Origin of the sequence: Pseudooceanicola nitratireducens (genome assembly GCF_900109195.1) — a bacterium.
In the GTDB taxonomy this organism is placed as follows: Bacteria; Pseudomonadota; Alphaproteobacteria; order Rhodobacterales; family Rhodobacteraceae; genus Pseudooceanicola; species Pseudooceanicola nitratireducens.
In genome coordinates, this window is sequence record NZ_FNZG01000002.1 from 312339 (window position 1) to 423696 (window position 111358).

Sequence of the window (111358 nt, forward strand, 5' to 3'; positions counted from 1 at the left end):
CGTCGACCGTGGTCCAGCCACCGGCAAGTTCCCAGTCGGCGCAGGTCGCGAAGTCTTCCAGCGTCTTGATGTCGTCCTCGGCCAGCGCCTGGATCATCTGGGGTGTCAGGCCTTCGAATTCAATAAGGCTGTCCTCGGCACCCAGTTCACGGGCCCGGTCCAGGGCCGCCTTGGCCTGGGCTTCCAGCACGTCGCGGGCACGGGCCTGCAACTCGCCGGCGGTGTCTTCGTCGACACCGTCGATGACCAGCAGTTCGTCCAGTTCGACATAGGCGACTTCTTCCAGGTTGGTGAAGCCTTCCGAGACCAGAAGCTGGGCAAAGAATTCGTCGACGTCGAGGGCATCCATGAAGAGCTTCGTGCGCTCTTCGAATTCCTTCTGACGGCGGGCCGATTCTTCTTCCTCGGTCATGATGTCGATGTCGAGGTTGGTCAGCTGCGACGCCAGGCGCACGTTCTGACCGCGGCGACCGATGGCAAGCGACAGCTGCTCTTCGGGGACGACGACCTCGATCCGCTCGGCTTCTTCGTCCAGAACCACCTTGGTGACTTCTGCGGGCTGCAGCGCGTTCACCAGGAAGGTCGGCTGGTCTTCGTTCCAGGGGATGATGTCGATCTTTTCGCCCTGCAGTTCGTTCACGACGGCCTGCACGCGGCTGCCGCGCATACCCACACAGGCACCGACCGGGTCGATCGAGCCGTCATAGGAGATCACGGCGATCTTGGCGCGCGACCCGGGGTCACGGGCGACGGCCTTGATTTCGATGATGCCTTCGTAGATTTCGGGCACTTCCATCTTGAACAGCTCGGCCATGAACTGCGGATCGGTGCGCGACAGGAAGATCTGCGGGCCACGCTGTTCGCGGCGCACGTCCTTGACGTAGCAGCGGATGCGGTCGTTCGGGCGATAGCTTTCGCGGCCGATCTTTTCGTTGCGGCGCAGGATGCCTTCGCCGGCACCCACGTCGACGATGACGTTGCCGTATTCTTCACGCTTGACGACACCGTTGATGATCGTGCCGGCGCGGTCCTTGAATTCCTCGTACTGGCGATCGCGTTCCGCTTCGCGGACCTTCTGCAGGATGACCTGCTTGGCCGATTGCGCGGCGATCCGGCCCATGTCGACGGGGGGAACCTCTTCGACAAAGGTGTCACCGACCTGCGGATCGGCCATGTACTGCTTGGCCTGCTGGACGGTCATCTCGGCCTGGTAGTTCTCAAGCTCTTCGTCCTCGACCACGGTGCGGACGCGGGTAAAGGTCGCGCGGCCGGTCTTGCGGTCGATCTTGACGCGGATGTCCATCTCCGCGCCGTAGCGGGACTTGGCCGCCCGGGCGAGGGATTCTTCCATCGCTTCGACGACCAGACCGGGGTCGATCATCTTCTCGCGCGCGACCGCCTCGGCGGTCTGGAGCAGTTCAAGCTGGTTGGCAGAGGTAATCGCCATGGTATCAGTCCTCCTGGGAACCTGTCTCTGTCTCGATCTCGTCAAACTGGCTTTCATCAAGGTCGCCCGAGGCCTTCCGGGCCCGCAGCATTTCCTTGATGAGATCGTCGGTGAGGACCAGCTTGGCATCTGCCAGCCAGTCGAAATGAAGTCCTACGGTGCCTTCTTCGATATTGATCAGCACCTCGTCCCCCTCGACACCCGCAAGCACGCCTTTGAAGCGTTTGCGACCGTCGATCAGTTCAGCGGTCTCCACCTTGGCTTCATAGCCTTCATAGGTGTCGAAATCTTTCAGCCGGGTCAGCGGGCGGTCGATGCCGGGCGAGGAGACTTCCAGCGTGTAGGGATCCGTCACCGGATCCTCGACGTCCAGAACGGCGCTGACGGCGTTGGAAATATCGGCGCATTCATCGACCTCGATGCCGCCCTCGGGGCGTTCGGCCATGATCTGCAGGGTCTTGGTCTGTCCGCCCATCAGGCGCAGCCGGACGAGTTCAAAGCCCATGTCCTCGACGATGGGCATCACGATCTCGGCCAGGCGGCGGTCGATGGCGGTCTTGGCGATAAGGTCCATGGGGGACATGATCTCCGGGTACAAAAAAACGGGCGCGCGGCCCGTCGATGCATCCGGTGGAGCGTCTGACCGTTGGCCCGACACGCCGCTGTTGAAGGCGATATAGGCCCGTCCGGGGCGAATCGCAAGGGGATTGTGCGGCTTCCTGCCGGGTGTCTGGCCGTGCTAGGGCTTCGCGGCGCGACAACAGGATGAAAACCATGACAGAAATGCCGGCGACCCCAGATCAGATCCAGGCCCTTGCCCCCGACACCAGCTGGCGCATGGTTCAGGACGACGGGTTCATCGGCCACGTGGGTCCGATGTTTGCCCGCGACATGGAGGATGCGCCGCAGTGGATCGGGTTTCGGGCGCAGGACCAGCACCGCAATATCAATGGCGTGGTGCAGGGCGGCATGCTGATGACCCTGGCCGATCGCGGGTTGGGGCGGATCGCCCGGGCCGCGCATGACAACAACCCGGTGGCCACGGTGAACTTCAGCTATGACTTCCTGGGCGCGGCCAAGATCGGACAGTTCGTCGTCTGCCGCCCGAGGATCGTCAAGGAAACCCGGTCGCTGGCCTTCATGGAAGGCGAGGTCTTTGCCGGGGACGATCTGATCGGCCGGGCACACGGGCTGTGGAAGAAGCTGGCCAAGGCACCCTCGACCAGCTGAGGCCTTATGCGGTGAACAGCGCCGCGTAGTCTTCGCGCAGCTGTTTCTTCTGCACCTTGCCCATGGTGTTCCGGGGCAGGGCGTCGACGAAGATCAGCTCTTTCGGTTGCTTGAACTTGGCCAGGTCGCGGGTCAGCACGTCGCGGATGCCGCCCGGATCGGGGTCGCCCTGCGGGACGATCACGGCAACGACGGCCTCTCCGAAATCGGGGTGGGGCACGCCGATCACGGCGCTTTCGACCACGCCGGGAATGTCATCGATCAGCCCTTCGATTTCCTTCGGGTAGACGTTGAAGCCGCCGGTGATGATCAGGTCCTTGGACCGGCCGACGATGGTGACATAGCCCTCGGCGTCGCGGGTGGCGAGATCGCCGGTGATGAACCAGCCGTCTTCACGCAGCTCTTCCGCGGTCTTTTCCGGCATCTGCCAGTAGCCCTGAAAGACGTTCGGACCGCGCACCTCGATCACGCCGATCTCATCGGTCGCGACCTCTTTTCCGTCGTCCATGATGCGCAGTTCGACGCCGGGCAGGGGGAAGCCGACGGTGCCCATGCGACGTTCGCCCTCGTAGGGGTTCGAGGTCGACATGTTGGTTTCGGTCATGCCGTAGCGTTCCAGCACGTGGTGGCCGGTGCGGGCGAGCCATTTTTCATGGGTATCCACCAGCATCGGGGCAGAGCCCGAGATAAACAGCCGCATGTTCGAAGCCAGGTCGGGCGTCAGGCGCGGATCGTCCAGCAGGCGGGTGTAGAAGGTCGGCACGCCCATCATCGCGGTCGAGGACGGCAGCGCGCTGATGATCGCGTCGGGGTCGAACTTCGCCAGGAAGAAGGTGGATGCCCCGGCAAACAGCGAGACGTTGGTCGCCACGAACAGCCCGTGGGTGTGGAAGATCGGCAGCGCATGGATCAGCACGTCGTCACGGGTGAAACGCCAGTATTCGCGCAGGGTTTCCGAATTCGACGCAAGGTTGCCATGGCTCAGCATCGCGCCCTTGGACCGGCCCGTCGTCCCCGAGGTATAGAGGATCGCGGCCAGGTCGCCTTCTTCGCGGGGCACGGCGTCAAACCCGGCCTCTGCGGGCAGGGCGTCGATCAGCGTGCCGCTGCCGTCGCCTGCAAGGGTCAGGGTGCGGGCCTGCGACAGGGGCGCGATTTCGCCTTCGCGGGCAGGGTCGCAGACGACGATGCGGGGCGTGGCGTCGCCCAGGAAATAGGCGACCTCGGCCCCGGTATAGGCGGTGTTGAGCGGCAGGAAGATGCCCCCCGCCATGACGGTGCCGATATACAGCTGGATGGCCTCGATGCTTTTGTCGACCTGGACGGCCACGCGGTCGCCGGGTTCAAGCCCCTGGGCCGCAAGGGCGCTGGCCATGCGTTCGGCGCCGTTGAACAGATCCGCATAGGTGACGTTCGGCAGGCCCGGCCGATAGGCAAAGATGTGATCGGGGGTCAGGACAGCGTGACGCGCCAGCAGGCTGCACAGGTGGTTGGCTTCGTACATGACATCCTCCGGTCGCTTTGCGTTGTGCGCATAAACGCCAGCGATCGGGCGGAAATGCAAGGCCGCGCTTCCAATTGACGTTACGATGTTTTGGGGTGATGGGTGGGGCGGAACGACAAGGACGGCCCCATGCAACCCCTACGCGGTATCACCTATAAACTGATCGCGGTGATGTGCTTCATCGTCATGCAATCGCTTGTGAAATGGGTGTCCAAGGACATCCCGGCCGGCGAGGCGGTGTTCTTCCGATCGCTGTTCGCCCTGCCGGTGATCGTGGCCTGGCTGGCCATGCGCGGAGATCTGCGCACCGGGCTGAAGGTGGCGCGGCCGATGGACCATGTCTGGCGGGGCTTTATCGGAACCTGTGCCATGGGGATGATGTTCGGCGGCCTTGCCTTCCTGCCCCTGCCCGAGGTGACGGCCCTGACCTATGCCATGCCGCTGCTGGTGGTGGTCTTTGCCGCGATGTTCCTGGACGAACGGGTCGGGCTGTTCCGGATCGGGGCGGTGGCCCTGGGTCTGACCGGGGTGATGATCGTTCTGGCCCCGCGCGTGACCTCGCTTGGCGGTGAGACGGTCAAGACGATGGAAGCCGTGGGCGCGGTGATCGTGCTGCTGGGCGCGGTCTGCGGCGCGCTGGCGCAGATCTTCATCCGCAAGATGGTCCAGACCGAGGAGGTCTCGGCCATCGTGTTCTGGTTCAGCTGCACCTCGACCCTAATGGCGCTGCTGACGGTGCCCTTCGGCTGGGCGATGCCGACGCCGGTGCAGGCCGTGGCGCTGGTGGCCTGCGGGGTGATCGGCGGGGTGGGGCAGATTTTCCTGACCTCGTCGTACCGCTTTGCCGATGCCAGCCTCGTGGCACCTTTCGACTATGCCTCGATGCTGTTCGCGATCCTGATCGGCTATTTCATCTTTGCCGAGGTGCCGACCGGCCAGATGCTGTTCGGGGCCTCGCTGATCGTCTTTGCCGGGTTGATCATCATCCTGCGGGAACGCCAGCTGGGTATCCGGCGGGCCAAGGCGCGGCAGGCGAAGACGCCGCACAACTGAGGGTGCTTCGATAGACAGAAGTCCCGCCCGGCGTTTGCGCCGGGCAGCGCCGGCCCGCCCCCCTGGGGCGGCGCTTGTGCGCCACCCCGCGGGCCGGCGCTGCCCTAAGTTAAGACCTCGGAAGTTGGTGCACCGGTTCGAGGCGGCCTGCGCCCCGGGGCTCCGCCCGTGATCAGGCGAAATCGTCCACTGGACGATTTCCGAGAAGCCTGATCACCCCCGCGGGCCGGACGCTGCCCTAAGTCAAGACCTCGGAAGTTGGAGCACCGGTTTGAGGCGGCCTGCGCCTCCGGGGCTCCGCAAGAGATCAGGTGCCGCCCTTTCTAATAAACTCTTGCGTTGGTCAGACTGTTTGGCGGTTGGACCACCATCCCGCCAATGAAAAACCCGGCCGCGTTGTCACGACCGGGTTTTCCCAAACCTACAAAACCAATCGGAACCCGATCAGCCGGCCTTCCACAGGCCCGCGTCCTTCACGGCCGCCATGCCTTCGTCCAGCGACTTCCAGGCGCGTTCGATCAGCGTGTCGATCTCGGGTTTGGAAATCACCAGCGGCGGAGAGATGATCATCCGGTCGCCCACGTGGCGCATGATCAGGTTGTTGGCGAAACAGCGTTCGCGGACCATGTAGCCGACGGTTCCGGCGTCGGCGGCAAAGGGCGCGCGGGCCGAGGCGTCGGGGGTCAGGGCGATCGACCCCATCATGCCGACGATCTTCGCCTCGCCCACCATGGGGTGGTCGGTCAGCGCCTGGAATTTCTCGGCCAGGTAGGGGCCGGTGTCCTCGCGCACGCGGTCGACGATCTTTTCCTCGTCCAGGATGCGCAGGTTCTCAAGCGCGACGGCGGCGGCGACGGGATGGCCGGAATAGGTGTAGCCATGGTTGAATTCGCAGGCCCCGATGACCTCGGCCACCTCGTCCGAGACGATGGAGCCGCCGATCGGCTGGTAGCCCGAGCTGAGGCCCTTGGCGATGGTCATGATGTCGGGAGTGATGTTCAGCTTTTGCGACCCGAACCATTCGCCGGTGCGTCCAAAGCCGCAGATCACCTCGTCCGCGATCAGCAGGATGTTGCGTTCGCGGCAGATGCGGCTGATCTCGGGCCAGTAGGTGTCGGGCGCAACGATCACGCCGCCCGCACCCTGCACGGGTTCGGCGATGAAGGCCGCGACATTGTCTTCGCCCAGCTCGTCGATCTTGGCTTCCAGCTGGCGGGCGCGTTCCAGGCCGAATTCCTCGGGGGACATGTCGCCGCCTTCGGCCCACCAGTTGGGCTGGTCGATATGGGCGATGCCGGGGATCGGCATGCCGCCCTGGGCGTGCATCCCCTTCATCCCGCCAAGCGAGCCCGAGCCGACCGAAGACCCGTGATAGGCGTTCCAGCGCGAGATCACGATCTGCTTGGACGGCTTGCCCTTCTCGGCCCAGTAGGTGCGGACCATGCGCAGGTTGGTGTCATTCGCCTCGGATCCCGACCCGGCATAGAAGACGTGGTTCAGATTGCCCGGGGCCAGTTCGGCCAGCCGCGCGGCCAGCGCGATGGCGGGCACATGGGTCGTCATGAAGAATGTGTTGTAATAGGGCAGTTCGCGCATCTGGCGGGCGGCGACCTCGGCCAGTTCATCGCGGCCGTAGCCGATATTGACGCACCACAGGCCGGCCATGGCGTCCAGGATTTCCTGGCCCTCGCTGTCGCGCAGCATCACGCCCTTGGCCCCGGTGATGACCCGCGCGCCCTTGGCGGCAAGGTCCGTCTGGGTCGAGAACGGGTGCATGTGGTGGGCGGCATCCAGGGCCTGAAGTTCGGCCGTGGGCAGGTGGTTGGTGATCGGCTGCATGAAAACCTCTCGAATTCCGATTTATGGCGACGCTACGCCTGCCAGAAAGAAAACGCCATATTGCAAGTGCGCGATTTTGTTGCTTGGATCATTTCCCAAGGGCGCTAGCTCAACCGCGTCCATGGGGAGAAATACAATGTCCAAAACACTGATCGCACTCACCGCGGCGCTGACCGTCGGCACGGCCGCCGTCGCCGAAGAAGTGCATGTCTACAACTGGTCCGACTATATCGACGAAGAGCTTCTGGCGAAGTTCGAGGAAGAAACCGGGATCGAACTGGTCTACGACGTCTTCGACAGCAACGAACTGCTTGAGACGAAGATGCTGGCCGGCGGCTCGGGCTATGACGTGGTGGTTCCGACCGGCACCTTCCTACAGCGCCAGATCATGGCCGGGTCGTTCCAGCCGCTGGACAAATCCAAGCTGCCGAATGCCGGGAACCTCTGGGACGTGATCCAGAAGCGGACCGATGTCTATGATCCGAATGGTGAATATTCGATCAACTACATGTGGGGCACCACCGGGATCGGCGCGAACGTCGGCAAGGTCAAGGAAGCCCTGGGCGATGACGCCGAGCTGAACACCCTGTCGCTGATCTTCGATCCCGCCAAGGCCGAGAAACTGGCCGGCTGTGGCATCCACCTGCTGGACGCCCCGACCGAGGTGATCCCCGCCGCGCTGACCTATGCCGGCTGGGAAGGCGGCCCGGACGACAAGTCCGACGAAGCCCTGGCCAAGGCCGAGGAAGTCCTGTCGGCCGTGCGTCCCTACATCCAGAAGTTCCACTCGTCCGAGTACATCAATGCGCTGGCGAACGGTGACATCTGCGTTGCCCTGGGCTGGTCCGGTGACGTGCTGCAGGCCCGCGACCGCGCGGCCGAGGCCGACAACGGCGTCGAAGTGACCTACGAAGTGCCGTCCGAAGGCGCGCTGATGTGGTTCGACCAGATGGCGATCCCGGTGGATGCGCCGAACCCCGATGCCGCGCACAAGTTCCTGAACTTCATCCTGGATGCGCAGAACATGGCGGCGGCGTCGAACTATGTCTACTACGCCAACGGCAACAAGGCTTCGCAGGAGTACCTGATCGAGGACGTGATCGGCGACACCGCGATCTACCCGGACGATGCCACGCTTGAGAACACCTATACGGTGACCCCCTTCGGCCCGAAAGAGCAGCGGTCGCTGACCCGGCTCTGGACCAAGATCAAGTCCGGTACCTGATCGGGATCCTGTCCGGTCTTCGAAGACCGGCCCCAAAGTCCGGCCCGCGCATGGCTTGCGCGGGCCACACCCTGACCCCGAGGCCCTATGCCACAAAAAATCTTTGCCCCCTGGGATGATCCGCAGGAAAAACCGCTGATCCGGTTCCAGAACGTGACCAAGCGGTTCGGCGACTTCACGGCCATCGATTCGATTGATCTTGATATCTACGCACGCGAATTCTTTGCCCTGCTCGGCCCGTCGGGCTGCGGCAAGACCACGTTGATGCGGATGCTTGCCGGGTTCGAGACCCCCTCATCGGGCACCATCCTTCTGGCGGGGCAGGACATCGCTCCGGTCGCGCCGAACCAGCGCGCGGTGAACATGATGTTCCAAAGCTATGCCCTGTTCCCGCATCTGTCCGTCTGGGACAACATCGCCTTTGGTCTGCGCCGCGAAAAGCGGCCCAAGGACCAGGTTGCCGCCCGGGTCGAGGAAATGCTGAAGCTGACCCGCCTGACCAAGTTCGCCCGCCGCAAGCCGCACCAGATTTCCGGTGGTCAGCGGCAGCGGGTGGCGCTGGCGCGGTCGCTGGCCAAGGCCCCGAAACTGCTGCTGCTGGATGAACCGCTTGGCGCGCTGGACAAGAAGCTGCGCGAAGAAACCCAGTTCGAGCTGATGGACATCCAGGAAAAGACCGGCACGACCTTCGTGATCGTCACCCACGACCAGGAAGAGGCGATGACCGTCGCGTCCCGCGTGGCGGTGATGGACGAAGGCAAGCTGATGCAGATCGCCACGCCCGACCGCATCTATGAAGCCCCGAATTCCGTCTATGTCGCGGATTTCATCGGCGACGTGAACATCATCGAAGGCAAGGCGCACCAGGTGGGTGAGCTGGTTCAACTGGACTGGGCCGAGGGCCAGCCGGCCCTGGCCGCGCGCACCGACAAGAACCTGGGCCTGGCGCAGACCTGTTACCTTGCGATCCGGCCCGAGAAGGTCTCGATCTCGGCGGACCGTCCGGGCGGGGCCAACGCCCTGCAGGGCGAGATCATCGACATCGCCTATCTGGGCAATCTGTCGACCTATCACGTGAAACTGCCCACGGGCCATGTGATCAAGGCGCAGCAGGCCAACACGCGGCGGATTTCGCGCCGGCCCTTCACCTGGGAAGACAAGGTCTGGGTCAGCTGGACCGAAACCGCCGCCGTGGTGCTGGACCAATGACCCTGCTGACCGCCTTCCGGACCGCCCCACAGGCGCAGGAGGTGAGCCGATGCGCCGCCTGATCCTGATCGCCATTCCCTATGTCTGGCTGCTGGCGCTGTTCCTGATCCCCTTCGTGATCGTGGTAAAGATCAGCCTTTCGGACACCGCGCTGGCCCGTCCGCCCTATTTCCCGCAATGGGACTGGTCCTTGGGCTGGGCTGGCATCAAGGACTTCTTTGCCGAGCTGGATTTTGAAAACTTCTGGTTCCTGACCACCGACGATCTGTACTGGAAGGCCTATCTGTCGTCGCTGCGGATCGCGCTGATTTCCACGCTGATGACACTGCTGGTCGGCTTTCCGATCGCCTATGGCATGGCGCGCGCACCGGAACACTGGCGGCCCACGCTGATGATGCTGGTGATCCTGCCGTTCTGGACGTCGTTCCTGATCCGGGTCTATTCCTGGATGGGGATCCTGTCGCAGAACGGGCTGCTGAACGCGCTTTTGCTGGGGATCGGCGTGATTGATGAGCCGCTGATCATCCTGAACACCGATACGGCCGTCTACATCGGGATCGTCTACACCTACCTGCCCTTCATGATCCTGCCGATCTACGCGGCGCTTGAGAAACTGGACGGATCGCTTCTGGAAGCGGCCGAGGATCTGGGCTGTTCGCGGCTGTCGGCCTTCTGGCTGGTGACCGTGCCGCTGTCGAAACAGGGCGTGATCGCGGGCTGTTTCCTGGTCTTCATCCCGGCCATCGGGGAATTCGTCATCCCCTCGCTTCTGGGTGGGTCGGAAACGCTGATGATCGGCAAGGTGCTGTACGAGGAGTTCTTCTCGAACCGCGACTGGCCGGTGGCCTCGGCGGTGGCGGTGATCCTGCTGCTGATCCTGATCATCCCGATCGTGCTGTTCCAGCGCAACCAGCAGAAACAGGCGGAGGCCGAAGGATGAACCGTCTGTCCCCTTTCAACGTGGTGTCGCTGACGCTTGGCTTCGCCTTCCTCTACCTGCCGATGATCATCCTGGTGATCTATTCCTTCAACGCGTCCAAGCTGGTGACCGTCTGGGCGGGCTTCTCGACCCAATGGTATGGCGAGTTGCTGCGGAACGAGGCCTTTCTCGATGCCGCGCTGGTGACGCTGAAAGTGGCGGTGCTGACTTCGACCCTGGCGACGGTGCTGGGCACCTGTACGGCCTATGTGCTGGTGCGGATCCACCGCTTTCCGGGGCGCACGCTGTTTTCCGGCATGGCCTTTGCGCCGCTGGTGATGCCCGACGTGATCCTGGGCCTGTCGCTTCTGCTGCTGTTCATCGGCGTGGGCGTGGACCGGGGCGTGCTGACCATCGTGCTGGCCCATACGACCTTTGCCATGTGCTATGTCTCGGTGGTGGTGTCGTCGCGGCTTGTGGCCTTTGACCAGTCCCTGGAAGAGGCCGCGCTGGATCTGGGCGCGACCCCCTGGGAGACCTTCCGCCTTGTGACCCTGCCGATCATCGCGCCTGCGGTGATCTCGGGCTGGCTTCTGGCCTTTACCCTGTCGCTGGACGATCTGGTGATCGCGTCCTTCACGGCGGGCCCGTCGTCGACCACGCTGCCGATGAAGATCTTTTCCGCCGTGCGTCTGGGTGTCTCGCCGGAAATCAACGCGCTGTCGACGATCATGATCTCGATCGTGACCGTGGGGGTCATCGCGGCCTCGCTTCTGTCGAAACGGGCAGCGGTACAGCGGGTGCGGGAAGAAAAGGCCGCCGAGCGGGCATAAGATGCGACGTCTTTACAGTGATTTCGCCTATTCGCGCGGGCCGATCGCGGGCTGCCACTGGGCCGGGGCCGTGCCCGATCAGGCGCTCGAGTTTCCCGTCATCGCAGGCGATCAGCGCGCCGATGTGGTTGTCGTGGGCGGTGGCTATACCGGGCTGAACGCCGCGCTGCACCTGGCCGAGGCCGGGCGCGCTGTCACGCTGTTGGATGCGGAATTTCCGGGCTTCGGGGCCTCGGGGCGGAACGGCGGCTTCTGCTGTCTGGGCGGCACGCGGGCGACCAACCTGCAACTGAAGCTGACCGGCGACCCGGGAGAGGTCCGCCGGGCCGAGGTTGCCGCCATCGACCATGTGGCTGACCTGCTGGACCGGCTGCAGATCGACGCCGACCGCCAGGCCCACGGAGAGCTGATCGTCGCCCATTCCCGCGCCAGCGCCGCCGGCTTTCCCGCCCTGGCCCAGGAGGTCGCCGAGGATTATGGCGTCACGGCCAAGGTCATCGCGCGCGAGGACATGGTGGCGCGCGGCATGGGCGGGCGCTGGCAGGGGGCGCTGCATGTGCCGCTTGGCTTTTCGCTGCACCCCCGGAAATACCTGCAGGGCCTGCTGCGCGCCGCCTTGGCCGCCGGGGTGCAGGTGCATGGGAACAGCGCGGTGCAGAACATCGACCACGGCCCCGAGGGGCTGGTGATCCGCACCGCCGGGGCCCGCATCCGCGCCGACCAGATGGTTCTGGCCACGAATGGCTATACAAGCGAGTCCGTCCCGCCCTGGATCCGCAGCCGCACGCTGCCGTCGCAAAGTTCGGTCATCGCGACAAGGGCGATGACGCCCGAGGAGCTGTCCGCCCAGGGCTGGACCACGCGGCTGATGGCCTATGAGGACCGCCGGCTGCTGCATTACTTCCACCTGACGCCCGACAACCGCATGGTCTTTGGTCAGCGCGGGGGGCTTCTTTCCTCGGCTGCGAATGATGCGCGGATCGCGGATCGGGTGCGCCGGGATTTCGCGCGGGTCTTTCCCGAATGGGCCCATGTGGAAACGCCGCACAGCTGGTCGGGCATGGTCTGTCTGACCGCGTCGCTGACGCCCTATTGCGGGCCGATCCCGGGGCTCCCCGGGGCCTTCACCGCTTTTGGCTATCACGGCAATGGCGTTGCCATGGGGTCCTACCTGGGCGCGCGTCTGGCCGATTTGATGCAGGGAATTGATCCGCGCGGCGTGCTGCCCCAGGCCTTCCGCCGGGTGCCGCCGCGCTTTCCGCTTGGGCCGCTGCGCCGGGCCTGGCTGGCGGCGGAATACGGCTGGTCGCTGATGACCGATCGCGCGGATTACGCGGCCAGCTGATCCACCAGCCCGTGCAGCATCGACAGGCACTGGACCAATTGGTCCAGCTCGATGAACTCGTCCGGCTTGTGGGCCTGCGCGATGGATCCGGGGCCGCAGATCACCGCCGACATGCCCAGTTGCTGGAACAGCCCCGCCTCGGTCCCGAAGGACACCAGGTCGGTGCCATTGGCCCCGGTCAGACTGGCGACCAGGTCTCGGGCGGCGTTGTCCTCCATCGGCTCAAGGCCGGCGACTTCCCCGATCACCTGGGTGATGACATCGGCCCTTGGGTGCACGCGGCGCATTTCCGGCAGCAGGGTTTTCTTCACGTAGCGCTCCATCCTTTCGCGGACAAAGGCGCGGTCGGCGTCGGTGACGGGGCGCATTTCCCAGTCGATCTCGGCCAGGCCGGGGATGACGTTGTGCACATGGCCACCGGTCAGGCGGCCGATGTTGATCGTGCTCCAGGGTGGTTCGAACGCCGATCCGGGCGGGGTGCGGTGGCGTAGCTGTTCACGAAGGCGCAGCAGCTGGCTGACATAGCGCACGGCATATTCCACCGCGTTCACGCCCAGTTCGGGGCGGCTGCCGTGGCCTTCCAGCCCGGTGAACCGGGTGGTGTATTCGCAACAGCCCTTGTGGCCTTCGATGATCCGCATCTCGGTCGGTTCGCCGATGATGGCCAGCGCGGGCAGGGTGTCCCGCCCCCGCAGCACGTCCGACAGGTTTCGCGCCCCCAGGCAGCCGACCTCTTCGTCGTGGGTGAAGGCGAAATGCACCGGGCGGCGCAACGGCGTTTCGGCCAGGCGCGGGGCCATGGCGGTGGCGGCGGCGATGAACCCCTTCATGTCGCAGGTGCCGCGCCCGAACAGTTTGCCGCCGTCTTCCCACATGTCAAAGGGGTCGCGGGACCAGTCCTGATCCGCGACCGGGACCACATCGGAATGGCCGGACAGAAGGATGCCGCCCGGTTCATCCGGTCCGATCCGCGCCAGAAGATTGGCCTTTTTCCCGGTGTCGTCGGTCATGATCTCGACCTCGGCCCCGTGATCGCCCAGCCGGTTGGCCAGCAGGGCGATCATCTCGAGGTTGCTGTCCGCCGAGACGGTCGGGATCGCGATCAGGTCATGCAGAAGCGCGCGGGTGGTGGCGAGGTCGGTCATGGTTTGACGAACATCTCGCGCGGGCGATCGCAGAGACATTCCGCCGGGCCATCTTCGGTGATGCGGATCGATTCGGTGATCTCGAGCCCCCAGTTCGACATCCACAGGCCGGGCATGAAGTGGAAGGTCATGTCCGGTTCCAGGATGGTTTCATCCTCGGAGCGCAGGGAAATCGTGCGTTCGCCCCAGTCCGGCGGATAGGACAGGCCGATCGGATAGCCACAGCGCGCGCCCCGGGTGATCCCGGCGGCTTCAAGCGGGGCGGCCAGGGCATTCGCCACGTCGCAGGCGCGGTTGCCGGCGCGGGCGGCGTCCAGCCCGGCCTCCAGCCCCTCGATCAGCGCGGCCTCGGCGTGGCGGAACAGGTCCGGCGGCTCGCCCAGGAAAACGGTGCGGCAGAAGGGGACGTGATAGCGGCGATAGCAGCCCGAGATCTCGAAGAACGTCGCCTCGCCTTTCTGGAAGGGGCGGCCATCCCAGGTCAGATGCGGCGCGGCGGCGTCGGTGCCCGAGGGCAGCAGCGGCACGATGGCGGCGTAATCGCCCCAGGCATCGTCCACGCCCAGGATCGCGTCGCGCTGGATCTCGGCGACGATCTGGTTCTTGGGCAGGCCCGGTTCGACCCGGTCCAGCCAGCCATCGACGATCTTTTCGGAAATCCGCGCGGCCTTGCGCATGAAGGCCAGTTCTTCGCCGGATTTCACGGTCCGGCACCAGTTCACCAGGGCGGTGCCGTCGATGAAGGTGGCATCGGGAAGTTCGTGGGTCAGAACCGCATGCGCCTTGGCGGAATAATAGTAATTGTCCATCTCGGTGCCGATGCGGGCGGTGCCCACGCCCATGGCCTTCAGCTGGGCGGCCAGCTCCTCCATCGGGTGGCGTTCGGTGGACTGCACGAAGTGGTCGGCATAGCCGTAACAGCGGCTGTCCTCCATCCAGACGGTGCGGATCGCGCCGTTGCGATCCTGGGCCCGGCCCCACCACCAGGGGTCGCGGTCCAGGAAGACGACAACCCCTTGATGGACATAGAAACTCCAACCGTCGTAGCCGGTCAGCCAGGCCATGTTCGACGGGTCGGTGACGCAAAGAACCTCGATGCCCGCGCGCTCCATCGCGGCACGCGTCTTGGTCAGGCGGCGGTCGTATTCTTCGGGCGAGAAGGGAATGGATTTCTGAATCATTGCGGGCCTTTCAACCTTGTCCGGGGATCGTGGGGGAGAGGCGATCGGGTTGCAAGTGCAGTGCTCGGATGCGAGGTCTTGAGGCGAATCCGAACCTCAGGAGGGCTGAAATGCTGCGCAACGATCAATTGGACCAATGGGACCGCGAGGCGTTCTTCCACCCCTCGACCCACCTTGCACAGCACGCCCGCGGAGAGGCACCGAACCGCGTGATCCAGACCGCCAAGGGCTGTCACATCACCGACCGAGACGGCAATGAACTGCTGGATGCCTTTGCCGGGCTGTACTGTGTGAACGTGGGCTATGGCCGCCCCGAGATCGCCGAGGCGATCGCCGAACAGGCGAAGGAACTGGCCTATTACCACGCCTATGTGGGACACGGAACTGAGGTCTCGATCACCCTGGCCAAGATGGTGCTGGACCGGGCCCCCGCGGGGATGTCCAAGGTCTACTTCGGCCTTGGCGGGTCCGACGCGAACGAGACCAACATCAAGCTGGTCTGGTACTACAACAACATCCTTGGCCGCCCCGAGAAGAAGAAGATCATCTCGCGTTGGCGGGGCTATCACGGGTCGGGCCTGATGACCGGGTCGCTGACGGGGCTGGAGCTGTTTCACAAGAAATTCGACCTGCCGCTGGCCAATGTGATCCACACCGACGCGCCCTATTACCTGCGCCGCCCGGATGCCGGGATGAGCGAGGCCGCCTTTGTCGATCACCTGGTCGCAGAGCTTGAGGCGCTTATCGAACGCGAAGGCGCGGATACGATCGCGGCCTTTATCGGTGAACCGCTGATGGGCACCGGTGGCATCGTGCCGCCGCCCGAAGGCTACTGGCCCGCGATCCAGAAGGTTCTGGACAAGCACGACATCCTGCTGATCGCGGATGAGGTCGTCACCGGGTTTGGCCGGTTGGGGTCGATGTTCGGGTCGGATCACTACGGGATGCGCCCGGACCTGATCACCATCGCCAAGGGCCTGACCTCGGCCTATGCGCCGCTGTCGGGGTCCATCGTGGGCGACAAGATGTGGAAGGTGCTGGAACAGGGCACGGACGAAAACGGGCCGATCGGCCACGGCTGGACCTATTCCGCGCATCCGATCGGGGCGGCGGCCGGGGTCGCCAACCTGAAGCTGATCGACGACCTGAAACTGGTCGAGAACGCGGGCCGGGTCGGCAAGATCCTGAACGATGCGCTGCGCGATGCGGTCGGGGGCCATGCTCATGTGGCCGAGGTCCGCGGCGAAGGCATGATCGCGGCGGTGGAGTTCCAGAAGGACGTCGCCGGGCGGAAGTTCTTCGAGGCGTCCGAGAAGATCGGGCCGCAGATCTCGGCCAAGCTGCTGGAGCAGGGGGTGATCGCCCGCGCCATGCCGCAGGGCGACATCCTGGGCTTTGCGCCGCCCTTCTGCCTGACCGAGGCAGAGGTCGAGGAAATCGCCGGAAAGACCGCCGAGGCCGTCGCGGCCGTCCTGGGGTAACCCGGGCCAGGCCCCGGGGGGCGCCCCCCGGGGTGATGTGACTTTACGCAGGATTGCCCTAGGTATCCTGCTGGACCGTAAAAACGTCGTAAACGTGGAGTAAAGCGCCGCCTTTTGGTTGCAACCTGTGCACAGCGGAGTCTTTACTGGTCCCATAACAGCGGCAAAAGCCGCGAGATGACAACGGGGAGCCAGCTTTGGCTGACATGACAAGCGATGCGTTCGTTGAATTCGAACGCGTGCAGAAAAGCTATGATGGCGAGACGCTCGTCGTCAAAGACCTCAACCTCTCACTGCCGAAGGGCGAGTTTCTGACGATGCTCGGGCCGTCGGGGTCAGGCAAGACCACCTGCCTGATGATGCTGGCGGGGTTCGAAACCGCCACCCACGGTGAGATCAAATTGGACGGAAAGCCGATCAACAACATCCCGCCGCACAAGCGCGGCATCGGGATGGTGTTCCAGAACTACGCGCTGTTCCCGCACATGACCGTGGCCGAGAACCTGTCCTTCCCGCTGGAAGTGCGGCGGATGGGCAAGTCGGACCGCGAGGCGAAGGTGAAGCGCGCGCTGGAGATGGTGCAGATGGGGGCCTTTGGTGGCCGCCGTCCCGCGCAGCTTTCGGGCGGTCAGCAGCAGCGGATCGCGCTGGCGCGCGCCCTGGTGTTCGAGCCCGAGCTGGTCCTGATGGACGAACCGCTTGGCGCGCTCGACAAACAGCTGCGCGAACACATGCAGTTCGAGATCACCAGCATCGCGCACAACCTTGGGATCACCACCGTCTACGTGACCCACGACCAGACCGAAGCGCTGACCATGTCGGACCGCGTGGCGGTGTTCGACGATGGCCGCATTCAGCAGCTGGCCCCGCCGGATGAGCTGTATGAAAGCCCGCAGAACAGTTTCGTGGCGCAGTTCATCGGCGAAAACAACACGCTGGAAGGCGTGGTGCAGGAGATCCGCGGCGATCACTGCACGGTCAAGCTTGACGACGGCTCGATCATCGACGCCAAGCCGGTGAACGTGTCTGCCGTCGGGGATCGCACGCTGGTGTCGATCCGGCCCGAGCGGGTCGAGATGGACAAGACCCGGCTTAGCCCCGATGCCCATACGCTCAAGGCCGAAGTGCTGGAGTTCATCTACATGGGCGACATTTTCCGCACCCGTCTGCGCGTGGCGGGATCGGACAATTTCGTCATCAAGACCCGGAACGCCCCCGACCAGCGTCGCCTGACCAAGGGCGAAACGATCGAGATCGGCTGGCTAGCGGACGATTGCCGGGCGCTTGACGCCTGAGGATATCGGTTTCGACGCGCCCCCGGCGCGCCGATCACCTTGGCCACCGCGTCCGACCCGTGGCGTGCGGCTAACAAAACCCGAAAACGGGAATAAAACAGGGAGACCAGTATGAAACTGACCAAGACCCTTCTTGCGACGACGGCTCTGACCGTCGCGGCCGGTTCGGCGATGGCGGAAAGCCACATGGCATCCGACATGACGCTCGTATCCTGGGGCGGCGCGTACCAGTCGTCGCAGCAGAAAGCCTATGTGGAGCCCTACCAGGCCAACAACCCCGGCGTGAACGTCGTCTGGGACGAATCGTCCAACGAAGCCGTGGCCAAGCTGCGCGCCATGAACGAAGCCGGCAACATCACCTGGGACCTCGTGGACGTCGTGGCATCCGACGCGATCCGTCTGTGCGACGAAGGCCTGGCGATGGAAATCGACCCGGAAGCGGACCTGGCGGCTGCGCCCGACGGCACCTCGGCCGAGGATGACTTCGGCGACCTGCTGGTGTCCGACTGCTTCATCCCGCAGATCGTCTATTCGACCACCTTCGGCTATCGCACCGACATGGTTGGCGACACCCCGCCGACCTCGGTCTGCGCCGTGTTCGACACCGAAGCCTACCCGGGCAAGCGCGCCCTGGAAAAGCGTCCGATCAACAACATGGAATGGGCGCTTCTGTGTGACGGCGTTGCCAAGGAAGACGTCTATGACGTTCTGGAAACCCCGGAAGGTCAGGACCAGGCCCTTGCCAAGCTCGACACCATCAAGGACGACGTGATCTGGTGGTCCGCCGGTGCCGACACCCCGCAGCTGCTTGCCGATGGCGAAGTGGTCATGGGTTCGACCTACAACGGCCGCCTCTTCTCGGTCATCGAAGAGCAGGACCAGCCTGTCGCGATGCTCTGGGACGCTCAGGTGTTCGACCTGGACGGCTGGATCATTCCCGCCGGTCTCAGCGATGAGCGTCTGGCCCGCGTGAAGGACTTCGTGAAGTTCGCCACCGACACGCAGCGTCTGGCAGACCAGGCCAAGTACATCTCGTACGGCCCGGCGCGTCAGTCCTCGGCTCCGCTGGTTGGTCAGCACGCCGAGCTGGGCATCGACATGGCTCCGCACATGCCGACCGACCCGAACAACGCCACGAACACGTTCCTCTACAACTACGAGTTCTGGGCTGACTATCGCGACGACATCGACGCGAAGTTCCAGGCGTGGCTGGCACAATAAAGATCTGAGGGCGGGGATCTTCCCCGCCTGACGGTCCGGGGCGCGCACGTGTGCCCCGGACCACACCCAGAATGACCGCGACAACGCGGCGAAACAACGGGGACCAACCACATGCCGAAAGGCTACATCATTGGCCATATCACGGTGAAAGACCCTGAGGCCTACAAGGAATACGTGGAACGGGACACGCCCATCCTGGAAGGCTACGGCGGACGGTTCATCGTTCGTGGCGGGGCCTCGGAGGCACCCGAAGGTCCGATGAAGGACCGGCACGTGGTCATCGAATTCCCCACGTTCGAGGACGCCAAGCGCGCCTATCATTCCCCCGAATATCAAGAGGTGGTGAAGATCCGTCATGCCACCGCCGACAGCGACATCATCCTCGTGGAGGGCGTCTGACATGGCCGATGCAAGTGTTTCCGAAGCCAAGGGCGGGCCGATGCTGGCCGCCGACGGCACGCCCCTGAAGAAATCCCTGTCGCGCGCCCTGCGCCGTCAGAAGATGCGGGCGTTGGCGCTGATCGCGCCGCTGCTGGTCTTTGTTCTGCTGACCTTCGTGCTGCCGATCGGCGACATGCTTCTGCGGTCGATCAAGAACGACATCGTGGCCGAAACCCTGCCCGCCACCGTGGTCGAGCTGGCCGACTGGGACCCCGAGGCCGAGGCGCTGCCGGGCGACGACGTCTGGATGGCCTTCTACGTCGACATGTGGTTCGCGTCGGAACGCAAGGAACACACCCGGCTGGGCACGCGCCTGAACTATGAACAGACCGGCGTGTCGTCGCTGTTCCGCAAGACCGGGCGGCGGGTCGACCGCTTTGACACCGATGTCTATGCCGATCAGTTCGTGGCGCTGGACGCCGCCTGGGAAAACCCCGCGACCTTCGCGTCGCTGCTGGACAGCGATGCCGCCGATGCGCTTCCCGTGACCGCCGACGCCTGGGCGCGCTGGAAGGACTTCAACGAGGAAGAGGGCGACAAGGTCCTGGAAGAGGACGTGCCCGATTTCCTTTATACCGCGCTGTATCATGATCTGAGCAAGGCCCCGCAGGTCTCTGGCCCCGCGCTGAGCGCCGCCGCCGCGGCCGTGCCGGGGTTCGAGACCGTATCGCTGCCCGAACAGTTCGAGGACGCGGACGAGGACTGGATGGACCCCGAGGTCTGGAAGACCATCCAGCTGTATTCGCCGCGCGTCACCTCGGGCTATTTCGCCAATGCCGCGGACATGCAGCTGACGCCCGAGGGCATTCAGCAGCGCCCCGAGAACGAACAGATCTATGGCACGCTGTTCAAGCGGACGCTGTTCATGTCGCTGATGATCACCGGGTCCTGCATCCTGCTGGCCTATCCGGTGGCCTGGCTGCTGGCGAACCTGCCGATGCGGGTAGCCAACCTGCTGATGATCCTGGTGCTTCTGCCTTTCTGGACCTCGCTTCTGGTGCGGACATCGGCCTGGAAGGTGATGCTGCAGCAACAGGGCGTGATCAACGATGTACTGGTCTGGCTTGGGCTGGTCGCGGATGATGCCCGCCTGACCATGATCAACAACCAGTTCGGCACGATCGTGGCGATGACGCACATCCTGCTGCCCTTCATGATCCTGCCGATGTATTCGGTGATGCAGACCATTCCGCCGACCTACCTGCGCGCGGCCAAATCGCTTGGCGCGACCAACTGGACGGCCTTCTGGCGGGTGTATTTCCCGCAGTCGGTGCCGGGCATCGGGGCGGGGTCCATCCTCGTCTTCATCCTGGCCATCGGCTATTACATCACGCCGGAAATCGTCGGCGGCAACACGGGCACGTTCATTTCGAACCGGATTGCCTATCACATCTCGTCGTCGCTCAACTGGGGTCTCGCGGCGGCACTGGGGACGATCCTTCTGGTGGTCGTGCTGGTGCTCTACTGGGCCTATGACAAGATCGTCGGCATCGACAACGTGAAGCTGGGGTGAGGGACATGAGCGATCTGAGCGTAAACAAGGGCCAACCCAACATGTCCGGTTTCGTCGTGCCCGTGGTGGGCGGACTGGGCCTGATCCTGGGCTTTCTGACCGGCAACGTCGTCGGGGCACCCCTGGTGGGGCTGCTTCTGGGGGCGGTGATCGGTGCCGTGCTGGCCGTGGTGCTGAACCGCATGGTGCCCAACAAGGCCATGGGCCGTTGGGCCGTCATCCTGGGCTTTGCCGTGATCGGTTTCCTTTTCGGAGGCCTGGGCGGTGCCGTGGGCGGCGCGCTGATCGGCGCGATCATCTCGTGGTTCGCCTATTGGATCGGACGCGGGACCTACCGCAAATCGGTGCCGATCTATTACACCAGAGGACAGACGCTGTGGTGGAACAGCTTCCTGTTCGTCTGCGGGGCGATCTTCGTCTTCCTGATCACGCCGATCCTGGTGGTGCTGCCGCTGTCCTTCAACGCCGAGGACTTCTTTACCTTCACCCCTGAGATGCTGCGCCTCGACCCCGAGGGCTATTCGCTGAAGCACTACCGCGACTTCTTCCAGACCGATGACTGGCAGCTGGCGCTGAAGAACTCTCTGGTGATTGCGCCGATCGCGACGATCATCTCGGTCTCGCTTGGGACGCTGGCGGCGATCGGGCTGTCGCAAAGCCACGTGCCGTTCCGCCGGCCGATCATGGCGATCCTGATTTCGCCGATGATCGTGCCGCTGATCATCTCGGCCACGGGGATGTTCTTCTTCTACTCGACGCTCGGCAACTTCCTGGAAGGGTCGCTTGGTATGTCCAAGTCGCTTGTGGGCTACATCAAGGTGATCCTGGCGCATGCGGTGCTGGGCATTCCCTTCGTGATCATCACCGTGACGGCGACGCTTGTGGGCTTCGACCGGTCGCTGACCCGCGCGGCGGCGAACATGGGGGCGGACCCGGTGACGACCTTCTTCCGGGTGCAGATGCCGCTGATCCTGCCCGGCGTGATCTCGGGCGGGCTGTTCGCCTTCATCACCTCGTTCGACGAGGTGGTCGTGGTTCTGTTTGTCGGTTCGGCCGCGCAGAAGACGCTGCCCTGGCAGATGTTCATCGGGTTGCGCGAACAGATCTCGCCCACGATCCTGGCGGTGGCGACGATCCTGGTCGTGATCTCGATCGGGTTGCTGGCCACGGTCGAACTGCTGCGCCGCCGGAGCGAGCGTCTGCGCGGCATGTCGCCGGGCTAAGGCCGGGGCGCATCTGGAAAACGGGAAACGGGGGCGCTGTCGCCCCCGTTTTCTATTGCTCAGCCCCTGGGATCGCGGTCTTCGATCGCATCGCGCAGGGCGAAGATGTCATCGCGCAGGCGGCGCGCCTCGTCCAGGGTCAGCCCCGTAGCATCGAAGACGCAGCCGACCAGATCGGCAACCTCGGATTTCAGCGCGTTTGCCTTGTCGGTCAGCGCGATGGTCACGACCCGTTCGTCGGCTTCGGACCGGGCCCGCGTGACCAGTCCGGCCTCGGCCATGCGTTTCAGCAGAGGGGTAAGCGTATTGCTTTCCAGCCCCAGTTCCTCGCCCAGCTGGCCGACCGTCTTGCCGTCGCGATCCCACAATGAGACCAGAACGAGGTACTGGGGATAGGTCAGCCCCAACCGTGCGAGCAGCGGGCGATACAGCCGATTCATCGCGTTGTTCGCCGAATAAAGGGCGAAGCAGATCAGGTCCTGGGTGCCGAGGGGTCTGTGTTCCATGCGTCATAAATAAATCGTGCACGATTTGATCGCAAGGGATTGACGACTGGGGGTGACTTCCTAAATATATCGTACACGATATAAGCGTGAGCGATTTAAAAGGAGAGCCCCATGTCCATCACCCCCCTCTATTCCACCGAAGCCACTGCAACCGGCGGCCGTGACGGCAAGGTCAGCGCCGCCGATGGCGCGCTGGTTCTGGATCTGGCCATGCCGAAAGAGCTTGGTGGCAGCGGCGCGGGCCACAACCCCGAACAGTTGTTCGCTGCCGGCTATGCCAGCTGCTTTTCCTCGGCTCTTGGGCTGATCGCGCGGCAGGACAAATCCGTGGGCAAGCTGCCGGAAGGCACCGAGGTGACCGCCACCGTGGGCATCGGCAAGACCGACGCAGGCGGCTTTGGCCTGACGGTTGCGCTGAAGGTCAGCACGCCGGGGCTGGACCGCGACGTGGCTGAACGGCTGGCCCATGCGGCGCATCAGGTGTGCCCCTATTCCAACGCCGTGCGCGGCAACGTGGATGTCGAGGTCTCGGTCGCCTGAACCGGCGGCACGAGTCCTGGTCGGCTATCAAAGGAAAAGGCGCGGGAGAGACCCGCGCCTTTTGTTATTTCCCGGAAGGGGGCGGGGATTATTCCCGCACCAGCTTCTCGTAGCTTTCGACCATGTCCTTGGCCAGGGCACCCACTTCGAAAGTGAAGTCACCGATCTGGCCGACGGGGGTGACCTCGGCGGCGGTGCCGGTCAGCCAGCATTGTTCGAAGCTTTCCAGCTCTTCCGGCATGATGTGGCGTTCGTGGACCGTGATGCCCTTGTCCTTGAGCATGCCGACCACCGTCTGGCGGGTGATGCCGTTCAGGAAGCAGTCGGGCTTGGGCGTGTGCACTTCACCGTCCTTGACGAAGAAGATGTTCGCGCCGGTCGCCTCGGCCACGTAGCCGCGGTAATCCATGAAGAGCGCGTCCGAGCAGCCCTTGGTTTCGGCCTCGTGCTTGGACATGGTGCAGATCATGTAAAGACCGGCGGCCTTGGCGTGCACGGGGATCGTTTCCGGGGAGGGGCGCTTCCATTTCGCGATGTCGAGCTTGGCGCCCTTCATCTTGGCGTCGCCGTAGTAGTTGCCCCATTCCCAGCCGGCGATGGCCAGGCGGACGGGGTTGCGGCGGGCGCTGACACCCATGTCTTCACCGGCCCCGCGCCAGGCAACCGCCCGCACATAGGCGTCGGTCCAGCCGTTGGCTTCCAGCATGGCGTATTTCGCGGCTTCGATTTCCTCGACCGAGTAGGGGATTTCAAAGTCCAGGTACTGGGCGGATTTCTTCAGGCGCTCGGAGTGTTCGACGCCCTTGAAGATCTTGCCGTTGTAGCAGCGTTCGCCTTCGAAAACCGAGGAGGCATAGTGCAGACCATGGGTCAGAAGGTGGACGTTCGCGTCCCGCCATTCGACCAGTTTGCCGTCCATCCAGATCTTGCCGTCGCGATCGTCGTATGCGCCTTCCATTGGCCCAACCTTTCCATTTGTTGCGTCTGTTATGGCCGGAGTGGTCATAAAGTTGCGCTGAAATCTGCGACTCGCTAACAGTTGGTCCTTGGAATGTCAACATGACTGACTTAATGTGACGAAAATCGAGGCGCTTTGTGAAGGGTGATCCATGAGTGACATGCCGACCGGCGACAGTCTTCTTTTCCTGACCGACGAACAGCTGCGGCAGGGGATCGAAGCGATGTTCTTTGCCTACCGGGGCTTTACCTCGGCCCCGGACCAGATCCTTGCGGGGATCTCGTACGGGCGGGCACATCACCGGGCGCTGCACTTCATCGGGCGGTCGCCGGGCATGAACGTCAACCGGCTTCTGGCGATCCTGGGCGTGACCAAGCAGTCGCTGAACCGGGTGCTGCGCACCCTGATCGAGGACGGGCTGGTGGAAAGCCGCGTCGGCGTGGCCGACAAGCGCGAGCGTCACCTGTATCTGACCGAAGAGGGGCAGACGCTGGAAACCCGCCTGTCCGAAGCGCAGCGCGCCTGGATGCGGGCGGCCTATCGGAAGGCCGGGCCGGATGCGGTGACCGGCTTCCGCCAGGTGCTGGAAGCGATGATGGAGCCCGAGCTGCGGCGGCTGTATTCCGGGTTGAGAGAGGGCTGAGCATGTCCGACCCGATGCCGCATCTTCTTGTCGTCGACGATGACGAACGGATCCGCGATCTGCTGACGCGCTACCTCAAGCGCAGCGGGTTCCTGATCTCGGGGGCGCGGGATGCGGGCCATGCGAGGCGGCTTCTGGCGGGGCTGGAATTCGATCTGATCGTGCTGGACGTGATGATGCCGGGTGAAGACGGGATCAGCCTGACCCGGTCGCTGCGCGAAAGGATGCAGACGCCGATCCTGCTGCTGACCGCGCGGGACGAGGCCAAGGACCGGATCGCGGGCCTTGAGGCCGGGGCGGATGACTACCTAGCCAAACCCTTCGAGCCGAAGGAACTGCTGCTGCGGATCAACGCGATCCTGCGGCGGATGCCGGATGCTGAGCCGGTGGCGCAGAAGCCCAAGGTGCTGACGCTTGGCCGGGTGCGCTATGATATCGACCGGGGCGAGATGCGCGATGGAGAGGACATCGTGCGCCTGACCGGGACCGAGGTGCAGCTGATGCGGATCTTCTCGGCCTCGCCCGGAGAGCCGATTTCCCGAACCCGCCTGGTCGAGGAGCTGGGCCGGGGCGCGGGCAAGGACGGGCAGGCGCAGGAACGCGCCGTCGATGTCCAGATCACCCGGCTGCGTCGAAAGATCGAAGATGACCCGAAACAGCCGCGCTATCTGCAGACGGTGCGCGGCGAGGGCTATATGCTGGTGCACGACTGACGCGCCGGACACACAGGGCCGCACCCGATGTCGGCCTAAGGGAGGACCCGCATGACCACTGCCCTGATCACCCATGACGATTGCCACGGCCATGTCACGCCCGACGGCCACCCCGAACAGGTCGCCCGCCTGCACGAGGTGCTGCGCGCGCTTGAGGGCAAGGACCTGCTGCGCCGCGAAGCCCCGATGGCCGACGACGCGACGATCCTGCTGTGCCACCCGCTGGCGCATCTTGAGGCGCTGAATGCCGCCGCGCCGGACACGGGGTCGGTCCAGCTGGATGCCGATACGCATATGTCGCCGGGATCGCTGAAGGCGGCCTATCGCGCCGTGGGCGGGGCGGTTCAGGCCGTGGACATGGTGCTGGCGGGCGAGGTGCAGAACGCCTTTGTCGCCACCCGTCCGCCGGGGCACCACGCGGAAAAGCAAAGCCCCATGGGGTTCTGCCTGTTCGGCAACGTGGCAATTGCGGCCAAACACGCGCTGGAGCGTCACGGGCTGTCCCGCGTCGCCATCGTGGATTTCGACGTGCATCACGGCAATGGCACGCAGGATCTGCTGTGGGACGAGGCACGGGCGCTGTTCATCTCCAGCCACGAGATGCCGCTTTACCCCGGCACCGGCGCGCAGCACGAGGTCGGGGCGCATGGGCAGATCACCAATATCCCGCTGTCGACGGGCACGGATGGTGGGCTGTACCGCAAGATCCTGACCGGCCGCATCCTGCCGCTGATCGAGACGTTCGAACCCGAGATGCTGTTCATCTCGGCCGGGTTCGATGCCCACAAGGATGATCCGCTGGCGTCTCTTGCGCTGGAGACCGAGGATTTCGGCTGGATCACCGATCAGCTGTGTGCGCTGGCGGGGCGGATCTGTGGCGGGCGCGTCGTGTCCTGCCTTGAGGGCGGATACAACCTTCCCGCGCTCGGGGCCTCGGCCGCGGCTCATGTGGATGCGCTGATCGCCGCGGGCGGGTCATCGCTGCGTTGAACCTTGGCGCGACCCGCCGTATGTTGCCCGCGATTTACGCCGAAGGAGCCGCGCGATGAGTGATCCCAGACCCGTCGAAGAGATGTCGTTCGAAGACGCCATGCGCGAGCTTGAGCAGGTCGTCGGCCAGTTGGAGCGCGGGGACGTGCCGCTGGAAGATTCGATCAAGCTGTACGAACGCGGCGCGGCGCTGAAGAAACGCTGCGAAGACCGTCTGAAGGCAGCTGAAGAAAAGGTCGAGGCGATCACCGCCGATGCCTCGGGCAATGCCACGGGGACCACTCCGGCAAACGGGCTCTGATTCATGTTCGACACGCGGATTGCCGAGGTCGCGCAAGGCGTGACCGCCCGGCTTCAGGCGGCGCTGGCCGCCTATCCCGGCCAGATCGGTGCGGCGATGGCCCATGCCACCGGCGGCGGCAAGCGGCTGCGCGCCTTCCTGGTCTGCGAAGGGGCGGCGCTGCATGATGTCGATCCCGTGGCGGCCATGGATGCGGCGGCGGCGATCGAGGCGATGCACGCCTATTCGCTGGTGCATGACGACCTGCCCTGCATGGATGACGACGACCTGCGCCGGGGCCTGCCCACGGTGCACGTCAAATGGGACGAGGCGACCGCCGTTCTGACCGGCGACGCGCTGCAGACGCTGGCCTTTGACCTGATCGCCCATATGCCGCTGGCCGCCGACCGCGTCGTGACGCTGACGGCCGGGCTGGCGCGGGCCTCGGGCGGGGTGGGCATGGTGCTGGGTCAGGCGATGGACATCGCCGCCGAAACCGCCGCGACGCCCCTGACCCTGCCCGAGATCACCGAACTTCAGGCCAAGAAGACCGGCGCGCTGATCGAATGGTCCGCCCAGGCGGGGCCGGTCATGGCGGCGGCGGATACCGGACCCATGGGGGCCTATGCCCGCGCGCTTGGCCTTGCCTTTCAGATCGCCGACGACATCTTGGATGTAGAGGGTGATGAGGCCGAGACCGGAAAGCGCCTGCGCAAGGACGATGACGCCGGCAAGGCGACCTTCGTGTCGCTGCTGGGTCTGGACGGCGCCAAGGCCGAGGCCGCGCGCTTGACCGACAGTGCCTGCGACGCCCTGGCACCCTATGGCCCGCGGGCGGATGCCTTGCGACAGGCCGCGCGCTTCGTTATTGCGCGACAAAGCTGATTTTAGCCCCGGAGGGGTCATGAGCGACAGACCAGATACCCCGCTGCTGGACAAGGTCCAGGTTCCAGCCGATCTCAAGCAGTTTTCGGATGCCGAACTGCGCCAGGTTGCCCATGAGCTGCGGAGCGAGACGATTTCCGCCGTGTCGGAAACCGGCGGGCACCTTGGGGCCGGGCTGGGCGTGGTCGAACTGACCGTGGCGCTGCATGCGATCTGGGATGCGCCCAAGGACCGGATCATCTGGGACGTGTCGCACCAAAGCTATCCGCACAAGATCCTGACCGGGCGGCGCGACCGCATCCGCACCCTGCGTCAGAAGGACGGGTTGTCGGGCTTCACCAAACGGTCTGAATCGCCCTACGATCCCTTTGGCGCGGCGCATAGCTCGACCTCGATTTCCGCAGCGCTTGGCTTTGCCGTGGCGCGCGATCTGGGCGGCGCACCGGATCATGGGCTGGGCGATGCGATCGCCGTGATCGGCGATGGCGCGATGAGCGCGGGCATGGCCTTTGAGGCGATGAACAACGCCGGCCACCTGAACAAGCGCCTGATCGTCATCCTGAACGACAACGACATGTCCATCGCCCCGCCGGTCGGTGCGCTGTCGAAATACCTGTCGCGTCTGTATGGTGAGGCCCCGTTCCACGATCTGAAGGCCGCCGCCAAGGGCATGGCCAGCCTTCTGCCGCCGCCCTTCCAGGAAGGGGCCAAGCGCGCCAAGGAAATGCTGAAAAGCATGACCGTGGGCGGGACGCTGTTCGAGGAACTGGGCTTTTCCTACATCGGGCCGCTGGACGGGCACGACATGTCCCAGCTGCTGCCGGTGCTGCGCACGGTCAAGGCCCGCGCCACCGGGCCGGTGCTGATCCACGTGGTCACCAAGAAGGGCAAGGGCTATGGCCCCGCCGAACGCGCCGACGACAAGGGCCATGCCACGGCCAAGTTCGACGTGATCTCGGGCAAGCAGCACAAGGCCCCGTCGAATGCGCCGTCGTATACCTCCGTGTTCGGCAAGGAACTGGTGCGGCTGGCGGCAGTTGATCCGCGCGTCTGTGCGGTGACGGCTGCGATGCCGGATGGCACCGGGCTGAACCTGATGGCGGAACGCTATCCCTCGCGGTGTTTCGACGTCGGGATCGCGGAACAGCATGGGGTGACCTTTGCTGCCGGTCTGGCCGCGGGCGGGCTGCGGCCCTTCTGCGCGATGTATTCGACCTTCCTGCAGCGCGGATATGATCAGGTCGTGCATGACGTGGCGATTCAGCGCCTTCCGGTGCGCTTCGCCATCGACCGCGCGGGGCTGGTCGGGGCCGATGGTGCCACCCACGCCGGGTCCTTCGACATCGCCTTCATGGCGAACCTGCCCGGCATGGTCGTGATGGCCGCCGCGGACGAGGCCGAGCTGATGCACATGGTGGCCACCGCCGCTGCCCATGACGAGGGCCCGATCGCCTTCCGTTATCCGCGCGGCGAAGGGGTTGGTGTCGAACTGCCCGAGGCCGGCGAGGTCCTGGAAATCGGCAAGGGCCGGATGATCCGGACCGGCAAGCGCGTGGCGATCCTGTCCTTCGGCACCCGCCTGTCCGAGGTGCTGACCGCCTGCGAGGCGCTTGAGGCGCGGGGGATCTCCCCCACGGTGGCAGACGCGCGGTTTGCCAAGCCGCTGGACCGGGATCTGATCCTGCAGCTGGCCGAGGATCACGAGGCGCTCATCACCATCGAGGAAGGCGCGGTTGGCGGTTTCGGATCGCATGTGGCGCAGCTTCTGTCCGAGGAAGGTGCCTTTGACACCGGGCTGCGCTTCCGGTCGATGGTGCTGCCCGATACCTTCATCGATCAGTCCAGCCCGGCCGACATGTACGCCACCGCCGGCCTGAACGCCGAGGATATCGAGGCCAAGGTGCTGGACGTGCTGGGCGTCGCCCAGGTCGGCAAGCGCAAGGCCTGATCCGCTTATTCCGGTAGACGCCGCGCGCGGCTTGGTGTCTGGTCCCCGAAGGGAGGACTAGACATCATGTATACTGTTATCGGATCGGCCCAAAACCGTACGTTCCGCGTCATCTGGATGCTCGAGGAACTGGGGCAGGCCTACGACCGCATTCCGGCGAAACAGCACTCGGCCGAGGTGCGGGAACATTCACCCCTGGGCAAGCTGCCCGTGCTTCTGGACAATGGCGAGGCGATCACCGACAGCGCGGCGATCCTGACCTATCTGGCGGACAAGCACGGCAAGCTGACCGCGCCCGCCGGGACCATCGCCCGCGCCCATCAGGATGCGCTGACGTTCCACGTGCTGGACGACCTGGAGTCGATCATCTGGGTGGCCACGCGCCACAGCTTTATCCTGCCCGAGGAACAGCGGGTCGACGGGCTGAAGCAATCGGCCAAATGGGAATGGGCGCGCAATCTGAAAGCGGTAGAGGCGCGTTTCAAGGGGCCGTTCCTGATGGGGGATGAGATGTCGGTGCCCGATATCCTGCTGACCCATGTGCTGAACTGGGCCTATAGCGCCAAGTTCCCGATCGAAAGCGAGGTCCTGCTGGCCTATTCCAAGCGGATGCGCGGACGCGAGGCGTTTCAGCGGGCGGCAGCCTCGGAACAGGCGCAGGCCGCCTGATGCAGGCGACTTAACGCTGCGCGTAGCGTGCGGCGGCGCGTCCGGCCCAGAGGCCGGTGGCGAGGCAGGCGGTCAGAAGATACCCGCCTGTCGGCGCTTCCCAGTCCAGCATCTCTCCGGCGGCGAAGGTGCCGGGGCGGTCGCGCAGCATCAGGCCCTCGTCCAGGTCGGACAGGCGCAGCCCGCCGGCGGTGGAAATCGCCTGCTCCATCGGCATGGCCCCGTCATGGGGGATCGGCAGCGCCTTGAGCAGCGGGGCGATGTCGTCAGGCAGGGGACGACCGAATTCCATCAAAAGCGCGCGTTTCGCCGGGTCCAGCCGGATCGCACGGCGCAGGTGCGAGGCCAGGCTGTCGCCGCGCCGCCGCTTGGCCAGTTTCGCGCGCAGCCGGTCCAGCGGGATGTCGGGCACCAGGTCCATATGCAGGGCGGTGCCGTCGCGCAGGATATGCGACAGGGCGTAGATCCCCGCGCCCTCAAGCCCGCGGCGCGTGATGGTGCATTCGCCCCGGCTGACCTCATCCCCGGCGCTCAGCGCAATGGATTTCAGCGGCTGGCCGAACTGCGCCTGCATATGGTCGGACCAGCGGATCGACAGGCCCACGTTGGCGGGCCGGAAGGGCGCGATGTCGAAATGCCGGGCCCAGATGCCGTCCGATCCCAGTCGCGGCCAGCTGGCCCCGCCAAGGGCCAGGACGGTGACATCGGGGGTGATGTCCTGCGGGCCATCGGGGGTTTCGAAGTGCAGCGTTGTGCGGGAAGCGGGGTCGGAGTTTGGGCCGGATTTTGGGCTGGACCAATCGGTCCAGCGCCAGCGGGTGCGCAGATCGACGCCCTTGTCGCGCAGCCGCGCCTGCCAGGCCCGCAACAGGGGCGAGGCCTTCATGACCTTGGGAAAGACGCGGCCCGTGGTGCCGGTGAACAGATCCTGCCCCAGGCCCTGCGCCCAGGCCTGGACGGCATCGGGTCCGAAGGCGTCCAGCATCGGGGACAGGGTCGACGCGGCCTCTCGGTAGGCGTCAAGAAAGGCGGGCAGGGGCTCGTCCTTGGTCAGGTTCAGCCCCGATTTCCCGGCCATCAGCAGCTTGCGCCCCAGGCTCGGCTTGGCCTCGGCGACCATGACCTTCAGCCCGGCATCGGCCATCGCCTCTGCCGCCATCAGACCCGCCGGGCCGCCGCCTATGACCAATCCTACCGCCATTCGGGCGTTTCTGCTTTGCAGGCGACGGAAAGACAAGATGTCAAAGGGGGCGTGACGCGGGCGCGGCCAGGATTATCTTGGCGGCATGAGCGACGATCCGATCTGCCCCCTCTGCCTGCGCCCGATCCCTGCGGACGCGCGGTCTTCGCTGCACCACCTTGTGCCGAAGCTGCGCGGCGGCAAGGGCGGGCCGACCGTGCGGTTGGATGAGATATTGTGGTGGAAGTAGGAATTGGAGACACGGAGGAGGAATTTCGTAGTAAATAGGAGACTGGAAACTAACGGCGGGATTTTGCAGTGCTTGAGCGGTTTAGAGATGGCGTGTTTGCGGCTGGATTAACTGTTGGCGGAGGGTTGGCTATTGTCTCAGTTGTCTGGATTATTGGCTTGAATTATTGTCCTGCCGGCCCCTGTGGGTATGGCCAAGCGGAAAATGAAGTGGAGCAAAGCTCAGATCAGCGCGTCTGGCAAATGCCGGATGCCATACGGGGCACGTTTAGTTACGAGGCGGAGCCAGAATACAGTGAAGGCAAACCCAGCCTGTACGAATACTACGATTTGCGCGCCCAAGAGCGCATGGCGCACGCCACTGACTGGATCGCATGGCTGACTTTTGCCACTGGTTTATTTGGCGCGATGGGATTTTTTGCTCTGCTGTACACGTTGAAATTGCAGCGGACAGCCAATGACATCATGCTGAGGGATCAACGGCCATGGTTGGATGTCAACATATCTCTCAGTGATTTCGTTTGGATTGATAAGAACTATGTTCAATTCGGGGGCGCGTATACAATTCGAAATTTTGGGAAAACCCCTTCGGAGTACGCTCAGGTGCGCGCGACCATTGCGAGGTGGAACGGTGTCTTCAACAGTGAAGCCTTCGTTGATTCCGCTTTGGCGATGAAAATCCCTCGAACAAATTTGTTCTTGGGTGTTGTCTTTCAGGGGGAAAAGGAAGAGTCTGCTCCGATCAAAATCGGGGTTCCGGTGGTTGACCTTGTTGAAGATAATTCCGAGCAAGTGAACTATTCGCTATTGCTCTGGGCGGAGTATGGTGAAGGCAGCTCGTTTGTAACGAGAAAAATTTATGACGTTGAATTCGAGCACACCAATACTTTCGCTGACGGCTTTTATGAACCAAGTCGCCTAAGGTTTGACCCCAGCCCGTTTGAGCACGCTCAGTACATGTAGTCAAAACTCAGAATAGATCATCGCTCCTCTAGGAGGGTTAGTACGTTTAATACACGACACCCCAGATCTGCCACAACGAAATCCACGCCACGCTGACGGAAAGCGAACTGGCCCGCGACTATGACACGCCCGAAAAGCTGCGCGCCCATCCCCGGCTGGCGAAATTCGCCGCCTGGGTGGCCAGGCGGCCGCCGGGTTTCCATTCCAAGACGCCGGGGCGCAGGCGGATGCGTTAGGTGCACATCCGCTTGATGCCGGCGGCGATCTCGGGCTTGGCGGCCAGGGTGTCGGCGCAGATCTCACGCGCCGTGTCCAGAAGCGCCTCGGGGGGGAGGATGCGGTCAATCAGGCCGAAGGACAGGGCCTCTTCGGTAGGGATCTTCTGGCCGCCCATCAGGATCAGTTTCGTGCGCGACGGGCCGATCAGCGCGGCCATGCGGCCGGGGTCCGACGGCTGCGGCAGAAACCCCAGTTTCATCACGGGATAGAAGACCTTGGCCCCCGGCACGGCCAGCCGGATGTCACAGGCCAGCGCCATGCCCATGGCCCCGCCCGCCAGCGTGCCGTTCAGCGCCGCGATGGTCAGGCCGGGCAGCGCCGCGATGGCCGAAGACAGCCGTTCCCAAAGGGGAGAGGTGGCGAGGCCGGCGCGTGCCTCGTCCAGGTCGGCACCGGCGGAAAAGACCTTGCCCCGGCCGGTCAGGATCACCGCGCGGGCGTCCTGCGCGCCCTCGAAGGTGGTGCAGAGGGTTTCCAGCATCTCGCCGGTCAGGGAATTGGCCTTGTCGGGGCGGTTCAGCGTGACGATCAGCAGGTCGCCGTCGCGGGTAACCTCGATCATCGGATCAGCCCCACGCTGCGGCGGATCTTGTCATCGCGCAGCGAGATTTCTTCGCCCAGGAAGGCATCGGCATCGGATCCGCACATCCACAGCAGGCAGCGCGCGGGCCATTCGGGGGGAACGTGGTCTTCCCAGTCCAGTTCGCTGACCGGGTTCATGCCGCTGGCCTTGATGTCGCGCTGCATCTGTGTGGCGACGGTGCCGGGCGACAGGCCCATGATGCGGAGACCCTTGTGGGCGTTTTCCAGATGCGCCGCGCGGGTCAGCATCGCCGCCCCGGCCTTCGAGGTGCAATAGGCGCTCCAGCCCTCAAGCGGTGAATGGGCCGCGCCCGAGGAAATCGTGATGATCGTGCCGCCGCCGCCGCTTGTCATGACGGGGATCGCCGCGCGCATGCCGTTGAAGACGCCCTTGATGTTGACGTCGATGACCTGGCCCCAGGCGTCGGGGTCGGCCTCGCTCAGATGGGCGATCGGTTGCAGGACGCCGGCGTTGCCGATCAGGATGTCGAGCCGTCCGAAGGTCTCGATCGCGGCATTCACAGCGGCCTCGACCTCCCAGTAGCGCGAGATGTCGCATGGCACGGCCAGGGCGTTCGGCCCGATCTCGCCGGCCAGTTCGGCGATGCGGTCTTCGCTGCGCGCAACCAGCACCACCTTGGCGCCGGCCTCGGCCAGGATGCGGGCGGCGGCTTCGCCGATGCCGCGGCTTGCGCCGGTAATCAGCGCGACTTTGTCTGTCAGATCGGTCATGTGTGGCCCTTTCGACTCGTTTCCTGTTGGTAATCGCCCTTAGATGGCCGGGTAAAGGCCGCGATGACTTGACGGGAGCGAATCAACTCTCGATTCTGTGCGCAATTCAAGAAGCGGGAGGACCTTCGTTCGATGGGTCGACAAATTCGCCAAGCCTCTACCCTTGCGGCAGCCCTGCTGACCGGCGCCATCGCGGGGCCGGTTCGGGCCGATGTGACCCCGGCGCAGGTCTGGGACCAATGGGCGGGCTACCTGTCCTCCTTCGGATATACCGTGGAATTCGAACCGGTCGTCGATGGCGACAACCTGCATTTCCCCGTCTTCGAGATGACCATGTATATCCCTGGCGACAAGGCCACGGGCGTCAAGGGCGGCACGGTCACCATCAACATGGGCGAACTGGCGCTGGTCGATCTGGGCGATGGCACCGTGTCGATCGAACTGCCGGGCAAGATGCCGATCGCGGTCGCGGGCGACGGGCCGGGCGATGACGATTTCACCGCCGATCTGACGCTGACGGCCATGGGGCATCGCACCATCGCCTCGGGCGATCCGGGCGACATCACCTATGATTTCTCGGCCGAGTCCCTGAGCGTCACGCTGGACCAGATCAGCGGTAAGGACGGGCCGTCGCGCATGCCCGGCACGGTCGCGATCACGATGGAGGGGGCCTCGGGCGTGAACCGACTGGCCTCGGACAACGGGGTGACGCGGATCAACCAGGCGTTGAAGATGGATCGGCTGGCCTATGACGTGGCGATCAGCGACCCGTCCTCGGGGCACAGCGGCAAGGTCATGTGGCAGGGCGAGATCACAGGGCTGACGACGTCATCCCGCGGGGTGGTCCCGCCCGAGGTGAACCCGCTGGCGATCGACCGCGCGCTGGCCAACGGGTATATCGTGAACACGCTGATCGAATTCGACGCCGGCAACGGTGTCTTCGGCTACGCGGACGAGAAAAGCGAAACCCGCATGGCGACGACCAGCCAGGGCGGCACCTTCGGGTTGGGCATGTCGGCAACCGGGCTGGAATACAGCGTCCTGTCGCGCGACGTCAGCATTTCGCTGTCCGGAACCGAGGTGCCCTTTCCCCTGAACACCACCGCCGGGGCGCTTGGCCTGGGCATTCAGCTGCCGGTGATCGCGGGCGCGCTTGAACAGCCCTTCGGGGCCTCGATCACCGTGACCGATCTGGATGTGCCAGAAGCGGTCTGGATGATGGCGGATCCGACCAACAGCCTGCCGCATGACCCGGTGACGATGGAGGTCGCGCTGAGCGGCAAGACCCGGCTGTTCACCGATATCATGAACGAGGCCGCGATGCGCCGCCTGGACAAGACTGGCGGTGCCCCCGGAGAGCTGACTGCGCTGGCGCTTGAGGCCCTGCGGATCCGCGCGGCCGGTGCCATGATCGAAGCTTCGGCCGATCTGGACATCGACAACACCAAGGTCTCGATGTTCCATCCCAACATGCCCGCCTTTGGCGGCACGGCCGATGTGACCCTGACAGGGGTGACCACCCTGCTGAACAAGCTGGGCCAGCTGGGCATGATCCCGATGCAGCATGCGCTGATCGGGGCAGGGATGATCCAGCAGCTGGGGCGTCAGGGCGACGAGGCCGATGAATTCAGCGCCGATATCCGCCTGTCGCCTGCGGGCACGCTGACGATCAACGACACGCCCTTTCCGCTTCAGTAACCCGCCTCTGCCAGGATCGGCCCGGACCGGGTGATCCGGTCGGGTTGCGGATGTCTTTTCGGACTGGGTGATGGCGCGGTGATCGCGGGCCCGGACGGGGTTGGGGCGGACCCGGACCGGGGGGCATCAGGCATTGCAAATCTGGCCCCGACCTTGTTTCGGGGCGCAATCGCGGCTACCTCCTTGGTGCTGCGAAAGGACCATTGATGACGGATCGTTTGGAAAATCTTACCGCCCGGTTTCTGCAGGCGGCAAAGGCCGCCGGGGCAGAGGCCGCGGATGCCATGGCCCGCGACGGGGTCTCGACCTCGATCGGGGTGCGCGCCGGCAAGCTGGAAGAGGTCGAGCGGTCGGAAGGCGTTGAAATCGGTCTGCGCGTGATCATCGGTCAGCGGCAGGCCTGTGTCTCGACCTCGGACCTGCGGGACGAGGCGATGGCCGAAATGGCCAAGCGCGCGGTCGACATGGCCCGGGTCGCGCCCGAAGACCCCTATGTCGGCCTTGCCCTGTCGGATCAGATCGGCATGGGCGTGGACCTGGCGCAGCTGGACATGGCTGACGATCAGCCCGCGCCCACGGCCGAGGATCTTCAGGCCGATGCACTTGCCGCCGAAGCGGCCGCCATGGCGGTCGATGGCGTGTCGCAGGTTCAGGGGGCCGGGGCCTCTTATGGCGCGACGCAGATCTACTTGGCGGCCACCAACGGCTTTGGCGGCGGCTATGCCCGGTCGCACCGGCAGACCTATTGCACCGCCATCGCCGGCAGCGGCACCGGGATGGAGCGTGACAGCGATGGCGACATGCGTCTGCACCAGTCCGACCTGCGCAGCCCCGAAGAAATCGGGCGCACCGCCGGGGAACGCGCCGTGGCGCGGCTGAACCCGGTGCAGCCCAAGACGGGCCGCTATCCGGTGCTGTTCGACGAACGCATCAGCAGCGGGCTGATCGGCCATCTTCTGGGCGCGGTGAACGGGGCGGCCATCGCGCGTGGCGCGTCCTTCCTGCGCGACAAGCTGGGCCAGCAGGTCCTGCCCGAAGGTCTTTCGGTGATCGAGGATCCGCATCGCGCCCGCGTCACCGGTTCGCGCCCCTTCGACGCCGAAGGACTGCCGACCCGTCGTCGTGCGATTGTCGAAGACGGTGTGCTGACCGGCTGGACGCTGGATCTGGCCACCGCGCGCAAGCTTGGGATGGCATCCACCGGCAATGCGGCGCGGGGGCTGACCGCGCCTCCGTCTCCGACGAACTGGAATATCTCCCTGACGGAGGGCGCGCAAAGCCGCGAAGACCTGATCGCGCAGATGGGCACCGGGCTGATCGTGACCTCGCTGATCGGGTCGACCATCAACCCCAATACGGGCGATTATTCGCGCGGATTCTCGGGCCTCTGGGTCGAGAACGGGCAGGTGTCGCATCCGGTCAGCGAAGGCACCATAGCCGGCAACCTGATCGAGATGCTGGCGCGGATCATCCCAGCCAATGACGCCCGCAAACATCTAAGCCACGTGGTGCCGTCCATCCTGATCGAGGATATGTCGATTGCCGGCCAGTGACACCGTGACCGATATCCAGGGCGATCCGGCCCGCGATCTGGCGCTTCTGGTCGATGCCGCGCGCGAGGCCGGGGCGGTCGCCCAGCAGTTCACCGGGGCCACGGCCCGCCGTTGGGACAAGCCCGACGACCAGGGCCCCGTGACCGAGGCCGACCTGGCCGTGAACGACGTGCTGCTGCGCCAGCTGCGCGACGCCCGGCCCGGCTATGGCTGGCTGAGCGAGGAAAGCGAGGACAGCGGCGCGCGGCTGACCCGCGACCGCGTCTTCATCATCGACCCGATCGACGGCACCCGCAGCTTCATCGACGGCAATGACACTTGGGCGCATTCGCTGGCGATTGCCGAGCGCGGGCGCGTCGTGGCAGCCGTTGTCTATCTGCCGGTGAAGGGCATGCTTTATGCGGCGGCGGATGGCGGCGGGGCCTGGCTGAACGATGCGCCGATCCGGGTGTCGGGTCGTGACCGGCTGACCGGGGCCAGCGTGCTGGCGGCAAAGCCGAATTACGACAAACGGCACTGGCCCGGCGGCGTGCCGGACGTGGCGCGGCATTACCGGCCCTCGCTGGCCTACCGGCTGTCGCTGGTGGCCGAAGGAGCCTTTGATGCCATGCTGACCTTCCGCGACAGCTGGGAATGGGACATCGCCGCAGGCGACCTGATCCTGCGAGAGGCGGGGGCCGTGACCTCGGACCGCGAGGGGCGGGTCCTGGCCTTCAACAACGCCCATCCGCAGGTCGGCGGCGTGGTGGCGGCGGGCCCGGTGCTGCACGACGGGTTGATGGCCGCGCTCGGGGTCAGGAAGCCGTAACCTGTTAACCTTCGTCAACTTGACCTTTGGGCCCTGAAACCTCAGGTTGCAGGCAAGGGGGCAGGTTGGTGTCCCGCCTGTCCTGCCCCTTTCTGCCCCGCCCTGTCTGCAAGGAGTTTCCCGATGGCCCAACGTCTGCATCTCGTCTTCGGCGGAGAGCTGGTGGACCCGACCAAGAACGTTTTCAAGGATGTCGAGGACATCCATGTCGTCGGCATCTTCCCCGACTACGCCAGCGCCTATGACGCCTGGAAAGCCGAGGCACAGCGCACCGTGGATAACGCCCATATGCGGTATTACATCGCGCATCTGCACCGGCTGCGCGACGAAGAGGCCGCGGCCTCGTCGACCGAAGAACTGGGATCGTAAGATTTGCCATCCTCGCGCCGTGCCGCGGCAGATGGTGCGTCCCAGGACTGGGCCGCAGGGCCGCTGGTCTGGATCCACGCCGCCGATGCCGAACAGATCGCCGCATTGATCCAGCTGGGTCTGCGGGCGCAGGCGATGCGCCCGGATCTGCGCGTCCTGCTGACGGCGGCCGAGGCCGGCGACCTGCCCGAGAAACTGCCCGCCGGCATGCGGTCCGAGGTGCTGGGCGATGACCAGACCGGGCAGGTGCGGGCCTTCCTGTCGCGCTGGCAGCCCCGGCTCTGTGTCTGGCAGTTCGGTCACCTGCGCCCGACGCTTCTGAACGCGGCGCGCAGTGTCGGCCTGCCGATGCTGCTAATCGACGCGGATGAACTGGGGTTCCAGGAACACCGGCTGCCCTGGCGGCGGCGGTCGGACCGGCTGATGCTGGGGCATTTTTCGGCGATCTTTGCCAATTCTGCCAATGTGGCGCGTACGCTGGTGCGCAACGGGGCCGATCCCGACCGGGTCGAGGTCACGGGCCCGCTGCAGGAAGGCGGCGCAGCGCTGCCCTGCAACGAAGACGACCGCGCGGACCTGTCCGAGACCCTGGCGATCCGGCCCGTCTGGCTGGCCGCGATGGTGCAGCCCGACGAATTCCCCACGGTGATCGAAGCACACCGCCAGGCGCTGCGCGTGGCGCACCGGCTGATGCTGATCCTGGTGCCCAACCGCCCCGAGGATGGCGCGGCGATGATTGCCTCGCTCCGCGATCAGGGGTTGCGGCATGTCGTCTGGTCCGAAGGCGGCCTGCCCGAGGAAACGACCCAGGTGCTGGTCGCCGACACCTATGGTGAGCTGGGGTTGTGGTATCGTCTGGCCCCGCTGACCTTCATGGGGTCGTCGCTGACCGCGGGCCATGGCGGGCGCGATCCCTATGAACCGGCGGCGCTTGGGTCCGCCATCCTTTATGGTCCGAACGTGGGGCGGCACCTGCGGGCCTATTCGCGCTTTGCCAAGGCCGGCGCGGCGCGGATGGTGCGCGATGCCTCGAGCCTCAGCAATGCGGTGCTGCGGATGAACGCCCCCGATCAGGCCGCCGCCATGGCGCAGGCCGCCTGGGAGGTCGCGACCGAAGGGGCCGAGGTGACGGACAAGGTGCTCGAGCAGATCGAGGATCTGCTGGACCGCACTGGCGCAGGAGGCCCCCATGCAGACGCCTGATTTCTGGTTCACCCCGGCCGACCGGCCCAACTGGCGGGCGCGGCTGCTGGCCCCCCTTGGCTGGGCCTATGCCGCAGGCACCGCACGGCGACTGGCCCGGGGCAGACCGCTGCGCCTTCCGGTGCCGGTGATCTGCGTCGGCAACATCAACGCGGGCGGCACCGGCAAGACGCCGACGGTCATGGCGCTGCTGATGCGGCTGATGGCGCGGGGCGTGGCGGCGCATGTGGTGTCGCGCGGCCATGGCGGGCGGCTGGAAGGTCCGGTGCAGGTCGATCCGGCGGTCCATACGGCGGCGGATGTGGGGGACGAACCCCTGTTGCTGGCCGCCTTCGGGCCCGTCTGGATCGCGCGCGACCGTGCCGCCGGGGCGCAGGCGGCGGTCGCGGCGGGGGCGCAGGCCATCGTGCTGGACGACGGGCTGCAGAACCCGGCGCTGGCCAAGGATCTGACGCTGGTCGTGGTGGATGCCGCGCGGGGCTTTGGCAACGGGCGCTGCATTCCGGCGGGGCCGTTGCGCGAACCCGTGGCCAGGGGTCTCGCGCGGGCCGATCTGCTTCTGTCGATCGGGGGTGAGGCCGCGCAACGCGGTTTCGACGCCGCGCAGGGGGGCTTTGCCCTGCCGCATCTGCGCGGGCGGCTGGAACCCTTGCAGACCGGCATGGACTGGCAGAGGTTGCGCGTGCTGGCCTTCGCAGGCATCGGCCACCCGGAAAAGTTCTTTGCCACCCTGCGCGGGCTTGGGGCCGACCTGCTGCATGGTGAGGCGCTGAGCGATCATCAGGCGCTGACGCCCGGGCTGATGGCGCGGCTGGAAAGCGACGCCGCCCGGCTGGGCGCGCAGCTGGTCACCACGGAAAAGGACGCGGTGCGGGTGCCGGACAGCTTCCGCCAGAAGGTGCTGACCCTGCCCGTGCGCCTTGAACTTGAAGACGCCGCCCCGCTGGACGACGCATTGGACCGGCTGTTCCCGTAGGGCCGAGGCCACCCTATCACCCTGACCCGACACCTTGACCAGAAGGGGACCATCGCGCATGGCTGGACCCATGAAAAAGACGCTGCTTTCCCTTGGCCATGGCTATTCCGCCCGCGCGCTGGCGCGGATCCTGATCCCGCAGGGCTGGGTGATCCACGGCACCACCCGTTCCGAAGACAAGGCGCAGGTGCTGCGCGACGAAGGCATCGTGCCTCACGTCGTGACCGACGTCGTGACCGACGATGCCGCGATCCCCGAGGGCTGGGGCGCGGCCAGCCATCTTCTGATTTCGGCTGGGCCGGATGCGGACGGCGATCCCATGCTGCGGGCCTATGGGGCCTTCCTGCGCGATCTGGCCCCGCGTCTGGACTGGGCCGGGTATCTGTCGACCACCGGTGTCTATGGCGACCACGCGGGCGGCTGGGTGGACGAGGACACGGCGCTGACGCCCTCGACTCGGCGGGGGCAATGGCGCGTCGCGGCCGAGGCCGAGTGGCGGGGGATCGACGGGCTGCCGCTGCATATCTTCCGGCTGGCGGGAATCTACGGCCCCGGGCGCGGTCCGTTCTCCAAGGTCCGCGCGGGCACGGCCCGGCGGATCATCAAGCCCGGCCAGGTGTTTTCCCGCATCCATGTCGAGGATATCGCGCAGGTGCTGGCCGCCTCGATCGCGCGGCCCGATCCGGGGGCGGTCTACAACCTGTGTGATGACGATCCGGCCCCGCCGCAGGATGTCATCGGCCATGCCGCCGCGCTGCTTGGCCTGCCCCTGCCTAGGGAAGAGGATTTCGTCACGGCCGAGATGACGCCCATGGCCCGCAGCTTTTACGCGGAAAGCAAGCGGGTGAAGAATGACAAGATCAAGACAGACCTTGGCGTGGCGCTGAAATACCCCACCTACAAGGAGGGTTTGGCAGACTTGCTGAGACTTGAAGAAAGTCAGGGCGCGGGCTGAACCCATCCTGCCCTTCGGGCGTTTCCCTTTGGATGACTATGGCCACCATGACACCGCAAGCCGCCCCCGAAGGCCCAGAGACAGGCGCAGAGATGAGCGCCGGCGAGGGTGCCGGGATCCGCAGCCTGTCGGATATCCTTGACGCGCTGGAAGAGGCGGGGGGCGAGGATCACGTGTCGGTCCGCGACATCCTGGACGAGGTCGGGGTGCGCAGTTTCGCCCCGACGATCCTTGTGCCGGCGCTGATCTTGGTGTCGCCCTTGTCGGGGATCTTCGGGCTGCCGACCATCGGGGCGATCTTCATCTTCCTGATCACGGCGCAGAAGCTTGCGGGGCGGCGGCATGTCTGGCTGCCGGATATGCTTAAACGGCGTCAGGTCGGGGCGTCGAAACTGTCCAAGGCGATCGGCTGGCTGCGCAAACCCTGCGCCTGGGTCGACCGCCACACGCATCGGCGTCTGGCCATGCTGGTGTCGCGCCCGGCGCGGATCATGACGCTGTTGACGATCATCGCGATCACCCTGGTGATCCCGTTCCTGGAGGTGCTGCCGATGGTAACGTCAGTCTTTGCCGGGGCGATTTCGCTGTTCGCCATCGGGCTGCTGGCGCGGGACGGGCTGTTCACCCTGCTGGGCTACGTGCAGGTGGCGATCAGCGGCACGCTGGTTTGGTGGCTGCTGACATCCACGACAAGCTGAGCGGGGGGCAAGCAGGGGAGGGCTTCAGCCGGCACCCCCCTGAAGCGGCCTACTTGAACGGGGCCATGCCTTCGCGCGCCAGTTCATCGGCGCGTTCGTTTTCCGGGTGTCCGGCGTGCCCCTTGACCCATTTCCAAGTCACGTCGTGACGGGCTTGCGCATCGTCCAGCTGCTGCCACAGATCGGCGTTCTTCACCGGCTTCTTGGCCGCCGTCTTCCAGCCGTTCTTCTTCCAGCCATGGATCCAGCCGGTCACGCCGTTCTTCACATAGGTGCTGTCGGTGACCACCGTGATCGAGGTCGAACGGCCAAGCGCCTCGAGCGCGTTGATCGCGGCCAGCAGCTCCATCCGGTTGTTGGTGGTATTGGCCTCTCCGCCTTTCAGGTTCCGTTCCTTCAGAACCGTCTCGCCCTCGCGGGCCTGCAGAAGAACGCCCCAGCCACCCGGGCCGGGATTGCCGGAGCAGGCTCCGTCGGTGAAAGCATAGTAGTCGGGCATGGGGTCCTTAGCGTTGCGCGCCGATCAGACACCACGGATCAAGCGTCCCTGCAAGCCCTTTGCCCACCCCCGTCGTGATCGAGGTGATGGCAAAGCCCGCAGCGCCCAGAATGCCGGTCAGTTCGGGGATCGTGTAATAGGTATAGAAGCGGCCCAGGGCGTCACGCTGTTCGCCTTCGCCCAGCTTCATGCCGATGTGCAGAAGCCCGCCGGGCACCAGCGCGCGGTGCAGCGCGGCGATCAGTTCCGGGAACTGATCGCGCCGCGCATGCAGAAGCGAGAAGTTGGCCCAGACGCCGTGATAATCCCCCTCGCCCTGGATGTCCTCGAACCGGGCAAGGCGGGCGGCCAGACCCTTTTCGCGGGCCATGTCGACCATCGCGGTCGAGGCATCGACGGGATCGGGTAGCAGGCCCTTGCGCGCCATTTCCGCGCTGGCCTGGCCGGGACCGCAGCCCAGGTCCAGCACGCGGGCCTCTTTCGGCAGGGCGTCGATGAAATCGCGCAGGCTGCGGACCTCGCCCTCTGTGCCGATCAGGCGGGCGTAGTCGCGGGCGCGGGCGTCATAGGCGGCGATGGTCTCGGCGTCGGTCATGCGCGCTCCAGGGCCAGGCGACCGGCGAGAGCGGCGAAGATCGCGGCAAAGCTGCGGTTCACCCAGGCCATCAGCCGGGCATTGCCCAGAACCAGGTCACGCGCCTGGGCGGCAAAGATGCCATAGGCGGTGAAGACGGCAAAGGTCATCGCCATGAAGGTCGCGCCCATCAGGGCCAGTTCCATGCCTGCCGTCGCCGGGTTGCCCGACAGGAAGGGCGGCAGCAGCGCCAGGAAGAAGATCGACAGTTTGGGGTTCAGCACGTTGATCAGCACCCCGCGCCAGGCAATGCGGAAGCCGGACTGCGCGTCGCCGCCGGCCTCGGGCGTCACGTTCAGGGCGCCGCCCGCGCGCAGCGCCTGCCAGGCCAGCCACAGCAGATAGGCGATGCCTGCCAGTTTCACCGCCTGGAACAGCAGGGCCGAGGCATGCAGCGCCGCCGCCAGCCCCAGCATCGCCGCCGCCATGGCCGGAACGATGCCCAGGGTACAGCCCAGGGCGGCCCAGGTGGCGGCGCGGCTGCCGCGCCCCAGCCCCATGGCGAGCGTGTAGATCACCCCGCTGCCGGGAACTAGCACGACAATCAGCGCGGTCAGCAGGAAATGCAGGCTCATGGGCGGTGTCCTTTGGGGCTGGGTGGGTGTTCGGGCGGGGTCAGGCAGGAACCCGCAGCACGCGGGGCACCTTGAATTCGACGTTCTCCTGCGCGGTCTCGACCAGTTCGACGGTGACGTCATAGCGGGCGCGCAGGGCGTCGATGACCTCGTTCACCAGCACCTCGGGGGCCGAGGCCCCGGCGGTGATGCCGATCGACCGGATGCCTTCGATCGCGCGCCAGTCGATGTCGGTGGCGCGCTGCACCAGCTGGGCATAGCCGCAGCCGTTGTTCGCCGCGACCTCGACCAGCCGGCGCGAATTCGACGAGTTCGGCGCGCCCACGACCAGCATGGCGTCGATCTTGTCGGCGATGGCCTTGACGGATTCCTGGCGGTTGGTGGTGGCGTAGCAGATGTCTTCCTTGTGCGGGCCGACGATGGCCGGGAAGCGCGCCTGCAGCGCCGCGACGATGCCCTTGGTGTCATCGACGGACAGGGTCGTCTGGGTGACGAAGGCCAGGCTTTCGGGGTTGCGCACGTCCAGGGTGGCCACGTCTGCCTCGGTCTCGACCAGCAGGACCTCGCCTTCGGGCAGCTGGCCCATGGTGCCGATGGTCTCGGGGTGGCCGGCGTGGCCGATCATGACGATCTGCAGGCCGTTTTCATGGTGCCGCTCGGCCTCGATATGAACCTTGGAGACCAGCGGGCAGGTGGCATCGACATAGATCATCTCGCGCCGGGCGGCTTCGGCAGGGACGGCCTTGGGCACGCCATGGGCGGAAAAGATCACCGGGCGGTCATCGGGGCATTCGTCCAGTTCCTCGACAAAGACAGCCCCCTGGTCGCGCAGGGCGTCGACGACGAACTTGTTATGCACGATCTCATGCCGGACATAGACCGGCGCGCCCCACTTCTGCAGCGCCATCTCGACGATTTTGATGGCGCGGTCGACACCGGCGCAGAACCCGCGCGGGGCGGCCAGGTAAAGGGTCAGGGGTGGCATGGTCATCGCGGTCTCCTTCGGGCCAGACCTAAGGCCTGTGGCCGGCAGAATCCAGATCGCTGTTGGCCTGGGCTGCCTGGAATAGCGCAATCGTGCGCGTCAGGGCCCTTTCGGCGCGGTCGGCGATCCAGTCGGCGTCGGGTTCTTCCATCGCGCCGGTGACGCGGCGGATCTGGGTGTCGCCGATCAGCAGGGCGAAATAGGTCTCGATCATCTCGCTGACATCGGCGCGGGGCAGGCTGCCGTCCTCGATCCCGCGGGCAATGACGCGCCCCAGCCAGGGGCCGACGGTGTCCCGTCCGCTTTCCGACAGGGTGCGGCCCAGATCGCCCGTGGGATCGGCGGCGGCGGCCCGGTTCAGCGCCACGGCGCGCGGGCCCAGCAACATGGCCAGAAGCGCGGGGCCAAAGGCGCGCAGGGTGGTCATCGGCGATTGGCCCTGCGCCTGGTCAAGCGTCGCCTGAACGGCGGTGACATTGCCCAGGATCAGCGCCCGGAACAGGCCCGTCTTGTCGCCGTACCAGCGATACAGCGTCTCGTTCGAGGCTTTCGCGGCCCTGGCAACGGCCAGCATGGTCAGCCCTGCATAGCCTTTTTCTTCCAGGACCGCATAGGCGGCGGCTTCGATTTCGTCGGCACGGCGGGCGCGTTTGTCCTGTTTCATGCGGGCCTGTTTCTTGCGGGGAACCCTGGCGTGGTCATTCGAGAGTTGACAGATACCGTAACTGAAATTACGGATCGGGCAAGGTGTAATTGGAATTACGGAAATTGGAGGGAATGATGATGCAGGAACACAGGGTGCCGAATATGGTTTTGGGGGCTGGGCTGGGCTCGCTTCTGCTGGCGGGGGCGATCTTTGGCTTTTTCTACGCCTGGGTCTGTTCGACGATGTGGGGGCTGGATGCCGCCCCGCCGAAGGTCGCGATCGCGGCGATGCAGGCGATGAACGCCAGCGTGCGCAACGGGGTCTTCTTCCCGGCCTTCTTCGGCACCGGGCCCGTGCTGCTGCTGACCGGGCTGATCGCCTGGCGGGCGGGGTTCGGCCGGGCAGGGGTGATCTTTGCCGGGGCGGGGGCACTGTATCTGGTGGGCGCTTTCGCGCTGACCGCCGGGATCAACGTTCCGATGAACGAAGCGCTGGCGCTGGTCGCCATCCCCGAGGATACCGCCCAGGCACAGGCGATCTGGGGCGCCTATTCGCCGCGCTGGCAATTGTTCAACACGATCCGGACCGTGGTGTCCGGCGTGGTGCTTCTGATGACGGGGCTGGGGCTTCTGGCGCTGCGCAGGTGAGCCGCGCAAAGGAAAAGGCCCGGGGAGTGAACCGGGCCTTTCCTTGGCATGTCAACGCTATCAGTCGTTGGATGCGTTTTCGCGTTCGCGTTCGGCCGGAACCTCACGCGGGGGGCGGCCGATAACATCGCGCAGGTCGTCCAGCTCGATGAAGTTGTCGGCCTGGCGGCGCAGCTCGTCCGAGATCATCGGCGGCTGGCTGCGGATGGTCGAGACGACGGAGACCCGCACGCCCTGACGCTGAAGGCTTTCCACCAGCGGGCGGAAGTCGCCGTCACCGGAGAAGAGAACGATATGATCAACGCGCGGTGCCAGTTCCATGGCATCGACGGTCAGTTCGATGTCCATGTTCCCCTTGACCTTCCGACGCCCCATGCTGTCGGTGTATTCCTTGGCCGGCTTGGTCACCATGGTGAAGCCATTGTAGTGCAGCCAGTCCACCAGTGGGCGGATCGGGGAATATTCGTCGTTTTCGAGGATGGCGGTGTAGTAGAACGCGCGCAACAGCTTGCCGCGACGCATGAATTCTTGTCGCAGAAGCTTGTAATCAATATCGAAATTCAATGCCTTCGCGGCGGCGTAGAGGTTGGAGCCGTCGATAAATAAGGCTAACCTTTCGTCCTTGTAGAACATTCAATACCTTTCTAAAGACTCGCCCGAAGCTGTGAGTGGTGAATTTCGGGCGAAGAGTGATCGACAATATTGGTTTTCCCCGGTCCTATCAACCGCTTGAAACTGTTCATAAGCATAGGTGAACAGCCCCATGACCCTAAGTAAAATCGTCGCAATCGGTGGAAACCAGCCTACCAGAGACACTGATGTTCTGGAAACCTTGCAACTTGCGGTTGCAGAAATCAAGAACCTTCCGGGGCGGGTTGAAAAAATTTCCTCCTATTATCAGACGCCTGCTTATCCTGTGGGGGCGGGCCCGGACTTTGTCAACGCGGCCCTGATCGTCGATTCCCCCTTATCATCTCACAAATTCCTTAATGAATTACATAAAATCGAGGTGAGCCTGGGCCGGGTCCGGCGTGACAGATGGGGCGCGCGGGTCGTGGACCTGGACCTGATCGCCGACGGGGGTCAGGTTCTGCCCGACATCGACACCTGGCGGCGCTGGCACGATCTGGCCCCCGATCGCCAGCAGGTCGAAACGCCGGATCAGCTGATCCTGCCGCATCCGCGGATGCAGAATCGTAGCTTCGTTCTGGTCCCCCTGGTCGAGATCTGCCCAGAGTGGGTTCACCCCGTTCTGGGGCGGACAATCGCCGAAATGCACGCTGATTTGACCGAAGAAGACCGGAATTCCGTGGTGAAACTCGGGGATCGTGCTTGTCAATAGGGGTTCGCAGGCGTATGACACCCTCTCATCCCCGATCTAACCGGAGTGCCCTATGGCCCGTGTGACCGTTGAAGACTGCGTTGACAAAGTCCCGAACCGTTTCGAACTGGTGATGCTTGCCGCACATCGTGCGCGCGAGATCTCGTCTGGTTCGCAAATCACCGTGGACCGGGACAACGACAAGAATCCGGTCGTCTCGCTGCGCGAAATCGCAGAAGAGACCCAGTCCGCCGATGAGCTGCGCGAGCGTCTGATCGAAGCGAACCAGAACCAGATCGAGGTCGATGAGCCGGAAGAAGACAGCATGGCGCTTCTGATGGGGTCGGAAACCGCGGACAAACCCGCAGAAGACGACATGAGTGAAGAAAAACTGCTCCGCGCGCTGATGGAGGCGCAGGGCGGTCAGGGCTAAGGCCCTTTGAAAGGCGCGACCACGTGGACCTGAAGCCTGTCGACGATCTTGTCACACTGGTCCGCGCCTATAATCCACGGACGAACGAGGCGCTGATTCGTGACGCCTATGATTTCGGCCGCGAGATGCATGAAGGGCAGTTCCGGAAATCCGGAGAGCCCTATTTTTCCCACCCGATCGAAGTTGCCTGCATCCTTGCCGAACAGCATCTGGATGACGCGACCCTTGTGACCGCGCTGCTGCACGACACGATCGAGGACACCAAGGCCAGCTATCAGATCGTTGCCGACCGGTTCGGCGAACAGGTCGCGGATCTGGTCAATGGCGTGACCAAGCTGACCAATCTTCAGCTGTCTTCGACCGAGACCAAGCAGGCCGAAAACTTCCGCAAGCTGTTCATGGCCATGTCCCGCGATCTGCGGGTGCTTCTGGTGAAGCTGGCCGACCGTCTGCACAACATGCGCACGATCAAGTCGATGCGCCCCGAAAAGCAGATGCAGAAGGCCCGCGAGACGATGGACATCTTCGCGCCGCTGGCCGGCCGGATGGGCATGCACTGGATGCGCGAAGAGCTTGAGGACCTGGCCTTCAAGGTCATCAACCCCGATGCGCGCAATTCGATCATGCGCCGTTACGTGCTGCTGCAGCAGGAATCGGGCGACGTGATCCAGCGGATCACCGGCGACATGCGGGTCGAACTGTCCAAGGCCGGCATCGAGGCGGTGGTCTTTGGCCGCGCGAAACGGCCTTATTCCATCTGGCGCAAGATGGAGGAAAAGGATCAGAGCTTTTCGCGCCTGTCCGACATCTATGGCTTCAGGATCATCACCGAAACCGAGGATGAATGCTATCGCGTGCTGGGGCTGATCCACCGGCGCTGGCGGTCCATTCCGGGGCGGTTCAAGGACTATATCTCTCAGCCCAAGTCGAACGGTTACCGGTCGATCCACACCACGGTTTCGGGCCGCGACGGCAAGCGGGTCGAGGTGCAGATCCGCACCCGCCAGATGAACGAAGTGGCCGAATCCGGCGTGGCCGCGCATTGGTCCTATCGCGATGGCGTCCCGGCCGAGAACCCCTTTGCGGTCGATCCCGCCCGCTGGATCGCGTCCCTGTCCGAGCAGTTCGAGAATGAAGACGACCACGAGGATTTCCTCGAGGCCGTTAAGCTCGAGATGTATTCGGACAAGGTTTTCTGCTTCACGCCCAAGGGCGAGGTGGTGAAGCTGCCCAAGGGAGCGACGCCGATCGACTTCGCCTATGCGATTCACACGCGGATCGGGTCGGCCTGCGTGGGCGCGAAGATCGACGGCATGCGCGTGCCCTTGTGGACGCGGGTCAAGAACGGCCAGTCGGTCGAGATCATCACCGCCGAAGGCCAGGAGCCGCAGGCAACCTGGCTGGACATCGCCACCACTGGCAAGGCCAAGACCGCCATCCGCCGCGCCCTGCGCGAAGTGGATCGCGAACGCTTCATCCGGCTTGGATCGGAACTGGCGCGATCCGCCTTTGAACACATCGGCAAGAAATCCACCGACAAGGCGCTGGACAAGGCGGCCGAGAAGCTGCGGCTTACCGGCCGGCAAGAGCTTCTGGCGCGCCTCGGCTCGGCCGAGCTGAGCGCAAGCCAGGTGGTGCAGGTCCTTTACCCGACGCTTGTGCCCGACGATGGCGAAGGCATCGGTCGCGACCGTGCCGTGATCGGCCTGTCGCCGGGGCAGAAGTTCGAACGCGCCGCCTGTTGCCAGCCGCTGCCGGGCGAACGCATTGTCGGCATCACCTGGAAGGGCCGGGGCGTGGTCGTGCATGCTATCGACTGCCCCGTCCTGGGCGATTACGAGGACCAGCCGGACCGCTGGCTGGACCTGCACTGGCACGGTGGCAAACACGCCGCGGTGAACCCGGTGACGCTGTCGATCACCCTGGGCAATGATGCAGGGGTACTTGGGCGGATTTGCACATTGATCGGTGAGCAAAAGGCCAATATCTCGGACCTCAAGTTCATGGACAAGAAGCCGGATTTCTACCGGGTGCTTGTCGATGTGGAATTGCGCGACGCAGAGCATCTGCACAACGTCACCTCGGCCCTCGAGGCCGAATCGGACGTGGCGGCCCTGTCGCGCCATCGCAACCCTCTGGCGGCCCAGGCCCCTGCGCCGCCGCCGGACGAGATCGGAGAGACCGTTGGTCTTCAAACGTCGGGATAGACGTCCTCTCTGGAAGATGGTTGCGGAATTCTTCTGGCCTCGTGGTGGCTGGGGCCGTGCGGCCCTTTACGTGAAACATCGCATGCGGCGTCTGCCCGACACGCCGGAAAAGATCGCCCGGGGCATCTTTGCCGGGATCTTCACGGTCTTCTCACCCTTCTACGGGATGCATTTCGTGGTTGCCGCGCTGATCGCCTTCATCGTGCGGGGCAATGTGCTGGCGGCGCTTCTGGCGACCTTCGTGGGCAATCCGCTGACCTATGTGCCGATCGCGCTGGTCTCGATCCAGACGGGGCTGTTCCTGATGGGGCGGCATCCCGGCGCGGCGGGATCCGAGGAGACCTATGCCCAGAAGTTCTTCTTCGCGGCCGAGGATCTGAAGAACAACGTCATCGCGCTGTTCACCGATGTGGATGCGGACTGGACGGCGCTAAAGGTCTTCTATCACGACATCTTCTATCCCTACATGATCGGCGGGATCGTTCCGGGGATCATCTTCGGGCTGGTGGCCTATTACCTGTCGGTGCCGCTGATCCGGGCCTACCAGGCGCGGCGTCGCGGAGCGCTGAAGAAAAAGTTGGCGGCATTGCGGGCCAAGGCCGAGGCCAATAAACACGACACCGGAAAACAGGCCGCCGATCTGGCGGACCAGGACCACGGAAAGGGCAGCCAATGACCACATCGAAACTGCGTCTCGGGGTGAACATCGACCATGTGGCGACCGTGCGGAATGCCCGCGGCGGGGCCTATCCCGATCCGTTGCGTGCCGCCAAGCTGGCGGAAGAGGCCGGGGCCGACGGCATCACAGCCCATCTGCGCGAAGACCGCCGGCATATCTCGGACGCGGATATTGAGGCGCTGATGGCGGGCCTGACCCTGCCCCTGAACTTCGAGATGGCCGCCACGGACGAGATGCAGAAGATCGCCCTGCGCCACAAGCCGCACGCCGTCTGCATCGTGCCCGAAAAGCGCGAGGAACGGACCACCGAGGGCGGGCTGGAAGTCGCGCGCGAGGAAAACAAGCTGGCGCATTTCATCGCCCCCCTTCGTGAGGCCGGCTGCCGGGTGTCGATCTTCATCGCCGCCGACCAGCGCCAGATCGAGGCCGCGCACCGCATCGGGGCCGAGGTGATCGAACTGCACACCGGGGCCTATTGCGACTTCCACGCCGAGGCCCGCATGTCAGAGCGGGACGAGGAACTGCGCCGCCTGACCGACATGGCCGCTTTCGCGCATTCCCTCGGGCTCGAGGTGCATGCTGGGCATGGGCTGACCTATGACACGGTTCAGCCGGTGGCGGCGCTGCCGCAGGTGATGGAACTGAACATCGGCCATTTCCTGATCGGGGAATCGATCTTCCGCGGGCTCGATCCGGCGATCCGCGAAATGCGCCGCCTGATGGACGAAGCCCGCGCCTAAGGTCATTTGACCGGCCCCGCCGCCTGTTCGTTCTGGCGGCGGCCCCTGCTACTGGCCGTGGGATGGCACCGGCGACGATCCCATCCCCTCGGTCGCGATCGCATCCATCAGCCATTGCCGGAACCGGCGCTGCGGCGTCGTCAGCGACCTGTCGCGCGCCGAGATCAGCCAGTATTGCCCGCCGGTCGTCTTCCATTCGGGGAAGGGCGCGGTGATCTGGCCGCGGTTCAGCGCGTCGATGCACAGCGTCTCGAAGGCCAGGAAGACGCCGGCCCCGGTCATGGCCGCATCCAGGCATAGCGAGGCTTCGTTGAAATCCGGTCCGGCGGGCAGATCGGCGGCGCGCAGCCCGCTGTCGTTGGCTTTTGCGCCGCTCAGCCAGCTGTCCCAGCTGTACATGGCCTGAAGGTCGCGGATGATCGGAACCTGCCGCAGGGCATCCGGGCTGGGCAGCCGCGCCGCCACGTCGGCATGGCAGATCGGGATGACGCGCTGTGGAAACAGCGGCTCGGCCGATACGCCGTGATAGGGGCCGGGACCGATGCGGATGGTGAAATCCGCAGCGCCGGTGTTGGGGTCGACCAGCGCCACGTCGCTGTCCAGCCGGATGCGGATATCGGGATGCGCGCGGGAAAAGTCGGGGATCCGCCAGATCAGCCAGCGCGCGGCAAAGATCGGTGCCACGGAAACGGTCAGGGTCGAGTGCCGGTCGCGCCGGGTCAGGTCCACGGCCGCCGAGAGGTGGTCGAATCCGTTGCCCAGCAGGCGAAAGATTTCCTCGGTCCCGGGCAGGGGGCGCATGCCCCCGGGCCTGCGGTCGAACAGCGTGCGCCCAAGCGCGGCCTCCAGCCGGGCGATCTGCTGGCTGACCGCCCCGGTCGAGACCTCGAGTTCGCGCGCAGCCGCCGAAAGGGATCCCAGGCGTTCCACGGCCTCGGCCGCGCGCAGGCCGTTCAAGGGGGCTCGGTTCAGGTGCTGCATTCAGATTATCTAAACTCGGATTCAGGTCTTGTGCAGTTCAAGAGGCGAATGGGTGCCCCTAGATAACGATATCTGAAACACAGGAGAAAACCATGACAAACTGGTTCAAGACACTTTTCGCCCCGGTCCAGGTGCCGTCCAAAAGCGATCCCTTCGCCCATCCCGATGTCGCGGCCATGTCGCCACGCGAATTGGCGGACCTTCCGCTGGTGCCGCCGCCGGCCCCCGGATCGGCCAGCCGGTCGCGGGTGGCGCTGCGGCGGGGTCAGGTGCAAGCTTGCCCCTGACTTCCCGAAGCTAAGGCGCTAGAGGTAGCCGGGCACAACCCGGGACTGGCGCGACGATGATACTAGGCATAGGCACCGATCTGGCGAATATCGAACGGATCCAGGCCACGCTGGACCGCTTTGGCGACCGGTTCCGCAACCGGGTCTTTACTGACATCGAACAGGCCAAGGCCGAACGCCGCGCCGATACCGCAGGCACATATGCCAAAAGGTGGGCCGCGAAAGAGGCCTGTTCCAAGGCGCTTGGCACCGGGTTGCGGATGGGCATCGCCTGGAAGGACATGGCGGTGACCAACCTGCGCAGCGGCCAGCCCGTGATGCAGGTCACCGGCTGGGCGGCTGAACGCCTGGCCCAGATGACCCCTTCTGGGCACGAGGCCATCATCCACGTCACCCTGACCGATGACCACCCCTGGGCCCAGGCCTTCGTGGTGATCGAGGCCCGGCCTCTGGGTCAGGCCGGGGCGGGCGGGACCGCGTCCGAAACGCCCTAGGGCAAGGGGGCGACCGGGCCGGCGCCAGCCTCAGTGACGGGGCGGGACATGGGACAGACCCGGGACGGGCCAGGGGCCGACTTGGGACCAGTGCTGGGCCCGACCCTCCGCAAGACGGGCCGCCAACGCATCCGTGAAGCATCCGCGCCCATGCGCGGGCCTGCGCCGGGCGGCGCTTGACACGCGGGGTTGCGCCCCGCATGTACCCCCTGTGCTGCAACGCAAAAGGACGGGACGCATGAGCGAAGAATCACAGGGCTTTGGCGCGGCAATCTGGGAGACGGTGAAGACGATCTTCTGGGCCTTGCTGATCGCGGGTGTCTTCCGCACGCTGTTCTTTCAGCCCTTCTGGATCCCGTCGTCCTCGATGAAGGACACTTTGCTGATCGGCGACTTCCTGTTCGTCAACAAGATGTCTTACGGCTATTCCTACGCCTCCTGCCCGAACATCAAGATCGCGCGCTTCGGCGTCGACATCGACGCCAGCGACATCTGCGGCTTCCTCGACGGCGACAACACCCGCCTGTTCGGCAGCGAACCCAAGCAGGGCGATGTGGTGGTCTTCCGTCATCCCGTGACCCATCAGGACTACATCAAGCGTCTTGTCGGCCTGCCGGGCGACAAGGTGCAGATGAAGGGTGGCGTGCTGTACCTGAACGACGAACCGGTCAAGATCGAAGAGGCCGGCCCCTTCACCGAGGTCAAGGAACCCCAGGGCCCCGAGGGCCGTTTCCCGCGCTGCACCAACGATCCGGTCGGCGAAGACGGTGTCTGCGTCAAACAGCGCCAGATCGAAACGCTGCCCAACGGCGTGGCGCATTCCATGCTGAACATCCAGCCGAACGAAGACCTGGACGACACAAAGGCCTTCACCGTCCCCGAAGGGCATTTCTTCTTCATGGGCGACAACCGCGACAATTCGCTGGACAGCCGGGTGCTGCAGACCTCGTTCGGGGTCGGCATGGTTCCGTTCGAGAACCTGATCGGCCGGGCGGACCGGGTGATGTTCTCGTCGGCGGGCCGCTCGATGCTGTTCTTCTGGACCTGGCGCAGCGACCGCTTCTTCAAGGCGATCGACTGATCCCGTGATCGCGCGTTTCCTGTCCGAGGGGCTGGACTGGACCGGGGTCTCGGGCCGGCTGACATTCCTGTTCGCGACCCTGCTTCTGGCCGTGCCGACCACGGTCATCAACATGGCGCGCCCCTTTTCGCTGATCGCGGGGCTGGGCGTGGTCGTGGGGGCGGGGCTGTCCTATCTGTGGCTGGGCCATCTGCGCCGCCGGCTGCGGGCGCTGAAGCTGCCCGGCTGGGTCGGGATCGCGGCGCTGGTGCCTTACCTGAACCTCGTGATGATCCTGGCGCTGGTGCTTTGGCCGACGCGGCCGGGGGCGCGCCGCGGGGGCGAGTCGCGCGCTTATGTCTGGGTCGGGCTGGGGATCGTGCTTCTGGTGCTGTCGCGGCTGCTCTGGCATCCCTTCACGGTGCCAGCGGGCAGCATGAAGCCCAACATCCTGCCGGGCGACTACCTGGTTACCCTGCGCGCCTTTTCCTCCCCCGAGCGTGGCCAGGTGGTGGCGCTGCGCCATCCGGTCAGCGATGCGATCTTCCTGAAACGGGTCGTGGCCATCGGCGGTGACAGCGTGCAGATGGTGCAGGGACAGGTCGTGCTGAACGGCACCCCCGTGCTGCAGACCCGCCTGACCGACTGGGTCGAACCCTACCGCGCCACGTCCGCTATGGCCTTTCCGCGCTGTGTGAACACGCCGGTGCCGCTGGACGGGGCCTGCATCAAGTACCAGGCGCAGGAGGCCCTGGGCGGTCACGAATACCGCGTGCTCGACCTTGGGCCGCATGCGCTGGACAATACCCCGGTCTTCCAGGTCCCCGAAGGCCACGTCTTCGTGCTGGGCGACAACCGGGACAATTCGCTGGACAGCCGCGTGGCGCAGGCGGCGGGGGGGCTGGGCTTCGTGCCGGACGCCCTGGTGTTGGCACGGCCCGTCCTGGTGATAGGATGGCCCGATCTTTTCAGGAGAATCCCGTGAAACTCTCTGCCGAACTGGTCGCATTTTCCAAACGCATCGGACACGACTTTGCCCGACCCGAGCTGTTGCTGCGGTCCGTCACCCATTCCTCGGTCTCCTCGCCGACGCGCGACGACAACCAGCGGCTGGAGTTCCTGGGCGACCGGGTGCTGGGCCTGGTCATGGCCGAGGCGCTGCTGAAGACCGACCGCGCCGCATCCGAAGGCCAGCTGGCCCCGCGCTACAACGCGCTGGTCCGCAAGGAAGCCTGCGCCGACGTGGCGCGTGAAATCGACATCGGCGCGGTGCTGAAACTGGGCCGGTCGGAACAGATGTCGGGCGGGCGGCGCAAGCAGGCGCTTCTGGGCGACGCGATGGAGGCGGTGATCGCCGCCGTCTACCTGGACGCCGGGTTCGAGGTCGCGCGCGAGATGATCCTGCGGCTCTGGGGGGATCGGATCAAGACGGTCGAGGCCGACGCCCGCGATCCCAAGACCGCGCTTCAGGAATGGGCGCAGGGCCGGGGTCTGCAACCGCCCCTCTACGTCGAGGTCGGACGCGACGGCCCCGATCACGCGCCCGTCTTCCGGATCGAGGCGCGGCTGCAGTCGGGCGATACCGCCCAGGCCAGCGCCGGGTCGAAACGCGTGGCCGAACAGGCCGCCGCAAAGGCGTTGCTGGACCAGGTCCGCGGCTGATGCGCATCGTCAGCCTGAACGCCTGGGGCGGACGCCTGTCCGAGGAAATGTCCGCCTGGCTGGCGGATGTGCAACCCGACGTGCTGTGCCTGCAAGAGGTCGTCTTTGCACCCGGCAGCCCCTCGGCCTGGCTGGATTACCGCGACGGCGACACGGTGCTGCCGCAGCGCGCCGATGTGATGCGCGATGTGTCCCGGGCGCTGCCGGATCACGGGGTGACCTTCTGTCCGGCGGCCTGCGGGAATCTGTTCCTGGGCGATCGGCCCGTGCCCTCGCTTTGGGGTGTGGCGACCTTCCTACATCCCGATCTGATGGTGGTGGGCCAGTCCCAGGGCTTCGTTCATGGGGCCTTCAGCCCCGACGGCTTCGGGCCGCACCCCCGGTCGCGCACCGGCCATGTCGTGCGGGTCTGGCACCCGGACGAAGGCGGCGTGACCGTGGGCCACATGCACGGGCTGCGCGATCCCAAGGGCAAGATGGACACGCCGGTGCGCGGCGAACAGGCACGCAAGTTCGCCGCCATGGTGCAATCGGTGCAGATGCCCGGCGATCCGGTGGTGGTCTGCGGCGATTTCAACGTCCTGCCGGGGTCCGAGACCTTCCGCGTCCTCGCCCGTGTCGCGCCCTACAACCTGGTGACCACCGGCGGCTTCGACGGCACCCGCACCTCGCATTATCCCAAACCCGAGAGATGGGCGGACTACATGCTGGTGAACGGCCCCCTGAAGGACGCGCCCTTTACCGTCGTGCGCGACCCCGAGGTGTCGGATCACTGCCCCCTGGTGCTTGAGACCGCCTGGTGATGCGGCCTAGCCGCGCGGTTGCACGGGGGCGTTGAAGGCGCGCATGTTGCCTTTCTGGCGGGCCGCCGCGCGCCAGTGGCGTTTGCGGATGCCCTCGGGTTCAAGCGCGGTATAGACCCCGCCCGAGAATTTCGGCCAGTCAATTGCCATGCCCTGTTTCACCATTTCAGCGGAAAGATCGGTGCCATCGGGCAGATAGCATTTGGCGACGCAGCGATCATGGGTCAGGCTGCCGTCCAGCTCGGCCCGGATCTTCTGCCCCTTGCACAGGGCGACCAGGGCCCATTTCGCCTTTTTGCCCCAGGGATGTTCCATCTCGGGGGCGTCGATCCCCCAAAGCCGGATGTGCGTCTTGTTGATGACAATCGTATCGCCATCAATGACATAGCAAGTGCCTTCAAGCGTCTGGGCGGGGGCGTCGCAATTGGGGTTCGCGGCCGGTTGCGCGGGCCGCAGGGGGACGACCTTGGCCGTTGGCTGCTGCTGCACAGGGGGTCTGGCGGTCGTCGTCCGCGCCGGCGATTTATGGGGTTTGCGCGCGGCGCGGGACATCCGGATCAGCAGGACGGCAATCACAATAATCCCGCCAATCGTGACAAAAAATTCAGGCAACTCGAATCCTCGACTTAATTTAATGCCATTGCATTGCCTGCATTTCGATTCGTCAATTTCCTTCGGTTCAACAGAGTGTTTGCAAATTTTTCACGCTGGCGTCCCTTCGTGCCATACTCTAAGAGCCGCCAGAGATGTTTGAGGTTTGCCCATGACCACCCGTGCCGGATTTGTCGCCCTGATCGGAGAGCCCAATGCGGGCAAGTCCACCCTGACCAATCGCATGGTCGGGGCGAAGGTCTCGATCGTGACCCACAAGGTTCAGACGACCCGCGCGCGGATCCGCGGCGTGGCGCTCGAGGGCGACAGCCAGATCGTCTTTGTCGACACGCCCGGCCTGTTCCAGCCGCGCCGCCGATTGGACCGCGCGATGGTCGCCGCGGCCTGGGGCGGGGTGGCGGATGCCGATATCACCGTTCTTCTGATCGAGGCGCATCGCGGCATCACCCATGGGGTCGAACGCATCCTCGAGACGCTGAACGACCAGAAGGGCCGCCGCGTCGTGCTGGCGATCAACAAGATCGACCGGGTCGAGGCCCCGCAGCTGCTTGATCTGACCGAGAAGCTGAACGCAGCCTATGACTTCGAACAGACCTTCATGATCTCGGCCGAAAAGGGCCATGGGGTGAAGGACCTGCGCGAATGGCTGGCGGGCGAGATGCCGGAAAGCCCCTGGCTGTATCCCGAGGATCAGATCGCCGATCTGCCCATGCGCATGATCGCCGCCGAGATGACCCGCGAAAAGCTGACCCTGCGCCTGCATCAGGAACTGCCCTATCAGCTGACGGTCGAGACCGAGGCCTGGGAAGAACGCAAGGACGGCTCGGCCCGGATCGACCAGATCGTCTATGTCATGCGCGACGGCCACAAGGGCATCGTGCTGGGCAACAAGGGCGAAACGATCAAGGCCGTGGGCAAGCTGGCCCGCGAAGAGCTTGTGGAATTCCTGGGCCGCAAGGTGCATCTGTTCCTGCAGGTGAAGGTGCGCAAGAACTGGCTGGAAGAGGCCGAGCGCTATTCCGAAATGGGTCTGGATTTCCGGGACGGGAACTAAGCGCGATGCGCCTGACCGCCCGGATGTGGGTAGATGCCTATCTGACCCGGCTGCGCCTGTCCGACATCCCCGCCTTCGTGGTGGCCCATGGCGACGACACCGGCGGCGCGGTGCTGGTCAAGCTGGCGACGCTGGACGGCAGGGCGCAGGCGTTTCAGCGATCCTTTGACCTGATGACCGGCGAACGCAACTGGATGGTCCTGTCCGAGGGCGATGAGTCCGAGGTGGACGCAGCCATCAGTCGTCAGCGCGGCTATGACCCGGATCTCTGGGTGATCGAGGTCGAGGACAAGGCCGGGCGGCATCTGCTGGATGAACCGGGCCTGAAGGACTGAACCCTGCGCAAGGACGCGGCCAAGGTGTCACCTGTGCCGTATGATCCGCGCCAGGGCGATCTGCGCCAGCCCGGCGACAAAGAAGGCGGTGGCCAGGATCACGATCCAGGTGACAACGCCGCTCCACCCCACCTTGTTCGGATCGGTGAAGAAGTAGGGGTAGATGCCATCCATCTGTCCGCGTGCCAGGGCATAGCAGACATAGACCGTCGGCCAGAGCATCCACAGCGCGGCGGCCGTGACCGACAGGCCCCGGCGCGGCGCAAACGCCAGCCACCAGGCAAAGGCGGCCAGCGGCACGGCCGTATGCACCCCAATATTGGCCCACCACCCGATCACCGTGGTCTGGCTGTCGGTGGCGGCCAGCAGCAGGTGATAGACCACGCCGGTGATCGCGATCCACAGCGCCACGCCGCCCAGCCAGACCGGTGACGCCACGCGCCCGCGCCAGGTCAGTACCGCAAAGGTCACCGCGACCATGGCATTGGTAAGGATGGTGAAGAACCGGCCCAGCCGCCACAGGGTGGCAAACAGCCCCTCGTCTGGGTGGGTGATCTGCGACGCGGTGAATTGCGCCACCAGCGACGCCACCGCCAGCAGGGCGACGATCAGGGCAAGGCTGCGGGCAGGCGGGGACAGCGGCATCGGGCGGATCCTTTTGCCGGAAAGGATTGCGCAATCTTGCAGCACCGCGCAAGTGGGCAGATAAACCCCTCATGGAGTGGAGAGATCAGGGCATCATCCTGGCGGTCCGGCCGCATGGCGAAAGCGCCGCCATCGTCGAGGTGTTCACCCCGGCGAAGGGGCGCCATGCGGGGGTGGTGCGCGGCGGCACCTCGCGACGGATGGCCCCGGTGCTGCAACCGGGCGCACAGGTGGACGTGGCCTGGAAGGCGCGGCTAGAGGACCAGCTGGGCAATTTCCAGATCGAGCCGCTGCGGTCCCGCGCAGGCGTTGCGCTGTCGGACCGGCTGGCGCTGGCGGGGCTTAGCGCGGTGACCACGCTGCTGTCCTATGCCCTGCCCGAGCGTGAGCCGCACGGCGCGCTCTATGCCCGGACCGAGGCGCTGCTGGACCTGCTGGGCCAGATGGAGCTTTGGCCGCTGGCCTATCTGCACTGGGAACTGGCGCTGCTGGAGGATCTGGGCTTTGGCCTGGATCTGACCTCCTGCGCGGTGACCGGCGCGACCGACGGGCTGGTCTATATCTCGCCCCGGACCGGGCGGGCGGTGACGCAGGCCGGGGCGGGGGCCTGGGCCGACCGTCTGCTGCCCTTGCCGCCCGTGCTGCTGCGCCAAGGCGAGGGCGCGGACGACGAGGTGGCGCAGGGGCTGCGCGTCACCGGCCATTTCCTGAATGAAATGCTGGCCCCGGAACTGGGGCGCAAGCCGCTGCCAGAGGCGCGGCAAAGGTTCGTGGATCGCTTTACCGCGCGGCTTGCACGGGGGGCGGCGGGTTAACGCAGCGCCAGGACCATATCGACAAGAGAGGCCAGCGCATCGTCATTGCGCGTGCCCTTGTCCAGCACCGACATGCCGACCTTGGCGGAATACAGCGACAGGGCCAGATCGCGGTTGGTCACACCCAGCTGGCGCAGCAACTCGCCCAGGTGATCCAGGCGTGCGGAATCCAGTTCGGCGATGGTCGCGGCGGCGTCGGGGTCCGAAGTGGCCCAGCTGCGCATCGCGGCCTCGGTCGCTGGATCGTCGCCGAAGCCGTCCTTCATGATCTTGTGAAGCTGCGCCACGGCCTCGGATTTCTCGGACGGGCGGCTGGGGATCTTGGCCGAGGCATCGCGCCAGAAGTTCAGCAGATCCTGACGGTAGCGCGGCACATCCTCGAAGTGCCAGTAGAACGACCCCTTGGTCGTGTCGAGCGCACGGGCCAGCGGTTCCGCCTTCAGGGCCTGGGGCCCGGAAGCGGCAAGGGCCTTGAGACCGGCATTCAGCCAATCGTCGGCAGACAGGCGTTGTTTGCGACTCATGCCCTACCATAGCGCATTCTTGCTGCCGTGCAGCGAAAATTCTGCATCTGCGAGGTATCTGGGCCATTTGTCGCGGGCCGGGGCACAGGTGGCTGCCCGGCCCGCGTTCAAGGGGGTAAAGTGGATTACTCGGGCGCGCCGATGGTCAGGTCGATCGGGGCCAGACCGTCGATTTCACCATGCAGCACGTCACCGGCCTGAACCGCGCCCACGCCCGCAGGCGTGCCGGTATAGATCAGGTCGCCGGGGCCCAGGTGGTAGTATTGCGACAGGTGTACGATCACCGCCGGAATATCGTGCAGAAGCTGGTCCAGCGTCGCGCTCTGCCGCAGATCGCCGTTCACGGTCAGCGTGATGGTCTGGGATCCGACGGGGCCAAAGGCGCTGGCCTTGGTAAGGGGCGCGATCACGGCGGCGTTTTCGAAATCCTTGCCCAGGTCCCAGGGGCGGCGCTTGTCCTTGCCGTCCTGCTGGCGGTCGCGACGGGTCATGTCCAGCCCGCAGCCATAGGCATAGACCGCGGCCTCGGCCCGGTCGCGGGTGGCGCGGAAGACGGGGGCACCCAGGGCGACGACCAGCTCCATCTCGTGGTGGTAGTCGGCGGTGCCGGGCGCATAGGGCGTGGTGGCCCCGGTCAGGCACAGATGCGCGGGGGCCTTGGTGAAGTAGAAGGGCGCCTCCAGGTCGGGGGCGTGGCCCATTTCCTTGGCGTGGTCGGCGTAGTTGCGGCCAACGCAGAAGATCCGGCGCACCGGGTAGGTGTCGGATTCACCGGCGACTGGCACTTCGGGATGGGCGGGCAGGTCGAATAGGCTCATTGGGCTCTCCTTGGTGGTCGGTTTATCGGGGCTGCGGCGGCTTACGTAAAGGCCCGGCAGGCCCGGATCCCGGGGCAGGGGGTGGACTTTCCTGCAGCACTGCGGTTGCACTGGGTGGAAATTGATCAGGCCCAGGATGGCACCGGCCCGATCGCACAAAGGAGAGCCGAGATGACCCAATCCCTGTCCAAGCTGATCGCGCAGGGGCGCGGCGATGCGCCCGCCGATCTGGTGCTGCGCGGCGGTGTGGTCTGGGACATGGTCACGGGGATGAAGATCCCCGGCGACGTGGCGATCTGCGGCGACACCATCGTCGGCATCGGGGCCGAGTATGAGGCGGCGCAGGTGGTGGATGTCACCGGGCTGACCCTGGTGCCCGGCTTCATCGACACGCATCTGCATATCGAAAGCTCTCTGGTGACGCCGCATGAATTCGACCGTTGCGTCGGGCCGCGCGGGGTGACCACGGCCATCTGCGACCCGCATGAGATCGCCAATGTGATCGGCGTGCCGGGGATCGAATATTTCCTTCAGTCCGCGAGCGAGACGGTGATGGACATCAAGGTCAACCTCAGCTCCTGCGTGCCGTCGTCGCATATGGAAACCGCAGGTGCGCGGATCGAGGCCGAGGATCTGATCCCGCTGGCAGATCACCCCCAGGTGATCGGACTGGCCGAGTTCATGAACTACCCCGGCGTGATCTTCCAGGACCCCGGCTGCATGGCCAAGCTGGAAGCCTTCCGGGGCCGGCATATCGACGGCCATTGCCCGCAGCTGGGCGGCAAGGACCTGAACGCCTATGTCAGCGCCGGAATCCGCACGGAACACGAGGCGACGACAGCCGAGGAAGCACGCGAAAAGCTGCAAAAGGGCATGCGGGTGCTGATCCGCGAAGGCTCGGTCAGTAAGGATCTGCATGCGCTGCAACCGCTGCTGAATGACATCACCAGCGCCTACATGTGCCTGTGCACGGATGACCGGAACCCGCTGGACATCGGCGAACACGGGCATCTGGACTACATGATCCGCGAATTGATCCGGCTGGGCTGTCCGCCGCTTGCGGTCTATCGCGCGGCATCCCTGTCGGCGGCCGAGGCCTTTGGCCTGAAGGATCGCGGCCAGGTCGCGCCGGGCAAACGGGCCGATATCGTGGCGCTGCGCGACGTGGACGACTGCCGGGCCGAGATGGTGTTTTCCGGCGGAGTGCGGATGGGCGATGCGGCCTTTGCCGCGCGTAAGGTCACGCCGCCGGTCGGGCAGGGGTCCGTCAAGATCGCCAAGGTCACTTCAGACACCTTCCGCACGGGCGGCAACCGCACCCAGACGGACGTGATCGGCATTGTCGAAGGCAAGATCATCACCGAACACCTGAACGAAGAGATTGCGATCACGGATGGCGACAAGCGCCCGGACCTGGACCGCGACCTGATCAAGATCGCGGTGATCGAACGGCATGGGGTAAACGGCAACAGCGCCACGGGGTTCGTCAAGGGCTTTGGGCTGAAGGCGGGGGCCATTGCCTCGACCGTCTGTCACGATCACCACAATATCGCCGTGGTGGGCGCGGATTACGACGACATGGCCTTTGCCGCCAATCGCCTGGCCGAGCTTCAGGGCGGGTTCGTCGTGGTGCGCGACGGCAAGGTGCTGGCGGAACTGGCGCTGCCTGTGGCGGGGCTGATGTCGGATCAGCCCTTCGAGGTGGTGCATGACGATCTGATCGCCCTGCGCGACGCTGCCAAGGGGCTGGGCGTCGTGCTGCAGGAGCCCTTCCTGCAGCTGGCCTTCCTGGCGCTTCCGGTCATTCCCGCGCTGAAGATCACCGACCGCGGCATGGTCGACGTCATCAAGTTCGAGATCATCCCGGGCTGAGGATCAGATCCGACGGCTTGGGTTTGCGTGCCCGGTTGTGACGTGACGTGCGTCAATTCTGCAATGCAAAACCCATTTCCGCGCGTTGACGACTCTGTTCCCGCGCCTTAGGTTCATGCGCGAAAGCGGGGGGAGTTTACCGGGCGGTTAGTACCGGTCTACCTTCCCCTGCAGCAAAACCAAGAGGGCGAAGGAACCGACATGGCCGAATCCAATTCCACCAGCGAAGCCGTTTCTTACGGGTATGAGGGCGACGTCGCGCTGATCTGCGTCGACAATCCGCCGGTGAACGCCACGGGCATTGCCGTGCGCGAAGGTCTGGTGAAGGCCATCGAGGCGATCAACGAAGAAGCCAAGGCCGGTGCCATCGCGATCTATTGCGCGGGCCGGACCTTCATCGCCGGTGCCGACATCCGCGAATTCGGCAAGCCGCCGATGGCCCCGTCGCTGACCGAAGTGGTCAACGTGATCGAGCAAAGCAAGATCCCGACGCTGTCCGTCCTGCATGGCACGACCCTGGGCGGTGGCTTTGAAACCGCGCTTGGCACCCATGCCCGCGTCGCCATGAAGGGCGCGAAATTCGGCCTGCCCGAGGTTCTGCTGGGCATCATCCCTGGCGCTGGCGGCACGCAGCGCCTGCCGCGCGTGTCCTCGATCGCCTATACGCTGGATATCGCCGTCTCGGGGCGTCATGCGCCGGTCGAAGAGGGCCTGGAAAAGGGTGCCATCGACCGCGTTGTCGAACCGGGCGAACCGCGCGACATCGCGATCGCCATGGGCCGCGAAGTGATCGCCGGAACCCTGCCGACCCGCCGCACCAATGAAATCGACGTCACCCGTGACGACGCCGCCATCGAACAGACCCTGGCGATGGTGAAGAAGAAGAACCCGCATCTGATCAACCTGGCCGAATGTGTCGAGGCGATCGGCAAGTCCTCGCTTCCGCTGCAAGAGGGCCTGAAGGCCGAGCGCGAGCATTTCATGGTCTGCCTGAATTCGCCGCAGCGCTCCGGCCTGATCCACGCCTTCTTCGGCGAACGCGCCGTGTCGAACATCCCCGAAGCCAAGGGCGACACCCGTCCCCTGGGCAAGATCGGCGTGATCGGCGGCGGCACCATGGGCTCGGGCATCACCACGTCCTGCCTGATGGCCGGCATCCCCGTGCGCCTGATCGAGGTGCAGCAGGACGGCCTGGACCGTGGCGTCGCGACCATCACCAAGAACCTCGACGGGGCGGTGTCGCGCGGCAAGATGTCCTCGGACAAGCGGGACGCGGCGCTGGCCATGCTCGAGCCGTCGCTGGCCATGGAAGACCTGGCCGACGTGGACCTGGTCATCGAAGCCGTCTTCGAGAAGATGGAGATCAAGAAAGAGATCTTCGGCAAGCTGGACACGATCTGCAAGCCGGGCGCGATCCTGGCCTCGAACACCTCGTACCTCGATGTGAACAAGATCGCCGACATGACCAACCGTCCGCAGGACGTTCTGGGCCTGCACTTCTTCTCGCCCGCGCATGTGATGCGCCTGCTGGAAATCGTGCAGGGGGCCAAGACCGCGCCCGACGCGCTGGCAACCGGCTTTGCCCTGGCGAAGAAACTGAAGAAGGTCGGCGTTCTGGCGCAGGTCTGCGACGGCTTCATCGGCAACCGGATCCTGGGCCACTATGGCAAGGTGATTTCCTACCTCGTGCTGGATGGCGCGTCGCCCGCGCAGGTCGACAGCGCGCTGGAAGGCTTTGGCATGGCCATGGGGCCGCACAAGGTCGGTGACCTCGCGGGTCTCGACATCGGCTACATGACGCGCCAGCGCCGCAAGGAAGAAGGCTATCCGGCCGACGAACGCTATGGCGGCGACATCGCCGACCGCATCAGCGAACGGGTCGGCCATGGCCGCAAGACCGGCAAGGGGTATTACCTGTATGAAACCGGCGCCCCGGTGCCGAACCCCGAGGTGGACGCGATCATCGACGAGGTGCGGGCCGAAAAAGGTATCACGCCCAAGGACTTCACCGATCAGGACATCGTCGACCGCTACATGACCGCCTTCATCGCCGAAGCGACCCGCGTGGTCGAGGACGGCACCGCCAAGCGGCCCGTCGACGTCGATATGGTCTTCCTGTTCGGCTACGGCTTCCCGCGTCACCGCGGTGGCCCGCTGCATTACGCCGACTCGATTGGCGCAGCGGAACTGGTGCGTCGTATCGAAGAATATGCCAAGGAAGATCCCTATTACTGGCAGGTGCCGGCGCTTCTTCGGAAGATGGCCGAGGATGGCACCAAATTTGCCGACATGAACACGTAAGGAGGCGCGATCATGGATCTGAACTTTACCCCCGAAGAAGAAGCCTTCCGCCAGGAAGTCCGCGATTTCTTTGCCGAGAACCTGCCCGAGGACATTCGCGATGCCGTCAAGAACGGTGGCGAACTGGGCAAGGAAATCATCGAACGCTACCACGCGATCCTGAACAAGAAGGGCTGGCTGGCGACCACCTGGCCCGCGGAATTCGGCGGCCCCGGCTGGGGTCCGGTCGAACGGCACATCTTCGACGAAGAAGCCGCCTTTGCCTATGCGCCCCGCATCGTGCCCTTCGGTCTGGGCATGCTGGGTCCGGTGCTGCAGAAGTTCGGCAGCAAGGAACAGCAGGATCACTACCTGCCGCGCATCCTTGATGGCACCGACTGGTGGTGCCAGGGCTATTCCGAACCGGGTGCCGGGTCGGACCTTGCGTCGCTGAAAACCCGCGCTGTCCGTGACGGGGACGAATGGGTGATCAACGGCCAGAAAACCTGGACCACGCTTGGCCAGCACGCCGACTGGATCTTCTGCCTGTGCCGGACCGATGCGGATGTGAAGCAGCAGGAAGGCATTTCCTTCATCCTCATCGACATGTCGACGCCTGGCGTCGAAGTGCGCCCGATCAAGCTGATCGAAGGCGGCCACGAGGTGAACGAGGTCTTCTTTACCGACGTGCGCGTGCCCTATGGCAATCTTGTCGGCGAAGAGAACAAGGGCTGGACCATCGCCAAGTACCTGCTGACCCACGAACGCACCGGCATCGCCGGCGTGGGCTTCTCGATGCTGGAACTGGAAGAGACCCGCGAACTGGCCAAGAAGGTCATGCGCAACGGCAAGCCCCTGTCCGAGGATCCGCTGTTCGCCGCCCGTGTGGCGCAGGCGGAAATCGACCTCGAGGCGATGAAGCTGACCAACCTGCGCATGCTCTTTACCGCGCAGAAGAACGGCGCGCCCGGACCAGAGACCTCGATCCTCAAGATCAAGGGCACCGTCATCAACCAGGAGTTCAAGGACCTGCGTCGTCGTGCGCTTGGCCCCAATGCGGCGCCCTTCCCGGGTTCGCTTGACGGGTCGAACCTTGATGTGGCCCCCGCCGGCAATGCCAACAACGCGGCGCGCTACTTCAACAACCGCAAGACCTCGATTTTCGGTGGATCGAACGAGATCCAGCGCAACATCCTGACCAAGACCATGCTGGGGCTCTGATCCATGAACTTTGACCTGACCGAAGACCGCCAGATGCTGCAGGACAGCCTGCGTCGTAACCTTGGCGACAAGTACCAGATCGACCACCGCAACAAGGTGGCCTATGCTGAACCCTTCCACGATCCCGCCAAATGGGGCGAGCTGACGGAACTGGGTGCGCTGTTTGCCCTGGCCCCGGAAGCGGCCGGCGGCATGGGCGGCGCAGGCTTCGACATCTCCGTGGTGTTCGAGGAACTGGGCCGGGTGCTGTGCCCCGAACCCGTCCTGGGCGCGCTGATGGCGTCCCGCCTGATGACCGCGGCCGGTGCCGATCAAGAGGCCCTGCTGTCGGGCGAAACCCGCTATGCCGTGGGCCTGGGCGAGTTGGACGCGCCCTATGACCTCGACAACATCACGACCTCTGTTTCGGACGGCAAGATCTCGGGCCGCAAGTCGCTGGTCTATGGCGGCCAGGCGGCGGATGTCTTCCTGGTTGCGGCCAAGGACGGCGGCAGCCTCGCCATCTACGAAGTCGCGGCCTCGGATGCGTCGGTCACCGGCTATGCCATGATGGACGGCGCAGGCGCGGCCGAGGTGGTGTTCGAAAACGCCCCGGCGAAACTGGTGCTGGCCGATGCCGGTGCCGCGATCGAGGATGCGGTGAACGCCGGTATCGTCGCGCTGTGTTCCGAAGCCGTGGGCGCGATGGACGTGCTGCACAAGATGACCGTGGAATACCTGGGTCAGCGCAAGCAGTTCGGCCGCCCGATCGGCACCTTCCAGGTGCTGCAGCACCGCGCCGTGGACATGCTGACGGAAATCGAACAGTCCCGCTCCATCGTCATCAAGGCGGCGGCGGAACTGGGCGGGCCGCAGGCCTCGCGCTATGCCTCGATGGCCAAGAACCTGATCGGCCGTGCCGGTCGCCTGGTGGCCGAGGAAGCGATCCAGATGCACGGCGGCATCGCGATGACCTGGGAATACCCCGGTTCGCATTACGCCAAGCGCATCATCATGATCGACGCCCAGCTGGGGGACACCGATTACCACCTGATGCGCGTCGCCCAGGCCGCGTAAGGCAGGGATCCAGGGGGCCGGGGCGTCGCACGCTCCGGCCCTTTCTCTTTTGCCCTTCTGCAAAACCACCAAACCCATCCGCCCCGCCCAAGCGCCCATAGCAGAGCCTCCGATGACCCAAGACACCACCGCCCCCTCTCAGGACACCGCCCCCTCGCTCGGCGATATGGTCAAGGCGCTGACACCCGAGGCCACCGACAGCGCCACGCGCTATTCCGGCCGGATCTCGCCCTCCTGGATGCAGGGCCGCACGGCCTTTGGCGGCATCACCGCCGCCCTGGCCCTGGCCGCCACCCGCAAGGCGCGCCCCGACCTGCCCAAGCTGCGCTCGATGCAGGTCAGCTTCCTGCGCCCCATCAGCGAAGAGGTCGCCTTCGAGGTCACAGCCATCCGTGAAGGCCGCTCCTCGTCCTTCTTTCAGGTCGACGCGATCTCTGACGGCAAGACCGGCGCGCGCTGCACCTTCGTCTTCGGGGCCGACCGCGACAGCGCCATCGTGCATGACTACGGCCAGGCCCCCGCACTGCCCGACCCCGATGCGCTGCCCGACCTGGTGCGCCGCTCCAAGGCCCCCAGCTTTTTCTCGAACTTTCAGGCCCGCGTGGCCGATGGCGATCCGCTGATCTCCGGCTCCGCCCGCCCCGAGGTTCTGGTCTGGTCCCGCCTTGCCGTGCGCGACGGCATCGATCCCGAAATCGCCTTCATCTGCAACGCGGACAGCCTGCCGCCGGCGGCGATGACGACCTTCACCGTGCCCGCCCCGATCTCGACGATCACCTGGTCGCTCGACATGGCGCGCTGCCCCGCGGATCTCGACTGGACCCTGACGCGCACCACCTCGAAACAAGCCTCTGACGGCTATTCGGTGCAGGACATGGAGATCCGCGCCCGCGACGGATCGCTCTTGGCCTCCGCCCAGCAGATGGTCGCTCTTTTCGCCTGATCTCTTTGGTTTTTAAAAATATCCCGGGATGAATTTTCCGGGGCTTGCCCCGGAAAAGAAGGGCAGCGCCCTTAAGACAAATCATGTCGTGCGCGCCCCTCGGGGCGCGCGCCGCTGGATCAGACGCCGGATCAGCAACGCCTCCCCCGCATCTCTCCAACCCCCGATCGGGAACCGATCCGCCGCCGCGCGGTTGGTTCTGCGAAAGGGGACAAGATGCGCGCACAGACTTTTCCGGACCTGCCACAAATGACCGACACCCAGGGCGACCCGCGTCGCTGCGGGGTCGAAATCGAATTTTCCGGCCTCACCGCCGAAAAGGTCGCCGATATCACGACCCGCATCCTTGGCGGCACGGCGGATCAGACCGACGACCATGCCTTTACGATCACCGGCTCCGAGATCGGCGGGATCGAGGTCTACCTCGACACCGCCCTGCGCCACGCCGACAGCTCTGCGGTGAAGGCCATCGGCCTTGACCTCGGCCAGGCGGTGATCCCCGTCGAACTGGTGACCGAGCCGCTGACCCTGGACCAGATGGCACCGCTGGACCGGCTGCGCAGCGCCCTGCGCGAGGCCGGGGCCGAGGGCAGCCGCGCTGGCCTTGCCTATGGCTTCGGGGTGCATTTCAACCCCAGCCTCGCGGCGCGGGATACGAAATCCATCACCCATCCACTGCTGGCCTATGCGCTGATCGAGGACTGGATGCGCAGCGCCCATCCGATCGACTTCAGCCGCAAGGTCCTTCCCTTCACCGATCCCTATCCGACCGACCTTGTGCGCGCCTTCTGCGATCAGGGCTTTGTTACCCCCGAGGCAGCGGCAGACCTGTATCTGCGGCACGCCAGCGGGCGGAACTACGGGCTCGACATGCTGCCGATCTTCGCCTGGATGGACAAAGAGGATGGCACCGACAAGGTTGCCGATGCCCTGGGTGATGGCTCCACATCCGCCCGGCCGGCATTCCATTTCCGCCTGCCGGACTGCCGCATCGACGAAGAGGACTGGAGCCTCCGCGGCGAATGGCTGCGCTGGCTGCTGGTCGAAGAGATCGCGGCGGACGAGGCGCTGCTGGTCAAGCTGATGCACGGATGGGAGGACGCGCATGGCCGCGTCACCCTCAGCCGGGCCCCCTGGGCGCGGCGCTGCGGAGAGATCCTGGACGAGGCCGGCGTGCCGGCCCGGACCATCGCCCGCGACAAGATCAAAGACGAGGGAGAAGCGGCATGAGACGTCCGCTGATCGGGGTCACGACCTCGCGCCGCTCGGGCTGGCGGATCTTCCCGCTGGTGGCGCTGAACGTCTGGTTCGCCGGCGGGCGGGCCGTCAGGTGGGGCGCGGGACGTCCTGCCGACGTGGCCAGCATCGACGGGCTGATCATCGGCGGCGGCGACGACATCTCGCCCGATCTTTACGGCGGGGACCTTGTGACCTCGGCCCGGCTGGACCCGGCGCGCGACGCGCTGGAACGTCGCCTGGTGGGCGAGGCGCAGGACCAGGGCAAACCGGTCCTGGGCATCTGTCGCGGCGCGCAGATGATCAATATCGCGCTTGGCGGCACGCTGGACCAGGATGCCTATGCGACCCATGCGGACAGCCGCTATTACCGCACCATCCTGCCGAAAAAGACCGTGCGCGTGCTGTCGGGTACGCGGCTGGTGCAGCTGACCGGCAATGCGCCGATGAAGGTCAATGCGCTGCATTCCCAGGCGGTCGACAAGCTGGGCGAAGGCCTGCACATTGCCGCGCGCGACAGCGGCGGGATGATCCAGGCGGTGGAATCCACCCGGGATCCTTTTGCCCTTGGGGTCCAGTGGCATCCCGAACACCTGATCTATGCGCATCGTCAGCGGGCGATCTTCCGGGCGCTGGTTGCGGCTGCCCGCGCGGGCATGGCGCGCGACAGCCAGATCGAGGCCGCGGCGAACGCGGCGACCTGAGGATCTGACCTGAAGATCTGGGACGCAATCGCGCAAACGTGTCGGCGCCACCGGGCCTTGCGGCCATGGGTCGCCCTTGCAACCCGGGCCGCGCTCTGACCTTCTGGGCGGGATTGATTGGGCTGAGACACTGCCCGGATCGGGGATCAGATGCCACACGACCACCACCATCACCACGCGCTGCCCGAGGACGGCGGCGACCGGAACCTCTGGCTGGCGACGGGGGTGAACCTGGCGCTGACGCTGGCGCAGATCGTGGCGGGGGTTGTCTCGGGTTCTCTCGCCCTGATTGCGGATGCGATCCACAACCTGTCGGACGCGATTTCGCTGGTGCTGGCGCTGGCCGCGCGCCGGATTGCACGGCGTCCGGCGGATGCCACGATGACCTTCGGCTATGGCCGGATCGAGGTGGTCACCGCCCTGGTCAATTACACCACGCTGATCATGGTCTCGATCTGGCTGGCGGCGGAAGGCGTGATGCGCCTGCTGGATCCGCAACCGGTCGAGGGCTGGATCGTGGTCATCGTCGCGGGCCTTGCGCTGGTGATCGACGCGGTCACCGCGCTGCTGACGTTCCGCATGGCGAAGAACAGCATGAACGTCCGCGCGGCCTTTCTGCACAACCTGGCGGATGCGCTTGGCTCGGTCGCGGTGATCGTCGCGGGGACGCTGATCCTGCTGTATGACTGGCGGCTGATCGACCCGATCGTCACCCTGGGCATCGCCGCCTATATCCTCTGGCACGCGGGGGGCGAGGTCATGCCCGCGATCCGCATCCTGATGATGGGCAGCCCCGGAGACCCCGCCGCCGAAGAGGTGCTGCAAGCCATGCGCGGGATCGAGGGCGTGCGCGACGTGCACCACCTGCACCTGTGGCGGATGCAGGAACATGAAACCGCGCTCGAGGCGCATGTGGTCCGCAGCACCGGCCAGGGCGACGCGGTGCGCATCGCGCTGAAAGAGATGCTGGCGCAGCGGTTCCACATCCACCATTCGGTGATCGAGATCGAACCGGAAGAGGCCGCCTGTCAGGGCGTCCCCGCCATCGGCCACTAGGCGCGGTTCCCCCTTGAAAGGGGCCTGAGGGCAAAGGTCAGGCGGGCGGTGCCCATCCGTTCAGGGCCGGGGAATTTGCCGGGGCGCGGGCCACAGCCGTTACAGGGTCGGGCCACGATCCGGCGGGATCTCTCCCTTGCGGACCTGCTGTTCGTAGAAGGCCTTCAGGCTGATGTCGCGGTCTTCGCGGAAGGGGTCGCCCAGGGCCAGGCGCGTGATGCGGTCGACGCGGAAGTTGCGGAAATCACCGCGCAATTCACACCAGGCGACCAGCGTCCAGACCTTGCCCCAGAAGAACAGCCCAAGCGGACGCAGCACGCGCGGATCACTGGCCCCGCCATCCTTGGTATAGTCGATGTCGATGCGGGTGCGGCTGTTGATCGCCTCTTCGATCTGGTCCAGCCTTTCGCGGGTGGCCGTGTCGATCCCGTCATAGTTCAGCGCGTGGATCTGCACCCCTTCGGCCCGGGCGCGGGCGCTGTCGGGCAGTACGGCGTTGATCTTGACCAGGGCCTCTTCGGCGGCGGCGGCCATCGACAAGCCGCCCCAGGCGCGGATCAGCCGCGCGCCGGCGACAAGGGCAACGATTTCATCCTGGGTAAACATCAGGGGGGGCAGGTCATATCCGCCGCGCATCACGTAGCCCACGCCGGCCTCGCCCTCGACCGGGACACCGGATCCGATCAGATCGGCGATGTCGCGGTAGATCGTGCGCTCGGACACTTCAAGCCGCGCGGCCAGCTGTGCTGCGGTGACAAGCCGACCGCCCCGAAGGTACTGGACGATCTGGAACAGGCGGTCGGCTCTTCTCATGCGGGGCTCCGGGTCAGGCGGCTTTGAATTCGAACAGGCCGATGGAATTGCCATCGAGGTCTTCGGCATAGGTGAAGCGGCCCACGGGGATCTCGATTGGGCCCATCAGCACCTTGCCCCCGGCGGCGGCCAGCCTTTCTGTCGTCGCCTCGAGCGTGTCTGGAACGGCCAGGTGGATCGTCGCCCCGGTGCCCCGCGCGGCGGGTTTGCCGGGGTAGAGGTGCCCGTGGACGCCCTGCATGTCGGTGCTGAAGTTGGCCATCGGGTTGGGTCCGCTGTCGTCGATGCTAAGGGTCCAGTCGAAGACCTTGGTGTAGAAGTCCACGGCCGCCTTCAGGTCGGTCACGGGGATTTCGGTCCAGACGGTGGTGGGGCGGGCCATGTTCGGGGTGGTGGTCATTTCGGATGCTCCATCAGGTTGCGATGGCCTGGGTATGACATAGCCCTCCTGACAGCATTCTGTCAGGAGCGTTTCAGGAGCGCGCGGATTATTTCGCGGCAGGGGCGGCGGGTTGGTCCCGCAGCCAGCCCAGCCCGTCGTCGGTGTCCCCGGCGGGGGCGTATTCGGCGCTGGCCCAGCCGTCATAGCCATCGGCGTCGAGGCGGGTGAAGAAGGCGGCCAAGTCGATCTCTCCGCTGCCAGGTTCGTGGCGTCCGGGGTGGTCGGCGAATTGCACGTGCCGCACCCGCGCGCCGTGCCGGGCCCAGGTGGCGGCCAGGTCGCCGGTGATGCGATGCGCGTGATAGGCGTCGAACTGCAGGCCAAGGTTGGGCGCGCCGACGGCGTCGATCACCTGCGCCGCCAAGTCAAAGTCGTTCAGGAAATAGCCCGGCATGTCGTGGGGGTTGATCGGCTCGATCGTCAGGCTTTGATCGGGGGCCTCGGCGCAGGCCCACGTCAGGTTGTCGATCAGGCAAGCGCGGGCGTCGTCACCCTCGGCCACGCCGGACATGATGTGCAGATGCTGCGCCTTCAGCGTCTGGGCATAGCGCAGGGCGCGGCGGAAATCGGTCCGGAACCGGTCGCGGTCGGCGGGCACGGCAGCAAAGCCCCGCGCGCCGCCGGTGTAATTCGGCGGCGGACAGTTGATCAGTGCAAGCACCAGCCCGGTGGCATCCAGCGCGCGGCGCATGTCCTGCGCCGGGGTGTCATAGGGAAACAGGATCTCGACCGCGTCGAACCCAACTGCGGCGGCCGCATGGATGCGGGCGGGCGGGTCCAGGTCCTTCCACAGGAACGAAAGATTGGCGCAGAACTTGGGCACGGGCGGCATTTCCTCTGGTCACATCCGGATCGCGGGATGCGCCGCCCGAAGGGGTCACAGGCGGATCAATCCGGCAGCGCGTCCGACGGGATGATCGGAAAAAATACACCGCCTGACCAGAGGCCGAACCAGTTTTCGCCCTCGTGTTCGTGATCCGTGCCCAGATCGACCATGCGGTAGAAGCTTTTCCGGTCGATCAGCGCCTCGAGCCCGCCGCGCACGTGGACATAGGGCGAAGGTTCTTCCCCGTCCCCTTGCACGATGCGGATCGGATGGTCGGGCCCGGCGGTGGTTTCGTCGCCCACGTTGGTCAGGAAGGTGAGCGCCTGATCCCGGCCTTCGCCGGTGACGGTCATGTCCACGGCGACAAAGGGCGCGTCCTCGACCGTGATGCCGACCTTCTCGACCGGGGTGACCAGCACATAGCGGTCGCCATCGCGGCGCAGGATGGTCGAGAACAGCCGCACAAGGCCGGCGCGGGTGATCGGCGTGCCTTCGTGGATCCAGGTGCCTTCGCGGGTGATGACCATGTCCATCTCGCCCATGTCGGGCGGATCCCACTTGTCCACGGGCGGAAGACCGCCGCCCTTCTGGGCTGCCCGAACCGAGGCAGCGATGCTCTCGGCGTTCGGTCTCACGGTATTTTGTGCACTCATTGCTTTTGCCATTCCTTCCGCACGCGATACAGTCAGTCACAGTATAGTCCCCGACGGAGCCATTGCCATGACCGCCCCCCAAGACGACGACCTTGTTGCCCAGATCGAAGCGGTCGAGGCCAAGCTGGCCACGGCGCGGAAATCCATCGAAAGACGCTTTATCGGGCAGGAAAAGGTGGTCGAGCTGACGCTGGCGGCGCTGCTGTGCGGCGGACACGGGTTGCTGATCGGTCTGCCGGGGCTGGGCAAGACCCGGCTGGTGGACGCGCTGTCGACCGTCATGGGGCTGCACGGGAATCGCATCCAGTTCACGCCGGACCTGATGCCGGCGGATATTCTGGGGTCCGAAGTGCTGGAAACCGCTGCGGACGGGTCGCGCGCTTTCCGGTTTCTGCAGGGGCCGATCTTCTGTCAGCTGCTGATGGCGGACGAAATCAACCGCGCCAGCCCGCGGACGCAATCGGCGCTGCTGCAGGCGATGCAGGAAAAGCAGGTGACCGTCGCGGGTGAGGATCGCGACCTTGGCACGCCGTTCCACGTGCTGGCGACGCAGAACCCGATCGAACAGGAAGGCACCTATCCGCTGCCCGAGGCACAGCTGGACCGGTTCCTGGTGCAGATCGACGTGGATTACCCCGATCGCGCGACGGAAAAGGCGATCCTGCTGGCCACCACCGGTGTGGAGGAGGACGAGGCGCATCAGGTCTTCACCGCCGAGGAACTGATCGCGGCACAGAAACTGCTGCGCCGGATGCCCGTGGGGGATTCGGTGGTGGAACAGATCCTGGATCTGGTCCGCGCCTGCCGCCCCGACGATCCCGCCGCCTCGGCCCGGGTGCGCGAAACCGTCAACTGGGGCCCCGGTCCGCGCGCCGCGCAGGCGCTGATGATGACCGTCCGGGCGCGGGCGATGCTGAACGGGCGGCTTGCCCCCTCGACCGAGGATGTGGTGGCCATGGCCCGCCCGGTTCTGTCGCACCGCATGGGGCTGAACTTTGCCGCACGGGCGCGGGGCGACAGCCTGGCCAGCCTGATCGAGGAAACCGCCGCCGCCGTCACCGGCCAAGAGGCCGCCGCGTGAGCCAGGACCCCGTCCTTTTCCCTTCTGAAGGCCCCGTTTCCGGCGAAGGCTCCCGTTCCGGCGAAGGCACGGCCGCGCGCCAGCTGCGCGAACGGGCCGAGGGCCAGGCCGCCAGCCTGCCGCCGCTTCTGGCGCGGGCCGAACATCTGGCCGGCACCGTCCTGCTGGGGGATCACGGCCGCCGCCGGTCGGGGATGGGGGATGACTTCTGGCAGTATCGCCCGGTTCAGCCCGGCGACCCGCGCCGCTGGATCGACTGGCGCCGCTCGGCCCGGTCGGACGACCGCTACGTGCGGGAACGGGAATGGCAGATCGCGCAATCGGTGATGCTCTGGGTGGATCAGGCGGCCTCGATGCGCTTTGCCTCGTCCGCCGACGTGCCCGAGAAATCCGAACGCGCGCGGCTGCTGGCGCTGGCGACGGCGATCCTGCTGATCCGGGGTGGCGAACGGGTCGGTCTGACCGGCACGCTTTTGCCGCCGCGCCGCGCCCGCAACCAGATCCTGCGGCTGGCCGAATTCTTCAGCCGGGCCGAGGCCGGGGACTACGGGGTGCCTGAACACCGGGCGATGATCCCCAATGCCCGTGCGCTGTTCGTGTCGGATTACCTGGGCGATATGGACGAGGTCGAACTGGCCCTGACCAAGGCCGCCGACCGGGGCATTCGCGGCGTGCTGCTGCAGGTGCTGGACCCGGCGGAAGAGGGTTTCCCCTTCAAGGGGCGGACGATCTTCCAGTCCATGGGCGGCACGCTGGAACATGAAACGCTGAAGGCTAGCGAATTGCGCGACCGTTATCTGGCGCGGCTGGCGGACCGCAAGGACCGGCTGCAGGCGCTGTCGCGCGCGACCGGTTGGCAATACCTGCTGCATCACACCGACGCTTCGGCGCAATCGGCGCTTCTGACGATCTATCAGGCGCTGGACAGGGGTACGGCATGAGGGGAACCGCATGACGCTTGGCCCGATCGGATTTGCCGCGCCCTGGCTTCTGGTGGCGCTGGCCGCGCTTCCCATCCTGTGGATCCTGCTGCGGGCGATCCCGCCTGCGCCGATCCGCCGCCGCTTTCCCGGCGTGGCGCTTCTGCTGGGCCTGAAAGACGACGAGAGCGTGACCGACCGCACGCCCTGGTGGCTGCTGCTGCTGCGGATGCTGGCGGTGGCGGCGGTGATCGTCGGGCTGGCCGGTCCGGTGCTGAACCCGGCGGACGAGGCCGAAACCGGGCGCGGGCCGCTTCTGGTTGTGCTGGATGGATCCTGGGCCTCGGCCCGTGACTGGCAGGCCCAGGCCGACCTGGTCGACGGTCTTCTGGCCGAGGCCGCACGCCAGGGCCGCACCGCCGCGATCGCGCGCCTGACCACGCCCGAGGTGCCCGTCTTCCGGGCCGCCGACACCTGGCGCGCCCGGGTGCCCGGCTTTGATCCCCGCGCGTGGGAGCCAAGCGCGCGGGACATGGAGGCCGTGGCCCAGGCCCTGCCAGACACGGATTTCGACACCTACTGGATTTCCGACGGGCTGGACCGCGCGGGCCGCTTCGGGCTGCTGAATGCGCTTGAGGCGCGCGGCACGGTCACGATCTACGAAAGCCCGCGCCCGGCGCTTGGCCTGCGCCCCGTGGTGATCGAGGACGGCGCCCTGGCAATCAGCGCGGTGCGTCCGCTGCCGCTGGCCGCGCGCGAGATCACAGTGCAGGCCATGGGCCGCGATCCGGCGGGAACCATGCGCGTGCTGGCCAACCTGCCGATGACCTTCGAAGACGGCGCGACCGAGGCCACGGCCGCCCTTTCCCTGCCGGCTGAACTGCGCGCCCGCGTCACCCATCTGGCCATCGCCGGGGAAGACAGCGCCGGGGCCACCACCCTGTCGGACGACAGTTTCCGCCGGCGCGAGGTCGCTTTGATCGGCACACGGCAAGAGGGCGAGACGCTCGATCTGCTGTCGCCGATGCATTACCTGCGCAAGGCGCTTGCGCCCTCGGTCGACCTTCTGGAAGGGCCGTTGACGGATGTTCTTCCGGCCAATCCAGACGTGATCGTGCTGGCCGATGTGGCCGCGCTGTCGCCGGGCGAGGTGCAGGACCTGACCGACTGGGCCGAGGGCGGCGGGCTGCTGCTGCGCTTTGCCGGGCCGCGCCTGGCCGCCAGCGATGTCAGCCGCGAGGCCGAGGATCCCCTGCTGCCCGTGCGCCTGCGCGCCGGGGGCCGCAATGTCGGCGGAGCCATGAGCTGGGGGGAACCCAAGACGCTGGCCGCCTTCGACACCGGCAGCCCCTTTGACGGGCTTTCGGTACCTGGTGACGTCACCGTCTCCAGCCAGGTCATGGCGCAGCCCGATCCGTCGCTGTCGGACCGGGTGATCGCGCGGCTGACCGACGGCACGCCGCTGGTGACGCGCAAGGAGATCGGCCAGGGGCAGGTGGTGCTGTTCCATGTGACGGCCAATGCCGAATGGTCGACGCTGCCGCTTTCGGGGCTGTTCGTCGAGATGCTGGAACGGCTGTCGGTGTCCTCTTCGACCGCGCGCCCCGAGGCGGGCGATCTGGCAGGCACGACCTGGGCCCCGATCCAGATCCTGGGCGCGGACGGGCGGGTCGAGAAGGCCGGCGCGCTTCCGGGTGTCGCGGGCGAGGATCTGATCGACGCGCCCCTGGGGGCCGCGCTGCAACCGGGGCTGTATCAAACCGGCGACCGGACCCTGGCGCGCAATGTGCTGGGCACGGGGGCCGAGCTGCTGCCGGTGCAATGGCCGTCGCGCCTGCGGGTCGAGGGCATGATCCGGGCCGAGGAACAGCCCCTGGGCGGCTGGCTGCTGGGCCTGTCGCTGCTGCTTCTGGCGGCGGATGTACTGGCCACGCTGGCGCTGTCGGGGCGGCTGACCGGCCCGTCGGTGCGGCGTGTGTCGGGCGGGGCGGTGCTTGCGCTGGCGCTGGCCACGCTGACCCCCGGCGCGGTGAAGGCCCAAGACGACGAGGCCCGCGCCCTTGCCGCCACCTCCGAGGTCGTGCTGGCCCATGTGCTGACCGGCAACGCCCAGGTCGACGACCTGGCGCAGGCCGGGCTGCGGGGGCTTGGGCTGGTGCTGAATTTCCGTACCTCGGTCGAGCCGGCAGATCCGATGGCGGTGAACCTGGAAACCGACGAACTGGCGTTCTTCCCATTCCTTTACTGGCCGATCACGCCGGATCAGCCGGTGCCATCCGATGCCGCCTATCAGAAGCTGAACCGCTATCTGCGCAGCGGCGGCATGATCCTGTTCGACACGCGGGATGCGGATGTTGCGGGCTTCGGGACCTCGGGGCCGAATGGACGCAAGCTGCAGGACCTGGCCGCGCCGCTGGACATCCCCGCGCTGGAACCGGTGCCCGAGGATCACGTGCTGACGCGGACCTTTTATCTGCTGCGCGATTTTCCGGGTCGTCACATGGGCCGCAGCGTCTGGGTCGAGGCCGCGCCCCCCGATGCCGAGATGGTCGAGGGCATGCCCTTTCGCAATCTCAACGACGGGGTGACGCCGGTGGTGATCGGCGGCAACGACTGGGCGGCGGCCTGGGCGGTGAACGACAGCGGCGGGCCGCTGGTGCCGATCGGGCGCGGCTATGCCGGCGAACGCCAGCGCGAGATCGCCTATCGCTTTGGCGTGAACCTGATCATGCATGTGCTGACGGGCAATTATAAATCCGACCAGGTCCATGTGCCTGCGTTGCTGGACAGGCTGGGCCAATGACCGGAGTGCTGAGCGGAACCATCGTCTTTTCGCCGCTGCTTCCCTGGGCGCTGGTGGCGATCTTTGCCGGTATCGCGCTGGCGGGCGTCGTGCTGGCGGTCTGGCGCGGGCTGGCGGGCTGGGCCTTCCGCGCGGTGGCGGCGCTGGTCGTGATCGCCGCGCTGACCGGCCCGTCCTGGCGGCAAGAGGACCGCACCCCCCTGACCGATATCGTGCTGCTGGTCGAGGACCGCACCGCGTCGCAGCGGCTGGCGGACCGCGAGGATCAGACCCGGGTCGCAGCCGAGACCCTGGCCGCCCGCATCGCCGCCCGCCCCAATACCGAGGTGCGGCGCGTGACCCTGCCGGACGGACCGGGCGACGAAGGCACGCGGCTGATGTCGGCGCTGGCCGATGCCCTGGCCGAGGAACCGCGCGCCCGGGTCGCCGGGATGATCCTTTTGTCGGACGGGCGGCTGCACGATCTGGACCAGGCCCCCGATCTGCCCGCGCCGCTGCACCTGCTGCTGACCGGCCAGCCCGAGGACTGGGACCGCCGGCTGATCGTGCGCAACGCCCCGGCCTTTGCCATCCTGGGCGAAGAGGTCACGCTGTCGCTGCGGATCGAGGATACCGGGGCCGCGCCGGAGGCCCCCGAGGTGCCCCTGGACATCTCGGTCGACGGGGGAGAGCCGCAGCGCTTTCTTGTCTCGACCGGGGTGGATCTGGAACTGCCGCTGGTGCTGCCCCATGGCGGGCGCAACGTGATCCGGTTCTCGACGCCGGAAGCCGAGGGCGAGCTGACCGCGCGCAACAATGCCGCCATCGTGCAGATGAACGGCGTGCGCGACCGGCTTCGGGTGCTTCTCGTCTCGGGTGAGCCGCACGCAGGCGGGCGCACCTGGCGCAACCTGCTGAAATCCGACAGTTCCGTCGACCTTGTGCATTTCACGATCCTGCGGCCGCCGTCGAAACAGGACGGGGTGCCGGTGTCGGAACTGTCGCTGATCGCCTTCCCGACGCGCGAACTGTTCATGGACAAGGTCGACGACTTCGACCTGATCATCTTTGACCGCTACAAGCGGCGCGGCATCCTGCCGTCGATCTACCTGCAGAACGTGGCCGATTATGTCACCCGTGGCGGCGCGGTGCTGGTGGCGGCGGGGCCTGACTTTGCGTCGGCGGATTCGCTGTCGCGCTCTCCGCTGGCCTCGGTGCTGCCGGCGCAGCCCACATCCGCCCGCGTGATCGAGGAACACTTCCTGCCGCAGGTTTCTGACCTTGGGCGGCGGCATCCGGTGACCTCGGGGCTAGAGGCCGAATGGGATGGGGATTGGGGCCGCTGGATGCGCCAGATCGACGTGGATGCCACCGACACCAGCGGTGAGGTCGTGATGACCGGCGTCGACGACCGGCCCCTGCTGATCCTGGACCGCGTGGGCGAGGGGCGCGTGGCGCTTCTGGCCTCGGACCACGCCTGGCTGTGGAGTCGCGGTTACGAGGGTGGCGGCCCGCAGCTGGAGCTTCTGCGCCGCCTGGCCCATTGGATGATGAAGGAACCCGAGCTTGAGGAAGAGGCGCTGGTTGCCGAAGCCGAAGGCCAGTCCATGCGCATCACCCGCCGCACTCTGGGCGACAGTGTCGGGGCGCTGACCGTGACCCGTCCCGACGGCACGGAAGAAGAGCTTGAGCTGACCGAGACCGCGCCGGGTTTCTGGACGACCGACTACCAGGCCCCTGAAATCGGGCTGTATCGCCTGGCCGAGGGGGATCTGGAAAGCGTCATCGGCATCGGCCCTGCCGCCCCGAAGGAGTTCGAGGAAACCATCGCCGACGGCAGTGCCTTGGCCCCGCTGGTCGAGGGCACGCGCGGCGGTGTCAGGGCGCTGTCCGACGGCGTGCCCAGCATCCGAGAGGTCCGCCCGGGACGGCCCGCCGCCGGGCGCGGCTGGATCGGCCTGACCCCGCGCGAGGCCTATGAGACCCGCGACGTGCGCCAGGTGCCGCTGCTGCCGGCCTGGCTGGTGCTGCTGGTGGCCTCGGCCCTGATCCTGGGCGGCTGGCTGCGGGAAGGGCGGCGCTAGGGCGCTGTCACGGCATGTGGAAACAGAAAGGCCGGGCGATGACCCGGCCTTTTGGTGTTCGAATGTTCGGGCTTGCGGCGCGCGTCAGGCGCAGACCGTGGCGATGGCCTGGGCCAGGCGGGGGATGTCTTCCTGCGACAGGCCCGCGATGTTCATCCGACCGTCGCCGATCAGGTAGATCCCATGTTCTTCTCGCAGGATGCGGATCTCGTCCGGGCTGGCCGGCAGGCGCGAAAACATGCCCTTCTGCGACCCCAGGAAGGCATAGCGGTCCGACCCGGTACGGTCGCGCAGGGCCGTGGCCAGGGCCTGGCGCAGCGCATTGATCCGGCCACGCATCTCGGACAGCTGCTGCGACCAGTCGGCGCGCAGGGCAGAATCGTTCAGGATCATCTCGACCGTGCGGGCGCCGTGATCGGCGGGGAAGGAATAGGCCAGGCGGTTCAGCGTCGTCAGGTTGCCCTGCACCACCCGCGCCTGATCCGCATCGGCGGCGCTGACCAGCACGACGCCGGCGCGGTCGCGGTAGAGGCCGAAGTTCTTGGAACAGCTGACGCCGATGATGACCTCGGGCAGGGTGTCGATCATCTGACGGGTCGCCTCGGCATCCGCGTCCAGCCCGTCGCCAAAGCCCAGGTAGGCCAGGTCGACCAGCACGGTTGCGCCGGTTTCGGCCAGGGTGGCGATGATGCGGTGCCAGTCGGCAGCATTCGGATCGGCCCCGGTCGGGTTGTGACAGCAGCCATGCAGCAGCACCACATCGCCCGAGCGCACGGCCGAGAGGTCGGCGATCATGCCGTCGATATCCACCCCGCCGGTCTCGGCGTCGAAATAGCGGTAGGTGACGCAGGTCAGCCCGACCGCCTGGATGATCGCGCGGTGATTGGGCCAGGAGGGATCGGGGATATGCACGCGGGCGTCGGGACGCGCCAGGCGCACCAGGTCCAGCCCCTGCCGGATCGCCCCCGTGCCGCCCACGGTGGCCGCGCCGGCGATGCGCGACATGTCCCGGTCGCCCAGCACCAGGCCCGCCATGGCTTTGATGAAGGCCGGATCGCCGGACAGGGCGGTATAGCTTTTGGTGGTCTGGCTCTCGACCAGCTGACGTTCGGCGGTCTTCACGGCGTGCATCACCGGGGTGGTCCCGGCGGCGTCACGGTAGATGCCTATGCCAAGGTCGATCTTGTCGGTACGGGGGTCGGCCCGGAAGGCCTCCATCATGGCAAGGATGGGGTCTTCGGGCTGCGACTTCAGTCGGTCGAACATGGATCAGTCGCTTTCGGGACCGGTGGCGACGGGCAGGGTGGGGAAGGCCCCCCATTCCGCCCAGGACCCGTCGTAAAGCGCGTGGTTGCGATGGCCCGTCACCTCGAGCGCGAGGTTGATGATCGCAGCCGACACGCCGGACCCGCAAGAAGTGATCACCGGCGTCTTGCCGTCAACACCGCGGGCCTTGAAGGCGGCGGTCAGGTCGTCGGGGGATTTCATCGTCTTGTCGGCGTTCAGCAGGTCGCTGAAGGGCAGGGATTTCGAGCCCGGAATATGGCCCTTGCGCAGGCCGGGGCGGGGTTCGTCCTCGGTCCCTTCGAAACGGGCGGCCGACCGCGCGTCAAGGATCACGGTATCGGCCAGCTTGGAGGCAGCCGAGACTTGAGTCACGTCCTTGATCAGGTGGTTCTGGCGGCGCACGGTCATGTGGCGGTCGCGGATCACGGGGGGCATGTCTTCGGTCGGACGGCCCTCGGCCTGCCATTTGGGCAGACCGCCGTCCAGAACGGCGACATCTTCCTGGCCCATCAGGCGGAACAACCACCAGACGCGCGGGGCGGAAAACAGGCCCATGCCGTCATAGACCACGACCTGGTGGCCGTCACCGACACCCATGGCGCGCATGCGGGACATGAACTTTTCGACCGGCGGGGCCATATGCGGCAGATCCGAGCGGAGGTCGGAAATCTCGTCGATGTCGAAGAACCGCGCGCCGGGGATATGGGCGGCGTCGTATTCGGCCTTTGCGTCGCGGTTCATCGCGGGCAGGTACCAGCTGGCGTCCAGCAGGCGCAGATCCGGATCATCCAGATGGGCGGCCAGCCAGTCGGTGGAAACCAGGGTTTTCGGGTCGTCCTGCATCACGCTCTCCCTTGTCGACAGGGGATTGCTACAGCCCGGTGGCCCGCCGTTCAAGGGAAAGGCGGTGTCGTGGCGCTGCGGGGCCCATCTGTGGGCGTTTTGTCAGGTCTCGGCTTGCCGGGCCCGATCCGCGCACGCACTCCGGCGCGCGCCTTAGCCGCTCTGCTTCAGCAGGCGCTGCTTCTGGCGGTTCCAGTCACGTTTCGCGCTGGTGTCACGCTTGTCGTGGTTCTTCTTGCCCTTGGCGATACCCAGCTTGATCTTGGCCATGCCGCGATGGTTGAAGTACAGCACCAGCGGAACCAGCGTCATGCCCTTGCGCGCGGTGGCCTGCCAAAGCTTGGACAGTTCTTTCCGGCTGACCAGAAGCTTCCGGCGGCGGCGTTCCTCGTGTTTGAACATCTTCGCCTGCTCGTAGGGCGCGATATAGCTGTTCACCAGCCACAGCTCGCCTTCGTCCACGGTGGCATAGCTTTCGGCGATGTTCGATCCGCCCTGGCGCAGGGATTTCACCTCGGATCCTTCAAGGATGATGCCGCACTCGATATCCTCTTCGATCGCGTAATCGAAGCGGGCACGCCGGTTTTCGGCGATCACCTTGTAGTTCGGGTCTGATTTCGTCTTGGCCATGGTCGGACTTATCTAGTGCGCCGACGGGGCAAAGTCCATCGTGGCCAGAGGCGGGGCTGCGCGAATGAGGGTTGGCATTGGGGCTGCCTTCTTTATTCTGCATGTCGGATTAATTTTCCGCTTATCTGGAGGGAGGAGCCCAAGATGACAGAGACCCTGAAACAGATCGTGCTGGCCGAACGGCCCGCCGGTTTCCCGACCGACGCGAATTTCCGGCTGGAGGAACAGCCGCTGCCCACCCCCGGCGAGGGCGAGGTGCTGGTGGCCGTGAAATACATGTCGCTGGACCCCTACATGCGCGGCCGCATGGACGATGGCCCCAGCTATGCCGCGCCCGTGCCGGTCGGCGGCCGGATGGAGGCCGGGGCCGTGGGAGAGGTGATCGCCTCGAATCACCCGAAGTTCGCCGTGGGCGACCACGCCTTCGGCATGTTCGGCTGGACCACCCATGGGGTGATGTCGGGCGACATGCTGCGCAAGGTGAACCCCGATCAGGCCCCGATCCAGACCTCTCTCGGGGTGCTGGGCATGCCGGGCTTCACCGCCTGGGCGGGTATGACCGCCTATTCCAAGATGAAAGCCGGTGAGACCCTGGTCGTCGGCGCGGCCACCGGACCCGTGGGCTCGATGGTGGGGCAGCTGGCGAAACAGGCCGGTCTGCGCGTCATCGGCGTCGCGGGCGGAGAAGAGAAGTGCAAGATGGCAACCGAGACCTTCGGGTTCGACGCCTGCATCGACCACCGCGGCAAGGACGCAAAGGCCATGCGCGAGGCACTGAAGGCCGAATGCCCGGACGGGATCGACATCTATTTCGAAAACGTGGGCGGCCCGACCCTGGGCGGCGTGATCCCGCTGCTGAACCTGCACGCCCGCGTCATCGTCTGCGGCATGATCGCCTGGTATTCCGGCGAAAGCGACGAAACCGGGTCGATGCCGCTGCAGAAGCTGTGGCGCCACGCGCTGGTCAAGCGTCTGACCATCCAGGGGCTGCTGCAGACCGACCATGTGTCGCGCTTCGGTGAATTCCTGAAAGAGGTCGGCCCCAAGGTCGCCGCGGGCGAGATCGCCTATGTCGAGGACGTGGCCGAAGGCGTCGAAAACGCACCGGAGGCCTTCATGGGGCTGCTGAAGGGCAAGAACCTGGGCAAGCTGGTTGTGAAGGTCGGCTGAGGGCCCAGCCTGCTGACCTGCGGGGAAGTCACCCGAAGGTCCGTATTGGCCAGAAGAAAAGGGGGGCGTGGCTGGTGCTGCGCCCCTTTTGCTTACGGGGTGGGCATTTTGGGGGCCACCGGGGCGTGGCACCGGGAAAATTATTGACTGTTTGGTAAAAAATCGGCGTCCTAGTCATATCAGCGCAGGGGAAAAGCGATGCCAAACAAGCTTAGCACTACGTTCACCGGCCTGGAGTTCGTCAATCCGTTCATCCTGGCCTCGGCACCGCCGACCGAAAGCAAACGCAAGATCCTGAAGGCGTTCGAGGCCGGTTGGGGCGGGGTTGTCACCAAGACCATCGGGCTGCACCCGGTGGAAAACGTGGCCGGACCCAAGACGATCTACCAGCGCGCAAGCGAGCAGAAGCCATATGTCTCGCGGATGAAACGGCCCGATACGGTGTCGCATTCGTCGTGGAATTGGGAACTGATCTCGGATCAGCCGTTGGACCTGTGGTTGCCCGATCTGGAAGAGATCAAGACCACGTATCCCGACCGGATGCTGATCGGGTCGATCATGGCAGGGGCCGGGTCGGCGGAAGAGATGGCGAACTGGCAGAAACTGGCGCGGGCCGTTGTGGGCGCGGGCTGTGACGCGCTGGAGCTGAACATGTCCTGTCCGCATATGGACCGTAAGGACATGGGCGCGAATATTGCCAATGACGAGGATATCATCCGCTCCATCCTGGCGGCGGTGACCGAGGCGGTGGATGTGCCGATCTGGGTCAAGCTGACGCCTGCGACCTCGACGCTTGTCGATGCGGCGGGCGCGGCCTATGCGGCGGGGGCGTCGTGCATTTCACTGTGCAACACCTTCCCGTCCCTGCCGCTGATGGACCCCGAAACGCTGAAGTTCGAAGTCGAGGTGGACGGGCTTGTGACCTCGGGCGGTCTGGGTGGCCTGGCGATCCTGCACCAGGCGTTGCAGCGGGTGTGCGACATCTCCAAGGCCTATCCGGACAAAGAGATTTCCGGCATCGGCGGCATCAAGGGCTTCCGCGAGGCGTTCAACTTCATCGCGCATGGGGCGGGCAACCTGCAGGTCTGCACCGCCGCGATGGAGGAAAAGGGATCCGGCGGGGTCGGCGTGCAGCTGATCCAGGAGCTGACCAAGGATCTTAGCGAATACCTGGATGCCAAGGGCCATGCCTCGATCGAGGATTTCCGCGGCATCGCGCGGTCGCGCGTGGTCGAACACGCGCAGGTTCGGCGCAAAAGCGAAGATTACAACGGCGGTTACGCGCAGTCTGCGTAAGGCGTTGACCTGAAATACGAAAGGGCGCGGCCAAGGCTGCGCCCTTTTGCTTTGGAAGTCCGTTGAACGGGACGCCCGTTACAGGCCGGTTACGGGCCGGTTACAGGCCCGTTTCGGCGGCGATCTGGGCGCGGGACTTGCGGGCGCGTTCGGTGGCCGATTTCAGCTGGCCGCAGGCTGCCATGATGTCTTCGCCGCGCGGGGTGCGGATGGGGCTGGCATAGCCGGCCTTGTGCACGATGTCGGCGAATGCCTCGATCCGCGACCAGTCCGACCGCTGGTAGGGCGCACCGGGCCATTCGTTGAAGGGGATCAGGTTGATCTTGGCCGGGATGCCCGAGATCAGCTTCACCAGCCGGCGCGCGTCGGCGTCGGTGTCGTTCACATCCTTCAGCATCACGTATTCAAAGGTGATGCGTTCCGAATTCGACAGGCGCGGATATTCGCGCAGCGTGTCGAGCAGTGTTTCGATGTTCCAGCGCTTGTTGATCGGGACCAGCTTGTCGCGGACTTCGTCCGTGGTGGCGTGGAAAGACACCGCCAGGAGACAGCCGATCTCCTCGGCGCATTTGGCGATCTCGGGCACGACGCCCGAAGTGGACAGCGTGATGCGGCGGCGCGACAGGGAAATGCCTTCGCCGTCCATGGCGATCTTCATCGCGTCGCGCACGTTGTCGAAGTTGTAAAGCGGTTCGCCCATGCCCATCAGCACGATGTTCGACAGCAGGCGTGTTTCGTCCTTGGGCGCACCGGGCACGGGCCATTCGTTCAGATCGTCACGGGCGACCATGATCTGGCCGACGATTTCACCGGCGGTCAGGTTGCGCACCAGCTTTTGCGTGCCGGTGTGGCAGAAGGAACAGGTCAGCGTGCAACCAACCTGGGACGAGATGCACAGCGTGCCGCGATCGGCCTCGGGGATATAGACGACCTCGACCTCGTGGCTGCCGGCGATGCGCATCAGGTACTTGCGGGTGCCGTCGGCGCTGACCTGTTTCGAGACCACTTCGGGGACCTCGATGATGAAGGTCTCGGCCAGCTTGGCGCGGTAATCCTTGGCCAGATTGGTCATCTCGGCAAAGTCGCGCACGCCCCAGTGATACAGCCAGGCCCAGATCTGATTGACCCGCATCTTCGCCTGTTTCTCGGCGGTGCCCATGTCGATCAGGGCGGCGCGCAGGGCGTCACGGGTCAGCCCGACGATATTGGGCAGCCCGGGCGTTTCCTTGCGGGGTATGGTCATCACATCCTGGGTGATCGGCGTCTGGATCGACTTCTGTGGCGCGTCGTTCATGGTCCGGCTCCTTGGGGAAGCCTGAGCCTATAGGGGATTCGGCGCATTTTGGCCATGCCCCCGATTGGGCCGGCGTCACACATCAAGGTGAAGGGCGCGCCCTGCGGGGCACGCCCTGATCCGATTGGGCCGGTCGGCCCGGTGCCGAGGGCCCGAAGGCCCTGGCGGCGCGGCGGTTACTTGCAGCGCGACTGCGCTTCGGTGACCGCGGCGGTGAACCCGGAAAGAGAGAAGGTGTCCTTGGTCTGCGTGCCACGCGAAGAGCGGGCGGTCACGATGGCCGTCGCCCCGCGCTTCATGGCGGCGACGATCTTGGCGTCCTCGGACTTGTTCTCGGGCCAGGCCCATTCGCCCTGGGTGATCAGTTCGAACTGGGTGCCGTCGACGTTCAGGTTCACGGTCGATCCGCTGGCGAAGGGATATCCGCCGGTGAAGGTGACCTGAGCCTCGACCCCGGCGCCGGGGCGGTAGAAGGTCATCAGCAGCATCTGCGACCGCGTCACGGTGACCACGCGGCCATCACGGGTGTTCACGGTTTCCTTCGGGGCGGCGACCGCCCAGCATTCCTTGGGATCGGCGTCTTCGTAGACAGCCCAGTCCCCTTCTTCGCTGACAATATTTTCGCTGACCTGCTGCGCCACGGAGGGTGTGGCCACGCCCAGGGTGGCCATCAGGGTCGCTGCGGTCAGGCCCAATACGTTACGGGAAATCATCTCTCCAGCCTCCAAGCCGTCCTTGCCTCTGACCTGTCCGTCGCGCCTCTCTCTGGGCGATGCGGGACCGGTCCTTGTTTCGACTTTGCTACATTAATCAAAAACCTGCCAATGACGAAAGAGCGAGCGGCAAGATTTTGCAAGCTTTGAGGCGGGCAAAAGAAGAGGGCGCGCGGGCTTTCGCCGGTGCATCCGGGCCAGAAAACCGGGGCAGCGGGCTGGCGACCTATTCCGCGGGCAGGCGCGGGGCGATGCGATCCCTTGTGACACGCAGTTCATTGGCCACCTCGCACAGGTTCTTGTCCTGTGAAAACGAGATGAGATCATCAAGGACGCTTAGCATCCACTGGTTCCCGGCCACGCTTTGCGGCGGGAAGGATCGATGCCAGGCAGGACCTGCGTCAAAAGGGTTCTCGGGGTCGTTCAGAGGGATGATCTTTGCCATCTTGCTCTCGCGGGGTTGAGGCTGCCGCCATACTTCCGGGCGAACAGGCCAGGGGACACTAAACTACAGCGGGTTTTCCGCCACACAACTGGGGCAAATGTAGGACTTTATTCGCGGCGTCAATAGAGCGGGTGAGCGCTAACACCGGCTGAATTCCGCCCAAGAATTCAGCGCCAATCCTTAAGTGCCTCAAGGACAACTGGAATTCATCTTCCGAATTGGATCACAAATATTCGTTATTTTCCATTCCGAAAGGGTTTCATTGCGCAATTGCAACACTTGCCGCAAGGTTAATTGGTGCTGGTCAACCCTTCGGGCTGCCCAACCACCACGAAACGCAGCGCATCGGGGCGCAGATAGCGCCGGGCGACGTCGTTCACCTGCTCCAGCGTAACGGCATTAACCTTGTCATTGCGGGTGGCGGGGTAATCCAGGGGCATGTTTTCGATCTGCATGCCGGTGATGATATTGGCAATCGGGCCATTGCCGTCAAAGCGCAGCGGATAGGCCCCGGTCATGTATTTCTTGGCGGCGATCAATTCGTCTTCGGTGACGCCGTTTTCGGCAATCTCGGCCCATTGCTGGCGGATGACGTCGATAGCATCGGCAATGCGGCCATTGGCGGATTGCACCTGACCCATCCACATGTCGGCGTGGTCCTTGTCGACAATGAAGGAATAAACGCCATAGGTCAGGCCGCGTTTCTCGCGCACCTCGGTCATCAGCCGGCTTTCAAAGCCGCCACCGCCAAGGATGGTGTTCAGCAGGTAGGCCGGGAAGAAATCCTCGCTGTCGCGGGCGACGCCGGAATGGCCGAACAGCGCGACGGATTGCGGGGTGTCGAAGGGCGCGACGGTGACGCCGCCGGTCAGGGCCGGTTCGATGGTTTCGGGCAGGGCGGGGCCGGAGGGGGGCAGATCGCCCAGCAGATCGTCCAGCAGGGCCGAAAGCTCTTCGGGGGTGATGTCGCCGACGGCACCGATGTACATGCGGTCGCGCACCATGCTGTCCTGATGTGCCTGAAGGATGTCATCGCGGGTCAGGGCGGCGACGCTGTCCAGCGTGCCATTGCTGTCGGTGCCATAGGGATGGTCCCCGAAAGCCATGGCGTTGAAGGCGTTGCCGGCGATGTCATTGGGGTCCTTCTGATCGGACCGGATGATCGACAGGACCTGGCCGCGCACCCGGTCGATGGCGTCCTGATCGAAGCGCGGATTGATCAGACTTTCGCGCAGCAGGGCGACGGCCTGATCCCGGTTCTCGGTCAGGAACTTGGCGGAGACGCTGAGAGTGTCGTCACCGACATCGTATTTGAAGGACGCCGCCAGGGCCTCTTTCGCGCGGGTGAAGGCCAGGGCGTCCAGATCGCCTGCGCCCTCTTCCAGCGTGGCGGTCATCAGGTTGATGGCCCCCCGCTTGCCCGGACGGTCGATCGAGGTGCCGCCGCGGAACCAGATTTCCAGCGCAGTGAAGGGGATCGAATGTTCCTCGACCAGCCAGGCGGTCAGGCCGCCGGGGGTCTTCACTTCCTGAATCTCGACCTCGGCCCGGGCGGGTTGCGTCAGCGCGGGCAGGGCCAGGGTGACGGCGATCAGGGCGGAAAATACGGCGCGGATCATTGGCTGACCTCCGGTTCGGCTTGCGTGGCGGGGGCGGGGGACGCGGCGGGTTCGGGCTGTGGTTCTGGCTGCGGTTCGGGGCCCATCAGGTAACCGGTGACGGCGCGGTTGCGGTTCAGCACCTCGCGGGCGGCGGTCAGGATCTCGGCCTCGGTCACCTCTTGCAGGATCTCGGGCCAGGCCTGGATGTCGGCGATGGTCAGCCCCTGGGTCATGGCGGCACCATAGCGGCGGGCCAGGGCCTCGACATTGTCGCGTTCGTAGATCTGGCTGGCACGGACCTGCATCTTGATGCGGTCCAGCTGTTCGGCGTCGACGCCATCGGCGATGAACTGCGCCAGGGCTGCGTCCAGGGCGGCTTCGGCTTCTTCCAGGGGCACGCCCTCGGCCGGGACGATGTAGGTGCCAAAGGTCGTGTCATCCAGCGACAGCCCGCCGTAATAGGCCGAGGTGTATAGCGCCACCTGCTGTTCGAACACCAGCTTCTGCGTCAGGTAACCGGTTTGCCCGCCACCCAGAAGTTCCGACAGCATGACCAGCGCGGCGGCGGTGTCCTGATCGCCGGGGTCGCGTTCGGGGGCCAGGTAGCTGCGGGTTACATAGGGCTGGGCGACGCGGGGGTCGCGGTAGATCATGCGCCGTTCCGCCGTCTGCGCGGGTTCCGAGGGGCGGATGCGTTCGGGCAGGTCGGGATTGGCGGGGATCGGGCCGTAGTGGTCCTGCGCAAGGGCGCGGACCTCATCGGGGGTCACGTCACCGGCGACGATCAGGATGGCATTGTTGGGCGAATAGAAGGTCCGGTAGTAGGACAGGGCATCGTCCAGATCCAGGGTCTCCATCTCGTGCCGCCAGCCGATCACCGGCACGCCGTAGCGGTGGTTGAGGTATTGCGCCGCCATGGTCTGTTCGCGGAACAGCGCCTGGGGGCTGTTCTCGGTGCGCTGGTTGCGTTCCTCGATGATGACTTCGCGCTCGGTCAGGATGTCGGCCTCGGTCAGGCGGACATTCTTCATCCGGTCGGCCTCCATGGTCATCATCAGGCCAAGGCGGTCGGCGGCCACGCGTTGGAAATAGGCGGTGTAATCGTGGCTGGTAAAGGCGTTGTCGGTGCCGCCATTCTCGGCCACGGTCTTGGACAGCTCGCCGGGCTCCATCGTGTCGGTGCCCTTGAACAGCAGGTGTTCCAGGAAATGCGCCACGCCCGAGACGCCGGGCGTCTCATCGGCGGCCCCGGCGCGATACCAGACCATGTGCACGACGACGGGGGCGCGGTGATCCTCGATCACGACGACCTGCATGCCGTTGTCCAGTTCGAAGTCCGTGACCAGGTCGTTCGACGCCTGCGCGGATGTGGTCATCATCGGGGCGGCCAGGATCACGGCGGCGGCCAGCCGGGAGAGGATTTTCAGGCGCATGGGGTCTCCTTCGGGCGGTCCTTGCAACCGGATCGGCACCAGGCCGGCCGGTTACGGGTCAAGATAGGCGAAAGGCCCGCGTGTGCAACGCGGGCCTTTGCGAATGACAGGAGTTTGACGCAGCCGTGATCGGATGCGGTCCGGACCTGGCCGGATCACTCCTCGGGCGGGGCAGAGGGTGTCTGCGCCCCGGCGCGACGCCACAGGCGTTTGACGGCCTGGGATTCCAGGGTCTCGTCCGAATAGGCGCGGTAGTATTCGTCGCCCCCGAAGATGCGGAACTTGGTCCAGCGGCTTTTGCGGGCGCGGAAGTCTTCGTCCTCGGCGGCCAGGGTGGTGCGGATCGTGGGATCGACACCGCGGCGCGACGCGGCCGTGACAAGGGCGCCATCCGAAGTCGCAACACCGCGATCTTCCAGCGCGCCGGGGCGGCCCCCAAGGGCGGCGACGGCATCGGCCAGCGGCTGCTGGTCGGTCCTGTTTACCCCGCCGGGCGTGGGTTCCGGCAGCTCGACGAAGCTGGGCGGAGATTCCAGCGGTTTGTTCGGCACGATGGTAAATTCATCCGGGCCGTTGGACGTGTTGCGGATCTTGCGCAGCGTGATGTCGCGCTCGACACCCCCACAGGCGGCAAGTCCTGTGCAGGCCAGCAAAATCAGCGGCAACGCAAAGCGTTTAGTCGCCGTCATTAGTACCCCCCAAAGGTAATCTGGGTCCAAGGACTATAGCATAAGTCCTTGGAGGTCACGCGCCTTTCTCGGCGGGGATCAGCACAAGCGTGGCAGCGCCGATGAAGATCGCGATGTCGGCGACGTTGAAAGCAAAGGGATTGGTGATGCCGCAGCAGGACATGTTCAGGAAATCCGCAACCGCCCCGTACAGCACCCGGTCGACGACATTGCCAAGCGCGCCGCCGACCAGAAGGCCCGCCGCCACCAGTCCGGCGCGGCGGGGTTTTTCGCGGTGCACCCAGTACAGCACACCGACCGAGATCACGAGGGCGATGGCGATCAGGATCCAGCGCGACAGATTCGTCCCGTCCGAGAACAGGCCGAAGTTGATGCCGGTGTTCCAGGCCATGCGCAGCGTCAGGAAGGGCGGCGCGACCTCGATCACGCCGCGTTCGATCAGGTTCAGCCCGTGCACGATGGCAAACTTTGAGATCTGGTCGATCACAAAGGCCACAAGGGCCGTCCAATAGACGATACGCATGCCCCCGGTGCCTTAGTGGCGGAAGTGGCGCATGCCGGTCAGCACCATGGCCAGACCTGCTTCGTCCGCGGCCGCGATGACCTCGTTGTCGCGCATCGACCCGCCGGGCTGGATCACCGCCGTCGCGCCCGCGTTCGCGGCGGCCAGAAGGCCGTCAGCGAAGGGGAAGAAGGCGTCGGAGGCCACGACCGAGCCCTTGGCGGGTGTTTCGCCCAGGCCCAGCTCATCCGCCATGCGCTGCGCCTTGTGGGCCGCGATGGTCGAACTGTCGACGCGGGACATCTGGCCGGCGCCGATGCCCACGGTCGCACCGTCCTTGGCATAGACAATGGCGTTGGATTTCACGTGCTTGGCGACGGTCCAGGCGAACAGCAGGTCGGCCATTTCCTTTTCCGACGGCGCGCGCTTGGTCACCACCTTCAGGTCGTCCATGTCGATCCGGCCGTTGTCCTTGTCCTGGACCAGCAGGCCGCCCGCGACCTGGCGCAGGGTCAGCGACGCGGTGCGCGGATCGGCAAGGGCGTCGGTGGTCAGCAGGCGCAGGTTCTTCTTGGCGGCAAAGATTTCACGCGCGGCGGCGTCTGCGCCGGGGGCAATGACGACCTCGGTGAAGATCTGGGCGATTTCCTCGGCGGTGGCGGCGTCCAGCGGCTGGTTCAGGGCAATGATACCCCCGAAGGCCGAGGTGCGGTCACAGTCGAAGGCGCGCAGGTAGGCGTCGCGCAGGTTCTCGCCCCGGGCCACGCCGCAGGGGTTGGCATGCTTGATGATGGCGCAGGCCGGGCCATTGGCGGGCAGGAATTCCGACACCAGTTCAAAGGCCGCATCGGTGTCGTTGATGTTGTTGTAGGACAGTTCCTTGCCCTGGTGCTGCGCGGCGGTCGACACGCCGGGGCGGACCGAGCCGTCGGTGTAGAAGGCCGCCGTCTGGTGCGGGTTCTCGCCATAGCGCAGGGTCTGGGCCAGGGTGCCGGCAAAGACGCGGCGGCGCGGGGCCTCTTCACCGATGGCACCGGCCATCCAGGTCGAGACGGCGGCGTCATAGGCCCCGGTGCGGGCATAGGCGATCTGGGCGTGGCGCTTGCGGAAGGCCAGGCTGGTCTGGCCATCGTTGGCCTTCAGTTCGTCGACAAGGATGCCGTAGTCCTCGACATCGACGATGGTGGTGACAAAGGCGTGGTTCTTGGCCGCGGCGCGGATCATCGCCGGGCCGCCGATGTCGATGTTCTCGATGCAGGTGTCATAATCGGCACCCTTGGCCACGGTTTCCTCGAACGGATAAAGGTTCACGATCAGCAGGTCGATGCCCTCGATGCCGTGTTCGTTCATCGCGGCGACATGGGTGTCATTGTCGCGCAGGGCCAGCAGGCCGCCGTGCACCTTGGGGTGCAGGGTCTTGACGCGGCCGTCCATCATTTCCGGGAAGCCGGTGACATCGGCCACGTCGGTGACGTCCAGGCCGGCGTCGCGCAGCAGGCCGGCGCTCCCTCCGGTAGACAGCAGCTGGATGCCCATCCCGGCCAGCTCCTTGGCCAGATCGACCAGCCCAGTCTTGTCGGAAACGGAAATCAGCGCGCGGCGCACGGGGGTGAGGTCGGTCATCGTCTGGTGTGTCCCTTATCGACTGTCAGAGCGCCACGTCCATGCCATCGCGGTTCAGGTCGCGGATCGAGACCGGGGTGTCCTGCGCCTTGGACAGCGACCAGCGCACGCGGGTGGCATGGTCTTTGGCCAAAGAGGACAGCACGATCTGGGTGGTCGCACGCGGCTTGAGGCGGTTCTTCTCCAGAAAGACGGAAGGTTCAAGGCGCAATTCGCCGCTGCCGTCATGCCGGAAGACCCAAAGTTCCCCTGATTTCAACGCCAGGGACACCGCAACGCCGCCCAGATCCAGCTGTGCCTCGACATCGGGATGCAGGTGAAACCGGATCTGGAAGGGGATGCCGCCGGGTTTCGACAGGTTGGTATAGCTGTCGAATCGGCGCTTGTGGTCATCCTCGATCGCGATCAGCAGGTCCTCTCCGGCCATGGCGCGGCCGTCGCTGGTCAGTTCCAGCGTGCGGGCGTGGGTCAGCCCGGTCAGCGGCATGTATCCGTCGTGCCCGGCCTGGAACCGCAGCCCGTCGTCGGCGCGGGTCATGCGCACGGGCACATGTTCGGGGCCGTCGATCAGCGGTTCGAACCGCCCGCGCCCCTTGGTGCCCAGTCGGGCGCTGGACTGGCCCTGAAGGCATAGCGTCGAATGGCTGGGCGTGGCGCGGCCGGCGCGGTGCCAGTCGATGCCAAAGCTGATGCCCGAGCCGCAGTTGACCACGACTGGCCGCCGCCCCGAGGTCAGTTCGAACGCCAGGGTCGAGGCATGGGCAATCAGCGCGCCGGCGTCATCCTCGGCCGGGGGGGCGGCATCGATGATGACGCTGGTCCGCCCGCCGGACAGCCGCGCATAGCCCATGGACAGCCCGTCGGAATGGCGGTGCTTGATGCCGCAGTTGGCCAGGGCGTGGTCCAGCTGGCCCTCGATCCCGCGTCCGCCGCCGTGAAACCGTGCCAGCCCGCCGTCCGCATGGCGCAGGGTGCGCAGGGTGGGCGCGATCCGGGCGATGGCGTCCGACACCGGCACCGAAGGCGCGCGGCCCGCATCGCCAAGCGCGGCATGGGTCCAGGTCAGCAGGGTGAAGATCTCCAGCAGCTCTTCGGGGTTGCGGGACACGATGCCGCCGGTGTCGTCGATCCGGTCGGCGCATTCCTTTTCCAGCGCACGGATCGCGCCGGCGGCGCGGGCGGGGGCGGGCGACAGGATCAGCGCGGCACAGACCAGCGCACAGAGCGCCTCGAACCGGGGGAGACCGGGGGCGGCGCTGGTCCAGCGGCGCGACAGGAACCGCGTCTGGTGCGACAGGCTGCGCATATAGGCGCGGCGGGCGGTCTCGTCCTGGGTCTGCAGGGCGAAATCCGCGTGGTGGATCATGCGAATCAGCCGCCGTCCGGTCAGGTCCGGGGTCCAGCCGGGGCCGGTGCCCGATCCGTGGCGGCGAATCCAGCCGGTGATCCAGCGTTGCGCCAGTTCGCGCGCGCGCAGGTCGGCAACGGCGGAGAGGTCATCCAGCCAGGTGAAGCCCTGCACCTCGGCCTCGAAGGCGGCATCGGTGGTGGCCAGCGACCAGATCTCGCCCGAGGAATCCTCGACCAATGCACCGGCGAACATGAAGTTCCCGGCCATCAGCTGCCGCCCCTTGGCGAAACTGCCGAAGGATCGGGGATCGGGCGGCGTGGCAAATTCCCGCGCCGAGGGGCCAAGCGTGGTCCACCGCGCGATCACGCGGTCCATCACCCCGGGGACCGTGACCGGCCTTGGTATGCTGTCCGACATCTTGCCTGTCTCTGCGCCTTGAGTTCTTGAGCTTGGACCGCGACTGGCACCAAGTCTATCCGTCGAGCGTGCAGAAATCACCGGCTATTCCTGGATCAGGCGGGTTTGTGAAGAACCGCGCAGTAGAAGCCGTCCATGCCGCCGGTCTCGGCCCAGTAATCGGGGCGCAGGCGAAGCCCGCCTTCTTCGGTGATCCAGGCCGGGTCGATGCCGGGCAGGTCCAGCGCGGCGCGGTCCGTGGTCAGGCCGGGGTGGCGCGCCAGGGCTTCGTCCACCTGCACCTCGCCCTCGTCGGGAATCAGCGAACAGGTGCAAAACACCAGGCGGCCGCCGGGTTTCAGAAGCGACAGCGCGTGGTCGATCATCTGCGCCTGCAGGTCGATCAGGGCGCTGATGGTGCTGCCGTCCTGGGCATAGGGCAGGTCGGGGTGGCGGCGGATCGTGCCGGTGGCGGAACAGGGCGCGTCCAGCAGGATCGCGTCCCAGCCGTCCTCGGCAAAGTCCAGCGCGTCGCCGGTGACGATGCGGGCGGTCAGCCCGGTGCGGGTCAGGTTTTCCTCGATCCTTTCGCTGCGCGCGGGGGAAATATCCAGCGCGGTGACATCCGCCCCGGCCGAGGCCAGCTGCATCGTCTTGCCGCCCGGCGCGGCGCAAAGATCCAGCACCTTTTCGCCGGGCTTGGCCGCCAGGATCCGCGCGGGCAGCGCGGCGGCGGCGTCCTGCACCCACCACGTGCCGGCGTCAAAGCCGGGCAGGGCGGACACCTGGACCGATCGGTCCACCCGCAGGCTGCCCGTGGGCAGGATCTGTGCGTCGATCTGGGCCGAAAGCGGTTCGGCCAGCTTCTGCTCACGCAGGGTCAGGTCCAGCGGCGCGCCACGGGCGTGGGCGGCTTCGCAGGCGGTGATGACCTCGTCTCCCCAGGCCATGACCAGCGGCTCACGCAGCCATTCCGGCAGGCGCGACGGGCTGCGGTCGGCCCAGGCGGCGGGGGCCACATCGGCGACGCGGCGCAGCACGGCATTCGCCATGCCCTTGGCCTGTTTATAGCGATGCATGGCCGAGATCTGGGTGACGGCGGCGTTCACCACGCCATGGGCGGCCTCGCCGGTTGCCAGTTCATAGGCGGCGATACGCAGGACGTTCTGCACCGGCGGCGCCGGGATGCGTTCGATGAACTGCGCCAGCAGCGCGTCCAGAGGGTCGAGGTTGCGCAGGGTTTCGGTGGCCAGACGCTGCGCGCGGGCGCGGTCGGCGGGCTCCATCCGGGCGAGGGGGCCGGTGCGGCCCGTCAGCTCGGCCAGGGTTTCCTGATCTTCGAGAACAGCACAGACCAAGCGATGCGCGGCGCGGCGGGGATCCATCGGGCGGGCGGGACGATCCGGGCGGTCGCTGTCCTGCGGCCGGTTGCCCTGAGCTTTACCCTGGGGACCACCGGGCCTGCGGCCCATGGGTTTGCCGGTTCCCTTTCCGGGGCCTTTGTTGGGGCCTTTATGGGGGCCTTTGCCTTTGGACATGCCTCCGGCACCACCGGCCTTGCGGGGGCCGGTTCTGCGGGACGGATCATTGGGCTTGCGTGGGGGCGTCATCGCGCTCTCCTTGCCGGTCTCAAGTCGCGCGGTATATCATGGAGCGTCACAGAAGGAAGCCAAAGATGAGCGACGCCCCCTCGGGCAAGGAATTGCCCGCCGATCTTCCCCCCGCTGCGCAACGTGCGCTGGCCGAGGCCGAGGAGCGCCGGAAACTGGCCGAAGCCGAGGCGCTTCCGCCCGAGCTGGGTGGGCGCGACGGGCCGGAACCGGTGCGCTATGGCGACTGGGAAAGAAAGGGAATCGCGGTCGATTTCTGATCCGCGATCCCGTTTGTGCGCCTGATCCGGGGTGGATCCCCGGCAGGCGTTACGGTGAAAGACCGGGCCAAAAGACCCAGCCCGGCTTAAAGCCCCAGAACGTCCAGCATCGAATATTCGCCCGCGTCCTTGCCCTGTGCCCAAAGGGCGGCGCGCAGCGCCCCCTTGGAGAACAGGCTGCGGTCGTCGGCCACGTGGCGCAGGGTCAGCCGTTCGCCCGGCCCGGCAAAGATCACGTCGTGTTCGCCCACGATGCCGCCGCCGCGGATCACGGCAAACCCGATGTCGCCGCTTTTGCGCGCCCCGGTGATGCCGTCGCGGCCCCGGTCGGCCACATCGGCCAGCTTGACGCCCCGGCCCTCGGCCGCAGCTTCGCCCAGCATCAGCGCGGTGCCCGAGGGCGCGTCGACCTTGCGGTTGTGATGCGCCTCGACCACCTCGATGTCGTAATCTTCGTCCAGGGCGGCGGCGACCTTTTTCACCAGCACGGTCAGAAGGTTGACGCCCAGGGACATGTTGCCGGCGCGGATGATGACGGTGCCTCTGGCGCTGTCGGCGATGGCGGCCAGGTCGTCATCGGTGAACCCGGTGGTGCCGATGATATGCGCGGTGCCCGTGGTGGCGGCGACCTTGGCCAGCGCCACGGTGGCCGAAGGCGCGGTGAAATCCAGCACCGCGTCGGCCCCGGTCAGCGTGGCCTGCGCGTCGTCCGAGACGATCACGCCCAGCTCGCCCGCGCCCAGGCACAGCCCCAGATCCTTGCCGACCCAGTCGTGGCCGGGGCGTTCCAGCGCGCCGGTCAGCCGGGCCTTGTCGCTGGCCCGGACGGTTTCGATCAGCATGCGGCCCATGCGGCCCGAGGCACCCGTGACCACGATTCCGGGAAGTTCGCTCATTTCATCGGTCCTTTGTCGTTCACGCCTTGCTTACCGTCGCGCGCCCGTCTTGGCAAAGGGGCGGTATAGGTCTATCTGCGGGGGATGAGCAAAAACATCCATCACGACGGGCCGGGGCCCTCTCAGCGGCAGCTGCGCGTGGGCGAAACCATTCGCCGTGCCCTGTCCGAGATCCTGATGCGGGGCGATATCCACGACCCCGACCTGAACCGCCTGTCGATCACCGTGGGCGAGGTGCGGACTTCGCCCGACCTGAAGATCGCGACCGCCTATGTGCTGCCCCTGGGCGGCTCGGGGCAGGACGTGGTGGTCGAGCTTCTGGCGCGCAACAAGAACGAATTGCGCCGGGCCATCGGCAAGAAGCTGGGCCTGAAGTACACGCCCGACCTGCGGTTCCGTCTGGACGAGACCTTCGACCGGATGGACGACACCCGCCGCCTGTTTTCGCAGGATGACGTGCGGCGCGACGTCGAAGACGAGTGATCCCGGAATGCTGCGCGCCCCGCTGGTTGCCGCACTGCTGATCGGCTGGGCCCTGCCCGCCGCGGCGGTCGATTGCGACCGGACGGATTACGAGGGGCGCAGCTATACGATCTGTCAGGTGGATGCGGGCCAGGAAGACCTGGCGCTGTTCCTGAACAACGCCGGTGGCGCGCCCTATGGCAGCTTCAAGGCGGTGCGCGAGGCGCTGGCGCAGGACGGCCGCGACCTGGCTTTTGCGATGAACGCGGGCATGTACCACGAAGACCGCAGCCCCGTGGGTCTTTACCGTGAGAATGGCAAAGAGGCGCGCGCCGTGGTGTCCAACCCCGGCCCGGGCAACTTCGGGATGCTGCCCAATGGGGTCTTCTGTTTCGGTCCCGGCCGCGCCGAGGTGATCGAGACGCTGGCCTTCAACGCCCGCCCTGAAGGTGACTGCCCCAATGCCACGCAATCGGGGCCGATGCTGGTGATCGACGGCGATCTGCACCCGCGGTTCCTGGTCGACAGCACCTCGCGCTATATCCGCAACGGGGTGGGGACCAGTGATGATGGCACCACCGCCTGGTTTGCCATGTCCGATCTGCCTGTGACCTTCCACGAATTCGGGTCGTTGTTCCGGGATCGGCTGGGGGTGCGGCAGGCGCTGTATTTCGACGGCAATGTCTCGCGCCTTTATGCGCCGCAGATCGGGCGCAGTGACCTGGGCGTGCGGATGGGGCCGATCGTCGGCGTCGTGGTTTCGGCGGGCGAATAACGCCCCGGATAGCACCCCGAACAGCGCTGTCGGCGCAGTGGGCAATCAGACGCGCAGAAACCCCGTGCATTGACGGGCGGGACGCAGCAGGCTAGGCCCGCCGACCGAAAGCAGATCCGCAGGACGAGGACGATATGGCACGCAGACGCAAAGGCCGCGACATCCATGGCTGGCTGGTGGTGGACAAGCCCGCCAGCATCACCTCGAACGCGGTGGTCAACAAGGTGAAATGGGCCTTCGAGGCGAAGAAGGCGGGCCATGCCGGCACGCTGGACCCCGAGGCGACGGGCGTGTTGGCCGTGGCCCTGGGCGAGGCGACCAAGACCGTGCCCTTCGTCACCGATGCGCTGAAGGCCTATGAATTCACCGTGCGGCTGGGGCAGGCGACCAATACCGACGATGCGGAAGGCGAGGTGATCGCGCAAAGCGACGCGCGCCCCACGGATGACGAAATCAAGGAAGCCCTGAACGGTTTCGTCGGCGACATCCAGCAGGTGCCGCCGCAGTTCTCGGCGGTGAAGATCGACGGCGAACGCGCCTATAAACGTGCCCGCGACGGCGAAGAGATGGAGCTGGCCGCGCGTCCCCTCTGGGTCGAAAGCCTGGTGATGCTGGACCGGCCGGATGCCGATCACGTGGTGCTGGAACTGGTCTGCGGCAAGGGCGGCTATGTTCGGTCGGTCGCGCGGGATCTGGGCAAGGTGCTGGGCTGCCTCGGCCATGTACTGCGCCTGCGCCGGGTCTGGTCCGGCCCCTTCAACGCTGAAGACGGCGTCACCATGGACCGCATTCAGGAACTGGCCCGCAGCGAAGAGATCGACAGCCTTCTGCTGCCCATGGATCTGGCGCTGGAGTGCATGCCCGAGGTCAAGGCGACCGACGAAAGCGTCGTGCGCCTGAAGAACGGCAACCCCGGGATGGTCATCGCGCAGGGCGTTGAATACGGGGAAGAATGCTGGGCCAGCCACAATGGCGTGCCGGTGGCCGTGGGGCATTTCAAGGCGGGCGAATTGCACCCGAACCGGGTCTTCGTGCTGTGATCGTCACCCGCAGGTTCCAGAAGGGGGATGCGGCGTCGGTTGCGGACTATTCCCCCTGTGACCTGTACCGCTATTCCCTGACCCGGGTCTGGGACGATGCCCTGCCGCGTGTGGTGTTCGTGATGCTCAACCCTTCGGTCGCGACCGAGGTGCAGAACGACCCCACGGTGGAACGCTGTGAAAGGCGCGCGCGTGTGCTGGGCTACGGGGCCTTCCGGGTGGTAAACATCTTTGCCTTCCGCGCCACCGACCCCCGCGTCCTGAAACAGGCCGAGGCACCAGAGGGGCCGGGCAATGACGCGGCGCTGCGCGATGCCGTGGCCTGGGCCGGTGAGCACGGGCATGTGGTGGCGGGCTGGGGTGCCCATGGGGCGCATCGCGGCCGGGGCGCGCAGGTGGCGCGCCTGTTGAGGGATCTGGGCTGTGCGCCGCGTCACCTTGGTCTGTCCAAGGCGGGCCATCCGCGCCATCCGCTGTATATCGCCTATGCCCAGCAGCCCGAAGCCTGGGATCCGGAGGCGCTGGCGGCGCTGATCGGCTGATCCCGCCGTTCGCAATCGCTTAACCATAAGTCGCGGAAAGCTTTGCGTTTTCAGCGGGGTGAAGCGTATTCAGAGGCCCTTGTTGGGGGGCTGCCATGTTCATGCTTGCGGGATTGATGGGGCTGATGCTGGTCGGTGCGTCGGCCTTTGTCGGCCTGGCCGAAGACGACGTGATCGAAGACCTCGACCCTCTGCCGGAAGACGAGGATGAGGCCCCGATGTCCCCCCATGCCCTGTTGGAGCTGGTCGGCGGAGAGATCTACGCCGGAACCGATGCGGGCGACGCGGTTCAGGGATCCCCCCTGGCGGATCAGATCGGCGGCTATTCGGGCGATGACACGCTGAACGGCGGCAGCGGCGATGACATCCTTGTGGGGATGGCCGGGGACGACCAGATGGACGGGCAAGCCGGGGCGGATACCCTGCATGGCGGGGATGGCGGCGACCGGATCTATGGCTCATCCGGGGATGACAGCCTGTTCGGCCACATGGGGCAGGACCTGCTGGCGGGCGGCATCGGCAATGACGTGATGCATGGCGGCGCGGGATATGATTCGCTTCTTGGCGGGTCCGGGGACGATGCGCTGCACGGCGGGCTGGGGGGCGACCAGCTGACCGGCGGGGCCGGGCAGGACACGCTGTTCGGGGCTTCGGGCGACGATTGGATCAACGGGGTGACAGAATTTCTGGGCCAACCGGAGGCCCCGAACGGGGCCGCGGATTTCGAGGCCGGGCGCGATTTCCTGAATGGCGGCGCGGGCGCGGATACGGTGATCGGCGGCGCGGGCGACGTGCTGACCCTTGGCGCGGGAACGGATACCGCTGTGCTGGGCCATTGGATCGGTGTGGGCGATGATGCGGCGCAAGTCACTGATTTCCTTGCAGGAGAGGATCAGCTGATCGTGATCTGCCCCGATGATGCTGGCGATGCGCAGGACGTGACGATCGACAGGGACGGCGGCGAAACCCGCATCACCCTGAACGGCGTGACCATCGCCACGCTGCCGCAGGACATCCCGATCGGGATCGAGGATGTGGTCGTCCTGCCCGAAAGCGCCGCACAGAGTCTTTTGCGGTGATGGCGCGTGCGTGGCAGGGCCGGGCGAACAGGCCCCGGATTGCCCCGGACCTCTCGCGTTTTCCGTCTTTATTTTTGGGGGCGGATGCCGTAAACGCCCGGGATTGCCATCGGGTCACCGGTGGCGATTGCTTTTCGGACCTTGCTGGACGACATCCCGGCTTGTGCCCGCCACCCTTTAGACAAGGAGATCCCGATGTCGATCACTGCCGACGAAAAATCGCGCCTGATGAAAGAATACGCAACCAAGGACGGCGACACCGGTTCGCCCGAAGTCCAGGTTGCCATCCTGTCCTCGCGTATCGCCACGCTGACCGAGCACTTCAAAGAGCACAAGAAAGACAACCACGGCCGCCGTGGTCTTCTGAAAATGGTTGCTCAGCGCCGGAAGCTGCTGGACTACCTGAAGGGCAAGGACGAAGCCCGTTACGCTGACCTGATCAAGCGTCTCGGCCTGCGCCGCTAAGCCCTTGGCGGGGTCACCCCCGCCAGTGCCAGCGACAAGAATTGCGCCCGTTCCGGTAGGAGCGGGCGTTTTTCGTTTCAGGCGTTATGCGCGGTGTCGACCGCGACGGGCGGTCAATCGGCGCTGCGTCGCGCCAGAAGATCCGACAGCAACACGAACTGCAGGCCCCGCGCGGTCAGATCGTCCAGGATCCGGGGCAGGGCGTCGCGCGTGGCCGCGCCCGACCCGTACATCGGATGCAGCAGGATGATGTCGCCGGGGCCGGTGGCCGCGACCGTCAGGCGGTGGATCTCATCGGCGGTCTGGCCGGGGGTGAAGCTTTCGGCCGCGACCGACCACATGATATTGGGGCGGTTCTGCTGCGACAGCACCCAGGGCAGCATCAGGAATTTGCGGCCGAAAGGCGGGCGGAAGTGCAGCGGCCCGGCATAGCCCGCATCGCGGATCGCGGCATCGGTTCGCGCCAGTTCGTCGCGCAAGTCGCGGGCGCTGCGCAGCCACATGGCGCTATGGTCCCAGGAATGATTGCCCAGCTCGTGCCCCGCCGCGATGATCGCCTGCACCGCGTCGGGGTTGGCTTCGACATTGCGGCCAAGGACAAAGAAGGTGGCGGGGATGGAGCGCTCGGCCAGGATCTTCAGAACCTCGCCCGTATGCGCCGCCGAGGGGCCATCGTCGAAGGTCAGCGCCACGATGGGATCAGGGGTCTCGACGCGGGCGATGATCGCGCCGAAGACCTGGGTCGTGGTGGAATCCGTCAGCCGGTCAAAGCCCAGAAACAGCAGCGCCAGGGTCAGAAGACCGACCCCGGCGCGCAGCACAGCCTTGCGAAACCGCACCTCAGGCGGGGCGGCGGCGGCGCGTTGCCATCAGCCCAAGCCCGCCCAGAAGCAGAAGCGCCGAAGCGGGCAGGGGCACGGCGGTCACGACCTCGGTGATGCGATAGGCCATGCCGGTGCGTTCCAGCAGCACCCCGGCAGAGCCGTCGGTAAAGTTGAAGAACCGCAGGTCGGCGCGGGTGATCCCAAGGTAGTCCGCCAGGGTGGTGACCCCGCCGAAGCCATCCGCCACGCCCACGGAATAGACCGTGTTCAGCGTGTCGCCGATCCCCTCCATCGTGGCATATAGTGCGCCGGTCGCCAGATCGCCGAACAGCATGTCGATCATGTTGAACGAGACCTCGGACAGGATCGGCCCCGAGACAGCCAGCCAGGGCGCGCCTTCGCGGCCGAACTGGGCATAGGGGGTGATGAACCCGGGTTCTTCCCCGGGGATGGCCCCGGTCGCGCCCGGCACCTCGCCCATGAAATCGCCCTGGTTGACGTAGAAGGTGCCTTCGCGGTTCAGCCCGTCGGCATTGCGGCCCCAGCCGAAATTCTCGACCTCGGCGGTGTCGACCAGGTCGGCGACGTCGATCACGTTGATCTCTTCCGCGACGGTGCGGCCGATGTCGGAAAACGCGATGCGGGTGCGGCTGGCGTCGGTATAGCTTAGCTGCTGGACGTTGCGCACGCCGGTCGCCGCGACCTGCGTGGCACCGGTCTGGCCGTCGATGATCAACAGCTTGGCCACGGTGGTGGTGGGATCCTGCGCATGGGTCAGCCCGTCATACAGCTGGTTAAGGTTGTCGCCCCGCGACAGCAGCAACCGGCCATCGGGCAGGACCAGCATGGCCTCGCCGAAATGCGCGCCGCCCTGGCGGGTGCTTTGCCCGGTCTCAAACGCGGTCAGGGCGCGGGGGTTGGACAGGCTGCCATCGGCGGCGCGGTCATAGGCGTAGATCAGTTGATAGTGCTTCTCGGGCTGGTGATAGTTCGGATCATTGGGCAGCGCCTGGGCGGTGCCGAACCCCGCAGGAAGGGTCGAGGAGGTGAAGCCCACATAGGCCACCGGCCCGCCGTCGCCTGCCATGTTCATGAAGCCCGACTTGCCGACCGGGGTCACATCCGGTGGCACGTCGGTCAGGTCCAGCACGTTGCGGCTGCTGGCCCCGTCCTGGATGGTGATCTTGCCGCGCTTCTGGTCGACGACGTACAGGTGATCCCCGATCGGGATAGGCGACGCGACGTTGTTCTGGTTTCCCGCCGTGGCGAACTGGCCGACGAAGTCCAGCGACACGGTCAGCGGGGACGGCGAAACCGCCGGGGGTTCCAGCGTGGCGGCCGTGGCGGGGGCGGACAGCGCCAGCGCGCAGAGGCCCGGAACAAGCCCGGACAGCAGGGCAGGGCGAAGGGATGCGGGACGAATACGCAAAACGAAGGCTCCGGAAAAAACGTGCAATCAATTGGCATGAATTCTGCGGGCTGCCCTGCGGATCTGTCAAGTCGCAGGGGTGGCCCGCGCCGGCAGGGCACGGGCCAGAGGGGTCATTGCACGATGCGCAGCGGTTCGGACCGGGCCGGGGCGGGATCGCCGGGGCGGCGGGACAGACCGGCGTGGAAGCGTTGCGCGAACTTCAGCCCGGCCCGGATGACGCTGGCATCGCGGCGGCCGTGGGTGACGTTTTCGACCGCGATGCGGGCGCGTTCTGTGTTGTCGCGCCGCATGTAGCGGATCATCAGCAGGATCATCGCCTCGTCCGCGGTCAGCAGGGCGCGGGTGTCCAGCGCCAGCGCGTCGCAATGCGTCACCGGGGCCTCGCGGCAGGCGTGAATGGCGCACAGCAGTTCCGACAGGCCATGGGCGATGGCCAGGCCGACGGACTGGCCCCATCTTTCGGCGGCGGTCGCATAGGCGATGTGCCAGCTTTGGGTTTCGGGGGCGGTCACGGCGGCCAGAAAATGGCGCAGGATCGGCAGGATCGCCGTTTCGAACGGATCAAGGTCCAGATCCTGCAGGTCGATCTGGGCCTGGGGGTTCCGCGCTTCTGCGGGCTGGTCGAGGGGGCTTTGCTCAAGGGGGCTGGGGTCAAGGGTCATGCGTTGCCTCTTTCGCGGGGCGTTGCCGCCGTGACCGGTTCTGCCTTGTCCTGGTTGGGCGCGTGATCTGACAGCCGCGTGACGCGGGGGTCGTCCAGGTGCGCGGGCGTCAGCGTGGCAAAGGGAGAGGCCGCGCGCGCCGGAAAGCGCAGGTCGGCCTGCATCGCGGCCCGCAGGCGGGGGTGCAGGGCAACGCCGTGGGTCTGGGCCAGGGTGTCGGTGGCCAGAAGGGTCTTGAACAGATCGGACATGGGACGAAACCTCGGGTCTTGCGCGCAGGCAGGCGCGACGTGATGTGCGTTGGCACCCGTCTGGCGGACAAGCTGGAGGTGATGCGCGGCTTAACTGACAGAAATAGTCAGGTAATGCAAGAGCGGTCTGACGCCCGCCCGGCGGCTCACTTGGATTTTTCTTTCAATAATTGCGGCTTTCCTGTAAGGCCCCGGCATCTGAGACGTAACGCCCCAGCCCCTGGCGTTCGCACGAAAGGATAGGGGGCGGCGGCAATGGGGCCGCCATGCAAATGGGAGACGCGGCAGGGGCCGCGAGTGCTCCCCTACAGGAAACGATGATGTTCAACGTAACGACGAAAACGATGGAGTGGGGCGGCGAAACCCTCACTCTGGAAACGGGCAAGGTTGCCCGTCAGGCAGATGGTACCGTGATCGCGACCCTGGGTGAAACCAGCGTCATGGCGAACGTGACCTTCGCCAAGGAACCGAAGCCGGGTCAGGATTTCTTCCCGCTGACGGTCCACTACCAGGAAAAATACTATGCCGCCGGTAAAGTGCCGGGCGGCTTCTTCAAGCGCGAAGCCCGTCCGACCGAAAAGGAAACGCTGACGGCCCGCCTGATCGACCGCCCGATCCGCCCGCTGTTCGTCCCCGGCTTCAAGAACGAAGTCCTGGTGATGTGCACCGTGCTGTCGCACGACCTGGTCAACGACCCCGACGTGGTGGCGATGATCGCGGCATCCGCTGCGCTGACCATTTCCGGCGCGCCCTTCATGGGCCCGATCGCCGGTGCGCGCGTTGGTTTCGTTGATGGCGAATACGTGCTGAACCCGTCGGTCGACGACATGGATCAGCTGCGCAACAACCCCGAGCAGCGGCTCGACCTGGTTGTGGCCGGCACCAAAGACGCCGTCATGATGGTGGAATCGGAAGCCTACGAGCTGACCGAAGACGAAATGCTGGGTGCCGTGACCTTTGCGCACGAACAGATCCAGCCGGTCATCGACCTGATCATTTCGCTGGCCGAAGACGCCGCGAAAGAGCCTTTCGATTTCACCCCGCCGGATTACTCGGACCTTTTCGAGGTCGTGAAAGCGGCTGGCGAAGCGAAGATGAAGGCCGCCTATGCCATCACCGACAAACAGCAGCGCGTGGCTGCGGTTTCGGCGGCGAAGGAAGAGATCAAATCCGGTCTTTCCGAAGAGCAGCTGGCTGATGCCAACCTGGGTTCCGCGCTGAAAAAGCTGGAATCCACCGTTCTGCGGTCGACGGTTGTGAAAGAAGGCAAGCGGATCGACGGTCGTGCCCTGGATCAGGTCCGCGCCATCGAGGTCGAAACCGGCCTGCTGCCCCGGACCCACGGTTCGGCGCTGTTCACCCGTGGCGAAACCCAAGGCCTGGTCGTGACCACGCTGGGCACCGGCGACGACGAACAGATCATCGACGCGCTGCACGGCAACTACCGTTCGAACTTCCTGCTGCACTACAACTTCCCGCCGTACTCGGTTGGTGAGGTTGGTCGCGTGGGTTCGCCCGGTCGTCGTGAAATCGGCCACGGCAAACTGGCATGGCGCGCCCTTCAGGCCGTTCTGCCCGCCGCGACCGACTTCCCCTACACGGTCCGTGTTGTCTCTGAGATCACTGAATCCAACGGCTCGTCCTCGATGGCGTCGGTCTGTGGTGGCTCGCTGTCCATGATGGACGCAGGCGTTCCGCTGAAGGCCGCCGTTGCCGGCGTGGCCATGGGTCTGGTCCTGGAAGACGATGGCTCCTACGCGATCCTGACCGACATCCTGGGTGACGAAGATCACCTGGGCGACATGGACTTCAAGGTTGCCGGGACCGAAGCGGGCATCACCTCGCTGCAGATGGACATCAAGGTCGCAGGCATCACGCCCGAGATCATGGCCAAAGCCCTTGCGCAAGCAAAGGAAGGCCGGATGCACATCCTGGGCGAGATGAACAAGACCGTGTCCGGTGTTGGCGAATTCTCGGCCCACGCGCCGCGCATCGAAACCATGCAGATCCCGACCGACAAGATCCGTGAAGTGATCGGCTCGGGCGGTAAGGTCATCCGCGAGATCGTGGAAGTCTCGGGTGCCAAGGTCGACATCAACGACGACGGCATCATCAAGATCGCATCGCCGAACGGCGAGGCCATCCAGAAGGCCTATGACATGATCCATTCGATCGTGGCAGAGCCGGAAGAAGGCCAGGTCTACAAGGGCAAGGTCGTGAAGATCGTCGACTTCGGCGCCTTCGTGAACTTCTTCGGCAAGCGCGACGGCCTGGTGCACGTGTCCCAGATCGAGAACCGCCGCCTGAACCATCCGTCGGACGTCCTGAAAGAAGGTCAGGAAGTCTTCGTCAAGCTGCTGGGCTTCGACGATCGCGGCAAGGTCCGCCTGGCGATGAAGATGGTCGACCAGGAAACCGGCGAAGAAGTGACCAAAGAGGAAGGCGCAGAGTAATCTGCCTTTCCTTGAACGGATCGGAAGGGGCACCCACTTGGGTGCCCCTTTTGCGTTGCGCGCCGTGGTCCCGGCGCGTCTGCGCATTGCCGGGTTGGGCGCGCCGATGTATGCACGACCCATGCGTTTTCTTGATTGGCTGCGTCCCGCAGTGCGCCCCGATTTCCCCCAGCCCGACCAGCAGACCTTTTTGCTGTGGGAACCCTGTTCCGCAAGCCACGGAGAGATCGTGCCGGGCTATGCCAGCTATCTGCGGGCGCTTGGTTACAAGGTCGTGGTGCTGATGACCCCGGACCGCATCGAAGAGGGGCTGTTTTCCCGTTTCGACATGCAGGGCATCACCCTGTCGCGGCTGACCCAGAAACAGATCCGCCGGCTGATGCGGCAGGGCGGCGCGCAGGGGGCGGCGGGCGTTCTGGTGTCCACCGCCGGGAAGCTGCCGGATCGGCCGGACGGCACCGTGGATCTTGACGCTGTCTTTGCCGGCAATGCCCCGGGGCGGGTGCTGCTGGTCGAACATGACGCCAAGGGCCGGATCGACGCCGGGGCCTGGTCGCCCTGCATGATCACCCTGCGAGAGCTGGAGTATCAGGGCCAGCCGTCGATCGTAGTGAACCCGCATGATTTCGGTCAGGTCACGCTGAAGGACAAGGTCGCCGGGCGGGCGGTCTTTGTCATGGTCGGCGCGGCCCGGGCCAAGCGGCGCAATCAGAACATGGTTTTCGACGCGGCCGGGGCGCTGCTGGATCAGGGCGTGACCGATTTCGAAATTCGCATGATCGGCAAGCCGGGTGGCGATCCGCTGCCGGACCGGCTGAAGGACCATGTGATCCAGCTGGGGCGGCTGGATTTCACCCGGATGTATGACGAGGTCGAGCGCGCCGATTTCGTGCTGACCGCTTTTCAGGGTGACAACCCGGACCACGATTTCTACCGTACCACCGGCACCACGGGGGCCTTCCAGCTGTGCTATGGCTTTGCCAAGCCCTGCGTGGTGCAGGAGAGGTTCTGCCATCTCACCGCGCTGAACGCCGACAACAGCCTGACCTATGGCACGGATGCGGAGATGGCCGCCTGCCTGCGCGCGGGCGTCGAGATGGGCACCGAAGATTATGCCGCCAAGCGCGACGCCATGCAGCGGGATGCGGCGGCGCTGCGCGCGGCCTCTCTGACCGCATTGAAAGGGCTGATCGATGGCTGAGATCCCCGTCATCTTCTGTTTCGACGACCGCATCCTGACCGGGGCGGGGGTGTCGATCCTGTCGCTGGTCGAGACGGCGGCGCAGGACTCGACCTATGACATCCGCGTACTGCATCCCGGCCTGGATCCTAAGGCCGAGGCGGCACTGGCATCCCTGGTCGCGGGCACGCGCCACCGGATCACCTTTCAGCATGTTCCGGCCTCGCGCTTTGACGGGGTGCCGCGCA

113 protein-coding genes and 2 pseudogenes (2 of these 115 only partly in view) are annotated in these 111358 nt (G+C 65.6%); 71 read left to right on the forward strand and 44 right to left on the reverse strand.

Translation table 11 applies throughout. The features are described 5' to 3' along the window. On the reverse strand, window positions 1-1447 hold the 5' portion of the coding sequence (gene nusA, locus BMX99_RS07355; RefSeq protein ID WP_093449479.1) for a transcription termination factor NusA. 164 nt of this gene lie to the left of the window's left edge; 1447 of the gene's 1611 nt are visible here — the first part of the coding sequence; it begins with the start codon at window positions 1445-1447; its stop codon lies off the left edge, out of view. Window positions 1448-1451: 4 nt separating this feature from the next. After that, complete coding sequence (rimP, locus tag BMX99_RS07360; RefSeq protein ID WP_093451180.1) at window positions 1452-2021, reverse strand: ribosome maturation factor RimP; 570 nt, start codon at window positions 2019-2021, stop codon at window positions 1452-1454. A 200-nt stretch (window positions 2022-2221) separates the two neighbouring features. Between rimP and BMX99_RS07365 the strand changes: the two genes are divergently transcribed. Next, window positions 2222-2677, forward strand: coding sequence for a PaaI family thioesterase (locus tag BMX99_RS07365; RefSeq protein WP_170848676.1), 456 nt, complete (start codon window positions 2222-2224; stop codon window positions 2675-2677). A 4-nt stretch (window positions 2678-2681) separates the two neighbouring features. Here the strand turns inward: BMX99_RS07365 and BMX99_RS07370 are convergent, their stop codons facing one another. After that, complete coding sequence (locus BMX99_RS07370) at window positions 2682-4181, reverse strand: malonate--CoA ligase (RefSeq protein WP_093449485.1); 1500 nt, start codon at window positions 4179-4181, stop codon at window positions 2682-2684. Between the two features lie 129 nt (window positions 4182-4310). Between BMX99_RS07370 and BMX99_RS07375 the strand changes: the two genes are divergently transcribed. After that, entirely contained in the window at window positions 4311-5234 is a 924-nt protein-coding gene (locus BMX99_RS07375) for a DMT family transporter (protein ID WP_093449487.1), read from the forward strand. Between the two features lie 444 nt (window positions 5235-5678). Here the strand turns inward: BMX99_RS07375 and BMX99_RS07380 are convergent, their stop codons facing one another. Beyond that, window positions 5679-7073, reverse strand: a complete 1395-nt coding sequence (locus tag BMX99_RS07380) for an aspartate aminotransferase family protein (RefSeq protein ID WP_093449490.1) — start codon at window positions 7071-7073, stop codon at window positions 5679-5681. 136 nt (window positions 7074-7209) lie between these two features. Here BMX99_RS07380 and BMX99_RS07385 point away from each other — a divergent pair, with 136 nt between their 5' ends. From BMX99_RS07385 to BMX99_RS07405, 5 genes are all read left to right on the forward strand, one after another. Next, entirely contained in the window at window positions 7210-8298 is a 1089-nt protein-coding gene (locus BMX99_RS07385) for a polyamine ABC transporter substrate-binding protein (RefSeq protein WP_093449492.1), read from the forward strand. Window positions 8299-8385: 87 nt separating this feature from the next. Continuing rightward, the gene (locus BMX99_RS07390; protein ID WP_093449495.1) at window positions 8386-9507 is read left to right on the forward strand and encodes an ABC transporter ATP-binding protein; all 1122 of its coding nucleotides are present in this window, start codon (window positions 8386-8388) and stop codon (window positions 9505-9507) included. A gap of 49 nt (window positions 9508-9556) precedes the next feature. After that, complete coding sequence (locus tag BMX99_RS07395) at window positions 9557-10447, forward strand: ABC transporter permease subunit (RefSeq protein ID WP_093449497.1); 891 nt, start codon at window positions 9557-9559, stop codon at window positions 10445-10447. Then, the gene (locus BMX99_RS07400) at window positions 10444-11259 is read left to right on the forward strand and encodes an ABC transporter permease (protein ID WP_093449500.1); all 816 of its coding nucleotides are present in this window, start codon (window positions 10444-10446) and stop codon (window positions 11257-11259) included. Before BMX99_RS07395 ends, BMX99_RS07400 begins: the two co-directional genes overlap by 4 nt. Before the next feature lies 1 nt (window position 11260). Then, on the forward strand, window positions 11261-12604 hold the full coding sequence (locus tag BMX99_RS07405) for an NAD(P)/FAD-dependent oxidoreductase (protein WP_093449503.1): 1344 nt from the start codon (window positions 11261-11263) through the stop codon (window positions 12602-12604). On the opposite strand, the gene argE is transcribed toward BMX99_RS07405, so the two are convergent. Together argE and BMX99_RS07415 are read right to left on the reverse strand one after the other, a co-directional pair. After that, window positions 12589-13749 carry an acetylornithine deacetylase gene (argE, locus tag BMX99_RS07410; protein ID WP_093449506.1) on the reverse strand — a complete coding sequence of 387 codons (1161 nt, stop codon included), beginning with the start codon at window positions 13747-13749 and terminating at the stop codon, window positions 12589-12591. The genes BMX99_RS07405 and argE overlap by 16 nt on opposite strands. Next, entirely contained in the window at window positions 13746-14930 is a 1185-nt protein-coding gene (locus tag BMX99_RS07415; RefSeq protein ID WP_093449510.1) for a M24 family metallopeptidase, read from the reverse strand. Before BMX99_RS07415 ends, argE begins: the two co-directional genes overlap by 4 nt. A 110-nt stretch (window positions 14931-15040) precedes the next feature. On the opposite strand from BMX99_RS07415, the gene BMX99_RS07420 reads away from it, so the two are divergent. The 6 genes from BMX99_RS07420 to BMX99_RS07445 all read left to right on the forward strand — a co-directional run bounded on the left by BMX99_RS07420 (window position 15041) and on the right by BMX99_RS07445 (window position 22104). Beyond that, on the forward strand, window positions 15041-16411 hold the full coding sequence (locus BMX99_RS07420) for an aspartate aminotransferase family protein (RefSeq protein WP_093449513.1): 1371 nt from the start codon (window positions 15041-15043) through the stop codon (window positions 16409-16411). Window positions 16412-16617: 206 nt separating this feature from the next. Beyond that, on the forward strand, window positions 16618-17706 hold the full coding sequence (locus tag BMX99_RS07425) for an ABC transporter ATP-binding protein (RefSeq protein WP_370274368.1): 1089 nt from the start codon (window positions 16618-16620) through the stop codon (window positions 17704-17706). A 111-nt stretch (window positions 17707-17817) separates the two neighbouring features. Beyond that, on the forward strand, window positions 17818-18927 hold the full coding sequence (locus tag BMX99_RS07430; RefSeq protein WP_093449519.1) for an extracellular solute-binding protein: 1110 nt from the start codon (window positions 17818-17820) through the stop codon (window positions 18925-18927). 111 nt (window positions 18928-19038) lie between these two features. After that, window positions 19039-19326 (forward strand): DUF1330 domain-containing protein, encoded by a 288-nt coding sequence (locus tag BMX99_RS07435; RefSeq protein ID WP_093449522.1) that lies wholly within the window; start codon window positions 19039-19041, stop codon window positions 19324-19326. Window position 19327: 1 nt separating this feature from the next. Further along, the gene (locus tag BMX99_RS07440; RefSeq protein ID WP_093449526.1) at window positions 19328-20881 is read left to right on the forward strand and encodes an ABC transporter permease; all 1554 of its coding nucleotides are present in this window, start codon (window positions 19328-19330) and stop codon (window positions 20879-20881) included. 5 nt (window positions 20882-20886) lie between these two features. After that, window positions 20887-22104 carry an ABC transporter permease gene (locus BMX99_RS07445; protein WP_093449530.1) on the forward strand — a complete coding sequence of 406 codons (1218 nt, stop codon included), beginning with the start codon at window positions 20887-20889 and terminating at the stop codon, window positions 22102-22104. A gap of 59 nt (window positions 22105-22163) precedes the next feature. On the opposite strand, the gene BMX99_RS07450 is transcribed toward BMX99_RS07445, so the two are convergent. Further along, entirely contained in the window at window positions 22164-22610 is a 447-nt protein-coding gene (locus BMX99_RS07450) for a MarR family winged helix-turn-helix transcriptional regulator (RefSeq protein ID WP_093449533.1), read from the reverse strand. 111 nt (window positions 22611-22721) lie between these two features. Between BMX99_RS07450 and BMX99_RS07455 the strand changes: the two genes are divergently transcribed. Further along, the gene (locus BMX99_RS07455; RefSeq protein ID WP_093449536.1) at window positions 22722-23150 is read left to right on the forward strand and encodes an organic hydroperoxide resistance protein; all 429 of its coding nucleotides are present in this window, start codon (window positions 22722-22724) and stop codon (window positions 23148-23150) included. Between the two features lie 88 nt (window positions 23151-23238). On the opposite strand, the gene BMX99_RS07460 is transcribed toward BMX99_RS07455, so the two are convergent. Beyond that, window positions 23239-24108, reverse strand: coding sequence for a branched-chain amino acid aminotransferase (locus BMX99_RS07460; RefSeq protein WP_093449539.1), 870 nt, complete (start codon window positions 24106-24108; stop codon window positions 23239-23241). A 151-nt stretch (window positions 24109-24259) separates the two neighbouring features. Between BMX99_RS07460 and BMX99_RS07465 the strand changes: the two genes are divergently transcribed. From BMX99_RS07465 to BMX99_RS07495, 7 genes are all read left to right on the forward strand, one after another. Beyond that, the gene (locus tag BMX99_RS07465; RefSeq protein ID WP_093449542.1) at window positions 24260-24751 is read left to right on the forward strand and encodes a MarR family winged helix-turn-helix transcriptional regulator; all 492 of its coding nucleotides are present in this window, start codon (window positions 24260-24262) and stop codon (window positions 24749-24751) included. A gap of 2 nt (window positions 24752-24753) precedes the next feature. Then, entirely contained in the window at window positions 24754-25464 is a 711-nt protein-coding gene (locus BMX99_RS07470; RefSeq protein ID WP_093449544.1) for a response regulator, read from the forward strand. A 51-nt stretch (window positions 25465-25515) separates the two neighbouring features. Then, entirely contained in the window at window positions 25516-26454 is a 939-nt protein-coding gene (locus BMX99_RS07475) for a histone deacetylase family protein (protein WP_093449546.1), read from the forward strand. A 55-nt stretch (window positions 26455-26509) separates the two neighbouring features. After that, a complete protein-coding gene (locus tag BMX99_RS07480) occupies window positions 26510-26755 on the forward strand; it encodes an exodeoxyribonuclease VII small subunit (RefSeq protein ID WP_093449549.1) in 246 nt (81 codons plus the stop codon). 3 nt (window positions 26756-26758) lie between these two features. Beyond that, the gene (locus BMX99_RS07485; RefSeq protein ID WP_093449552.1) at window positions 26759-27619 is read left to right on the forward strand and encodes a polyprenyl synthetase family protein; all 861 of its coding nucleotides are present in this window, start codon (window positions 26759-26761) and stop codon (window positions 27617-27619) included. A 19-nt stretch (window positions 27620-27638) separates the two neighbouring features. Further along, window positions 27639-29567 (forward strand): 1-deoxy-D-xylulose-5-phosphate synthase, encoded by a 1929-nt coding sequence (gene dxs / locus BMX99_RS07490; protein ID WP_093449555.1) that lies wholly within the window; start codon window positions 27639-27641, stop codon window positions 29565-29567. Between the two features lie 66 nt (window positions 29568-29633). Then, a complete protein-coding gene (locus BMX99_RS07495; RefSeq protein WP_093449558.1) occupies window positions 29634-30236 on the forward strand; it encodes a glutathione S-transferase family protein in 603 nt (200 codons plus the stop codon). 10 nt (window positions 30237-30246) lie between these two features. On the opposite strand, the gene BMX99_RS07500 is transcribed toward BMX99_RS07495, so the two are convergent. Continuing rightward, window positions 30247-31437 carry a TIGR03862 family flavoprotein gene (locus BMX99_RS07500; protein WP_093449561.1) on the reverse strand — a complete coding sequence of 397 codons (1191 nt, stop codon included), beginning with the start codon at window positions 31435-31437 and terminating at the stop codon, window positions 30247-30249. 85 nt (window positions 31438-31522) lie between these two features. Between BMX99_RS07500 and BMX99_RS07505 the strand changes: the two are divergent. From BMX99_RS07505 to BMX99_RS19860, 3 genes and pseudogenes are all read left to right on the forward strand, one after another. After that, window positions 31523-31651 (forward strand): annotated as a pseudogene (locus BMX99_RS07505) (HNH endonuclease); the annotation flags it as partial. An 83-nt stretch (window positions 31652-31734) separates the two neighbouring features. After that, window positions 31735-32628 (forward strand): hypothetical protein, encoded by an 894-nt coding sequence (locus BMX99_RS07510; protein ID WP_139199459.1) that lies wholly within the window; start codon window positions 31735-31737, stop codon window positions 32626-32628. Window positions 32629-32690: 62 nt separating this feature from the next. Further along, window positions 32691-32864: pseudogene (locus BMX99_RS19860) on the forward strand (HNH endonuclease); the annotation flags it as partial. On the opposite strand, the gene BMX99_RS07520 reads toward BMX99_RS19860, so the two are convergent. Both BMX99_RS07520 and BMX99_RS07525 read right to left on the reverse strand, forming a co-directional pair. After that, window positions 32861-33469, reverse strand: coding sequence for an enoyl-CoA hydratase/isomerase family protein (locus tag BMX99_RS07520; RefSeq protein ID WP_093449567.1), 609 nt, complete (start codon window positions 33467-33469; stop codon window positions 32861-32863). The pseudogene BMX99_RS19860 and the gene BMX99_RS07520 sit on opposite strands and share 4 nt — an antisense overlap. Then, complete coding sequence (locus BMX99_RS07525; RefSeq protein WP_093449570.1) at window positions 33466-34221, reverse strand: SDR family oxidoreductase; 756 nt, start codon at window positions 34219-34221, stop codon at window positions 33466-33468. The genes BMX99_RS07520 and BMX99_RS07525 overlap by 4 nt, the downstream gene beginning before the upstream one ends. Window positions 34222-34353: 132 nt before the next feature. Between BMX99_RS07525 and BMX99_RS07530 the strand changes: the two genes are divergently transcribed. From BMX99_RS07530 to BMX99_RS07565, 8 genes are all read left to right on the forward strand, one after another. Continuing rightward, the gene (locus BMX99_RS07530; RefSeq protein WP_093449574.1) at window positions 34354-35919 is read left to right on the forward strand and encodes a hypothetical protein; all 1566 of its coding nucleotides are present in this window, start codon (window positions 34354-34356) and stop codon (window positions 35917-35919) included. Between the two features lie 206 nt (window positions 35920-36125). Further along, a complete protein-coding gene (locus BMX99_RS07535; RefSeq protein ID WP_093449577.1) occupies window positions 36126-37472 on the forward strand; it encodes a TldD/PmbA family protein in 1347 nt (448 codons plus the stop codon). Window positions 37473-37476: 4 nt separating this feature from the next. Further along, window positions 37477-38280 carry a 3'(2'),5'-bisphosphate nucleotidase CysQ gene (locus tag BMX99_RS07540; protein WP_409371770.1) on the forward strand — a complete coding sequence of 268 codons (804 nt, stop codon included), beginning with the start codon at window positions 37477-37479 and terminating at the stop codon, window positions 38278-38280. 123 nt (window positions 38281-38403) lie between these two features. Then, window positions 38404-38649: a DUF4170 domain-containing protein gene (locus tag BMX99_RS07545; protein WP_093449580.1), complete on the forward strand. Its 246-nt coding sequence runs from the start codon at window positions 38404-38406 to the stop codon at window positions 38647-38649. A gap of 3 nt (window positions 38650-38652) precedes the next feature. Next, window positions 38653-39852 carry a 3-deoxy-D-manno-octulosonic acid transferase gene (locus BMX99_RS07550; protein WP_093449583.1) on the forward strand — a complete coding sequence of 400 codons (1200 nt, stop codon included), beginning with the start codon at window positions 38653-38655 and terminating at the stop codon, window positions 39850-39852. Beyond that, complete coding sequence (lpxK, locus tag BMX99_RS07555; RefSeq protein WP_093449586.1) at window positions 39839-40828, forward strand: tetraacyldisaccharide 4'-kinase; 990 nt, start codon at window positions 39839-39841, stop codon at window positions 40826-40828. The genes BMX99_RS07550 and lpxK overlap by 14 nt, the downstream gene beginning before the upstream one ends. A 70-nt stretch (window positions 40829-40898) precedes the next feature. Beyond that, a complete protein-coding gene (locus BMX99_RS07560; protein ID WP_093449589.1) occupies window positions 40899-41783 on the forward strand; it encodes an SDR family oxidoreductase in 885 nt (294 codons plus the stop codon). A 92-nt stretch (window positions 41784-41875) separates the two neighbouring features. Continuing rightward, entirely contained in the window at window positions 41876-42481 is a 606-nt protein-coding gene (locus BMX99_RS07565; protein ID WP_093449592.1) for an exopolysaccharide biosynthesis protein, read from the forward strand. A 49-nt stretch (window positions 42482-42530) separates the two neighbouring features. On the opposite strand, the gene rnhA is transcribed toward BMX99_RS07565, so the two are convergent. The 5 genes from rnhA to BMX99_RS07590 are packed head-to-tail and all read right to left on the reverse strand — an operon-like array spanning window position 42531 to window position 45838. Further along, the gene (gene rnhA, locus BMX99_RS07570; RefSeq protein ID WP_093449595.1) at window positions 42531-42980 is read right to left on the reverse strand and encodes a ribonuclease HI; all 450 of its coding nucleotides are present in this window, start codon (window positions 42978-42980) and stop codon (window positions 42531-42533) included. 7 nt (window positions 42981-42987) lie between these two features. Next, entirely contained in the window at window positions 42988-43575 is a 588-nt protein-coding gene (locus BMX99_RS07575; RefSeq protein ID WP_093449598.1) for a class I SAM-dependent DNA methyltransferase, read from the reverse strand. Then, on the reverse strand, window positions 43572-44189 hold the full coding sequence (locus BMX99_RS07580; RefSeq protein WP_093449601.1) for a LysE family translocator: 618 nt from the start codon (window positions 44187-44189) through the stop codon (window positions 43572-43574). Before BMX99_RS07580 ends, BMX99_RS07575 begins: the two co-directional genes overlap by 4 nt. Before the next feature lie 40 nt (window positions 44190-44229). Beyond that, window positions 44230-45180, reverse strand: a complete 951-nt coding sequence (gene ispH, locus BMX99_RS07585; protein WP_093449605.1) for a 4-hydroxy-3-methylbut-2-enyl diphosphate reductase — start codon at window positions 45178-45180, stop codon at window positions 44230-44232. 22 nt (window positions 45181-45202) lie between these two features. Then, the gene (locus BMX99_RS07590; protein WP_093449607.1) at window positions 45203-45838 is read right to left on the reverse strand and encodes a TetR/AcrR family transcriptional regulator; all 636 of its coding nucleotides are present in this window, start codon (window positions 45836-45838) and stop codon (window positions 45203-45205) included. A gap of 119 nt (window positions 45839-45957) precedes the next feature. Here BMX99_RS07590 and BMX99_RS07595 point away from each other — a divergent pair, with 119 nt between their 5' ends. Next, window positions 45958-46467 (forward strand): anthrone oxygenase family protein, encoded by a 510-nt coding sequence (locus tag BMX99_RS07595; protein WP_093451188.1) that lies wholly within the window; start codon window positions 45958-45960, stop codon window positions 46465-46467. 60 nt (window positions 46468-46527) lie between these two features. Here the strand turns inward: BMX99_RS07595 and BMX99_RS07600 are convergent, their stop codons facing one another. Continuing rightward, window positions 46528-47100 carry a LabA-like NYN domain-containing protein gene (locus BMX99_RS07600; protein ID WP_093449610.1) on the reverse strand — a complete coding sequence of 191 codons (573 nt, stop codon included), beginning with the start codon at window positions 47098-47100 and terminating at the stop codon, window positions 46528-46530. 130 nt (window positions 47101-47230) lie between these two features. Here BMX99_RS07600 and folK point away from each other — a divergent pair, with 130 nt between their 5' ends. Genes folK through BMX99_RS07625 form a run of 5 tightly spaced genes read left to right on the forward strand, consistent with a single transcriptional unit; the run spans window position 47231 to window position 51847 of the window. Then, window positions 47231-47809, forward strand: a complete 579-nt coding sequence (gene folK, locus BMX99_RS07605) for a 2-amino-4-hydroxy-6-hydroxymethyldihydropteridine diphosphokinase (RefSeq protein ID WP_093449613.1) — start codon at window positions 47231-47233, stop codon at window positions 47807-47809. 52 nt (window positions 47810-47861) lie between these two features. Further along, window positions 47862-48221 carry a DNA-directed RNA polymerase subunit omega gene (gene rpoZ / locus BMX99_RS07610; protein ID WP_093449616.1) on the forward strand — a complete coding sequence of 120 codons (360 nt, stop codon included), beginning with the start codon at window positions 47862-47864 and terminating at the stop codon, window positions 48219-48221. Window positions 48222-48250: 29 nt separating this feature from the next. Further along, a complete protein-coding gene (locus BMX99_RS07615; protein ID WP_244525628.1) occupies window positions 48251-50428 on the forward strand; it encodes a RelA/SpoT family protein in 2178 nt (725 codons plus the stop codon). After that, window positions 50406-51104: a DUF2062 domain-containing protein gene (locus tag BMX99_RS07620; protein WP_170848677.1), complete on the forward strand. Its 699-nt coding sequence runs from the start codon at window positions 50406-50408 to the stop codon at window positions 51102-51104. Before BMX99_RS07615 ends, BMX99_RS07620 begins: the two co-directional genes overlap by 23 nt. Further along, window positions 51101-51847, forward strand: a complete 747-nt coding sequence (locus tag BMX99_RS07625; protein ID WP_093449625.1) for a pyridoxine 5'-phosphate synthase — start codon at window positions 51101-51103, stop codon at window positions 51845-51847. The genes BMX99_RS07620 and BMX99_RS07625 overlap by 4 nt, the downstream gene beginning before the upstream one ends. A 48-nt stretch (window positions 51848-51895) precedes the next feature. Here the strand turns inward: BMX99_RS07625 and BMX99_RS07630 are convergent, their stop codons facing one another. Then, on the reverse strand, window positions 51896-52828 hold the full coding sequence (locus BMX99_RS07630; RefSeq protein ID WP_093449629.1) for a LysR substrate-binding domain-containing protein: 933 nt from the start codon (window positions 52826-52828) through the stop codon (window positions 51896-51898). Window positions 52829-52920: 92 nt separating this feature from the next. On the opposite strand from BMX99_RS07630, the gene BMX99_RS07635 reads away from it, so the two are divergent. The 6 genes from BMX99_RS07635 to BMX99_RS07660 all read left to right on the forward strand — a co-directional run bounded on the left by BMX99_RS07635 (window position 52921) and on the right by BMX99_RS07660 (window position 57134). After that, window positions 52921-53115, forward strand: coding sequence for a hypothetical protein (locus BMX99_RS07635; protein ID WP_093449632.1), 195 nt, complete (start codon window positions 52921-52923; stop codon window positions 53113-53115). A 56-nt stretch (window positions 53116-53171) separates the two neighbouring features. Further along, window positions 53172-53609, forward strand: a complete 438-nt coding sequence (acpS, locus tag BMX99_RS07640) for a holo-ACP synthase (RefSeq protein WP_093449635.1) — start codon at window positions 53172-53174, stop codon at window positions 53607-53609. A gap of 238 nt (window positions 53610-53847) precedes the next feature. Next, window positions 53848-54690 carry a signal peptidase I gene (gene lepB / locus BMX99_RS07645; protein WP_093449637.1) on the forward strand — a complete coding sequence of 281 codons (843 nt, stop codon included), beginning with the start codon at window positions 53848-53850 and terminating at the stop codon, window positions 54688-54690. Between the two features lie 4 nt (window positions 54691-54694). Then, window positions 54695-55654, forward strand: coding sequence for a signal peptidase I (gene lepB / locus BMX99_RS07650; protein ID WP_093449639.1), 960 nt, complete (start codon window positions 54695-54697; stop codon window positions 55652-55654). Next, window positions 55651-56331 (forward strand): ribonuclease III, encoded by a 681-nt coding sequence (rnc, locus tag BMX99_RS07655; RefSeq protein ID WP_093449642.1) that lies wholly within the window; start codon window positions 55651-55653, stop codon window positions 56329-56331. The genes lepB (BMX99_RS07650) and rnc overlap by 4 nt, the downstream gene beginning before the upstream one ends. Continuing rightward, window positions 56331-57134 carry an endonuclease/exonuclease/phosphatase family protein gene (locus tag BMX99_RS07660; protein WP_093449645.1) on the forward strand — a complete coding sequence of 268 codons (804 nt, stop codon included), beginning with the start codon at window positions 56331-56333 and terminating at the stop codon, window positions 57132-57134. The genes rnc and BMX99_RS07660 overlap by 1 nt, the downstream gene beginning before the upstream one ends. A gap of 6 nt (window positions 57135-57140) precedes the next feature. On the opposite strand, the gene BMX99_RS07665 is transcribed toward BMX99_RS07660, so the two are convergent. Next, window positions 57141-57746 (reverse strand): thermonuclease family protein, encoded by a 606-nt coding sequence (locus tag BMX99_RS07665; RefSeq protein ID WP_254771994.1) that lies wholly within the window; start codon window positions 57744-57746, stop codon window positions 57141-57143. 151 nt (window positions 57747-57897) lie between these two features. Here BMX99_RS07665 and era point away from each other — a divergent pair, with 151 nt between their 5' ends. Then, window positions 57898-58800 carry a GTPase Era gene (era, locus tag BMX99_RS07670; protein WP_093449648.1) on the forward strand — a complete coding sequence of 301 codons (903 nt, stop codon included), beginning with the start codon at window positions 57898-57900 and terminating at the stop codon, window positions 58798-58800. Between the two features lie 5 nt (window positions 58801-58805). Further along, window positions 58806-59135: a DUF1491 family protein gene (locus BMX99_RS07675; protein WP_093449651.1), complete on the forward strand. Its 330-nt coding sequence runs from the start codon at window positions 58806-58808 to the stop codon at window positions 59133-59135. 27 nt (window positions 59136-59162) lie between these two features. Here BMX99_RS07675 and BMX99_RS07680 read toward each other — a convergent pair whose 3' ends face one another. Then, window positions 59163-59780 carry a Pr6Pr family membrane protein gene (locus tag BMX99_RS07680; protein WP_093449654.1) on the reverse strand — a complete coding sequence of 206 codons (618 nt, stop codon included), beginning with the start codon at window positions 59778-59780 and terminating at the stop codon, window positions 59163-59165. Between the two features lie 71 nt (window positions 59781-59851). Here BMX99_RS07680 and recO point away from each other — a divergent pair, with 71 nt between their 5' ends. Then, the gene (gene recO, locus BMX99_RS07685; RefSeq protein WP_093449656.1) at window positions 59852-60595 is read left to right on the forward strand and encodes a DNA repair protein RecO; all 744 of its coding nucleotides are present in this window, start codon (window positions 59852-59854) and stop codon (window positions 60593-60595) included. Here the strand turns inward: recO and BMX99_RS07690 are convergent. Together BMX99_RS07690 and BMX99_RS07695 are read right to left on the reverse strand one after the other, a co-directional pair. After that, window positions 60592-61119, reverse strand: coding sequence for a TetR/AcrR family transcriptional regulator (locus BMX99_RS07690; protein WP_093449658.1), 528 nt, complete (start codon window positions 61117-61119; stop codon window positions 60592-60594). The genes recO and BMX99_RS07690 overlap by 4 nt on opposite strands. A 125-nt stretch (window positions 61120-61244) precedes the next feature. After that, window positions 61245-61937 carry a fumarylacetoacetate hydrolase family protein gene (locus BMX99_RS07695; protein WP_093449661.1) on the reverse strand — a complete coding sequence of 231 codons (693 nt, stop codon included), beginning with the start codon at window positions 61935-61937 and terminating at the stop codon, window positions 61245-61247. 171 nt (window positions 61938-62108) lie between these two features. On the opposite strand from BMX99_RS07695, the gene ade reads away from it, so the two are divergent. The 8 genes from ade to BMX99_RS07735 all read left to right on the forward strand — a co-directional run bounded on the left by ade (window position 62109) and on the right by BMX99_RS07735 (window position 72305). Further along, on the forward strand, window positions 62109-63809 hold the full coding sequence (ade, locus tag BMX99_RS07700; RefSeq protein WP_093449664.1) for an adenine deaminase: 1701 nt from the start codon (window positions 62109-62111) through the stop codon (window positions 63807-63809). 201 nt (window positions 63810-64010) lie between these two features. After that, window positions 64011-66110: a 3-hydroxyacyl-CoA dehydrogenase NAD-binding domain-containing protein gene (locus BMX99_RS07705; protein WP_093449666.1), complete on the forward strand. Its 2100-nt coding sequence runs from the start codon at window positions 64011-64013 to the stop codon at window positions 66108-66110. A gap of 12 nt (window positions 66111-66122) precedes the next feature. Next, on the forward strand, window positions 66123-67310 hold the full coding sequence (locus BMX99_RS07710; protein WP_093449669.1) for an acyl-CoA dehydrogenase family protein: 1188 nt from the start codon (window positions 66123-66125) through the stop codon (window positions 67308-67310). Window positions 67311-67313: 3 nt separating this feature from the next. Further along, the gene (locus BMX99_RS07715; RefSeq protein WP_093449671.1) at window positions 67314-68366 is read left to right on the forward strand and encodes an acyl-CoA dehydrogenase family protein; all 1053 of its coding nucleotides are present in this window, start codon (window positions 67314-67316) and stop codon (window positions 68364-68366) included. Between the two features lie 112 nt (window positions 68367-68478). Beyond that, window positions 68479-69309 carry a thioesterase family protein gene (locus BMX99_RS07720; protein WP_093449674.1) on the forward strand — a complete coding sequence of 277 codons (831 nt, stop codon included), beginning with the start codon at window positions 68479-68481 and terminating at the stop codon, window positions 69307-69309. A gap of 216 nt (window positions 69310-69525) precedes the next feature. After that, on the forward strand, window positions 69526-70539 hold the full coding sequence (locus tag BMX99_RS07725) for an amidoligase family protein (protein ID WP_093449677.1): 1014 nt from the start codon (window positions 69526-69528) through the stop codon (window positions 70537-70539). After that, the gene (locus BMX99_RS07730) at window positions 70536-71249 is read left to right on the forward strand and encodes a gamma-glutamyl-gamma-aminobutyrate hydrolase family protein (protein ID WP_093449680.1); all 714 of its coding nucleotides are present in this window, start codon (window positions 70536-70538) and stop codon (window positions 71247-71249) included. The genes BMX99_RS07725 and BMX99_RS07730 overlap by 4 nt, the downstream gene beginning before the upstream one ends. Before the next feature lie 150 nt (window positions 71250-71399). Continuing rightward, complete coding sequence (locus BMX99_RS07735; RefSeq protein ID WP_093449683.1) at window positions 71400-72305, forward strand: cation diffusion facilitator family transporter; 906 nt, start codon at window positions 71400-71402, stop codon at window positions 72303-72305. A gap of 99 nt (window positions 72306-72404) precedes the next feature. Here BMX99_RS07735 and BMX99_RS07740 read toward each other — a convergent pair whose 3' ends face one another. The 4 genes from BMX99_RS07740 to BMX99_RS07755 all read right to left on the reverse strand — a co-directional run bounded on the left by BMX99_RS07740 (window position 72405) and on the right by BMX99_RS07755 (window position 75039). Beyond that, window positions 72405-73118 (reverse strand): helix-turn-helix transcriptional regulator, encoded by a 714-nt coding sequence (locus BMX99_RS07740; RefSeq protein ID WP_093449686.1) that lies wholly within the window; start codon window positions 73116-73118, stop codon window positions 72405-72407. A gap of 13 nt (window positions 73119-73131) precedes the next feature. Continuing rightward, the gene (locus tag BMX99_RS07745) at window positions 73132-73518 is read right to left on the reverse strand and encodes a VOC family protein (protein WP_244525492.1); all 387 of its coding nucleotides are present in this window, start codon (window positions 73516-73518) and stop codon (window positions 73132-73134) included. Window positions 73519-73606: 88 nt separating this feature from the next. Continuing rightward, window positions 73607-74383 carry a hydroxypyruvate isomerase family protein gene (locus tag BMX99_RS07750; RefSeq protein ID WP_093451203.1) on the reverse strand — a complete coding sequence of 259 codons (777 nt, stop codon included), beginning with the start codon at window positions 74381-74383 and terminating at the stop codon, window positions 73607-73609. 65 nt (window positions 74384-74448) lie between these two features. Continuing rightward, window positions 74449-75039, reverse strand: a complete 591-nt coding sequence (locus BMX99_RS07755) for a DUF1285 domain-containing protein (protein WP_093449689.1) — start codon at window positions 75037-75039, stop codon at window positions 74449-74451. A 67-nt stretch (window positions 75040-75106) separates the two neighbouring features. Between BMX99_RS07755 and BMX99_RS07760 the strand changes: the two genes are divergently transcribed. The 4 genes from BMX99_RS07760 to BMX99_RS07775 all read left to right on the forward strand — a co-directional run bounded on the left by BMX99_RS07760 (window position 75107) and on the right by BMX99_RS07775 (window position 81906). Continuing rightward, window positions 75107-76120: an AAA family ATPase gene (locus BMX99_RS07760; RefSeq protein WP_093449692.1), complete on the forward strand. Its 1014-nt coding sequence runs from the start codon at window positions 75107-75109 to the stop codon at window positions 76118-76120. 83 nt (window positions 76121-76203) lie between these two features. Beyond that, window positions 76204-77061 (forward strand): DUF58 domain-containing protein, encoded by an 858-nt coding sequence (locus BMX99_RS07765; RefSeq protein WP_093451206.1) that lies wholly within the window; start codon window positions 76204-76206, stop codon window positions 77059-77061. Between the two features lie 10 nt (window positions 77062-77071). Further along, window positions 77072-79843, forward strand: coding sequence for a DUF4159 domain-containing protein (locus tag BMX99_RS07770; protein WP_093449695.1), 2772 nt, complete (start codon window positions 77072-77074; stop codon window positions 79841-79843). A gap of 8 nt (window positions 79844-79851) precedes the next feature. Then, window positions 79852-81906, forward strand: coding sequence for a hypothetical protein (locus BMX99_RS07775; RefSeq protein ID WP_093451209.1), 2055 nt, complete (start codon window positions 79852-79854; stop codon window positions 81904-81906). A gap of 84 nt (window positions 81907-81990) precedes the next feature. On the opposite strand, the gene BMX99_RS07780 is transcribed toward BMX99_RS07775, so the two are convergent. From BMX99_RS07780 to smpB, 3 genes are all read right to left on the reverse strand, one after another. Beyond that, a complete protein-coding gene (locus tag BMX99_RS07780) occupies window positions 81991-83172 on the reverse strand; it encodes an amino acid aminotransferase (protein WP_093449698.1) in 1182 nt (393 codons plus the stop codon). A gap of 3 nt (window positions 83173-83175) precedes the next feature. After that, window positions 83176-84036 (reverse strand): 3-mercaptopyruvate sulfurtransferase, encoded by an 861-nt coding sequence (sseA, locus tag BMX99_RS07785; RefSeq protein ID WP_093449701.1) that lies wholly within the window; start codon window positions 84034-84036, stop codon window positions 83176-83178. A 153-nt stretch (window positions 84037-84189) separates the two neighbouring features. After that, window positions 84190-84666 carry an SsrA-binding protein SmpB gene (gene smpB, locus BMX99_RS07790; protein ID WP_093449704.1) on the reverse strand — a complete coding sequence of 159 codons (477 nt, stop codon included), beginning with the start codon at window positions 84664-84666 and terminating at the stop codon, window positions 84190-84192. Between the two features lie 144 nt (window positions 84667-84810). On the opposite strand from smpB, the gene BMX99_RS07795 reads away from it, so the two are divergent. Then, window positions 84811-85836 carry an NADP-dependent oxidoreductase gene (locus tag BMX99_RS07795; protein ID WP_093449707.1) on the forward strand — a complete coding sequence of 342 codons (1026 nt, stop codon included), beginning with the start codon at window positions 84811-84813 and terminating at the stop codon, window positions 85834-85836. A gap of 198 nt (window positions 85837-86034) precedes the next feature. Continuing rightward, the gene (locus BMX99_RS07800; protein ID WP_093449710.1) at window positions 86035-87132 is read left to right on the forward strand and encodes a tRNA-dihydrouridine synthase; all 1098 of its coding nucleotides are present in this window, start codon (window positions 86035-86037) and stop codon (window positions 87130-87132) included. Between the two features lie 100 nt (window positions 87133-87232). Here BMX99_RS07800 and rlmN read toward each other — a convergent pair whose 3' ends face one another. The 10 genes from rlmN to BMX99_RS07850 form a co-directional block, all read right to left on the reverse strand. Further along, window positions 87233-88426, reverse strand: a complete 1194-nt coding sequence (gene rlmN, locus BMX99_RS07805) for a 23S rRNA (adenine(2503)-C(2))-methyltransferase RlmN (RefSeq protein WP_093449713.1) — start codon at window positions 88424-88426, stop codon at window positions 87233-87235. 176 nt (window positions 88427-88602) lie between these two features. Further along, complete coding sequence (locus BMX99_RS07810; RefSeq protein ID WP_170848678.1) at window positions 88603-89139, reverse strand: invasion associated locus B family protein; 537 nt, start codon at window positions 89137-89139, stop codon at window positions 88603-88605. A 226-nt stretch (window positions 89140-89365) separates the two neighbouring features. Beyond that, window positions 89366-89584 carry a hypothetical protein gene (locus BMX99_RS07815; RefSeq protein WP_093449716.1) on the reverse strand — a complete coding sequence of 73 codons (219 nt, stop codon included), beginning with the start codon at window positions 89582-89584 and terminating at the stop codon, window positions 89366-89368. Between the two features lie 290 nt (window positions 89585-89874). Then, entirely contained in the window at window positions 89875-91203 is a 1329-nt protein-coding gene (locus BMX99_RS07820) for a M16 family metallopeptidase (RefSeq protein ID WP_093449718.1), read from the reverse strand. Beyond that, entirely contained in the window at window positions 91200-92618 is a 1419-nt protein-coding gene (locus tag BMX99_RS07825) for a M16 family metallopeptidase (protein WP_093449721.1), read from the reverse strand. Before BMX99_RS07825 ends, BMX99_RS07820 begins: the two co-directional genes overlap by 4 nt. Before the next feature lie 155 nt (window positions 92619-92773). Then, complete coding sequence (locus tag BMX99_RS07830) at window positions 92774-93307, reverse strand: DUF3035 domain-containing protein (protein ID WP_170848679.1); 534 nt, start codon at window positions 93305-93307, stop codon at window positions 92774-92776. Between the two features lie 55 nt (window positions 93308-93362). Next, window positions 93363-93830, reverse strand: a complete 468-nt coding sequence (gene lspA / locus BMX99_RS07835) for a signal peptidase II (RefSeq protein ID WP_093449725.1) — start codon at window positions 93828-93830, stop codon at window positions 93363-93365. 12 nt (window positions 93831-93842) lie between these two features. Then, window positions 93843-95432, reverse strand: coding sequence for a bifunctional phosphoribosylaminoimidazolecarboxamide formyltransferase/IMP cyclohydrolase (gene purH, locus BMX99_RS07840; protein WP_093449727.1), 1590 nt, complete (start codon window positions 95430-95432; stop codon window positions 93843-93845). Window positions 95433-95457: 25 nt separating this feature from the next. Then, on the reverse strand, window positions 95458-97158 hold the full coding sequence (locus BMX99_RS07845) for a heparinase II/III family protein (protein ID WP_093449729.1): 1701 nt from the start codon (window positions 97156-97158) through the stop codon (window positions 95458-95460). Window positions 97159-97295: 137 nt separating this feature from the next. Then, window positions 97296-98564: an RsmB/NOP family class I SAM-dependent RNA methyltransferase gene (locus BMX99_RS07850; RefSeq protein WP_093449732.1), complete on the reverse strand. Its 1269-nt coding sequence runs from the start codon at window positions 98562-98564 to the stop codon at window positions 97296-97298. A gap of 290 nt (window positions 98565-98854) precedes the next feature. Here BMX99_RS07850 and BMX99_RS07860 point away from each other — a divergent pair, with 290 nt between their 5' ends. After that, window positions 98855-99049, forward strand: a complete 195-nt coding sequence (locus tag BMX99_RS07860) for a DUF1674 domain-containing protein (RefSeq protein ID WP_093449738.1) — start codon at window positions 98855-98857, stop codon at window positions 99047-99049. A gap of 86 nt (window positions 99050-99135) precedes the next feature. Here BMX99_RS07860 and dapB read toward each other — a convergent pair whose 3' ends face one another. Continuing rightward, the gene (gene dapB / locus BMX99_RS07865) at window positions 99136-99945 is read right to left on the reverse strand and encodes a 4-hydroxy-tetrahydrodipicolinate reductase (RefSeq protein WP_093449741.1); all 810 of its coding nucleotides are present in this window, start codon (window positions 99943-99945) and stop codon (window positions 99136-99138) included. A gap of 84 nt (window positions 99946-100029) precedes the next feature. On the opposite strand from dapB, the gene rbfA reads away from it, so the two are divergent. From rbfA to rpsO, 6 genes are all read left to right on the forward strand, one after another. After that, window positions 100030-100428, forward strand: coding sequence for a 30S ribosome-binding factor RbfA (rbfA, locus tag BMX99_RS07870; RefSeq protein ID WP_093449744.1), 399 nt, complete (start codon window positions 100030-100032; stop codon window positions 100426-100428). Between the two features lie 7 nt (window positions 100429-100435). Then, a complete protein-coding gene (locus BMX99_RS07875; RefSeq protein WP_093449747.1) occupies window positions 100436-101182 on the forward strand; it encodes a phosphodiester glycosidase family protein in 747 nt (248 codons plus the stop codon). A gap of 134 nt (window positions 101183-101316) precedes the next feature. After that, window positions 101317-102222, forward strand: a complete 906-nt coding sequence (gene truB, locus BMX99_RS07880; RefSeq protein ID WP_093449751.1) for a tRNA pseudouridine(55) synthase TruB — start codon at window positions 101317-101319, stop codon at window positions 102220-102222. Next, window positions 102222-102764, forward strand: a complete 543-nt coding sequence (locus tag BMX99_RS07885; protein WP_093451215.1) for a DUF1643 domain-containing protein — start codon at window positions 102222-102224, stop codon at window positions 102762-102764. The genes truB and BMX99_RS07885 overlap by 1 nt, the downstream gene beginning before the upstream one ends. A 95-nt stretch (window positions 102765-102859) precedes the next feature. Beyond that, window positions 102860-103843: a calcium-binding protein gene (locus BMX99_RS07890; RefSeq protein ID WP_093449755.1), complete on the forward strand. Its 984-nt coding sequence runs from the start codon at window positions 102860-102862 to the stop codon at window positions 103841-103843. A gap of 195 nt (window positions 103844-104038) precedes the next feature. Then, a complete protein-coding gene (gene rpsO / locus BMX99_RS07895) occupies window positions 104039-104308 on the forward strand; it encodes a 30S ribosomal protein S15 (protein ID WP_093449758.1) in 270 nt (89 codons plus the stop codon). Window positions 104309-104421: 113 nt separating this feature from the next. Here the strand turns inward: rpsO and BMX99_RS07900 are convergent, their stop codons facing one another. From BMX99_RS07900 to BMX99_RS07915, 4 genes are all read right to left on the reverse strand, one after another. Further along, on the reverse strand, window positions 104422-105147 hold the full coding sequence (locus tag BMX99_RS07900; protein ID WP_093449761.1) for a polysaccharide deacetylase family protein: 726 nt from the start codon (window positions 105145-105147) through the stop codon (window positions 104422-104424). A gap of 1 nt (window position 105148) precedes the next feature. Then, entirely contained in the window at window positions 105149-106561 is a 1413-nt protein-coding gene (locus BMX99_RS07905) for a PQQ-dependent sugar dehydrogenase (protein ID WP_093449764.1), read from the reverse strand. Window positions 106562-106674: 113 nt separating this feature from the next. After that, the gene (locus tag BMX99_RS07910) at window positions 106675-107226 is read right to left on the reverse strand and encodes a hypothetical protein (protein WP_244525494.1); all 552 of its coding nucleotides are present in this window, start codon (window positions 107224-107226) and stop codon (window positions 106675-106677) included. Beyond that, window positions 107223-107477: a hypothetical protein gene (locus BMX99_RS07915; protein WP_093449767.1), complete on the reverse strand. Its 255-nt coding sequence runs from the start codon at window positions 107475-107477 to the stop codon at window positions 107223-107225. The genes BMX99_RS07910 and BMX99_RS07915 overlap by 4 nt, the downstream gene beginning before the upstream one ends. A 320-nt stretch (window positions 107478-107797) precedes the next feature. Between BMX99_RS07915 and pnp the strand changes: the two genes are divergently transcribed. From pnp to BMX99_RS07930, 3 genes are all read left to right on the forward strand, one after another. After that, window positions 107798-109930 carry a polyribonucleotide nucleotidyltransferase gene (pnp, locus tag BMX99_RS07920; RefSeq protein ID WP_093449769.1) on the forward strand — a complete coding sequence of 711 codons (2133 nt, stop codon included), beginning with the start codon at window positions 107798-107800 and terminating at the stop codon, window positions 109928-109930. A 121-nt stretch (window positions 109931-110051) separates the two neighbouring features. Continuing rightward, window positions 110052-111131, forward strand: a complete 1080-nt coding sequence (locus BMX99_RS07925) for a hypothetical protein (protein WP_139199462.1) — start codon at window positions 110052-110054, stop codon at window positions 111129-111131. After that, a protein-coding gene (locus tag BMX99_RS07930; protein WP_093449774.1) for a glycosyltransferase family 8 protein crosses the window boundary here: on the forward strand, window positions 111124-111358 show its beginning. 692 nt of this gene lie beyond the right edge of the window; only the first 235 of its 927 coding nucleotides appear in the window; it begins with the start codon at window positions 111124-111126; its stop codon lies off the right edge, out of view. The genes BMX99_RS07925 and BMX99_RS07930 overlap by 8 nt, the downstream gene beginning before the upstream one ends.

Bases quoted from the DNA above. Each gene is read 5' to 3' on its own strand.
- BMX99_RS07820 (WP_093449718.1), bottom strand. From the start codon at position 91,203: ATGATCCGCGCCGTATTTTCCGCCCTGATCGCCGTCACCCTGGCCCTG.
- BMX99_RS07780 (WP_093449698.1), bottom strand. From the start codon at position 83,172: ATGTTCGACCGACTGAAGTCGCAGCCCGAAGACCCCATCCTTGCCATG.
- BMX99_RS07815 (WP_093449716.1), bottom strand. From the start codon at position 89,584: ATGGCAAAGATCATCCCTCTGAACGACCCCGAGAACCCTTTTGACGCA.
- BMX99_RS07850 (WP_093449732.1), bottom strand. From the start codon at position 98,564: ATGGATCCCCGCCGCGCCGCGCATCGCTTGGTCTGTGCTGTTCTCGAA.
- BMX99_RS07375 (WP_093449487.1), top strand. From the start codon at position 4,311: ATGCAACCCCTACGCGGTATCACCTATAAACTGATCGCGGTGATGTGC.
- BMX99_RS07810 (WP_170848678.1), bottom strand. From the start codon at position 89,139: ATGATTTCCCGTAACGTATTGGGCCTGACCGCAGCGACCCTGATGGCC.
- sseA (WP_093449701.1), bottom strand. From the start codon at position 84,036: ATGCAGGACGACCCGAAAACCCTGGTTTCCACCGACTGGCTGGCCGCC.
- BMX99_RS07725 (WP_093449677.1), top strand. From the start codon at position 69,526: ATGCGCGCACAGACTTTTCCGGACCTGCCACAAATGACCGACACCCAG.
- BMX99_RS07470 (WP_093449544.1), top strand. From the start codon at position 24,754: ATGTCCGACCCGATGCCGCATCTTCTTGTCGTCGACGATGACGAACGG.
- BMX99_RS07545 (WP_093449580.1), top strand. From the start codon at position 38,404: ATGGCCCAACGTCTGCATCTCGTCTTCGGCGGAGAGCTGGTGGACCCG.
- BMX99_RS07735 (WP_093449683.1), top strand. From the start codon at position 71,400: ATGCCACACGACCACCACCATCACCACGCGCTGCCCGAGGACGGCGGC.
- BMX99_RS07435 (WP_093449522.1), top strand. From the start codon at position 19,039: ATGCCGAAAGGCTACATCATTGGCCATATCACGGTGAAAGACCCTGAG.
- lspA (WP_093449725.1), bottom strand. From the start codon at position 93,830: ATGCGTATCGTCTATTGGACGGCCCTTGTGGCCTTTGTGATCGACCAG.
- BMX99_RS07890 (WP_093449755.1), top strand. From the start codon at position 102,860: ATGTTCATGCTTGCGGGATTGATGGGGCTGATGCTGGTCGGTGCGTCG.
- BMX99_RS07710 (WP_093449669.1), top strand. From the start codon at position 66,123: ATGGATCTGAACTTTACCCCCGAAGAAGAAGCCTTCCGCCAGGAAGTC.
- BMX99_RS07715 (WP_093449671.1), top strand. From the start codon at position 67,314: ATGAACTTTGACCTGACCGAAGACCGCCAGATGCTGCAGGACAGCCTG.
- BMX99_RS07440 (WP_093449526.1), top strand. From the start codon at position 19,328: ATGGCCGATGCAAGTGTTTCCGAAGCCAAGGGCGGGCCGATGCTGGCC.
- ade (WP_093449664.1), top strand. From the start codon at position 62,109: ATGACCCAATCCCTGTCCAAGCTGATCGCGCAGGGGCGCGGCGATGCG.
- BMX99_RS07450 (WP_093449533.1), bottom strand. From the start codon at position 22,610: ATGGAACACAGACCCCTCGGCACCCAGGACCTGATCTGCTTCGCCCTT.
- ispH (WP_093449605.1), bottom strand. From the start codon at position 45,180: ATGACCATGCCACCCCTGACCCTTTACCTGGCCGCCCCGCGCGGGTTC.
- rnhA (WP_093449595.1), bottom strand. From the start codon at position 42,980: ATGCCCGACTACTATGCTTTCACCGACGGAGCCTGCTCCGGCAATCCC.
- BMX99_RS07385 (WP_093449492.1), top strand. From the start codon at position 7,210: ATGTCCAAAACACTGATCGCACTCACCGCGGCGCTGACCGTCGGCACG.
- BMX99_RS07535 (WP_093449577.1), top strand. From the start codon at position 36,126: ATGACGGATCGTTTGGAAAATCTTACCGCCCGGTTTCTGCAGGCGGCA.
- BMX99_RS07745 (WP_244525492.1), bottom strand. From the start codon at position 73,518: ATGACCACCACCCCGAACATGGCCCGCCCCACCACCGTCTGGACCGAA.
- BMX99_RS07740 (WP_093449686.1), bottom strand. From the start codon at position 73,118: ATGAGAAGAGCCGACCGCCTGTTCCAGATCGTCCAGTACCTTCGGGGC.
- BMX99_RS07420 (WP_093449513.1), top strand. From the start codon at position 15,041: ATGCTGCGCAACGATCAATTGGACCAATGGGACCGCGAGGCGTTCTTC.
- era (WP_093449648.1), top strand. From the start codon at position 57,898: ATGACCACCCGTGCCGGATTTGTCGCCCTGATCGGAGAGCCCAATGCG.
- rimP (WP_093451180.1), bottom strand. From the start codon at position 2,021: ATGGACCTTATCGCCAAGACCGCCATCGACCGCCGCCTGGCCGAGATC.
- BMX99_RS07400 (WP_093449500.1), top strand. From the start codon at position 10,444: ATGAACCGTCTGTCCCCTTTCAACGTGGTGTCGCTGACGCTTGGCTTC.
- BMX99_RS07380 (WP_093449490.1), bottom strand. From the start codon at position 7,073: ATGCAGCCGATCACCAACCACCTGCCCACGGCCGAACTTCAGGCCCTG.
- BMX99_RS07575 (WP_093449598.1), bottom strand. From the start codon at position 43,575: ATGACCGACGCCGAGACCATCGCCGCCTATGACGCCCGCGCCCGCGAC.
- BMX99_RS07830 (WP_170848679.1), bottom strand. From the start codon at position 93,307: ATGACGGCGACTAAACGCTTTGCGTTGCCGCTGATTTTGCTGGCCTGC.
- BMX99_RS07475 (WP_093449546.1), top strand. From the start codon at position 25,516: ATGACCACTGCCCTGATCACCCATGACGATTGCCACGGCCATGTCACG.
- truB (WP_093449751.1), top strand. From the start codon at position 101,317: ATGGCACGCAGACGCAAAGGCCGCGACATCCATGGCTGGCTGGTGGTG.
- BMX99_RS07465 (WP_093449542.1), top strand. From the start codon at position 24,260: ATGAGTGACATGCCGACCGGCGACAGTCTTCTTTTCCTGACCGACGAA.
- BMX99_RS07675 (WP_093449651.1), top strand. From the start codon at position 58,806: ATGCGCCTGACCGCCCGGATGTGGGTAGATGCCTATCTGACCCGGCTG.
- BMX99_RS07690 (WP_093449658.1), bottom strand. From the start codon at position 61,119: ATGAGTCGCAAACAACGCCTGTCTGCCGACGATTGGCTGAATGCCGGT.
- BMX99_RS07365 (WP_170848676.1), top strand. From the start codon at position 2,222: ATGACAGAAATGCCGGCGACCCCAGATCAGATCCAGGCCCTTGCCCCC.
- BMX99_RS07730 (WP_093449680.1), top strand. From the start codon at position 70,536: ATGAGACGTCCGCTGATCGGGGTCACGACCTCGCGCCGCTCGGGCTGG.
- BMX99_RS07560 (WP_093449589.1), top strand. From the start codon at position 40,899: ATGAAAAAGACGCTGCTTTCCCTTGGCCATGGCTATTCCGCCCGCGCG.
- dapB (WP_093449741.1), bottom strand. From the start codon at position 99,945: ATGAGCGAACTTCCCGGAATCGTGGTCACGGGTGCCTCGGGCCGCATG.
- BMX99_RS07525 (WP_093449570.1), bottom strand. From the start codon at position 34,221: ATGACCGATCTGACAGACAAAGTCGCGCTGATTACCGGCGCAAGCCGC.
- BMX99_RS07395 (WP_093449497.1), top strand. From the start codon at position 9,557: ATGCGCCGCCTGATCCTGATCGCCATTCCCTATGTCTGGCTGCTGGCG.
- BMX99_RS07405 (WP_093449503.1), top strand. From the start codon at position 11,261: ATGCGACGTCTTTACAGTGATTTCGCCTATTCGCGCGGGCCGATCGCG.
- BMX99_RS07565 (WP_093449592.1), top strand. From the start codon at position 41,876: ATGAGCGCCGGCGAGGGTGCCGGGATCCGCAGCCTGTCGGATATCCTT.
- BMX99_RS07600 (WP_093449610.1), bottom strand. From the start codon at position 47,100: ATGTTCTACAAGGACGAAAGGTTAGCCTTATTTATCGACGGCTCCAAC.
- rlmN (WP_093449713.1), bottom strand. From the start codon at position 88,426: ATGAACGACGCGCCACAGAAGTCGATCCAGACGCCGATCACCCAGGAT.
- BMX99_RS07915 (WP_093449767.1), bottom strand. From the start codon at position 107,477: ATGTCCGATCTGTTCAAGACCCTTCTGGCCACCGACACCCTGGCCCAG.
- BMX99_RS07770 (WP_093449695.1), top strand. From the start codon at position 77,072: ATGACGCTTGGCCCGATCGGATTTGCCGCGCCCTGGCTTCTGGTGGCG.
- BMX99_RS07875 (WP_093449747.1), top strand. From the start codon at position 100,436: ATGCTGCGCGCCCCGCTGGTTGCCGCACTGCTGATCGGCTGGGCCCTG.
- dxs (WP_093449555.1), top strand. From the start codon at position 27,639: ATGAGCGACAGACCAGATACCCCGCTGCTGGACAAGGTCCAGGTTCCA.
- BMX99_RS07720 (WP_093449674.1), top strand. From the start codon at position 68,479: ATGACCCAAGACACCACCGCCCCCTCTCAGGACACCGCCCCCTCGCTC.
- BMX99_RS07495 (WP_093449558.1), top strand. From the start codon at position 29,634: ATGTATACTGTTATCGGATCGGCCCAAAACCGTACGTTCCGCGTCATC.
- rpoZ (WP_093449616.1), top strand. From the start codon at position 47,862: ATGGCCCGTGTGACCGTTGAAGACTGCGTTGACAAAGTCCCGAACCGT.
- BMX99_RS07390 (WP_093449495.1), top strand. From the start codon at position 8,386: ATGCCACAAAAAATCTTTGCCCCCTGGGATGATCCGCAGGAAAAACCG.
- smpB (WP_093449704.1), bottom strand. From the start codon at position 84,666: ATGGCCAAGACGAAATCAGACCCGAACTACAAGGTGATCGCCGAAAAC.
- BMX99_RS07705 (WP_093449666.1), top strand. From the start codon at position 64,011: ATGGCCGAATCCAATTCCACCAGCGAAGCCGTTTCTTACGGGTATGAG.
- BMX99_RS07825 (WP_093449721.1), bottom strand. From the start codon at position 92,618: ATGCGCCTGAAAATCCTCTCCCGGCTGGCCGCCGCCGTGATCCTGGCC.
- BMX99_RS07580 (WP_093449601.1), bottom strand. From the start codon at position 44,189: ATGAGCCTGCATTTCCTGCTGACCGCGCTGATTGTCGTGCTAGTTCCC.
- BMX99_RS07460 (WP_093449539.1), bottom strand. From the start codon at position 24,108: ATGGAAGGCGCATACGACGATCGCGACGGCAAGATCTGGATGGACGGC.
- BMX99_RS07795 (WP_093449707.1), top strand. From the start codon at position 84,811: ATGACAGAGACCCTGAAACAGATCGTGCTGGCCGAACGGCCCGCCGGT.
- BMX99_RS07370 (WP_093449485.1), bottom strand. From the start codon at position 4,181: ATGTACGAAGCCAACCACCTGTGCAGCCTGCTGGCGCGTCACGCTGTC.
- acpS (WP_093449635.1), top strand. From the start codon at position 53,172: ATGATACTAGGCATAGGCACCGATCTGGCGAATATCGAACGGATCCAG.
- BMX99_RS07800 (WP_093449710.1), top strand. From the start codon at position 86,035: ATGCCAAACAAGCTTAGCACTACGTTCACCGGCCTGGAGTTCGTCAAT.
- lepB (WP_093449637.1), top strand. From the start codon at position 53,848: ATGAGCGAAGAATCACAGGGCTTTGGCGCGGCAATCTGGGAGACGGTG.
- pnp (WP_093449769.1), top strand. From the start codon at position 107,798: ATGTTCAACGTAACGACGAAAACGATGGAGTGGGGCGGCGAAACCCTC.
- BMX99_RS07680 (WP_093449654.1), bottom strand. From the start codon at position 59,780: ATGCCGCTGTCCCCGCCTGCCCGCAGCCTTGCCCTGATCGTCGCCCTG.
- BMX99_RS07590 (WP_093449607.1), bottom strand. From the start codon at position 45,838: ATGAAACAGGACAAACGCGCCCGCCGTGCCGACGAAATCGAAGCCGCC.
- purH (WP_093449727.1), bottom strand. From the start codon at position 95,432: ATGACCGACCTCACCCCCGTGCGCCGCGCGCTGATTTCCGTTTCCGAC.
- BMX99_RS07530 (WP_093449574.1), top strand. From the start codon at position 34,354: ATGGGTCGACAAATTCGCCAAGCCTCTACCCTTGCGGCAGCCCTGCTG.
- BMX99_RS07485 (WP_093449552.1), top strand. From the start codon at position 26,759: ATGTTCGACACGCGGATTGCCGAGGTCGCGCAAGGCGTGACCGCCCGG.
- BMX99_RS07500 (WP_093449561.1), bottom strand. From the start codon at position 31,437: ATGGCGGTAGGATTGGTCATAGGCGGCGGCCCGGCGGGTCTGATGGCG.
- BMX99_RS07660 (WP_093449645.1), top strand. From the start codon at position 56,331: ATGCGCATCGTCAGCCTGAACGCCTGGGGCGGACGCCTGTCCGAGGAA.
- BMX99_RS07910 (WP_244525494.1), bottom strand. From the start codon at position 107,226: ATGACCCTTGACCCCAGCCCCCTTGAGCAAAGCCCCCTCGACCAGCCC.
- BMX99_RS07760 (WP_093449692.1), top strand. From the start codon at position 75,107: ATGACCGCCCCCCAAGACGACGACCTTGTTGCCCAGATCGAAGCGGTC.
- BMX99_RS07925 (WP_139199462.1), top strand. From the start codon at position 110,052: ATGCGTTTTCTTGATTGGCTGCGTCCCGCAGTGCGCCCCGATTTCCCC.
- BMX99_RS07630 (WP_093449629.1), bottom strand. From the start codon at position 52,828: ATGCAGCACCTGAACCGAGCCCCCTTGAACGGCCTGCGCGCGGCCGAG.
- BMX99_RS07695 (WP_093449661.1), bottom strand. From the start codon at position 61,937: ATGAGCCTATTCGACCTGCCCGCCCATCCCGAAGTGCCAGTCGCCGGT.
- BMX99_RS07755 (WP_093449689.1), bottom strand. From the start codon at position 75,039: ATGAGTGCACAAAATACCGTGAGACCGAACGCCGAGAGCATCGCTGCC.
- BMX99_RS07520 (WP_093449567.1), bottom strand. From the start codon at position 33,469: ATGATCGAGGTTACCCGCGACGGCGACCTGCTGATCGTCACGCTGAAC.
- BMX99_RS07845 (WP_093449729.1), bottom strand. From the start codon at position 97,158: ATGGACCGCGTGATCGCGCGGTGGACCACGCTTGGCCCCTCGGCGCGG.
- lpxK (WP_093449586.1), top strand. From the start codon at position 39,839: ATGCAGACGCCTGATTTCTGGTTCACCCCGGCCGACCGGCCCAACTGG.
- folK (WP_093449613.1), top strand. From the start codon at position 47,231: ATGACCCTAAGTAAAATCGTCGCAATCGGTGGAAACCAGCCTACCAGA.
- recO (WP_093449656.1), top strand. From the start codon at position 59,852: ATGGAGTGGAGAGATCAGGGCATCATCCTGGCGGTCCGGCCGCATGGC.
- BMX99_RS07625 (WP_093449625.1), top strand. From the start codon at position 51,101: ATGACCACATCGAAACTGCGTCTCGGGGTGAACATCGACCATGTGGCG.
- BMX99_RS07455 (WP_093449536.1), top strand. From the start codon at position 22,722: ATGTCCATCACCCCCCTCTATTCCACCGAAGCCACTGCAACCGGCGGC.
- argE (WP_093449506.1), bottom strand. From the start codon at position 13,749: ATGACCGACCTCGCCACCACCCGCGCGCTTCTGCATGACCTGATCGCG.
- rbfA (WP_093449744.1), top strand. From the start codon at position 100,030: ATGAGCAAAAACATCCATCACGACGGGCCGGGGCCCTCTCAGCGGCAG.
- rpsO (WP_093449758.1), top strand. From the start codon at position 104,039: ATGTCGATCACTGCCGACGAAAAATCGCGCCTGATGAAAGAATACGCA.
- BMX99_RS07430 (WP_093449519.1), top strand. From the start codon at position 17,818: ATGAAACTGACCAAGACCCTTCTTGCGACGACGGCTCTGACCGTCGCG.
- BMX99_RS07595 (WP_093451188.1), top strand. From the start codon at position 45,958: ATGCAGGAACACAGGGTGCCGAATATGGTTTTGGGGGCTGGGCTGGGC.
- BMX99_RS07425 (WP_370274368.1), top strand. From the start codon at position 16,618: ATGACAAGCGATGCGTTCGTTGAATTCGAACGCGTGCAGAAAAGCTAT.
- BMX99_RS07445 (WP_093449530.1), top strand. From the start codon at position 20,887: ATGAGCGATCTGAGCGTAAACAAGGGCCAACCCAACATGTCCGGTTTC.
- BMX99_RS07860 (WP_093449738.1), top strand. From the start codon at position 98,855: ATGAGCGACGCCCCCTCGGGCAAGGAATTGCCCGCCGATCTTCCCCCC.
- BMX99_RS07480 (WP_093449549.1), top strand. From the start codon at position 26,510: ATGAGTGATCCCAGACCCGTCGAAGAGATGTCGTTCGAAGACGCCATG.
- BMX99_RS07415 (WP_093449510.1), bottom strand. From the start codon at position 14,930: ATGATTCAGAAATCCATTCCCTTCTCGCCCGAAGAATACGACCGCCGC.
- BMX99_RS07635 (WP_093449632.1), top strand. From the start codon at position 52,921: ATGACAAACTGGTTCAAGACACTTTTCGCCCCGGTCCAGGTGCCGTCC.